This window comes from Aurantimonas sp. C2-5-R2 (genome assembly GCF_036549495.1).
In the GTDB taxonomy this organism is placed as follows: Bacteria; Pseudomonadota; Alphaproteobacteria; order Rhizobiales; family Rhizobiaceae; genus Aurantimonas; species Aurantimonas coralicida_A.
This window is the reverse complement of the sequence record NZ_JAZHLJ010000003.1, coordinates 55,764-168,267: the sequence shown is the minus strand read 5'-3', so window position 1 is coordinate 168,267 and position 112,504 is coordinate 55,764. Positions and strand designations below refer to the sequence as shown.

110 protein-coding genes, 1 tRNA gene, 1 other RNA gene and 2 riboswitches (2 of these 114 only partly in view) are annotated in these 112,504 nt (G+C 63.6%); of the genes, 36 read left to right on the top strand and 76 right to left on the bottom strand.

Annotated features, from left to right (window positions below; genetic code table 11):
* Positions 1–340 carry the 3' portion of a DUF1254 domain-containing protein gene (locus tag VQ044_RS02805; protein WP_327648184.1) on the top strand. It extends 284 nt beyond the left edge of the window, so 340 of the gene's 624 nt are visible here — the last part of the coding sequence; its start codon lies off the left edge, out of view; it ends in the stop codon at positions 338–340.
* Positions 341–711: 371 nt separating this feature from the next.
* Positions 712–1,773, top strand: a complete 1,062-nt coding sequence (locus VQ044_RS02800) for a hypothetical protein (protein ID WP_327648182.1) — start codon at positions 712–714, stop codon at positions 1,771–1,773.
* Positions 1,774–1,854: 81 nt separating this feature from the next.
* Here VQ044_RS02800 and VQ044_RS02795 read toward each other — a convergent pair whose 3' ends face one another.
* Genes VQ044_RS02795 through VQ044_RS02785 form a run of 3 tightly spaced genes read right to left on the bottom strand, consistent with a single transcriptional unit; the run spans position 1,855 to position 4,769 of the window.
* On the bottom strand, positions 1,855–2,187 hold the full coding sequence (locus VQ044_RS02795) for a DUF1491 family protein (RefSeq protein ID WP_327648181.1): 333 nt from the start codon (positions 2,185–2,187) through the stop codon (positions 1,855–1,857).
* A gap of 16 nt (positions 2,188–2,203) precedes the next feature.
* Positions 2,204–2,914 (bottom strand): peptidoglycan-binding domain-containing protein, encoded by a 711-nt coding sequence (locus VQ044_RS02790; protein ID WP_327625148.1) that lies wholly within the window; start codon positions 2,912–2,914, stop codon positions 2,204–2,206.
* A 40-nt stretch (positions 2,915–2,954) separates the two neighbouring features.
* The gene (locus tag VQ044_RS02785; RefSeq protein WP_327625149.1) at positions 2,955–4,769 is read right to left on the bottom strand and encodes a sensor histidine kinase; all 1,815 of its coding nucleotides are present in this window, start codon (positions 4,767–4,769) and stop codon (positions 2,955–2,957) included.
* Between the two features lie 421 nt (positions 4,770–5,190).
* Between VQ044_RS02785 and VQ044_RS02780 the strand changes: the two genes are divergently transcribed.
* Together VQ044_RS02780 and VQ044_RS02775 are read left to right on the top strand one after the other, a co-directional pair.
* Positions 5,191–5,709 carry a DUF5330 domain-containing protein gene (locus VQ044_RS02780; RefSeq protein ID WP_327648177.1) on the top strand — a complete coding sequence of 173 codons (519 nt, stop codon included), beginning with the start codon at positions 5,191–5,193 and terminating at the stop codon, positions 5,707–5,709.
* A 188-nt stretch (positions 5,710–5,897) separates the two neighbouring features.
* Entirely contained in the window at positions 5,898–6,320 is a 423-nt protein-coding gene (locus VQ044_RS02775) for a SufE family protein (RefSeq protein WP_327625151.1), read from the top strand.
* Between the two features lie 36 nt (positions 6,321–6,356).
* On the opposite strand, the gene VQ044_RS02770 is transcribed toward VQ044_RS02775, so the two are convergent.
* Together VQ044_RS02770 and VQ044_RS02765 are read right to left on the bottom strand one after the other, a co-directional pair.
* Complete coding sequence (locus VQ044_RS02770) at positions 6,357–6,857, bottom strand: DUF6456 domain-containing protein (protein ID WP_327648176.1); 501 nt, start codon at positions 6,855–6,857, stop codon at positions 6,357–6,359.
* Positions 6,857–7,318 carry a helix-turn-helix domain-containing protein gene (locus tag VQ044_RS02765; RefSeq protein WP_327648174.1) on the bottom strand — a complete coding sequence of 154 codons (462 nt, stop codon included), beginning with the start codon at positions 7,316–7,318 and terminating at the stop codon, positions 6,857–6,859. Before VQ044_RS02765 ends, VQ044_RS02770 begins: the two co-directional genes overlap by 1 nt.
* Positions 7,319–7,525: 207 nt before the next feature.
* On the opposite strand from VQ044_RS02765, the gene VQ044_RS02760 reads away from it, so the two are divergent.
* The 7 genes from VQ044_RS02760 (at position 7,526) to VQ044_RS02730 (ending at position 14,269) form a co-directional block, all read left to right on the top strand.
* Positions 7,526–7,966: a hypothetical protein gene (locus VQ044_RS02760; RefSeq protein ID WP_327648173.1), complete on the top strand. Its 441-nt coding sequence runs from the start codon at positions 7,526–7,528 to the stop codon at positions 7,964–7,966.
* 189 nt (positions 7,967–8,155) lie between these two features.
* Positions 8,156–9,370: an ABC transporter substrate-binding protein gene (locus tag VQ044_RS02755; RefSeq protein ID WP_327648188.1), complete on the top strand. Its 1,215-nt coding sequence runs from the start codon at positions 8,156–8,158 to the stop codon at positions 9,368–9,370.
* A gap of 204 nt (positions 9,371–9,574) precedes the next feature.
* Entirely contained in the window at positions 9,575–10,804 is a 1,230-nt protein-coding gene (locus tag VQ044_RS02750; protein WP_327648172.1) for an ABC transporter substrate-binding protein, read from the top strand.
* Positions 10,805–10,868: 64 nt separating this feature from the next.
* Entirely contained in the window at positions 10,869–11,645 is a 777-nt protein-coding gene (locus tag VQ044_RS02745; RefSeq protein WP_442872841.1) for an ABC transporter ATP-binding protein, read from the top strand.
* Positions 11,638–12,357 carry an ABC transporter ATP-binding protein gene (locus VQ044_RS02740; RefSeq protein WP_327623562.1) on the top strand — a complete coding sequence of 240 codons (720 nt, stop codon included), beginning with the start codon at positions 11,638–11,640 and terminating at the stop codon, positions 12,355–12,357. Before VQ044_RS02745 ends, VQ044_RS02740 begins: the two co-directional genes overlap by 8 nt.
* Positions 12,358–12,363: 6 nt before the next feature.
* A complete protein-coding gene (locus VQ044_RS02735; protein WP_327648168.1) occupies positions 12,364–13,251 on the top strand; it encodes a branched-chain amino acid ABC transporter permease in 888 nt (295 codons plus the stop codon).
* Position 13,252: 1 nt separating this feature from the next.
* Positions 13,253–14,269, top strand: coding sequence for a branched-chain amino acid ABC transporter permease (locus VQ044_RS02730; RefSeq protein WP_327648166.1), 1,017 nt, complete (start codon positions 13,253–13,255; stop codon positions 14,267–14,269).
* Between the two features lie 40 nt (positions 14,270–14,309).
* Here VQ044_RS02730 and pbpC read toward each other — a convergent pair whose 3' ends face one another.
* On the bottom strand, positions 14,310–16,379 hold the full coding sequence (gene pbpC / locus VQ044_RS02725; RefSeq protein ID WP_327648165.1) for a penicillin-binding protein 1C: 2,070 nt from the start codon (positions 16,377–16,379) through the stop codon (positions 14,310–14,312).
* Between the two features lie 29 nt (positions 16,380–16,408).
* The gene (locus VQ044_RS02720) at positions 16,409–21,907 is read right to left on the bottom strand and encodes an MG2 domain-containing protein (protein ID WP_327648164.1); all 5,499 of its coding nucleotides are present in this window, start codon (positions 21,905–21,907) and stop codon (positions 16,409–16,411) included.
* A 211-nt stretch (positions 21,908–22,118) separates the two neighbouring features.
* Here VQ044_RS02720 and VQ044_RS02715 point away from each other — a divergent pair, with 211 nt between their 5' ends.
* Entirely contained in the window at positions 22,119–24,266 is a 2,148-nt protein-coding gene (locus tag VQ044_RS02715; protein ID WP_327648163.1) for a putative bifunctional diguanylate cyclase/phosphodiesterase, read from the top strand.
* Positions 24,267–24,286: 20 nt separating this feature from the next.
* Here the strand turns inward: VQ044_RS02715 and VQ044_RS02710 are convergent, their stop codons facing one another.
* Both VQ044_RS02710 and VQ044_RS02705 read right to left on the bottom strand, forming a co-directional pair.
* Positions 24,287–24,940 (bottom strand): alpha/beta hydrolase, encoded by a 654-nt coding sequence (locus tag VQ044_RS02710; RefSeq protein WP_327648161.1) that lies wholly within the window; start codon positions 24,938–24,940, stop codon positions 24,287–24,289.
* A gap of 20 nt (positions 24,941–24,960) precedes the next feature.
* The gene (locus VQ044_RS02705; RefSeq protein ID WP_327648160.1) at positions 24,961–25,908 is read right to left on the bottom strand and encodes a ring-cleaving dioxygenase; all 948 of its coding nucleotides are present in this window, start codon (positions 25,906–25,908) and stop codon (positions 24,961–24,963) included.
* A gap of 141 nt (positions 25,909–26,049) precedes the next feature.
* Here VQ044_RS02705 and VQ044_RS02700 point away from each other — a divergent pair, with 141 nt between their 5' ends.
* From VQ044_RS02700 to VQ044_RS02690, 3 genes are all read left to right on the top strand, one after another.
* Positions 26,050–26,715, top strand: a complete 666-nt coding sequence (locus VQ044_RS02700; protein ID WP_327648159.1) for a nucleoside/nucleotide kinase family protein — start codon at positions 26,050–26,052, stop codon at positions 26,713–26,715.
* A 216-nt stretch (positions 26,716–26,931) separates the two neighbouring features.
* The gene (locus VQ044_RS02695; protein WP_327648157.1) at positions 26,932–28,014 is read left to right on the top strand and encodes a DUF262 domain-containing protein; all 1,083 of its coding nucleotides are present in this window, start codon (positions 26,932–26,934) and stop codon (positions 28,012–28,014) included.
* Positions 28,011–28,499 carry a hypothetical protein gene (locus VQ044_RS02690; RefSeq protein WP_327650740.1) on the top strand — a complete coding sequence of 163 codons (489 nt, stop codon included), beginning with the start codon at positions 28,011–28,013 and terminating at the stop codon, positions 28,497–28,499. The genes VQ044_RS02695 and VQ044_RS02690 overlap by 4 nt, the downstream gene beginning before the upstream one ends.
* Before the next feature lie 217 nt (positions 28,500–28,716).
* Here VQ044_RS02690 and cobO read toward each other — a convergent pair whose 3' ends face one another.
* From cobO to metH, 13 genes are all read right to left on the bottom strand, one after another.
* Complete coding sequence (gene cobO / locus VQ044_RS02685) at positions 28,717–29,355, bottom strand: cob(I)yrinic acid a,c-diamide adenosyltransferase (protein WP_327645939.1); 639 nt, start codon at positions 29,353–29,355, stop codon at positions 28,717–28,719.
* On the bottom strand, positions 29,352–33,329 hold the full coding sequence (gene cobN, locus VQ044_RS02680; RefSeq protein ID WP_327645937.1) for a cobaltochelatase subunit CobN: 3,978 nt from the start codon (positions 33,327–33,329) through the stop codon (positions 29,352–29,354). The genes cobO and cobN overlap by 4 nt, the downstream gene beginning before the upstream one ends.
* A 12-nt stretch (positions 33,330–33,341) precedes the next feature.
* On the bottom strand, positions 33,342–34,424 hold the full coding sequence (gene cobW / locus VQ044_RS02675; protein ID WP_327645936.1) for a cobalamin biosynthesis protein CobW: 1,083 nt from the start codon (positions 34,422–34,424) through the stop codon (positions 33,342–33,344).
* Between the two features lie 46 nt (positions 34,425–34,470).
* Positions 34,471–34,995, bottom strand: coding sequence for a bifunctional adenosylcobinamide kinase/adenosylcobinamide-phosphate guanylyltransferase (gene cobU / locus VQ044_RS02670; RefSeq protein ID WP_327645952.1), 525 nt, complete (start codon positions 34,993–34,995; stop codon positions 34,471–34,473).
* Between the two features lie 2 nt (positions 34,996–34,997).
* Positions 34,998–35,762: a CbtA family protein gene (locus tag VQ044_RS02665; RefSeq protein ID WP_327645934.1), complete on the bottom strand. Its 765-nt coding sequence runs from the start codon at positions 35,760–35,762 to the stop codon at positions 34,998–35,000.
* Positions 35,763–35,858: 96 nt separating this feature from the next.
* Positions 35,859–36,035, bottom strand: a complete 177-nt coding sequence (locus tag VQ044_RS02660) for a CbtB domain-containing protein (protein ID WP_327645932.1) — start codon at positions 36,033–36,035, stop codon at positions 35,859–35,861.
* A 28-nt stretch (positions 36,036–36,063) separates the two neighbouring features.
* A riboswitch (cobalamin riboswitch) is annotated at positions 36,064–36,325 on the bottom strand.
* Between the two features lie 157 nt (positions 36,326–36,482).
* Complete coding sequence (locus VQ044_RS02655; RefSeq protein ID WP_327623546.1) at positions 36,483–36,632, bottom strand: hypothetical protein; 150 nt, start codon at positions 36,630–36,632, stop codon at positions 36,483–36,485.
* A gap of 67 nt (positions 36,633–36,699) precedes the next feature.
* Positions 36,700–36,963, bottom strand: coding sequence for a cell division topological specificity factor MinE (minE, locus tag VQ044_RS02650; protein WP_327623545.1), 264 nt, complete (start codon positions 36,961–36,963; stop codon positions 36,700–36,702).
* On the bottom strand, positions 36,960–37,775 hold the full coding sequence (minD, locus tag VQ044_RS02645) for a septum site-determining protein MinD (protein WP_327623544.1): 816 nt from the start codon (positions 37,773–37,775) through the stop codon (positions 36,960–36,962). Before minD ends, minE begins: the two co-directional genes overlap by 4 nt.
* A gap of 32 nt (positions 37,776–37,807) precedes the next feature.
* The gene (gene minC, locus VQ044_RS02640) at positions 37,808–38,569 is read right to left on the bottom strand and encodes a septum site-determining protein MinC (RefSeq protein ID WP_327645931.1); all 762 of its coding nucleotides are present in this window, start codon (positions 38,567–38,569) and stop codon (positions 37,808–37,810) included.
* Between the two features lie 219 nt (positions 38,570–38,788).
* Positions 38,789–39,931, bottom strand: coding sequence for a CaiB/BaiF CoA transferase family protein (locus VQ044_RS02635; RefSeq protein WP_327645930.1), 1,143 nt, complete (start codon positions 39,929–39,931; stop codon positions 38,789–38,791).
* Positions 39,932–40,017: 86 nt separating this feature from the next.
* Positions 40,018–40,842 (bottom strand): ferredoxin--NADP reductase, encoded by an 825-nt coding sequence (locus tag VQ044_RS02630; protein WP_327623541.1) that lies wholly within the window; start codon positions 40,840–40,842, stop codon positions 40,018–40,020.
* A 309-nt stretch (positions 40,843–41,151) separates the two neighbouring features.
* The gene (metH, locus tag VQ044_RS02625) at positions 41,152–44,937 is read right to left on the bottom strand and encodes a methionine synthase (protein WP_327645928.1); all 3,786 of its coding nucleotides are present in this window, start codon (positions 44,935–44,937) and stop codon (positions 41,152–41,154) included.
* 113 nt (positions 44,938–45,050) lie between these two features.
* Between metH and VQ044_RS02620 the strand changes: the two genes are divergently transcribed.
* Positions 45,051–45,404 carry a toxin gene (locus VQ044_RS02620; RefSeq protein ID WP_327645926.1) on the top strand — a complete coding sequence of 118 codons (354 nt, stop codon included), beginning with the start codon at positions 45,051–45,053 and terminating at the stop codon, positions 45,402–45,404.
* Positions 45,401–45,676: a CopG family antitoxin gene (locus tag VQ044_RS02615; protein ID WP_327623538.1), complete on the top strand. Its 276-nt coding sequence runs from the start codon at positions 45,401–45,403 to the stop codon at positions 45,674–45,676. The genes VQ044_RS02620 and VQ044_RS02615 overlap by 4 nt, the downstream gene beginning before the upstream one ends.
* A 130-nt stretch (positions 45,677–45,806) precedes the next feature.
* Here the strand turns inward: VQ044_RS02615 and VQ044_RS02610 are convergent, their stop codons facing one another.
* From VQ044_RS02610 to VQ044_RS02600, 3 genes are all read right to left on the bottom strand, one after another.
* The gene (locus VQ044_RS02610) at positions 45,807–47,171 is read right to left on the bottom strand and encodes an aspartate aminotransferase family protein (protein ID WP_327645925.1); all 1,365 of its coding nucleotides are present in this window, start codon (positions 47,169–47,171) and stop codon (positions 45,807–45,809) included.
* A 456-nt stretch (positions 47,172–47,627) separates the two neighbouring features.
* Positions 47,628–48,143 carry a copper chaperone PCu(A)C gene (locus tag VQ044_RS02605; protein WP_327645923.1) on the bottom strand — a complete coding sequence of 172 codons (516 nt, stop codon included), beginning with the start codon at positions 48,141–48,143 and terminating at the stop codon, positions 47,628–47,630.
* A 58-nt stretch (positions 48,144–48,201) separates the two neighbouring features.
* Positions 48,202–48,606 (bottom strand): hypothetical protein, encoded by a 405-nt coding sequence (locus VQ044_RS02600; protein ID WP_327650742.1) that lies wholly within the window; start codon positions 48,604–48,606, stop codon positions 48,202–48,204.
* A gap of 171 nt (positions 48,607–48,777) precedes the next feature.
* Between VQ044_RS02600 and VQ044_RS02595 the strand changes: the two genes are divergently transcribed.
* The 3 genes from VQ044_RS02595 (at position 48,778) to VQ044_RS02585 (ending at position 50,489) form a co-directional block, all read left to right on the top strand.
* Positions 48,778–49,329: a sigma-70 family RNA polymerase sigma factor gene (locus VQ044_RS02595; RefSeq protein ID WP_327645921.1), complete on the top strand. Its 552-nt coding sequence runs from the start codon at positions 48,778–48,780 to the stop codon at positions 49,327–49,329.
* 2 nt (positions 49,330–49,331) lie between these two features.
* Complete coding sequence (locus VQ044_RS02590; protein ID WP_327645920.1) at positions 49,332–49,970, top strand: NrsF family protein; 639 nt, start codon at positions 49,332–49,334, stop codon at positions 49,968–49,970.
* 192 nt (positions 49,971–50,162) lie between these two features.
* Positions 50,163–50,489, top strand: coding sequence for a hypothetical protein (locus VQ044_RS02585; RefSeq protein WP_327623528.1), 327 nt, complete (start codon positions 50,163–50,165; stop codon positions 50,487–50,489).
* Between the two features lie 104 nt (positions 50,490–50,593).
* Here VQ044_RS02585 and VQ044_RS02580 read toward each other — a convergent pair whose 3' ends face one another.
* The 10 genes from VQ044_RS02580 to VQ044_RS02535 form a co-directional block, all read right to left on the bottom strand.
* On the bottom strand, positions 50,594–51,052 hold the full coding sequence (locus VQ044_RS02580; protein WP_327645918.1) for a DsrE family protein: 459 nt from the start codon (positions 51,050–51,052) through the stop codon (positions 50,594–50,596).
* Between the two features lie 174 nt (positions 51,053–51,226).
* Positions 51,227–52,387 (bottom strand): c-type cytochrome, encoded by a 1,161-nt coding sequence (locus VQ044_RS02575; protein ID WP_327645916.1) that lies wholly within the window; start codon positions 52,385–52,387, stop codon positions 51,227–51,229.
* Entirely contained in the window at positions 52,371–53,663 is a 1,293-nt protein-coding gene (gene soxC, locus VQ044_RS02570; protein ID WP_327645915.1) for a sulfite dehydrogenase, read from the bottom strand. Before soxC ends, VQ044_RS02575 begins: the two co-directional genes overlap by 17 nt.
* 74 nt (positions 53,664–53,737) lie before the next feature.
* Positions 53,738–55,432, bottom strand: a complete 1,695-nt coding sequence (gene soxB / locus VQ044_RS02565; RefSeq protein ID WP_327645913.1) for a thiosulfohydrolase SoxB — start codon at positions 55,430–55,432, stop codon at positions 53,738–53,740.
* Positions 55,433–55,532: 100 nt separating this feature from the next.
* Positions 55,533–56,375 (bottom strand): sulfur oxidation c-type cytochrome SoxA, encoded by an 843-nt coding sequence (gene soxA / locus VQ044_RS02560; protein ID WP_327645950.1) that lies wholly within the window; start codon positions 56,373–56,375, stop codon positions 55,533–55,535.
* A 90-nt stretch (positions 56,376–56,465) separates the two neighbouring features.
* The gene (gene soxZ, locus VQ044_RS02555) at positions 56,466–56,789 is read right to left on the bottom strand and encodes a thiosulfate oxidation carrier complex protein SoxZ (protein ID WP_327623523.1); all 324 of its coding nucleotides are present in this window, start codon (positions 56,787–56,789) and stop codon (positions 56,466–56,468) included.
* A 95-nt stretch (positions 56,790–56,884) separates the two neighbouring features.
* Positions 56,885–57,340, bottom strand: a complete 456-nt coding sequence (soxY, locus tag VQ044_RS02550) for a thiosulfate oxidation carrier protein SoxY (RefSeq protein WP_327623522.1) — start codon at positions 57,338–57,340, stop codon at positions 56,885–56,887.
* Between the two features lie 15 nt (positions 57,341–57,355).
* Positions 57,356–57,817 (bottom strand): sulfur oxidation c-type cytochrome SoxX, encoded by a 462-nt coding sequence (gene soxX / locus VQ044_RS02545; RefSeq protein WP_327623521.1) that lies wholly within the window; start codon positions 57,815–57,817, stop codon positions 57,356–57,358.
* A gap of 148 nt (positions 57,818–57,965) precedes the next feature.
* Entirely contained in the window at positions 57,966–58,553 is a 588-nt protein-coding gene (locus tag VQ044_RS02540; protein ID WP_327623520.1) for a thioredoxin family protein, read from the bottom strand.
* Positions 58,554–58,583: 30 nt separating this feature from the next.
* A complete protein-coding gene (locus VQ044_RS02535) occupies positions 58,584–59,318 on the bottom strand; it encodes a cytochrome c biogenesis CcdA family protein (protein ID WP_327623519.1) in 735 nt (244 codons plus the stop codon).
* Between the two features lie 148 nt (positions 59,319–59,466).
* Between VQ044_RS02535 and VQ044_RS02530 the strand changes: the two genes are divergently transcribed.
* The 3 genes from VQ044_RS02530 (at position 59,467) to VQ044_RS02520 (ending at position 61,423) form a co-directional block, all read left to right on the top strand.
* A complete protein-coding gene (locus VQ044_RS02530; protein ID WP_327623518.1) occupies positions 59,467–59,826 on the top strand; it encodes a transcriptional regulator in 360 nt (119 codons plus the stop codon).
* A 73-nt stretch (positions 59,827–59,899) separates the two neighbouring features.
* Entirely contained in the window at positions 59,900–60,217 is a 318-nt protein-coding gene (locus VQ044_RS02525) for an ArsR/SmtB family transcription factor (protein WP_327623568.1), read from the top strand.
* Positions 60,218–60,325: 108 nt separating this feature from the next.
* Positions 60,326–61,423 (top strand): YeeE/YedE family protein, encoded by a 1,098-nt coding sequence (locus tag VQ044_RS02520; protein WP_327623517.1) that lies wholly within the window; start codon positions 60,326–60,328, stop codon positions 61,421–61,423.
* A 1-nt stretch (position 61,424) separates the two neighbouring features.
* Here the strand turns inward: VQ044_RS02520 and VQ044_RS02515 are convergent, their stop codons facing one another.
* Complete coding sequence (locus tag VQ044_RS02515; RefSeq protein WP_327623516.1) at positions 61,425–62,336, bottom strand: MBL fold metallo-hydrolase; 912 nt, start codon at positions 62,334–62,336, stop codon at positions 61,425–61,427.
* Between the two features lie 456 nt (positions 62,337–62,792).
* Positions 62,793–63,161: a flagellar export protein FliJ gene (locus VQ044_RS02510; protein ID WP_327623515.1), complete on the bottom strand. Its 369-nt coding sequence runs from the start codon at positions 63,159–63,161 to the stop codon at positions 62,793–62,795.
* A 368-nt stretch (positions 63,162–63,529) separates the two neighbouring features.
* On the opposite strand from VQ044_RS02510, the gene ctrA reads away from it, so the two are divergent.
* Positions 63,530–64,222, top strand: coding sequence for a response regulator transcription factor CtrA (gene ctrA, locus VQ044_RS02505; RefSeq protein WP_327623514.1), 693 nt, complete (start codon positions 63,530–63,532; stop codon positions 64,220–64,222).
* Positions 64,223–64,317: 95 nt separating this feature from the next.
* On the opposite strand, the gene VQ044_RS02500 is transcribed toward ctrA, so the two are convergent.
* Together VQ044_RS02500 and chpT are read right to left on the bottom strand one after the other, a co-directional pair.
* Positions 64,318–64,698: a response regulator gene (locus tag VQ044_RS02500; RefSeq protein WP_327645912.1), complete on the bottom strand. Its 381-nt coding sequence runs from the start codon at positions 64,696–64,698 to the stop codon at positions 64,318–64,320.
* 129 nt (positions 64,699–64,827) lie between these two features.
* Positions 64,828–65,454 (bottom strand): histidine phosphotransferase ChpT, encoded by a 627-nt coding sequence (chpT, locus tag VQ044_RS02495; RefSeq protein WP_327623512.1) that lies wholly within the window; start codon positions 65,452–65,454, stop codon positions 64,828–64,830.
* Between the two features lie 264 nt (positions 65,455–65,718).
* On the opposite strand from chpT, the gene VQ044_RS02490 reads away from it, so the two are divergent.
* Entirely contained in the window at positions 65,719–66,306 is a 588-nt protein-coding gene (locus VQ044_RS02490) for a DUF1134 domain-containing protein (RefSeq protein ID WP_327645911.1), read from the top strand.
* A 232-nt stretch (positions 66,307–66,538) separates the two neighbouring features.
* Positions 66,539–67,690 carry a hypothetical protein gene (locus tag VQ044_RS02485; RefSeq protein WP_327645909.1) on the top strand — a complete coding sequence of 384 codons (1,152 nt, stop codon included), beginning with the start codon at positions 66,539–66,541 and terminating at the stop codon, positions 67,688–67,690.
* 31 nt (positions 67,691–67,721) lie between these two features.
* Here the strand turns inward: VQ044_RS02485 and VQ044_RS02480 are convergent, their stop codons facing one another.
* The 5 genes from VQ044_RS02480 to VQ044_RS02460 all read right to left on the bottom strand — a co-directional run bounded on the left by VQ044_RS02480 (position 67,722) and on the right by VQ044_RS02460 (position 71,349).
* Entirely contained in the window at positions 67,722–68,534 is an 813-nt protein-coding gene (locus VQ044_RS02480; RefSeq protein ID WP_327623509.1) for a TrmH family RNA methyltransferase, read from the bottom strand.
* 9 nt (positions 68,535–68,543) lie between these two features.
* Positions 68,544–69,380 carry an S-formylglutathione hydrolase gene (gene fghA / locus VQ044_RS02475; RefSeq protein WP_327645907.1) on the bottom strand — a complete coding sequence of 279 codons (837 nt, stop codon included), beginning with the start codon at positions 69,378–69,380 and terminating at the stop codon, positions 68,544–68,546.
* Positions 69,381–69,383: 3 nt separating this feature from the next.
* Positions 69,384–70,493, bottom strand: coding sequence for an S-(hydroxymethyl)glutathione dehydrogenase/class III alcohol dehydrogenase (locus tag VQ044_RS02470; RefSeq protein WP_327645905.1), 1,110 nt, complete (start codon positions 70,491–70,493; stop codon positions 69,384–69,386).
* A 328-nt stretch (positions 70,494–70,821) separates the two neighbouring features.
* Positions 70,822–70,896: transfer RNA gene (locus VQ044_RS02465), tRNA-Glu, on the bottom strand.
* 75 nt (positions 70,897–70,971) lie between these two features.
* Positions 70,972–71,349 (bottom strand): fimbrial protein, encoded by a 378-nt coding sequence (locus VQ044_RS02460; protein ID WP_327645904.1) that lies wholly within the window; start codon positions 71,347–71,349, stop codon positions 70,972–70,974.
* A 47-nt stretch (positions 71,350–71,396) separates the two neighbouring features.
* Here VQ044_RS02460 and VQ044_RS02455 point away from each other — a divergent pair, with 47 nt between their 5' ends.
* Positions 71,397–72,380 carry an RluA family pseudouridine synthase gene (locus VQ044_RS02455; RefSeq protein WP_327650744.1) on the top strand — a complete coding sequence of 328 codons (984 nt, stop codon included), beginning with the start codon at positions 71,397–71,399 and terminating at the stop codon, positions 72,378–72,380.
* A 198-nt stretch (positions 72,381–72,578) separates the two neighbouring features.
* Complete coding sequence (gene rpoH, locus VQ044_RS02450; RefSeq protein ID WP_327645901.1) at positions 72,579–73,490, top strand: RNA polymerase sigma factor RpoH; 912 nt, start codon at positions 72,579–72,581, stop codon at positions 73,488–73,490.
* Between the two features lie 173 nt (positions 73,491–73,663).
* On the opposite strand, the gene VQ044_RS02445 is transcribed toward rpoH, so the two are convergent.
* Positions 73,664–75,544, bottom strand: a complete 1,881-nt coding sequence (locus tag VQ044_RS02445) for a hypothetical protein (RefSeq protein ID WP_327645899.1) — start codon at positions 75,542–75,544, stop codon at positions 73,664–73,666.
* A 52-nt stretch (positions 75,545–75,596) separates the two neighbouring features.
* Positions 75,597–76,889 carry an adenylosuccinate synthase gene (locus tag VQ044_RS02440; RefSeq protein WP_327623502.1) on the bottom strand — a complete coding sequence of 431 codons (1,293 nt, stop codon included), beginning with the start codon at positions 76,887–76,889 and terminating at the stop codon, positions 75,597–75,599.
* Between the two features lie 225 nt (positions 76,890–77,114).
* Here VQ044_RS02440 and VQ044_RS02435 point away from each other — a divergent pair, with 225 nt between their 5' ends.
* Positions 77,115–78,041, top strand: a complete 927-nt coding sequence (locus tag VQ044_RS02435; RefSeq protein WP_327645898.1) for a DMT family transporter — start codon at positions 77,115–77,117, stop codon at positions 78,039–78,041.
* 42 nt (positions 78,042–78,083) lie between these two features.
* On the opposite strand, the gene serA is transcribed toward VQ044_RS02435, so the two are convergent.
* From serA to ybgC, 14 genes are all read right to left on the bottom strand, one after another.
* Positions 78,084–79,691: a phosphoglycerate dehydrogenase gene (serA, locus tag VQ044_RS02430; protein WP_327645896.1), complete on the bottom strand. Its 1,608-nt coding sequence runs from the start codon at positions 79,689–79,691 to the stop codon at positions 78,084–78,086.
* 228 nt (positions 79,692–79,919) lie between these two features.
* Positions 79,920–81,095 (bottom strand): phosphoserine transaminase, encoded by a 1,176-nt coding sequence (locus VQ044_RS02425; protein ID WP_327623499.1) that lies wholly within the window; start codon positions 81,093–81,095, stop codon positions 79,920–79,922.
* A 190-nt stretch (positions 81,096–81,285) separates the two neighbouring features.
* Positions 81,286–82,032, bottom strand: a complete 747-nt coding sequence (locus tag VQ044_RS02420) for an outer membrane protein (protein WP_327623498.1) — start codon at positions 82,030–82,032, stop codon at positions 81,286–81,288.
* A gap of 231 nt (positions 82,033–82,263) precedes the next feature.
* Positions 82,264–83,160 (bottom strand): outer membrane protein, encoded by an 897-nt coding sequence (locus tag VQ044_RS02415; protein ID WP_327645895.1) that lies wholly within the window; start codon positions 83,158–83,160, stop codon positions 82,264–82,266.
* Positions 83,161–83,303: 143 nt separating this feature from the next.
* The gene (gene glmM / locus VQ044_RS02410; RefSeq protein ID WP_327623496.1) at positions 83,304–84,650 is read right to left on the bottom strand and encodes a phosphoglucosamine mutase; all 1,347 of its coding nucleotides are present in this window, start codon (positions 84,648–84,650) and stop codon (positions 83,304–83,306) included.
* A 193-nt stretch (positions 84,651–84,843) separates the two neighbouring features.
* The gene (ftsH, locus tag VQ044_RS02405) at positions 84,844–86,781 is read right to left on the bottom strand and encodes an ATP-dependent zinc metalloprotease FtsH (RefSeq protein ID WP_327623495.1); all 1,938 of its coding nucleotides are present in this window, start codon (positions 86,779–86,781) and stop codon (positions 84,844–84,846) included.
* A 31-nt stretch (positions 86,782–86,812) separates the two neighbouring features.
* Entirely contained in the window at positions 86,813–88,156 is a 1,344-nt protein-coding gene (tilS, locus tag VQ044_RS02400; protein WP_327623494.1) for a tRNA lysidine(34) synthetase TilS, read from the bottom strand.
* A 143-nt stretch (positions 88,157–88,299) separates the two neighbouring features.
* Positions 88,300–89,259 carry a tol-pal system protein YbgF gene (ybgF, locus tag VQ044_RS02395; protein ID WP_327645894.1) on the bottom strand — a complete coding sequence of 320 codons (960 nt, stop codon included), beginning with the start codon at positions 89,257–89,259 and terminating at the stop codon, positions 88,300–88,302.
* Between the two features lie 313 nt (positions 89,260–89,572).
* Entirely contained in the window at positions 89,573–90,094 is a 522-nt protein-coding gene (pal, locus tag VQ044_RS02390; RefSeq protein ID WP_327623567.1) for a peptidoglycan-associated lipoprotein Pal, read from the bottom strand.
* 311 nt (positions 90,095–90,405) lie between these two features.
* Positions 90,406–91,716 (bottom strand): Tol-Pal system beta propeller repeat protein TolB, encoded by a 1,311-nt coding sequence (gene tolB, locus VQ044_RS02385; protein ID WP_327645892.1) that lies wholly within the window; start codon positions 91,714–91,716, stop codon positions 90,406–90,408.
* A 234-nt stretch (positions 91,717–91,950) separates the two neighbouring features.
* On the bottom strand, positions 91,951–93,012 hold the full coding sequence (locus VQ044_RS02380) for a hypothetical protein (RefSeq protein ID WP_327645891.1): 1,062 nt from the start codon (positions 93,010–93,012) through the stop codon (positions 91,951–91,953).
* Between the two features lie 15 nt (positions 93,013–93,027).
* Positions 93,028–93,474, bottom strand: coding sequence for a protein TolR (gene tolR, locus VQ044_RS02375; RefSeq protein ID WP_327623490.1), 447 nt, complete (start codon positions 93,472–93,474; stop codon positions 93,028–93,030).
* Positions 93,475–93,522: 48 nt separating this feature from the next.
* Positions 93,523–94,239, bottom strand: a complete 717-nt coding sequence (gene tolQ / locus VQ044_RS02370) for a protein TolQ (protein ID WP_327623489.1) — start codon at positions 94,237–94,239, stop codon at positions 93,523–93,525.
* A gap of 242 nt (positions 94,240–94,481) precedes the next feature.
* Positions 94,482–94,925, bottom strand: coding sequence for a tol-pal system-associated acyl-CoA thioesterase (ybgC, locus tag VQ044_RS02365; RefSeq protein WP_327645890.1), 444 nt, complete (start codon positions 94,923–94,925; stop codon positions 94,482–94,484).
* Between the two features lie 311 nt (positions 94,926–95,236).
* Between ybgC and VQ044_RS02360 the strand changes: the two genes are divergently transcribed.
* Positions 95,237–96,688: a DUF2254 domain-containing protein gene (locus VQ044_RS02360; RefSeq protein WP_327623487.1), complete on the top strand. Its 1,452-nt coding sequence runs from the start codon at positions 95,237–95,239 to the stop codon at positions 96,686–96,688.
* A 29-nt stretch (positions 96,689–96,717) separates the two neighbouring features.
* On the opposite strand, the gene ruvB is transcribed toward VQ044_RS02360, so the two are convergent.
* From ruvB to VQ044_RS02320, 8 genes are all read right to left on the bottom strand, one after another.
* Positions 96,718–97,761 (bottom strand): Holliday junction branch migration DNA helicase RuvB, encoded by a 1,044-nt coding sequence (ruvB, locus tag VQ044_RS02355; RefSeq protein ID WP_327623486.1) that lies wholly within the window; start codon positions 97,759–97,761, stop codon positions 96,718–96,720.
* Positions 97,758–98,162, bottom strand: a complete 405-nt coding sequence (locus VQ044_RS02350) for a PIN domain-containing protein (protein ID WP_327623485.1) — start codon at positions 98,160–98,162, stop codon at positions 97,758–97,760. The genes ruvB and VQ044_RS02350 overlap by 4 nt, the downstream gene beginning before the upstream one ends.
* The gene (locus VQ044_RS02345; protein WP_327623484.1) at positions 98,159–98,431 is read right to left on the bottom strand and encodes an AbrB/MazE/SpoVT family DNA-binding domain-containing protein; all 273 of its coding nucleotides are present in this window, start codon (positions 98,429–98,431) and stop codon (positions 98,159–98,161) included. The genes VQ044_RS02350 and VQ044_RS02345 overlap by 4 nt, the downstream gene beginning before the upstream one ends.
* Positions 98,432–98,496: 65 nt before the next feature.
* Positions 98,497–99,120 carry a Holliday junction branch migration protein RuvA gene (gene ruvA / locus VQ044_RS02340; RefSeq protein WP_327623483.1) on the bottom strand — a complete coding sequence of 208 codons (624 nt, stop codon included), beginning with the start codon at positions 99,118–99,120 and terminating at the stop codon, positions 98,497–98,499.
* Positions 99,117–99,530: a type II toxin-antitoxin system VapC family toxin gene (locus VQ044_RS02335; RefSeq protein WP_327623482.1), complete on the bottom strand. Its 414-nt coding sequence runs from the start codon at positions 99,528–99,530 to the stop codon at positions 99,117–99,119. The genes ruvA and VQ044_RS02335 overlap by 4 nt, the downstream gene beginning before the upstream one ends.
* Positions 99,508–99,777 carry an AbrB/MazE/SpoVT family DNA-binding domain-containing protein gene (locus VQ044_RS02330; RefSeq protein WP_442872844.1) on the bottom strand — a complete coding sequence of 90 codons (270 nt, stop codon included), beginning with the start codon at positions 99,775–99,777 and terminating at the stop codon, positions 99,508–99,510. Before VQ044_RS02330 ends, VQ044_RS02335 begins: the two co-directional genes overlap by 23 nt.
* Before the next feature lie 102 nt (positions 99,778–99,879).
* Positions 99,880–100,398, bottom strand: a complete 519-nt coding sequence (ruvC, locus tag VQ044_RS02325; RefSeq protein ID WP_327623480.1) for a crossover junction endodeoxyribonuclease RuvC — start codon at positions 100,396–100,398, stop codon at positions 99,880–99,882.
* Positions 100,399–100,527: 129 nt separating this feature from the next.
* The gene (locus tag VQ044_RS02320) at positions 100,528–101,277 is read right to left on the bottom strand and encodes a YebC/PmpR family DNA-binding transcriptional regulator (protein ID WP_327623479.1); all 750 of its coding nucleotides are present in this window, start codon (positions 101,275–101,277) and stop codon (positions 100,528–100,530) included.
* Between the two features lie 81 nt (positions 101,278–101,358).
* On the opposite strand from VQ044_RS02320, the gene VQ044_RS02315 reads away from it, so the two are divergent.
* The 3 genes from VQ044_RS02315 to VQ044_RS02305 all read left to right on the top strand — a co-directional run bounded on the left by VQ044_RS02315 (position 101,359) and on the right by VQ044_RS02305 (position 103,508).
* Positions 101,359–101,892: a GFA family protein gene (locus VQ044_RS02315; protein WP_327623478.1), complete on the top strand. Its 534-nt coding sequence runs from the start codon at positions 101,359–101,361 to the stop codon at positions 101,890–101,892.
* A 149-nt stretch (positions 101,893–102,041) separates the two neighbouring features.
* A complete protein-coding gene (locus VQ044_RS02310; RefSeq protein ID WP_327623477.1) occupies positions 102,042–102,644 on the top strand; it encodes a tetratricopeptide repeat protein in 603 nt (200 codons plus the stop codon).
* 45 nt (positions 102,645–102,689) lie between these two features.
* Positions 102,690–103,508: an MBL fold metallo-hydrolase gene (locus tag VQ044_RS02305; RefSeq protein ID WP_327645889.1), complete on the top strand. Its 819-nt coding sequence runs from the start codon at positions 102,690–102,692 to the stop codon at positions 103,506–103,508.
* Between the two features lie 12 nt (positions 103,509–103,520).
* Here the strand turns inward: VQ044_RS02305 and VQ044_RS02300 are convergent, their stop codons facing one another.
* Together VQ044_RS02300 and VQ044_RS02295 are read right to left on the bottom strand one after the other, a co-directional pair.
* Positions 103,521–104,330 (bottom strand): TerC family protein, encoded by an 810-nt coding sequence (locus VQ044_RS02300; RefSeq protein WP_327645888.1) that lies wholly within the window; start codon positions 104,328–104,330, stop codon positions 103,521–103,523.
* Between the two features lie 176 nt (positions 104,331–104,506).
* On the bottom strand, positions 104,507–105,328 hold the full coding sequence (locus VQ044_RS02295; protein ID WP_327623474.1) for a TIGR00282 family metallophosphoesterase: 822 nt from the start codon (positions 105,326–105,328) through the stop codon (positions 104,507–104,509).
* A gap of 242 nt (positions 105,329–105,570) precedes the next feature.
* Between VQ044_RS02295 and VQ044_RS02290 the strand changes: the two genes are divergently transcribed.
* Entirely contained in the window at positions 105,571–106,095 is a 525-nt protein-coding gene (locus VQ044_RS02290; protein WP_327623473.1) for a CAP domain-containing protein, read from the top strand.
* Here the strand turns inward: VQ044_RS02290 and VQ044_RS02285 are convergent, their stop codons facing one another.
* The 3 genes from VQ044_RS02285 to VQ044_RS02275 all read right to left on the bottom strand — a co-directional run bounded on the left by VQ044_RS02285 (position 106,096) and on the right by VQ044_RS02275 (position 108,127).
* Positions 106,096–106,668 (bottom strand): 5-formyltetrahydrofolate cyclo-ligase, encoded by a 573-nt coding sequence (locus VQ044_RS02285; protein WP_327623472.1) that lies wholly within the window; start codon positions 106,666–106,668, stop codon positions 106,096–106,098. It lies immediately after the preceding gene.
* A 130-nt stretch (positions 106,669–106,798) separates the two neighbouring features.
* Positions 106,799–106,954, bottom strand: a non-coding RNA gene (gene ssrS / locus VQ044_RS02280) — 6S RNA.
* A gap of 90 nt (positions 106,955–107,044) precedes the next feature.
* On the bottom strand, positions 107,045–108,127 hold the full coding sequence (locus tag VQ044_RS02275) for a 2'-deoxycytidine 5'-triphosphate deaminase (RefSeq protein WP_327623471.1): 1,083 nt from the start codon (positions 108,125–108,127) through the stop codon (positions 107,045–107,047).
* 88 nt (positions 108,128–108,215) lie between these two features.
* A riboswitch (SAM riboswitch) is annotated at positions 108,216–108,293 on the top strand.
* A 62-nt stretch (positions 108,294–108,355) separates the two neighbouring features.
* Between VQ044_RS02275 and VQ044_RS02270 the strand changes: the two genes are divergently transcribed.
* Positions 108,356–109,555, top strand: coding sequence for an O-succinylhomoserine sulfhydrylase (locus VQ044_RS02270; protein WP_327623470.1), 1,200 nt, complete (start codon positions 108,356–108,358; stop codon positions 109,553–109,555).
* 12 nt (positions 109,556–109,567) lie between these two features.
* On the opposite strand, the gene VQ044_RS02265 is transcribed toward VQ044_RS02270, so the two are convergent.
* Entirely contained in the window at positions 109,568–110,173 is a 606-nt protein-coding gene (locus VQ044_RS02265; RefSeq protein ID WP_327625156.1) for a CDP-alcohol phosphatidyltransferase family protein, read from the bottom strand.
* Between the two features lie 93 nt (positions 110,174–110,266).
* Here VQ044_RS02265 and apaG point away from each other — a divergent pair, with 93 nt between their 5' ends.
* Positions 110,267–110,659: a Co2+/Mg2+ efflux protein ApaG gene (gene apaG, locus VQ044_RS02260; RefSeq protein ID WP_327625157.1), complete on the top strand. Its 393-nt coding sequence runs from the start codon at positions 110,267–110,269 to the stop codon at positions 110,657–110,659.
* Positions 110,660–110,694: 35 nt separating this feature from the next.
* Here apaG and VQ044_RS02255 read toward each other — a convergent pair whose 3' ends face one another.
* Both VQ044_RS02255 and argF read right to left on the bottom strand, forming a co-directional pair.
* Positions 110,695–111,723 carry an Hsp33 family molecular chaperone gene (locus tag VQ044_RS02255; RefSeq protein WP_327625158.1) on the bottom strand — a complete coding sequence of 343 codons (1,029 nt, stop codon included), beginning with the start codon at positions 111,721–111,723 and terminating at the stop codon, positions 110,695–110,697.
* Positions 111,716–112,504: the 3' portion of an ornithine carbamoyltransferase gene (gene argF, locus VQ044_RS02250; protein ID WP_327625159.1), read on the bottom strand. Its footprint extends 174 nt past the window's final position; only the last 789 of its 963 coding nucleotides appear in the window; its start codon lies beyond the right edge, outside the window; its stop codon occupies positions 111,716–111,718. Before argF ends, VQ044_RS02255 begins: the two co-directional genes overlap by 8 nt.

Here is a 112,504-nt window from a genome sequence, read left to right as displayed (position 1 = left end):
CCTTGCCAACTATGACGAGAGCCCCTTCTGGTCGGCCTCGATCTACGACAGGCGCGGCGACAATCTCTACAGCATCAACGACCGGTCGGCCGTTGACGGCATGTTCAATCTTCTCGTCGGAAGCAAGGAACAGATCGTCGAGTTCAATGCCGATCTTGGCCCGGACACCGAGGAGACCACGATCCCGGTGGAACTCGACCTGAGCGAAGGCTACATGACCATTCGCGTCCTGGTCGATGAGGAAAGCAAACGCCCCTCTGCCAGAGCCTTCGTCAATTCACTGCGATGTGAGCCAATCGAACCGGCGGTGGCGAGCCGCCCGGACAATCGCGACAGCTGACCCCGACCGCCCTCCTCAAGCGATCGTCATGCCGATCGCTTCTTATCACGGTCTCGTGACGTGCCGGTCGAAGCGATGTCTTGCCGCGTCGAGCGATTCACGACGAATACAGGGCAAAAGGATGATCTCGTCCTTTGATTCACGCGAGCGGATTTCGTTTCGCCGGCGTGCCGGGGCCGGGCCACGGGGCACAAATTTCAGAACGACTGTCACGGTCCGCTTCCCTTCTGGCTGGCCGACTTGATCGGCACCGGCGCGTTGCTCGCCGGCCTCCTTGCGAGAGCAGACCCCAGGAGGGTTAACAGCTTGCTAAGAAATCTTGCGTAATTCTTCGCGGCGAGGAAACCATTGATCAACCATCCAGGAGTCCCATGAAGGACGTCGTGCCGAGCATTTTTCGATCACTCGAAAAGGAGGCCGGCCAAGGCGGTTTCGACACGATCGTGGCTGCCGCCGTCGCAAGCTTTGCCGCCCATCGCAATCCGAGCGAGCGGCAGGCGCACGAATTCGGTCGGCTCGTCGCCCCGGCCTGGGACAAGATCGGTACCAAGACGAAACGCGCCCTCGCGGCAGCACTCTCCCAGTCCCCGCGGGTTCCGCGATGCATCGTCGAAAAACTCATCGCCGCCCCCATCGTCACTGCGGCGCCATTCCTCTTGGCGAGCCCCTGCCTGACGGCTGACGATATCGAGACGCTCGCCAAAAGGTCCAGCCCGAAGCTGCAACGTATCCTGGACCGTCGGCGAGCGGCCGAACAAGCGACGCTCTCACAGCTTGCCGAGGCAGCAGTCCCGGCCGCCGTGCCTGCTCGCACGATCGCCCCCTTGGGCGCGGCGAAAAAGAAAGCGGCAGACGTCGTCGCCGCCGACGAGAACGTCGCGCCCAAATCGCACACGGGCGAGCCAGCGAATGTCAGCGCGGCGCGCGCCACCCTGCTTCGCTTGGCTGAACCCGGAAAGCATCTCGCCAAGCCCGGGGCCAGCGCCCCGACAACGGTCGGCGGCGTCGTCGAAATGGGACGGTCCGGATGCAAGCAATTGGCCTATGACGGTCTCGCGCACATGCTGACACTCACGGCGTCTCGCATGCAGGAGATCATCGACGATCCGACCGGCGAGATCCTCGCTGCGGCTTTGAAGGCGATCAGCGTGGGTCCCGCTGACGCTTTGACGATCATCATGCTGCTGAAACCGCGGGTCGGCCTGGACATTGCCGCCTTCACCGCGATGAAGTCCGCCTATCGAGACCTCGACGTCGATGCGTGTCGCGGCCGCTTCGGACTTTCCTCCGCGCCCCCCGCACGCAAGCCACCCACCCACCAGCGCCAATACACGGACCTTGAACCGAGAATTGAAGCCTCGGCCCCTCGCCCCGCCTTCGGCCGCCGTCGCGTGCTACCGTCCAGAACCGAGCAACTCGGCACCAAACGCTGACGCCTGACGACTGACGATCTTCCCGCCGTGATTCCGCGCTGGCCATTTGCCGTCAGCGACAGGCACGCCCGTCGATACGGGTCAGCCTTCGACGATCTGGAGAAAGGTCGGCGCGTCGTCCGTTTCGATTTCGACCACCCAGAAATCCGGGTCGAATCTGGCCTCACGCGCAAAACGCGCTTCAAGCGCGGCCTCGTCATCGACCGGTTCCGGCATGAATTGCCGCAGGCCGCTGTCGTCGTTGAGGCTTTGAACCGCCGGCCCGAAAAGCTGGACCTCCCCGGCGCGATTCCGCGTCACCACGTAGATCGCGCCGGCCGAATCGGCCCCCTTACGAGCCACGACGGCAAATCCGCCAGCGGCGAACAGGCGGCGGACGAGTTGCGCCACAAAGAGTTCGCTGGTTATGCGCATCGCTACGGCACGGACCTCAATCGACTGCGCCAATCTCGATCAGACGCTCGAGAATCCGAGCATCCGGCGAGCCGGTAATCTCCAGCCCCTCCAGGGCCTCGAAGGTACGGATGGCGGCCCGCGTCCGCTCACCGGGAATTCCGTCAGACGAGAGTTCGGCGACCTGTGCCGCCGTCAGGCCGGCCTGGATACGGCGCACGAGTTCGTCCTGGTCGAGCGCGGCAAGTCCGGATTCAGCCAATCCCTCCGGAATTTCCGCTGAACCGTCGGCCATGCCGGAGCTGCCGCCCATCCGTTCGTCGAGGCTGGCGAATTCGTCCGGTCGCCGCGAGGGGTTGGGCGCATCCGCCGAAGCCTGTCTGATCTGCGCGAGCAGCAGCGGCGTTGCCGCCCCGTCGGCTGTCAGCCCATGCGCCTTCTGAAAGTCGCGGATCGCGGCTTCCGTCGCGGGGCCAGGCTTTCCGTCGACGGGCGCACGGTAGTGACCGATTGCAGTAAGTCCGGCCTGAACCTCCCGAACGAGCGGAACCGGCATCAATCCGTGCGTGTTCGCCAGGCGCGGGCGCTCTATACCCTCGGCCCCGCCCCGCGTGGCCAGGATCGGGCTGGGGTGCGGCCCAGCCTGGCCATAGATCGCATTGCCGGCCATTCCTGCGAACAACACGCCGAAGGCCGTCAGCCCGGCAGATAACGCCGGACGCCGCCAGACGCCGGCAGCCGCCGCCATCACGCCGCGTTTTCCGAACGACAGAAGTCGACCGCCGAAGCTAGGCCGTGCGCCGCGTCGCGGGGGTTTTCGGTTGGGGTGTCGTTTTTGTACGGGCATCACTGAGTGCTACAATATTTTCCTTGAGAGACTGTGACTTGTCTGTTCGTCGAGTGCAGTCGGTCGGCAGCCGCACGGTCACCATCGTGCCGATCCCTGGCTGACTGCGAATGGTCATGGCGCCACCATGCAATTCCGCCAAGCCTTTCACCAGGGAAAGCCCGAGCCCCGTGCCTTGATAGCGACGCGCTGGCCCGGAAGACAGCTGGGTAAAGGGTCGGCCTAGCCGCTCTATATCCGCTTCGGCGATCCCGATGCCGGTATCGCTCACCGAAAGCTCGATCGCTCCGGCATCGATCTGGCTTTCGAGCGTGATAACGCCCGAATCCGTGAACTTCACCGCGTTCGACAAGAGGTTCAGAAGTATTTGGTGACAGGCACGCTGGTCGGCGATGATCGTCTCGCCCTGGCAGCTGGAACGCACGTCCAGTCGCAGGCCCTTGCGTCGTACTTCCTCGCGCACGACGCCGGCGGCGGTGATGACCGCTTCGTCCATTGAAAACGGCTCGGGCGTCAGCTCGTATCGACCGGCCTCGATCTTGGAGACGTCGAGCAGTGAGTTCACGACCGACAGCAGATGCTGGCCCGATTGGCGGATGAGGCCGACATATTCCTTCTGCCGTTCGCTCTCGAACCCGCCGAAGAATTCTTGATCCAGAATATCGGAGAAACCGATAATGGCGTTGAGGGGGGTGCGGAGCTCGTGGCTGACGGCTGCCAGGAACTGGCTCTTGGCGGCAGATGATTGGTGCGCGGCATCGAGCGCCACCTGCAGCCCCTGTGCCACCTTGCCTTCTTCGACGGCGAGCGTCATGGCGATGTGGACCAGAGCCGCCCGATCATCGGCCGCCGTGGCGACTAGGAACCGCATGACGGCCGGGACATATTGTCCGTCCGGGCGGCGAAGCCGCCCTTCGACGCGAGAGCCGCGGCCGTCCGTCTTGGCGTCGGCCATCGCCTTCAAAAAGGCGATACGATCGGCCACCAGCACGCTGTCGAGGAGCCGCAGCCCCTCGATACTCCCGCCATTTTCCGAAAACAGCGTACGCGCGCCCTTCGAGGCAAAGACGATCCTTCCCTCGACGTCGAGGCTCACCATCGCCGCGCCGAATAGCTCGGCGGCATCGGCCATCGGATGAACCGATGTCCCCGCCGGATGTCCCTCCTGTGCAGGGCGCTTCGCGCTCCTGCGGGCCACTGTCGCGACATAGGCGAGTAACAGCACGGCCGACGCGAGGTCCGCAGGCTGGATCGTCGATGCGCTTTCCGCAAGCATCACCGCCGAGCCGGCAACGGTCGCCGCCGAGCCGGCGAGACCAAGAGCCAGCTTGCGCCGTCCCGCGATAGCCGCCTCCCCCGGCGCGATCGCCAGCACCAGAAGCCAGGCCGCGAGCGGGGCTTCGACCGCGTAGGCGATCAGCCCGAGTGTTATGGAAAGAAGTGTGCCGACGAGCCAGGCCACATGATCCAGCGCGCCGGTTGCCGAGAGATAGGCCGCGGCAGCCAGAGTCAGGCTCGCGATGATCATCGGAGTCGCGGCGGCGAGAGCACCGGCCTGAAGCACGGCGAGCACTGGCGAAGCCATCGCCATGAGGAGACCGGCGACAATGAGCGCACCGATCGCTCGTCCCTGGAGGCGGCGCTCGCTTGGAACAAGGACCTTGGCCGCAACGAGCTCGTCCAACCGTTCGCGAAGCTGCGACATGGCGCCGGCCGGCGCCGCCACTGCCCGACCGTTGTTCGACGCCTCTGTCATACACGCACTCGCATTCGCCTTGCCTCGTGGGTCCACCATTGTGAAAATGCCGGACCCAGTGGCTTGATCGCGATAATGCGGACCACCGTTTAAGGAAGCCATAAACCATGCCGCCGCCGACGCCGCCTGCGGCCAGGATTACCGGGCCAAAGGCAGATTCGGACCTTGATGATTGCCGTTATGGTTAATGCTTCGCGACAGAACCGTCGCCCTCACGCGAAACAGCCGCGATCGTAGGGCGAGCATCCCTCGAAAGAAGCTGTGGACAAGCCGCGGGATCCGCAATCCGTAAAATTTGAATCAAACATGTCTCGCAGTTTCAACGCAGCCTTTGTCCCCCGTCGGCATTATGCCTTCACGAAACGCAACCGACCGGGCCTAAATATCCAGCCCTCACCGGCAAGCGTCCAGAGGCAATTTGATGATCCGGTTCATTCTGAAATCAGCGTTCTTTCTCGGCATCGTGGCGATGCTTCTTCCGGGCGACGGCCAGGGCGACGATGCCGGCCGAAATCAGGTCGACGTCTTTTCCACTTTTGTCGGCGCCCAGGCGGCGATCGCTGACTTGTCCAACTTTTGCGACCGGGCACCGGCGGCATGCGATGCGGGCGGCAATCTGGCCCGTTTTGCCGGCGAGCGGATCGGAGACGGAATTGCCCTCGCCTATAATTTCGTCGAGGCAGAGCGAGATGGCAGTCCCGCCTCCGGGAATTCGGCAGCTTCCCCGCTCTCACGATATCCGGACGCGATCGTCACCGGCGCGGTCGACCGCGCCCTGTCGCTCGCATCGTCCCGCGCAACGGAAGCGAGCCAGCCTGTCGGCATGCCCCGCCTCGATGACCCGGCGAATGCGCGGCATGTCTTGCTTCCATCCGCCGAGATTCCCGGACATGGCGCCCTGGCGCGTCTGCCGATCCCACGTTCGGCGCCCCGCACCTGACATCGACCTCCCATAGCCTTATATCCAGCGTGCCGTCCGACACGAACGGTACCTCTCGCGGAATGAGGAAATGTGGGAACCGGTTTCCCGCTTGCATTTCGCGCTGACTGACTGGAATCGATCATCGTCATGACATCGGATCGAATCGATCCTATGTCATCGTGATCGAGGGCCGCTCGGGAGAAAGAATGCCGACGATCGAAGACATCACCGCTGATTTCGAGTTCCTCGACGATTGGGAAGACCGGTACCGCTATCTGATCGAGCTCGGGCGTTCGCTGCCGGCGATGCCGGAGGCTGAACTCAACGAGGCCAACAAGGTTCGCGGCTGCGTCAGTCAGGTCTGGCTGACCACTCAAACCGACGATGCCAGCCCGCCCCGTCTGTCGTTCCTCGGTGAATCCGACGCCCATATCGTTCGCGGTCTTGTCGCCATCGCCCTCGCGCTTTTCTCCGGTCGTACCGCGCCCGAGATTCTGGAGGCCGACGCCGAGGCGACCTTTGCGCGACTGGGATTGCAGGACCATCTGACACCGCAGCGCTCCAACGGCCTCCGTTCGATGGTTGCGCGGATCAAGGACGATGCGCGGCAGGCTCTCGCCGCCGCCTGAGCCTCGCCGCCATTCGTTGCGCCCGGCGCCGGATATTCACCGGCCGCTGATTGTCGGCCGGTAATCCTCCGTTCCCCACTGCCGGATGCGCGAAGAACGGGACGTGGCGCTCCCGGCCAGCCCGTAATGGCGAGCCAGAACACCGAGGCCGGCTTTCAGCAGCAGTTTGGCGGAGCGCGCTGGCCATTGCCGTTCCCGCTCGACGGTTTCCAGTCCCTTCAGGAAGCAGCAGATGTCGAGGAGAACGCCCGCGAGTTCGGGCCCGACGGCCTTGATCGCGGCATCAACCCGTTGCCGCGCGTCGATCGCCGAATCCGACAAGTCGCCCGCACCGCGCCGGCTCCCCTTTTCGCGGGGCTGGCCGTCCCAACGTTGCGTGGTCCCGGGCATCAACTGACCACGCGTAAAATCGACCCGCAGCCGTTCCCCTGCCAGCGCTTCCGCCTCGGCCAGGAACGGCTCGCCGCCCTTGCCGCGTCGCTGGGTCAGCCGCGCCAAAGGGGACTCGTTTGGATTGTAGCCTGCAAAGGCCGCCATCAGGCATCTCCCCGCACACATCGCTGATCGCATGTTTCGAGCGCCGCGCGGACCGCGTGTGCCAGGCCTTCCAAGCGCTCGACAGCGGAATCGAACGCCTGATCGTCGCGTCGATCCTCGATGCGGCGAATGGCATAGGCAATCGTCGTGCGGTCGCGTCCGAACCCCTCGGCTATCGCGGACAAGGGAATCTGGAAGGCGACATGGGCCAGATACATGGCGACGTGCCGGGCCTCGCATACGCTGGCGATCGCCCGGCCGGGCCGTTCGATCTCCCGGACGGGGATGGCGAAGAAGGCGCCGGCGATTTCCCTTGCCAACCAGCAGGTGCGCGAAACCGCCTGGTGATCGATCCCGGTAACGCGGCCTGCCTCGGCTTCCCCCTGCCCCGCATCGACGCGGGCGACAGGAGGTAGGTGCAACGGTCGGGTGGAAACCCGGTCTGCGGAAAAGGACGGCATCGCGTTTGACCTCCTGTTAGCGGCGACAATCCGTCTATAGGCCACCACTGCCAAAAGGGGAAATAATTCCTATTTCACTCAGCGATTCTGGCAGAAACGCACAGGATATTGGGGGTCACAGTCCTTATTCGGCTACAAAAGAGAGGATTTTATCCCCGCGCCCACCAGTTGCGGGACTCTTTGCGGATTACTCACCGGAGCGTCCGCATGACCAGGCATCTCGACCTTTCCCCTCTCACGGCCGCGCTCGAAGGAGCTGCCCGGAGCCATGCCGAGGCACGGCGGCGCGAGGCACAGCGCGACCTCTCCCGGCTTGAACTCGCGATGCTGCTGCGCCGGTTCGGCCTGGAGCATCGGACGCGGTCGGATGCCGTGGCCAAGGACGACGCCGCCAGTATACCGGCAGTGGAAGCGGACACCTTGCGCGCTGGGGTTCGCGGAGAGCTCGGCCTGCTGGCGCGTCTCGCCCGACGCCACGACCCCCGCTACGACATCAACCGGCACATTGCGGTCATGCGCCTTGCCCGGTGGCTAGAGGGCGGGCGATCCTGGCAGCTGCGCGAGACGGCACCGGGCTCCGGCCGCTCGAAAAACCAGCGCTTTCGTCGCGCCGTCGCCCGTCAGCCGAACGGCCCGCCGACGCGGTAATTCCGACGCCCAGCACGGTCTCGATCTACGACGAACGGCTTAGATGACTGCCGCCTGCATTTCTTGACAGGGCTCCCGTCGCTGCTTCACAACCACATCCAACCGCAAGGTCAGGTTATTGCTTCCGGCTCCAATGCCGGCTGGCCTGGTCGTTTGCGTTTGTATGGGAGGATTACCGAAATGCGTATGATGAAATTGCTACTCGCCGGCTCCGTCGCGTCCGCCGCGCTTCTGCCGGCCACCGTTGGCGCGCAGGAAATCTCGAACGATGTCGTCAAGATCGGCATCCTCAACGACCAGTCCGGCGTTTATGCCGATTTCGGCGGCCAATCGTCGGTCGAGGCGGCGAAGATGGCGATCGAGGATTTTGGTGGCGAGGTTCTCGGCAAGCCGGTCGAACTCATCTCGGCCGACCATCAGAATAAGGCCGATATCGCCTCCAACATCGCGCGCGAATGGTACGACGTGCAGAATGTCGACGCCATCATGGAGCTGACGACATCGTCCGTCGCCCTCGCGGTCCAGGGCCTGTCGCGCGAAAAGCAGAAGATCACCATCGTGACCGGCGCCGCGACCACGGAACTGACCGGCAAGCAGTGCAGCCCCTATGGCTTCCATTGGGTCTACGACACCCACGCTCTGGCCGTCGGCACCGGCGGCGCGCTGGTGAAGGCCGGCGGCGACAGCTGGTTCTTCCTTACCGCCGACTATGCCTTCGGCTATTCGCTGGAAGAGCAGACCGGCAATTTCGTCAAGGAAAACGGCGGTGAAGTCCTCGGCGCGGTTCGCCATCCGCTCGGCACGACCGACTTCTCCTCCTTCCTCCTGCAGGCGCAGAGTTCCGGCGCCAAGGTGATCGGTCTCGCCAACGCCGGCCTCGATACGGCCAGCGCGATCAAGGGCGCAGCTGAATTCGGCATCGTTCAGGCTGGTCAGAAGCTCGCCGGCCTGCTGTTCACCCTGGCTGAGGTCAACGGCCTCGGGCTCGAGGCGGCGCAAGGGCTGAACCTCACCGAAGGTTGGTATTGGGATCAGAGCGACGAGAACCGCGAATTCGCCGACCGCCTGATGAAGCGGACGGGTAGCCGGCCGAACATGATTCATGCCGGCACCTATTCGGCCGTCACCCAGTACCTCAAGGCCGTCGAGGCCGCCGGCACCGACGCCACCGACGCGGTGTCCGCCAAGCTGCACGAGATGCCGGTCGAAGACGTCTTCGCCAAGTCCGGCAAGGTGCAGGAGAATGGCCGGATGGTCTATGACATGTTCCTCTTCGAGGTAAAGGCACCGGCCGATTCCAAGGGCGAGTGGGACTACTACAAGGAAATCTCCACGGTCCCCGGTAGCGAAGCCTTCTTGTCGGTCGAAGACTCCGGCTGCGACGTCGCCAGCTTCAAAAACTGACGCATTTGGCGCGGCCGGCGAGGCAAGGCTTCGGCGCTTTGCTTCCCGACCGCGCCGGCTTGGGCGCCGCGACTGCCCAGATCTATGTGAAATAGGCAAAGTTTGGGCTTGAAGTCCGGCGCATCGACCGGTCCAATGGCACATGCGCATCGGCCGTGCCGGGGAGGCGACGGCCGGGCTTTTGCTCACTGGGAGGACCGATCCATGACGACCAAGCGCCCCGTCGCGACAGCATTCGCCGCCAGCCTCGCTGCGGCTGTCGCATGGCCGGCAACAGCCCAAGACGTGTCGGATGACGCCGTCAAGATCGGCATCCTCAATGATATGTCGGGCGTTTATGCCGACACAGCGGGCCAGGGCTCCGTAGTCGCGGCTGAGCTCGCCATCGAGGATTTCGGCGACACCGTCCTCGGCAAGCCGATCGAACTCATTTCGGCCGATCACCAGAACAAGGCGGATGTCGGATCGAACATCGCCCGCGAATGGTATGACGTGCAGAACGTCGATGCCATCATGGACCTGACGACATCCTCGGTCGCGCTCGCCGTCCAGGGTCTGTCGCGCGAGAAGAAGAAGATCACCATCACCACCGGTGGCGGCTCCACCGAGATCACCGGCGGACAGTGTAGTCCCTACGGTTTTCACTGGGCATACAACACCCGCGCCTTGTCGCAAGGCACGGCCGGCTCCCTGGTCAGGGGCGGCGACGACACCTGGTTCTTCGTCACCGCCGATTACACCTTCGGCGATTCACTGCAGGGTGAGGCCACCAAGGTCATCGAGGCGAATGGCGGCAAGGTCCTCGGCGATATCCGCCATCCCTTGTCGACCACTGACTTCTCCTCCTTCATGCTGCAGGCGCAGAGTTCCGGTGCCAAGGTCATCGGACTCGCCAATGCCGGACTCGACACGGCGAACGCGGTCAAGGCGGCGACGGAGTTCGGTCTCGTCCAGGCCGGGCAGAAGCTCGCCGCGCTTCTGATCACCCTGTCCGAGGTCCATGGACTGGGCGGCGAGGCGGCCCAGGGCCTCAACCTCACCGAAGGATGGTATTGGGACCAGAGTGAAGAGAACCGCGCCTTTGCCAAGCGCTACATGGACAAATTCGGCAAGATGCCGAACATGATCCATGTCGGCACCTACTCGGCCGTTCTGCAATATCTGAAGGCCGTCAAGGAAGCCGGCACCGACGAGACCGAGGCGGTGGCGAAGAAACTTCACGAGATGCCGGTCGAGGATCTGTTCGCCAAAAAGGGCAAGGTGCTCGCCAACGGCCGCATGGTCTACGACATGTACCTCTTCCAGGTGAAGACGCAGGATGAATCAACCGGCCCTTGGGATCTGTACAAGGAAATTGCGACCGTGCCGGGAGACGTTGCCTTTGGAACGGTCGAGGATAGCGGCTGCGACCTTGCGACCTTCGCCGCCAAATAGTTCGTCGACGGGGAGTCCGGCAACGCCGGCTCCCTCTCACCAGGGCCCCGACCCCCGACAGGAGATGAATGCGCCGATGAGCGTTTCCCCGCAGGAGGCGATTCTTTCCGCCCGCGGCCTCACCAAGGAGTTCTTCGGCTTCAAGGCCGTGAACGGCGTCGATCTCGACGTCCGCGAAAATACGATCCACGCCCTGATCGGCCCCAATGGCGCCGGCAAGACCACCGTCTTCAACCTGCTGACCAAGTTCCTGACGCCGACCGAAGGAAAAATCACCTTTCGCGGCAAGGATATTACGGGCCTCAAACCCGCCGATGTCGCGCGGCTGGGGCTGGTGCGCTCGTTCCAGATCTCGGCGGTGTTCCCGCATCTGACCGTGCTCGACAACGTCCGCGTCGCTTTGCAGCGCAAGGCGCATCTCGGCACCCAGTTCTGGCGCTCCAACAGCGCGCTCGACCAGCTCAACGACCGCGCCTACGAGTTGATCGCGGCCGTCGGCCTGGACGAATATGCCGAGCTCGACGCGGCGGAACTCCCCTATGGTCGCAAACGCGCGCTCGAACTCGCGACCACGCTTGCCCTCGACCCGCCGGTGCTTCTGTTCGACGAGCCTATGGCCGGCATGGGCGTCGAGGACATCGGCCGCATCTCCGACCTGATCCGGCGGATCGCCAAGGACCGCACGGTCTTGATGGTCGAGCACAATCTCAACGTCGTGGCCGACCTCTGCGATTACGTTACGGTGCTGGCGCGCGGCGAAATCCTCGCCGAGGGCGACTACGAGACGGTCAGCTCCGACCCGCGCGTGCGCGAAGCCTATATGGGAACCGAAGATGAGTGAGCCGTCCGGCGCTTCCCCCCTGCTCGAGGTCGAGAACCTCCACGGCTGGTACGGTGAAAGCCATGTCCTGCATGGTGTCTCTCTCGATCTCCACGAAGGCGAGACGATCACGCTGCTCGGCCGCAACGGCGCCGGCAAGACCACCACGCTGCGCGCCATCATGAATCTCCTGCCGAAGCGCGAAGGCGCGATCCGCATCGCCGGCCAGGACATGATGAAGGTCCCGGTTCACAAGACCGCCTATGCCGGCATCGGCTACGTCCCGGAGGAGCGCGGTATTTTCGCGACCCTATCGGTCTCGGAGAATCTGATGCTTCCGCCGCGCGTCGCGGACGGCGGCATGAGTGTCGAAGAGATCTACGAGCTCTTTCCCAATCTCGCAGAGCGGCGCAATTCCCCCGGCACCAAGCTGTCCGGAGGCGAGCAGCAGATGCTGGCCATCGCCCGCATTCTTCGCACCGGGGTGAGGATCATTCTTCTCGACGAACCGACCGAGGGTCTGGCGCCGGTCATCATCCAGCGCATCGGCGACGTCTTGATGGAGCTGAAGAAGCAGGGCATGACGCTGCTTCTGGTCGAGCAGAATTTCCGCTTCGCCAGGAAGGTCGCCGACCGCTTCTTCCTGATGGAGGACGGGCATATCCTCGAGAGTTTCCCGACGTCGGAACTCGATTCAAAAATGGACAGGCTGCATGAAGTGGTGGGGGTATAACGCCAAATGACCATGATCTTCGGCATTCCCCTCCCGGCGCTGCTCGGCCAACTCCTGATCGGCTTCATCAACGGCTCGTTCTACGCCCTCTTGAGCCTGGGGCTCGCGGTCATTTTCGGACTGCTGCGGGTGATCAACTTCGCCCATGGCGCCCAATACATGCTCGGCGCCTTCACCGCCTATCTGATCCTGTTCTACACCGGCCTCGGCTTCTGGCCGGCGTTGATCCTGGCGCCGCTGATCGTCGCGATGCTCTCGGCCGTTATCGAGCGCACCATGCTGTCGCGCCTTTATGATCTCGACCATCTCTACGGCCTGCTCTTCACCTTCGGCCTCGCGCTGATCATCGAAGGCACCTTCCGCTATTATTTCGGCGCGGCGGGCCAGCCCTATGCGACGCCGGCGCTCCTGTCCGGCGGCACCAATCTCGGCTTCATGTTCCTGCCGAACTATCGCGGCTTCGTCGTCGTCGCCTCGCTGGTCATCTGCATCTCCACCTGGCTGTTGATCGAAAAGACCAAGCTTGGCGCCTATCTGAGGGCTGCGACGGAGAACCCCCAACTCGTCCAGGCGTTCGGCGTCAACGTCCCGCTGCTCTTGACGCTGACCTACGCCCTCGGGGCAGGCCTCGCCGGTCTGGCCGGTGTCCTCGCAGCGCCGGTCTACCAGGTCAGCCCGCTGATGGGCTCGAACCTGATCATCATCGTCTTCGCTGTCGTCGTCATCGGCGGCATGGGGTCGATCCTCGGGGCGATTGTTTCGGGTTATCTCCTCGGCATTCTCGAGGGCTTGACCAAGGTCTTTTATCCCGAGGCCTCGAACATCGTCGTCTTCGTCATCATGGCGATCGTGCTGATGGTCCGCCCCGCCGGGCTGTTCGGGAAGGAAGCCTGATATGACCAGTCCGCAAGTCACCAGCATCGAACCCGGCGCTATCCGCGACGGCGAAGGCTCGGCCGAGGGGTCTCCCGCGCGCCAGGCCGGACAGCGCGACCTGTCGACCGTCGGCCTGATCGTCGCGCTCATCGCGCTCGCCGGGCTGATTGCCGCGCCGTTCTTCGTCTATCCCGTCTTCCTCATGAGCGTTTTGTGCTTCGCGCTCTTCGCCACCGCCTTCAACCTGCTGCTTGGCTATGTCGGGCTCTTGTCCTTCGGCCACGCCGCCTTCTTCGGAGGCGCCGCCTATTTCACCGCCCATGCCGCCAAAGTCTGGGGCTGGGAACCGCTGTCGGCGATCTTGCTCGGCGCCGTCGGCGCCGGTGTGATCGGCCTCATCGTCGGCTTCCTCGCCATCCGCCGGCAGGGCATTTATTTCGCCATGGTGACGCTGGCGTTGTCGCAGATGATCTTCTTCATCTTCCTGCAGGCGCCCTTCACCCACGGCGAGGACGGCATCCAGGGCGTGCCGCGCGGCCATCTCCTCGGACTGATCGACCTCAACGACCCGCTGAACATCTATTATTTCGTGCTGGCGATTTTCCTGGTCGGGTTCTTCGCCGTCTGGCGCATCGTCCACTCGCCCTTCGGCCACATCCTCAAGGCGATCCGCGAAAACGAGAACCGGGCAATTTCCCTCGGCTATCGGGTGGATCGCTACAAGCTGGGCGCCTTCGTCATGTCGGCGGCGATCGCTGGCTTGGCCGGGTCGACCAAGGCCATCGTCTTCCAGATCGCGACGCTCACCGACGTCGCCTGGCAGATGTCCGGCGAGGTTGTGCTGATGACGCTGCTCGGCGGCATGGGCACGATCTTCGGACCGACAATCGGCGCGGCGCTCGTCGTCACCATGCAGAACTACTTCGCCACCTCCGACTTCCCGGTGACCGTCCTGATCGGCATCATCTTCGTGCTCTGCGTCCTCTTGTTCCGGCGCGGCATCATCGGCGAGGCCATCCGTCTGCTGCGGCGGTAGGCAAAAAGCCCGCCGCGCCGGAGGTTTCGGCGAAGCGGGCCTATTCCACGAACACCTGGCTGCGCGCGGCGGCACCCGCCGCGTCCACCACCGCGATATCGACAAAGCCGGGCTCGCTCGCCCGCCAGTTCGACTGGCGCTCAAGCGCGTCGCGGACGACCGGGCGCCCGTCCACATACCAGGTGAAGGGCGGGCGGCCATTGCGCACCTTCAGAAACAGGTCGGCGCCCTGCCCTTGACCGAGGCCGATTTCGACCTTCGCCGCGTTGGGCGGAAACACGATCTCCGGCAGCAGCCCGGCTTGCGTTAGTTCGGCCGCGCGTCCGACCCGCCGCATCGGCGGTGGCAGCCCGCCGCCGGCCGAGGCGAGGATGCCCGGCGGCGGACCGGGAAGCCGGGTCACCGGTCCGAACCGGGCGAAGACGTCGCGCATCACCGGCGCGGCGCTGTCCTGGCCGACCAGTCCCGCCACCGGCGCCCCGTCCGCTCGCCCGAGCCACACCCCGACCACATGCTTCCCGTCATAGCCGACCGTCCAGGCGTCGCGGTAGCCGTAGGACGTACCGGTCTTGTAGGCGACATCGCCTAGCGAGCCTTTGGTCGTGGTGGTCGCACCTGCAAGGATCGAGGTTACATACCAGGCCGCCTGCGGCGACAGGATGCGCTTGCCCTGCCCGACCGCCACGTCCTGATCGATATGCAGGGGCATCGCCACACCGCCATTGGCGATGCCGCCGTAGATCCGCACCAGATCCTCCAGCGTCAGCCCCAGCCCGCCGAGCCCGATGGCCAAGCCCGGCAGCGAGCGGTCGCCGAGTTCCGGCCGCGCGCCGGCCCGTTTCATGCGATGCAGCAGCCGGGCCGGGCCGACAGCGCTGAGCAGTTCGACCGCCGGCAGGTTGCGCGACAATTGCAGGGCCCGCCGCGCCGTGATGACCCCCTCGAAGACACGGTCGAAATTCTGCGGCGTATAGCCCGCGAAGCCGCCCGGCGAGTCGTCGACGAGGCTCTCGGGATGGGCCAGTCCGCGCTCGAAGGCGAGCCCGTAGATCAATGGCTTCAAGGTCGAGCCCGGCGAGCGGAGCGCCCGGGTCAGATCGACGTAGCCCTGCCGCTCGCGGTCGAAGAGATCGGGGGAGCCGACCTGCGCCAGCACCTCGCCCGTCGCCGCATCGGAGACGAGGATTGCAAGGCTGACCGGTTTTTTCAGCGTCTTCGCCTTGTCCCGCGCATAGGCTTCGAGCCGCTCCTGCACGCCCTTGTCGATGGTCAGTCGAATGCGCGGCCTCTCCGGCTCTTCCCCATGCAGACGCACCGCTGCGTGCGCGGCGAGCATCGGCAGGGCACGGCGTCCGGCCGGCATCGCCTCGCGCTCTGCCCTGGCCGTCTCCCTTGCGTCGAGAACCCCGAGCGTCTCCATCCGATTCAGCACACGGTCGCGAGCCGCTTTCGCGCGATCGGGATAACGATCCGGCCGGTAGCGCTCGGGCGATTGCGGCAGAGCCACTAGCAGAGCAGCTTCCGCTGCCGTCAGCCGTTTCGGTTCCTTGCCGAAGAAAGAAAGGCTCGCCGCCCGCACGCCCTCCAGATTGCCGCCATAGGGCGCGAGTTGCAGATAGAGCGACAGGATTTCCGCCTTGCTCAACGTCCGTTCCAGCGCGATCGCGACGAGCACCTGCTCGCCCTTGGCGGCGAGGCTTCCCGTCGGCAAACGGCCGAGCATCCGCGCGACCTGCATGGTCAGGGTGGAGCCACCCGAGACGATGTGGCGATGGATCAGCGTCTCCCACGCCGCCCGGAGGAAGGCACGCGGATCGACCCCGCCATGGTCGGCGAAGCGCTTGTCCTCCCAGGCGAGCAGCATCGCGAGATAGCGTGGGTCGACATCGTCGGCCCTGGCGTCCAGCCGCCACCGGCCGTCGTCGCTCGCAAACGCGCGCAGCAGGGCGCCGTTCCGATCGACCACCTCGACTCCGGTTCGCGGCGCCTCGAAGGCCGCGATACGCGCCGCGACCGCGCGTTCGAAGGCCGCGAGACCCCAGCCGATCACAACGATCGCGCATAGCAGCAGGATCACCCCCGTCTGCACCAGACGCCTTTGCCGCGACATCGTTCAGCCTCCGGGCAGCGCCGAGGCCATCACCGCAGCGGCCCGACGACGGAAACCCGGCCTTCCGCGGTCCGGCCGCGCCGGCTGGGATCGTACATGTTCTGCACCAGCGCGGCGGGGTGGACGAAGGTGCCCGGCGAGACGGCGCGCACGACATAGGCGAAGCGCTGGGTCGCGGTATCGCCGCCGCCCTGATCGACCGCCGCAAGGAAGCGGTCGGCGCGAAACTCGGTATGGGCCGCCTCGCCGGTCAGTTCCAGCCAGTCGAGCGCCGCCACATCGCCGCCCCGCAGGATCGCCGGATTGTCGATCTCGAAGCCGGCCGGCAGCGGGTCGTCGATCATCAGCCGCGCCGGACCACCGTCGATCGGCGTCATCTCGACGACCGCGACGAACCGCTCCCCCTGGCCGATTTCAGCGATATCCGCCGGTTCGCCGTCCAGCGTGTAGTAGCTGCGAGCGATGGCGTAGCCGTCGGCCGACGCGGGCGGCGCGATACGCGGCACGCCGCGCAGCGTGATGTCCGCCGCAACCGGCGTCGTGGCGCGGTTGGCGACATCCAGACCCGGCACCAAGTCCTCGGCGTCGAAGGACGCCGTATAAGGCCCGTCCACATCACGGCCGGAGACGGTCAGCTTCGGCGGATTGCTGGCCAGCAGCGCGTGCGCGGCCAGCAGCGACCAGGCGTCCTCCTGAGTGCTGGTGTAGCGCTGGTTCTGCCGCGCGGCGTTCACCTGTTGGACGAGGTCGTCGAAAGACAGTCCGTCGATGTCGGTCTCCAGCCCCAGCGTCAGGATCGCCGCGTCGTCCCTGAGCGGCGTCCCGTAATCCGTGCGACCGGAGTTCACCGCTTGCCACTGGAGCGCATCGGTGATCGCCGCGCGAAACACCCGCTCCGCTCGCACCCGGTCACCATAGAGTGCCAGCGCGGCCGCGATCTGCCCCTTGGCCAGCGGCGTCGGGAAATTCGACAGCTCGTTGTCCGAATAGTAGCGCAGGTCGCCGATTGCCGCCCGGCCGTTGCGCGCCAGCACGTAGGTGGCATAGGCGACCGGCCCCCAGTCGGGCGCGTCCGGCAGATAAGCCAGGCTGTTGCGCAGATTGTCGATCGCCTGCGCGAAGCCCTCCTCCGGTACCGTGTAGCCGGCCTCGCGCGCGCGGGTCAGGAAATCGGTGACATAGGCGTCGAGCCAGAGATCGCCGAAATCCGGCCGCCACAGGCCGAAGCCGCCGTTCGACGACTGGTTGGCAAGCACGCCGGTGATCGCGTCGTCGATGCGCTTTGTAATGTCTTCCGTGCCGCCGAAACCGGCAAGACCGGCGGCAAGGATGGTCCGGTCGAGATAGATCAGCGGCATCGCGCGGCTGGTGATCTGCTCGGTGCAGCCATAGGGGTAGAGGTCGAGCGCCCGCACCACCCCGGCCACGTCGAAGCGCGCCGCGCCGGTGACGCTGACGGTCGCGGCCGCGGTGCCAAGAACGAAATCGTCGAAGAGATTTGCGTCGAGATCGAGCCGGCCGCCATTGGCCGCCAGCGTCACGGTGCTCTTGTCGATGGTCTCCGGTGCGATCGAGCGAACCGGTAGCGCAAAGCTTTTCGACAGGATCTCGCCACCCGGCAGGGTGAGAACGAGGTCGAAGCTGGCGTCGCCCACGGCCTCGGCCGTGACCGGAACCAAAATCCGCTCCCGTGCGCCCTTGGCCAGGTCGAAGCGTTTGGTCGCCTCTTCGCCGAGGGAGACGATGCCGTCTCCACCGGACAGAACCAGCGTCACCTCCCCGATCGCCCCTTCCACATGCGTCACGTTGATCGCGATGCGGGAGGTATCGCCCGGTGCGAGGAAGCGCGGCTGGCTGCCCGCCAGGACGACCGGGTCGCGCACGACCATCTCGGCATTCGCCTCGCCGACGCCGGTCTTCGTCCAGGCCAGCGCCATCAGCTTCAGCGTACCGTTGAAATCGGGAACGTCGAGCGTGATCGTCGCCTTGCCGTCGTCTTTGACGGTCACGAGGCCAGAGAACAGCGCCACCAGATCCTCCATCGGCGGCGGGCTCTGATAGCTCGCGCCCGCGTCGCCGCCTGAGCGCACCGTGCCCGGCGCGCCCTGCATGCGGTCGATCAGCTTGGAGTAGAGATCGCGGATTTCGACCCCGAGCCGGCGCTTGCCGAAATAGTAGTCCGACAGCGACGGCGGCTCGAAACCGGTGATGTTGAGGATGCCGACATCGACCGCGGCCAGCGTCACATAGGCCGTCTCGCCCGGCTCGACGCCGTCGACCGCAACCGAAACGTCAACGCTCTGCCGCGGTGTGATCTTGTCCGGCGCCGCCAGCGAGACCGTCAGAGCGCGGTCGCCCGGATCGACGCTGGCATGGGCAAGGCCGATCGCCCGACCGGGCATCCGCTTGGCGTCGATATCCATCGGCCGGTAGACGATGGCGGCGATATAGGCGCCCGGCCCCCAGTCGCGCGTGACCTCAAGCGTCACCTCGCCGCCATCGGCGCCGATTTCAGCGGTCTTGGTGGCGATGACGCGCTCGTCCATCACCAGCACTTCCGCCGTTCCGGCAAAGCGCGGTTCGATATGGACGATCGCCGTGTCGCCGACGCGATAGCGCGGCTTGTCGAGCGAGACCTTGGCCATGTCGGGCGTGTCGAGCGACGACGCCGCGACGTACCAGCCGGCCTCGAAACCGACACTCGCCGGCACCGCCGCCCCGGCAGGATCGCGGACGACGAACTCGTATTCGCCCCACTCGACGGGCAGCGACAGGGCTGCCGGCTCGTCCTCGCCGATGTCGATCGTACCGCTGGCGATCCGCGCGGAGGTGCGCACCGGCTCGTAGTTCCAGCTGCCGTTGCTCGCATACCATTGGAACCGCGTCGTGACCTTGTTGAGCACCCACACAGCGCCGGCAAGCGGCGTCCGCGCCCGGTCCGCGTCGATCGCGATCAGGTCGAATCCCGCATCGCTTCCCTCGCCGACCGACCCGTCGAAGCGCGGCTTGATGCCAAGACGCGGCTGCGCCCCAGCCAGCGGCAGGGTCAGCGTCCGCTCGACGGGGCGGCCGCTGGTGTCGACGACGCGAACCTGCAGCGAGGCCTCGAGTGGTTTCGTGGTCACCGGCGGCGCGAAGGGGGCGAGCGCGATCGTGGCATTTCCCTCGGCGTCTGTCGTGGCGCCGTCGAAGGGCTGGCGCATGGCCGTCGTGTCGTCCTCGGCGAGGCCGAAGCGATAGCCATCGAAACCCGCAATGCTTTCGTCGGCACTCAGGACGGCCTCGCCATTGACCTCCAATTCGCCGGCCGGCGCGCCGAACAGATAGCGCGCCGCGACGTCGATCGCCGGCGGCGCGGCAGGGTCGAGAATATCGGCGGACGCGGTCAGCGCGAAATCGATCTTCTCCGGTTCGAAATCCTCGACGATGAGGCTTTCTTCCGCGAGCGCCGGCTGCTTGGGATCGGTGTGCAGCGCCACCTTCCAGATCCCGCGCATGGCGTTGGCGGGCAGGTCGAGCCCGAAGGCGAACCCGCCGGCGCCTTCGTCGGTGACCTGCCGGCGACGGTATTCGACGCCATCCGGGCGGGTGACGATTTCCGTGAGCGTCAGCCCCGTGACGGCCTCGCCCTTGGCGTCGCGCACAAGCCCTGTGAAGAACGCGATCTCGCCGGTCCGGTAGATGCCGCGCTCGGATGTCAGGAACACATCCAGCGGACCGGCAGGCGGCCGGCCGTCGACGCCTCGGTCTGTCAGATCGAAAGGCGGCTGGGTGAGATCGAGAAAGACGAAGTCGGAACTGCCGTTTTCCGCGGTCAGCACCGCCGGTCGGTCGCCGCCGGTACCGCGCAACAGCCCCGCCGGCAGCCGCGCATGGCCGGCCGCGTCGGTGGTGGCGGAGCCGAGAATCTGATTGTTCGCGGCGACGAGTTCGAGTTCGACGCCGTCGATCGGTTCGGCGCTTCCGAGCGAGCGCGCGAAGACGTGAAAACCGTCAGCCGCGGCGAAGCTGGTCAGCCCGATGTCACTGACCACGAACCACTGGGTGGCGAAACTGTCCTGATATTGCGGGCCGTTCTTCGCCTTGGCGGACAAGATGTAGACGCCCGGCTTGATATCGGGCGCGATCGCCGACACCGGGATCGCCGTCGTCACTTCCTGGTTCGTCTCGCGGGCAACCGTCACGGCTCCCGTCCAGACATCCTCGCCGCTGCTGCTGGCGACCTCGTCGATCTGCCAGTCGGAGAGCTGGCGCAGGAAGCGTTCGTCGCTGATCGCCCGCGACAAGGCCCGGTCGCCGATCCGCTGCAACCGCGCCTCGATTTCGTCGGTATTGATCGTCGTCACCGGGATCGTGGCCTCGCCGCCCGCCGGCAAGACATAGGCAGTGGTGGCAAAGCGCACGGACGGATCGCGATCACGCACATAGACGATGGTCTCGACCGATTTCGTCAGCGTCTCGCCGTCGGCAGAAGTGATCCCTGGACGGGCCACGATCCGGTAGCGTTCGCCGTGCTTGACCCCGTCGACGCAGATCTGCGAGCCGCTCGCCGACACCGGCAGCGTTTCGCCGTTCTCCACGCGCACATAATCGCCGACATTCTCCGAGCTCGTTAGCGCAGTCGACAGGGCGTCCGAGAAATTCAGGCAGATCCGCGGGTTCGCGGCATTGTTGTCGACGGCATTGTCGACGATCCGGAAGCCGTGCTCCGCCACGACGACTTCGAGGCGCGAACGCGCGGCGCTTGTTTCAGCAACATCGAGGCTCCGCCGGTAGGTCTTGATGGCAAGCTTCCAGTTCTCCGCCGCCTCATAGGCTTGGCCGAGCGCCCGCAGCGCCTCGGCCCGCTCGTCGTCGCCGGGCGCCGTCAAATAGGCGTTGATCGCGCCGAACTCGCGCAGCCGGTCATTGGTTGGCCGGTCGCCATATTGTTCGGGATTATAGGCCAGCGCCGCCTCGGCGAGGCCCTGCCAAGTGCGATAGGCCAACGGTTCGCGCTTCAGCGCCTCGCGCCAGATGCGGATGACATCGGGATAGGTCAGCGCCGCCGCGGCGTTTCCGGCAAGTTCGTCTACCGATTGATCGTCATACGCCGCATCGCGCTCCTCGTCGGCGAGTTCGAAGCGCAGACGCTTGGCTTCGTCGATGGCCGACTGCGGCAGAAAATCCAGTTCCGCCGCTCGCTGCTCGAGGCTGTTCTCATCGGCTGCGGTCGCCACGACAATCTTGCCGGAGACGGCGCCCGCGACGGTCCTGAGTTCCCCGATCTCCTCCTTCAGGAAGCACCACTGGCTCTTGGTATTGAGCGTGAACGCCTTGCAGCGATCGTCGTCCACACAGGCGGCCGTGCAACGGTCGAGATCGACATCCTTCAGTATGTCGTAGTCGCGGCCGAAATAATCGGCGCCTTCGGTCGTGATGACGCGCCGCTCGCCTGCCTCCTGAGCATATGACGACGACCCGATGAGGGTCGCAAAACCGATCGCGATCCCCGCTACAACTATTGGAAGATTGCCGACGCGAACCATGGGATTCTCCCTGTCAACATCGTTCAAGCCTACGACGAAGCAAGGGCGTCCGCCAGCGTATTCCGCGCGCACCGCAGAACGACCTGCCGGCTTTGCCCCTCTACCAAACAAATCGCATTTTAACGACCTGCGACTTTACGTCACCCCTCGCGCGTCATTACCGCTTTATTCAGAAACGCACCGCCATAACCCTATGGGAATCGAGGCGCCCATGCATAGCTCACTTACCAGGAAGATCACCCATGTGCTGATCGGCACGATGATCGTGGCCGCGTCCATCGTCGTCGCCGCCATCGTCTGGATGTCCGTCGAGCACGACAGGCAAGCCGCGGCGAGCTCGAGGACCATGGTCGAAGGGGGTGTCGCCGGCATTGGCGAGACACTCGACACGATAGCCATCGACTATGCCTGGTGGCAGGACGCTTGGGACAACGTGCGCGCCATGAACGACGATTGGGTTCAGTCGAACATGGGTGCGGGTGTCACCGAATCGAGCACGATGGATCTTCTGTTGATCGTCCAGCCTGACAAGACGATCAGATATGGCTGGGACACCAATTCCGGCGACACTCCGGATCCCACGGTGCTGCCGCGCGACGTGATCGAGCAGATGGTCGAGAAGATCGACCTGATCCCCATTGATGACGTCACACCCGTCCATATGACGACTCGAGTTGGCGATTCCGTTTACGTGCTGTCGGCGGCAAGGATTTCGCCCGAGGAGTTGAGCGGGATCGCGACGAGTGCGTTTCCCATTGGAATCTTCGGGTTCGTCTTGAGCGACGAGCGCATTGCGGAACTGGGAAGAAAGTTCCTGATCGCGGATCTGACCCTTGCGCCGTATCGCGTCTCGCAAAAGGCAACCAATGTCTTGCGGGCCGATAACGGCACGCCGTTGGCTCAGCTCGAATGGACTCCGTATCAACCTGGCGATCGGCTCCTCCAACAAGCCGCCATTCCCGTCGCCGCCGCTCTTGCCCTCTTCGCCTTGGCCGGCTGGGCTGCAGCGAGAAGCGCTCGCCGGTCGGCCAACGCTCTTGCCGACAAGGAAGAAGAGGCGTCGAGAGCCGCCCGCCATGACGTGCTGACCGGCCTGCCCAATCGGTTGCTGTTCAGCGAGAAGCTCAACCACCCATTGATTGGAGAGACCTGCGCCAGGGGCGAATGCGCGGCTCTTTTCATCGATCTGGACGGCTTCAAGAACGTCAACGACACCATCGGGCATGCCGGAGGCGACGACCTGATCAAGGCGTTCGCGAACAAACTTCAGGCAGTGCTCCCACCGGACTCCTTCGCCGCGCGTGTCGGTGGTGACGAGTTCAATATTTTGATCGCCTCGCCCGAACCGCGGCAAGCCGCCGAGGACCTCGCCGCCGCGATCATTCATGCGCTGAAAACGGACTTTCAGGTCAACGGAAAATCATTCCGGATTTCGGCGTCGATCGGTTACGCCGTTTCCTGCGACGGCAGCGCATCGCCGGCCGAGATCGTCCGACACGCCGACGTCGCGATGTATGAAGCGAAACGTCGGCAATCGGGCGAACCAGTCCTGTACACGCCGGATTATGAGTCCGACCTCTACAAGAACCACAAGATCGAAGAAGCCCTGCGCCATGCCCTAAGCGCCGGCGAACTGGAGGTCCATTATCAGCCGATCGTAGCGGCCGGCACCGCCGAAATGAAAGCGGTCGAGGCCCTTGCCCGCTGGAATTCCTCGGATTTCGGCGCTGTATCGCCGGCGATCTTCATTCCGATCGCCGAGCAAACCGGGCTGATCGTCGAACTCAGCCAATTCATCTTCCGCCGGGTTTTTGCGGACCTCGCTGCGATTCCGGATTTGCGGGTCAGCGTCAACGTATCGCCGGTGCAATTACGCGATCCGATGTTCGTCGACACTCTTGTCGCCATGACGAGCGACGCAAAAATCCCGCTCGAACGCATTTGTCTCGAATTGACCGAAGGAATTCTGGTCACGCATCCCGAACTCGCGCGACAGAAACTCCTGGCGCTGAAGAAGGCTGGCTTTACCGTGGCCCTCGACGATTTCGGCACCGGCTTTTCGTCGATCGGATATCTCCGTCAACTGCCCTTCGACACGTTGAAGATCGATCGCAGCTTCATTTCCGAAATGACACGAAGTCCGCAGGCCGCAAGCCTCGTTCACTCCATCATCGCGCTGGGAAAGGCGTTGGATCTCAGCGTGGTGGCAGAGGGTGTCGAAACAGCCGACGAGCATCAGCTGTTGCGCCTGACGGGCTGCGATTACTTGCAGGGCTACGCCTTTGGCAAGCCGATGCCGATCGGCGAATTGCGGGATCGCTACAAGCTTGGCGCACAGCCGACGCGCCAAACCGCTTAGCTCGAGAACGATAGCAAGCTTTACGCCGCAAGCGCCGCGATGAGCCGCCGCGCTTCCGCGATCTCGTCCATGTTGATCGCGTGTCCCGGCTCCGGATAGAGCGTTGCCGTGACCTTGGCGCCCCGGCTGCGCAGATGCTCCGCCGTCTCCCTGACGCGCGTCGCGGGAATGAAGGGATCGCGCTCGCTGCACCCCATGAACACCGGCAGACCGACGAGATCGCCTGCGTCCGTCCGCTCCGCCACCGACGGGCCGATCAGCCCGCCGCTGAAGCCGAGGACACCCGCCACGCGCCCCGGATTGCGCGCGGCAAATTCCAGCGCCAGACAGGCGCCCTGCGAAAACCCCGCCAGAACCACGCGCTCACTGTCGAAGCCGGCCTCGGCGAGTGCGTCGAGGATCGTGCCGATCCGCTCGAGCGCGGCCGACAGGAACGGCTCGTTCGCCGCGATCGGCTCCATGAAGGGGCGCGGATACCAGGCGCCGCCCTCGGCCTGCGGCGCGAGCGCGGCGAGACCCGGCAGCGCGATCGCCTCGCCGAGGCTGAGGATGTCCTCGGCCGTCGCGCCGCGCCCATGCAGGCAGAGCATGACGCGCCGCGCCGCGGCGAGGGGCGCGCCTGTATGTTTGAGCCGATGCTCTTTGAGAAGCGCCGTTTCGTCCCGCTCTGTCATGGTCGGTTCCCTCTCCTGTCTCACTTGAGCGGCTTCAAATTGGCTTCGATCTGCGCCCGCTTCGGCTCAAGGAATGGCGGCAGCGACAGGCTTTGCCCAAGGCTTTCCATCGGCTCGTCCACCGCGAATCCGGGTCCGTCCGTCGCGATCTCGAAGAGGATGCCGTTCGGCTCGCGGAAATACAGCGAACGGAAATAATAGCGCTCGACCTCGCCGCTCGACGGCACGCGGAAGCCCTTCACCCGCTCGGTCCATTCGTGCAGCTCCTCGATATCCGCCGCGCGAAACGCCACGTGATGCACGCCGCCGGCGCCCTGCCCGGCCCGTGGCAGGTCAGGCTCGACCGCGACATGCAGCTCCGCCGCGGGGCCGCCCTCGCCCATCTCGAAGGCATGAACGACCGCCCCGTCCGACTCGTAGGTCCGGGCCTTCCGCATGTTCATGATCTCCGTCAGGATCGGTTCCGTCCGGCCAAGCTCGGGAACCGACATGACGATCGGGCCGAGGCCACGGATCTGATGTGCCTCAGGCACGCTGCTGCCATCCCAGGGATTGGCGTCGCCCTTCCCGCCATCGTCGACCAGCCGCAGCCGTTGCCCCTCCGGGTCCTCGAAGTCGAGCGAGGCCCGACCGTCGAGATCGCGGATGTCGCCGACGAGGACGCCCGCCTCGGTCAGACGCCCGTGCCAGAAATCGAGACTGTCGCGGCCGGCGACGCGCAGTCCGGTGCGCGAAATCGCGTTGGTGCCGCGCCGTTCCGGCGCCGCCGGAAAGTCGAAGAAGGTGATGTCGGTCCCCGGACTGGCCTTTCCGTCGGCATAGAACAAATGGTAGGCGCTGGTATCGTCCTGGTTCACCGTTTTCTTGACCAGACGCAGCCCCAGCACCTCGGTATAGAACCGGAGATTGCCGGGGGCGTCGGCGGTAATGGCGGTCAGATGGTGGATGCCCTTCAACGCGATGCTCATGGCGGTTGCTCCGTGCGGTTCAAATTCCTCGACGAAATAAGCGGATTCACACCCCCGATGAAAAGAGGCCGGTTCGTAACGAATCGTCTCTGTTTTGTGAACAGCCGTTTTCACATGCCGAACGGATAGCGGAGCGACGACGTGACTTTCTCCGATTGCACCACCCCCGGAGACCCCGAGACGATCACGCCGGATGCCCTCGCGGACGCGATCGCGGCGCGGCAAAAGTCCGGTCGCCAGATCGTCGCCATTGCCGGCTCGCCCGGCTCGGGCAAGAGCACCTTCGTCGAACGGCTTAGCGACCGCTTGAACACCGCATCGCCGGGTTCGACCGACATTCTGCCGATGGACGGTTTTCATTTCGACGACGCCGTTCTCGCCGCGCGCGGCGATCGCCCGCGCAAGGGCGCGCCGCACACTTTCGACGTCGACGGCCTGGCCGTCATGCTTGATCGGCTGCGGGCCGGCGACGGCCGCGACGTCGCGGTCCCGGTGTTCGACCGGGCGATCGAGATCGCGCGCGCCGGGGCTCGGATCATCGCGGCATCAACTCCCATCATCCTCGTCGAGGGCAATTATCTTCTCCTCGACGATCCCGCCTGGGCACCGCTGCGCCAGCGCTTCGACATGACGGTGATGCTCGCCGTGCCGGAGGCGGTTCTGCAAGCCCGCCTGACCGAGCGCTGGGTTGGTTTTGGCCTCGAAGGCGCCGCGCTTCGCGACAAGATGGACGGCAACGACCTACCCAACATGCGGCTGGTGCTGGAGAAAAGCGTGCCGGCGGATTTTGTCGTCGCGAACGTTTAGGGCTCGTTGCGACCTCGTGGTGGCGAACGGCACAGGCCGGCTCGTGGGGTGCCGATAAACAACATATCATGACGCTGGTCCGTGAAACGCTGCTCGCATCGGTTTGAGCGGCGTTTCTGTTTCCATCTGCCACGCCGTGACTAACCCGCGCGAGTTGAGACCCGTAGGTAAGACATGATATGCAAACGCTCGCTAATCAGCAGGGTGGGGAAATTCGTGGGCGATATTGAACAGCTTCAGGAAGATTTGGACGATCTGAAGAATGTCGAAGATCAAGAAGAAGACGTTTCAACCACCGGCGAGCTGTTCTCGATTTCCTCGTTCGGTGTGGACTATCCGGTCGAAACCCTGGTTTCGAGGATGGAAAAGAAGCTCTTTTACATTCCTCCGTTCCAGCGCGCGTTCGTATGGTCGCAAAACCAGTGCTCGCGGTTTATAGAATCCCTCCTTCTCGGCCTGCCCGTTCCAGGCATCTTCCTGTTCAAGGAAGCGGACACCGGGAAGCACCTCGTCATCGACGGTCAACAGAGGCTTAAATCTCTCCATTTCTTCTCGCAAGGCGTAATCAACAGCAAGGAATTCGCTCTAACGGGTCTTGAGACCAAATTCGGCGGACGGACCTATAAAACACTCGATGAAGCCGACCGGAACCGGCTTAACGACGCTGTTATCCATGCCACGGTCTTCAAGCAGGATTTGCCCGAAGGCGAAATCAACAGCGTCTACGAGGTTTTTGAGCGTATTAACACGGGCGGCATTAAACTCTCGCCGCAAGAGATTCGCTCTTGCATCTGCCATGGAAATTTCAATGATTACCTTCACAAATTGAACGACAATGCGGAATGGCGGGCGATTTACGGGCCCAAAAGCAAACGCCTCAAGGACGTTGAATTAATTCTCAGATTTATGGCTTTCTATGAAAAGGGCAACGCATACCAGAGTCCAATGAAGCATTTCCTAAACGACTATATGAAGGTAAAGCGGGATTTTACGGACAAGCAGCTGCAGGAAATAGGCGACATTTTCACGAAAACTGTTGCCTTCGTGACGCATGCCTTGGGAAACCGAACGTTCCGTCCAGACAGGTCTCTCAATACCGCCGTATTTGATTCCGTATCTTCAGCACTTGCGCACCGTCTAGCGAATAAAGATGCACCGGACGCGGCGGCGGCAGGGGCCGCCTACCAGGCCCTTCTCGACAATTCCCGGTTTGTTGAAGGCTATATCAGGTCCACGGCGGACGAGGAAAACGTAAAAAAGCGCATGGAAGAGGCAGAAAAAGCCTTCGCCGATATATGAAACGACAAGAGCTACAAGCCGAGTTTGACCGCCTCAAAAACCAAATTTCCTACATCAAAAAGAGGTCGGGCAAGGATCTGGATGAACTCATCTCCTTATCCAGCCAGCAAGTGTGCGTTTCGATTTGCGGGAGCCTGGAGCAGTGCCTCAAGCAGATATTTATCGAGTACGCAAAACGGCGATCGAACAGCCGGATTTATAGGCCCATCGAAAAAATCTGTGAGAGCTACCAGAACCCCAAGACGACCAAGATTCTCGACCTCATTAGCCTGTTCGACGCCGATTTTGAAACCGAACTCAGGCGCCAGTGGAATGAGGAGTTAGAGGTCGAAAGGCAGCACATTGACAACATGGTAGATGACCGCATCACGATTGCGCACCGGAAGCGTGTCCACGTCAATGTATCCTCCTCAAAACTGGAGGACTACTTCAAGGCCTATAGCGGCTTGCTCGACCGCGTGTACATCCATTTTCTCGGGCCTTAGGCGGCACTCATAAACGAGCCTTGCTGATAATATTCAGCGTTTGGGGGTTATGCTCGCTACTCCCGACACGGTCCAAAAATATCTGCATGAGGACAGGCGAGCGGGTTTGCAGCCAACGTCCGCTCGTGGCGCGAAGCTCACGCAACACACGCAAAATCCGGACCAAGCGATTCCCGCCCGAAGCGGGCAGCGACTATATCAACATCACCACTCCACCCTAAAACTCGATCCCCACCTGCGCCTTCACGCCGGAGCGGAACGGGTGCTTGATCATCTCCATCTCGGTGACGAGGTCGGCGATCTCGATCAGTTCGTCCTTGGCGTTGCGGCCGGTGACGACGACATGTTTCATCGCCGGCTTGCCCTTGAGGAATTCGACCACTTCGGCGATGTCGAGATAGTCGTAGCGCAGGACGATGTTGAGCTCGTCGAGCAGCACCAGCTGGTGTTCGTCATCCATGATCAGCGCCTTGGCCCGCTCCCAGGCGGCCTTGGCGGCGGCGATATCGCGCTGGCGGTCCTGCGTCTCCCAGGTAAAACCGTCGCCCATCGCGGTCATTGTCACCTGGTCGGGAAAATGCTCCAGCACCTTGCGCTCGCCGGTCTCCCACTTGCCCTTGACGAACTGCACGATGGCGACCTTCATGCCGTTGCCGAGCGCCCGGAAGACGAGACCGAAGGCGGCCGTCGACTTGCCCTTGCCCTTGCCGGTATGGACGATCAGCAGCCCCTTCTCGATCGTCTTGGTGGCGAGGATCTTGTCGCGCGCCGCCTTCTTCTTCTTCATTTTCTCGGCATGGCGGGCGTCGAGGTCCTCCTCCGACATCCCGTCCGTAATTTTGGCCTTGTCCGTCATGTTGCGCCCTCCGTATCCGCATCATCCAGCCCGTCCATAACACCCAGCTCGGCCCGCGCCGAGTTGGAGCGCGGCGTCCACAGGCCCCGGTCGATCGCCTCGGCCAGCCGGTCGCTCATCTCGCGATAGGCGTTCGGGTTGTTCTCCAGCATGAAGGCGCGCACGTCGTCATCGGCGACGAAGGCCTGATACACCGCATCGAAATGATGATCGCGCACCGCGCCCGTCGTCGCCGAGAAGGCGAACAGATAGTCGACCGTCGCGGCGATCTCGAAAGCGCCCTTGTAGCCGTGGCGCATGATCCCGGCGATCCATTTCGGGTTGACGACGCGGGCCCTGACCACCCGGCCGATCTCCTCCTCCAGCGTCCGCACGACCGGCCGCTCGGGCCGGGAATGGTCGTTGTGATAGACGACGGGCCGTGCGCCGGAGACATGCTCCACCGCCGCCGTCATCCCGCCCTCGAACTGGTAATAATCGTCGGAATCCAGAAGGTCGTGCTCGCGATTGTCCTGATTCTGGACCACGGCCTCGATGCCGGCAAGCCGCGTCTCGAAACTCGCGCGCTCGGCCTCGCCTTCGGCGTCTGCCCCGTAGGCATAGGAGCCCCAGACGAGATAGCTTTCCGCAAGATCACTCTTGTCGTCCCAACCCTTTTCGTCGATCAGCGCCTGCAGCCCCGCCCCGTAGGCGCCGGGTTTCGATCCGAAAATCCGGAAGCCGGCGCGCTTGTCCGCCTCCTCCGGCGACTGTCCCTCCGCCAAGAAGGCCTGCCGCTCGGCCGTCATCCGCGCGGCGATCGGGTTGTCGCCGGCTTCCTCATCCAGCGCGCCGATCGCCCGGACCGCCCGGTCGAACAGCGCGATCTGGTCCGGGAAGGCATCGCGGAAGAAGCCCGAAATGCGCAGCGTCACGTCGACCCGTGGCCGCCCGAGTTCGGCCAGCGTCACGATCGCGTAGCCGGTGACGCGCCGCGAGGCCCGATCCCAGACCGGCCGCGCCCCAACCAGCGCCAGCGCCTGCGCGATATCGTCGCCGCCGGTGCGCATGTTGGACGTGCCCCAGGCGGTGAGCCCGATCGAACTTGGCCATTCGCCGTGATCCTGAAGGTGGCGGATCACCAGGAGTTCGGCCGACTTCGCGCCGAGATGCCAGGCGGCTTCGGTCGGCACCGCGCGGGTGTCGACCGAGAAGAAGTTGCGGCCCGTCGGCAAGACGTCCGCCCGTCCCCGCGTCGGCGCGCCGGACGGACCCGGCGGCACGAAGCGGCCGGAAAGCCCGGCGAGCAGCCCGGCTATCTCGGCCGACCCCGATTCCGTCACCGCCGGCTTCAGCCGCGCCGTCACATCCGCCATGACGACGCCTGTGGATTGCCACTCCGGTTGGGACGCGATCTCGCTGGCGACGAGCTTGGCCGCCAGGAGTTCGATGCGCTCCACCGTATCGCCATTCGTCCGCCACGGGTCTGTGGACAGGCTGTGGAGAACCTGTGGACGCGGCCCCTCCCACGGCGCCGCCATGTCGCAGTCGAGCGGATCGAAGACCTGCGCAACGGCAGGCCGGATCGGGCCGGGCCCGAAGCCGCGTTCTTCTCCCCCGGGGGGAGAAGTCCCGGCAGGGGATGAGGGGGGCTGCTCCAACGTCTGAGGAGTGGCGACAGAGGCCGCAGCGCGCGCACTCCCCGCCCCCTCACCCGGCTGCTCGCTCCCGCTCGCATCCACCCTCTCCCCGTTGGGGCGAGGAATGGCGCCCCTTTCGGCATCGCCCACACCCAACAGATCCTCCGCGATCGCCCGGTGCAGCGACGCCTCGCCCGGCTTCGTCCCGCGCGGCAGCCGCGCCAGCGCCACGACGAGATCGGTCAACAGCCGCCCCTCCGGCGCCAGTCCGAAGACATGCAGGCCGTCGCGGATCTGCATTTCCTTCAGGTCGCACAGATAGGCGTCGAGCTTTTCCAGCGCCGTCTCCTCGGCGTCCTTCGCCGCGATCCCCGCGTCGTGGTCGAGACCGATGTCGCGGACCAGATCGAGAATGCGCCCCTTCAACAGCGTCAGCCGGCGCGGGTCGGTGCCGGCCGCCTCGTAATATTCGTCGACCAGCGCCTCCAAATCCCGCAGCGGCCCGTAGGTTTCCGCCCGCGTCAGCGGCGGCGTCAGATGGTCGATGATGACGGCGCTCGTTCGCCGCTTGGCCTGCGTGCCCTCGCCCGGATCGTTGACGATGAACGGGTAGAGATGCGGCAGCGGCCCGAACACCGCCTCGGGAAAGCAGGTTTCCGACAGCGCCAGCGCCTTGCCCGGCAGCCATTCGAGATTGCCGTGCTTGCCCATATGGACGACGGCGTCGGCATAATATTCGGTCCTGAGATAGGCATAGAGCGCCAGATAATTGTGCGGCGGCACGAGGTCCGGCGAGTGGTAGGTCTCCTTCGGGTCGATGTTGTAGCCGCGCGCCGGCTGGATGCCGACCAGCGTCTCGCCGAAACGCGCCAGCGGCAACGCGAAGGCCGCCTCGCCGCGATGCGTCACCACGAACGGGTCGCTCTCCGGCGCGCCCCAGCGTTCCGTCACCGCCGACCGCACGGCTTCCGGCAGTCCCGCGAAGAAGCGTCGATAGGCCTCGACCGATAGCGTCTCGCGCACCTCCCGCATCGCGGTGCCGGCATTGGTCGGCCCGGCCATCAGATGATCGATCAGGGCGTTGCCGGTCTCCGGTACGTCCGCTACCGCGTAACCCGCTGCGGCCATCGCCTTGAGAACCTCGATCGTCCCGGCCGGCGTGTCGAGCCCCACTCCGTTGCCGAGCCGCCCGTCCCGGTTGGGATAGTTGGCGAGCAGGATCGCCACCCGCCGCTCGGCCGCGGATTTGCGCCGCAGCCGCGCCCATCGGGCCGCGAGCTCGGCGACGAACGCCACGCGGTCGGCCACCGAGCGGTGCGCGACGATGTCCGTCTCGGTGACCGCGTCCCATTCGCCGGCCGACTTGAAGGCAATGGCCCGCGACAGAACCCGGCCGTCGACCTCCGGCAGCGCAACGCTCATCGCTAGATCGCGGGCCGACAGCCCTTGCGCGGATGTCTTCCAGCTTTCCGCCGACCCGCTCCCGAGAACCGCCTGCAAGACGACCGCCCCCTGTTCCTCGAGCACGGTCGGCACCCGTTCCCCGCCCGGCGAGGACACGGCGAATCCAGTCAGATTGACGACGACGTCCGGAGTCTGGCCCGCAAACAGCGCCCGCACCGTCTCGATCGACACCGGGTCCTTCAGGCTGGAAACGAAGATCGGCAGCACCTCCAGCCCTCGCGCCGCCAGCTCCCGCGCCAACGCCTCCACCGGCTCGGTTTGCCCGCTCTGCACCAGCGCCCGGTAGAACACGATCGCGGCAAGGGCGCGCGCGCCCACCTCCCCATCAAGGGGAGGGTGAGAAGCCCCAATCTCCAGCACCCCAGCCTTTAACAGCGGCTGCGCCTCGGCCGGCCATTCGCCGCCGCCAAGGATCGCGCCGCAGCCCTCCAGGAATTTCCCGGCATTCGCCGCGCCGCCCTCGACCAGATACCGCCAGAGCCGGTCGCGTTCATCGAGCGGGATCGTGGTGTAGCGGTCGAGCCCGTCATCCGGCTTGTCGTCGCCGGGCAAGACGGCGAGCGCGGCTCCGCTCGCCTGCGCGTTGGCGAGCAGCGCATCCAGCCCGTAGGGCCAGTACGCCGCGCCGCCGAGCAGCCGCACCACGACGAGCTTGGCGTGGCGCAACGTTCGCTCGACATAGACATCGACCGACATCGGATGCTTGAGACGCAGGAGATTGGCGAGCCGCAGCGTCGGGGCCGCATCGCCGAGGCGCCGGGCCGCCGCCGCAAGGCTGGCGATCTCCGTGTCGGCCGCCGACAGCACGACGACATCGGCCGGCGACTGGCCGAGGTCCACCGCCTCGCCGCCGTCGTCGATCGTGCCTTTCTGGGCGAGAAGGAGATGCAAGGAAAGCGCCCGCTACTCGGCGGCTTCTTTTGCCGCGCTGCCGGCCAGCGCCTGAATCTCGGCCTCGATCCGCACCGCGTCGAGGCCGTCGTGCAGCCCGATGACGACAAGACGCGTGGCCCGGGTTTCGCCGGGTGCCCAGGCACGGTCGAAATAGGTTTCGATACGCTTGCCGACCGCCTGCACGACCAGCCGCATCGGCTTGCCCGGCACGTCGGCGAAGCCCTTCAGCCGCAAGATGTCGTGGGTCGCGATCAGTCTGGACAGCCCCTTCGCGAAGGTCGCGGGATCAGGAACAGTGCCGGCATCGACGACGAAGCTCTCGAACTCGTCATGGTCGTGATCGTGCGCCTCGCCTTCATGCTCCAACTCGTGATGCGATTTGCGCTCGGCGATGAGGTCTTCCGTGCCGGCCGCAATGCCGAGCAGCACGTCCGCCGGCAGCTTGCCGCCCTCCGCGGTGACGATCTTCACCGCGCGCGCGCTCTTCTGCCCGATCTCACGCCACACCCGTTCCAATGTCGGCGCGTCGACCAGATCGGCCTTGTTGAGGACGATGAGGTCGGCTGCTGCGATCTGGTCCTCGAACAGCTCCTCCAGCGGGTTGTCGTGGTCGAGGCTCGCGTCCGCCGCCCGCTGGGCCGCGACCTTTTCCTCTTCGTCGGCGAAGCGGCCGTCGGCGACCGCCGCTGTATCGATCACCGTAACGACGCCGTCGACTGTCACCCGCGTCTTCACCTCCGGCCAGTTGAAGGCCGCGACCAACGGCTGCGGCAAGGCGAGACCCGAGGTTTCGATAACGATGTGATCGGGGACGCGCTCGCGCTCTAAAAGCTTGGTCATGGTCGGGATGAAGTCGTCGGCCACGGTGCAGCAGATGCAGCCATTGGTCAGTTCGACAACGTCGTCCTCGCTGCACGTTTCGATTCCGCAGCCCTTGAGGATGTCGCCGTCGACGCCGAGATCACCGAACTCGTTGATGATCAACGCGATCTTCCGGCCACCGGCGTTCTGCAGGAGGTTGCGGATCAGCGTCGTCTTGCCGGCTCCGAGGAACCCGGTGATGACGGTGGCGGGAATCTTCTGGCCCTGCATGGAGTGCCTCCGTTGTCGCGATCGCCTCGACCTTGGCGGTCGGCGATCAGCCCTTCAATATCATCGGTAGGCCGGCGGTGACGAAGAGGACCTTCGCCGCGACCGCCGCAACCGCTTGGTGCAATCGGCCCGCGTGATCACGAAAATCACGGGCCATCTCGTTCTCCGGCACGATCCCGAGCCCGACCTCGTTGGAAACGAGGATCACCGGACCCGGAAGCCTCGCGGCGAGGCAGTTGACCAGCGCCTGACATTCCGCGGCGATCGGACGCCCCTCCATCATGAGGTTGGTCAACCACAGCGTCAGGCAATCGACGAGGACCACGCGCTCTGGCCCCGCTTCTCGCCCGATCGCGGCAACCAGATCGAGCGGCACTTCAACCGTTCGCCAGCCGTTGCCACGTCGCCCCTGGTGCTCGCCGATACGCGCCTCCATCTCGGCGTCGAAAGCCCTGCCGGTCGCGAGATAGACGGGAGCAAGACCGCTTGCTTCGGCCAGTCGCTCGGCAAGGGCGCTCTTGCCGGAGCGGGCGCCGCCAAGAACGAGAGTGACACCATCGCCGAGCGCTATACTCACGCCGCGCGCGTCCCGAACCGGTCCATCGCGAGGCCAACGCCCAGCCCCAGCAGGACCCAGAACACGGCCGTCGTCGCCAGCGAAATGACCGCGAACTCCGCCGCAAGGGTCGGCGGAACCGGGCTCGTCAGGTCGGCGATATGCGGCGCGCCGACTACATGCGGCACGGCAAGCATCACGATTGCGGCCAATGTGGCCCACAGCTCGCGTCGGAACACGAGAAGGTAGAGCGCTCCTGCCGTCAGCGCGACGACGGCAGCCCACCAGACCTGCCGCTCGAACAGATCGGCAGCCGGCATCGCCGGCAATTCCGGTGGCAGTCCGAGCGCGGGCGCCAGCCCCACGATCGCAAAACCAGCCAAACCCCACAGAACGCCGTTCGACCGGGTGATCGCGCGGCCGGTGAGCAGGCTGACGGCGGCAAGGATCAGCGCGAAGCCGCCGCCCGCCACGATATTCGCCGACAACGTGCCAAGCAGGCGGCCGAAGAATGGAGATACGCCCGCCGTTTCGTCGTCCGCCTGCACCGCCGTCTCGTGGTCACTGGCGAGTACCAATTCGGCGCCGAACAACGCCGATACTTGCCGGCTTTCCGTCAGGCCGCTGAGATCGGCACCGGCCGCCCGGTGTCCTGCCGTCCCGCTCTCGTATTCCTCGGCTTGGAGGATGAGCGGAACCACGCCCAGATATTGCACCGGCGTCATCACGACACCGACAAACAGGCCGGCAACCAGCGCGGCCAACAAAAATCTTACAACCATAACGATACCCCTTCCGCGCCGACGAGGTCGGGCGGCTTTGAACAATACGAAAAAGCAAAAGCCCGGTCTGCACTATGGCAGCCGGGCAACCAATGCTTAGTGGCAGGGGAATCCGTAGGAATGCCGGACATCGTGCGCCGTATCATGCACCGCCGCCGAATGGGCGAAACCGATGCCGAAGACGAAAAACGCTCCGAGAGCCAGCGCGGCGAGTCCGGTCGCGATACGCGTCGGTGCTTCGGCTTGGGCGATGCTATAGGTCGTTGCAGTCATATCAACCTCCGTGACGGCCGCGAGATTGCGGCGGTTTCCAAGGCCGGCAGGTCTCCTGGCTCACGGGTCTTCAGTCGCCGCCTCGCCTTCCCGAAGCCGAAGCTTCAGTGGCTTTCCGATCCGTCCGCCGATGCCGGTGACATCGTCGGAACGGGTCGGCGGTGACGACCTCGCCGCTCTACAGTCGCGGGGTCGGCTGCGATGAAGGCCCCCTGCTTGGGTCGGCCCGTCGCATTCCCTCTTCGCCCCAGCCGCTTGGCAGCCGGGGAACCGTCCTTCGACCGGATCGGGCATCTCGCCCATCTCCGATCAATTCGTCACAGTAGCGATCGCGGCCCTTGGCGCAAGCGATTTCGCGCGCAAACAGGGTATCCGAAACGCATCGCGGCCCGGCCGCGCAATGCGCAGCCGGGCCGCTCGATCGTGCTCGATGGAAGGAAGCTGGCGTCAGCGCGCGGCGGCCTGCTCGCAGGCTTCGACGTGCTTGGCCAGCGCCTCGGTCGAGAGAATGGAGCTGATCGTGCGAATGTCGCGGTTCTGGAACTTCGGCGTCTGCTGCAGTTCCTTCAACCGCTCCAGGAGGGTTACTCGGCTCATGCTGGTCTCCTTTTCCTGTCGGGAGCCGCCGCGATCGCGTGCGGTGGGCTCGTTGGGCGAGCGGCCGTCAGGCCGCCCGCACGCTGGCGGTCGTGGGAATCTCGATATCGACCTCGAGGGTCGAAACGTTCTCGCCGCGATCCATTTTGACGCTCACCATGTCGCCATCGACCTGCACATGCTTGGCGATGACGGCCAGAATTTCCTCCCGAAGCAGGGCCACGAGATCGGAGTGCCCGACCGTCGCCCGTTCGTGCGCGAGCAGTATCTGCAGGCGCTCGCGCGCCATCGGCGCCGAGGTCTGTTTGCTGAAGAAACTGAAAAGGCTCATGCCGCCCTCCGTCCGAAGAGTTTGCCAAACAGGCCGCGCCTCTCGCCGGGTATCGACATCGGCACCTGTTCGCCGGCAAGGCGGCGGGCGGCGTCTCTGTAGGCGAGAGCCGGCGCGCTCTGATTCTCGCCAAGCGTCACCGGCGTTCCGAGATTCGACGCCCGCAACACATCCATGCTCTCGGGGATAATACCGAGGAGCGGGATCGACAGGATGTCGAGAACGTCCTCCACCTTCAGCATGTCGCCGCGCTCGGCACGGGCGGGGTCGTAGCGGGTCAACAACAGATGTTTCTCGATCCGCTCGCCGCGCTCCGCCTTGGCGGTCTTGGAATCGAGCAAACCGATGATCCGGTCCGAGTCGCGCACCGAAGACACTTCCGGATTGGTGACGACGACAGCGACGTCGGCATGGCGCATGGCGAGTGTCGCGCCCCGTTCGATGCCGGCCGGACTGTCGCAGATCACCCAGTCGAAGGTCTTTTTCAACTCTTCCATCACCAGTTCGACGCCCTCGGACGTGAGGTTGTCCTTGTCGCGCGTCTGCGAGGCCGGCAGCAGAAAGAGCGTCTCGAGACGCTTGTCGCGGATCAGCGCCTGCGTCAGCTTCGCGTCGCCCTGGACAACGTTGATGAGGTCGTAGACCACGCGCCGCTCGGCTCCCATGACGAGATCGAGATTGCGCAGGCCGACGTCGAAATCGACGACCACCGTCTTCTCTCCGCGCTGGGCCAGCGCCGCCCCTAGCGCGGCGGTGGAGGTCGTCTTGCCAACGCCTCCCTTGCCCGAGGTCACCACGATTACTTTTGCCATCTCGCTCTCCTGCTTTCCGGCCGCTTGCAGCCTCAGCCCAGAATTTCCGCCTTGATCGTATCGCCTTCGAGCCAGACCTGGACGGCCTGGCCGCGGTATGTCGGTTCCATGTCCTCGGCCGTCTTGTAGAGACCGTCGATCGCCACCAGCTCGGCTTCGAGCTTGCGGCAGAAGATCCGCGCCGAAGCGTTGCCGACCGATCCCGCCATCGCCCTGCCTCGGAGCGTTCCGTAGACGTGGATCGAACCGCCGGCGACGACCTCCGACCCCGATGCCACCGATCCCAGAATGGTTACGTCGCCCTCGGGAAAGATCACCGACTGGCCGGAACGCACCGGTTCCGTGATGATGATCGACGGCATCGCCTTGACCGGCTGCGGGTCCGGTGCCTGCGCGGTGGCCGGTTTGCTCGCCGTCTTGGATTTCGTCGATTCGGTCTTTTTCGGCGCGGACTCTGCCACCGGTGGTTCGAAATCGGCGGCAGGTCTGCCGCCCTTCATCGCCGGCGGCATGCCGAAGCCGAGCAGCGATGCGCGCGCGCCTTCGATGCCCATGATCCGCACACTGCGCTCGCCGAGTTCGCCGATCAGCTCCTTCAACTGCGGCTGGTCGATATCGAGCCCCTCGACGTCGAGCACGATCGGCCGCCCCAGGAAAAAACCGGTGGAGCGGGCGGCAAGGTCGTCGAGCCGGGTCAGCCACGCGTCGAAGGGAAGTTCCGGCGCGAGAACGAGGGCGAGAAACGAGCGGCCCTTGAGTCGGATCGGGCGGGTATCGGTTAGGGTCTTGGTCATCTCGGTTAATTTTCGGTTGCTACGGCGATCTAAGCGGGATGGGGTTAACCAGTGCTTAACGCGCGGAGCCTGCGCCGGGCTGACGCGAGTCCGCCCGCTGTGGAGGCCGATTGTGTCGATCCCGAGATCGCAAATGGTCCCTACCGAGGCATCCATCTCAAGCGTGGCCAGCGAGCGGATTGCGCGCCGGAAAACTGCCACCTTGCCTGATTCGCCGGCTTAGTCAGCGGCGAGGCCGAAGCGCGCGCCCTGGTGCTCGCCGAGCTTTGGCGCCGGCCGGTCCAGGGAAAGTTCGGCGTCTCCGTAAACGATCGAAGTACGAACGCCAGCAATGCCTTGTGGCGCAATCTTCATGTTTCGATGCAGGATTTGCGGATCGGAGAAAACGCCCGCGACATCATTGATCGGTCCGGCCGGCACTCCGACCGCCTCGAGTCCCGCCAGGAGGTCGTCGCGCGTCCGCGCAGCGATCGTCGCCGTCAGGATCGGCGTGAGCGCGTCGCGGTTCGCGACCCGCGCCTCGTTGGTCCGATAGCGTTCGTCCATGGCAAGATCACCCAATCCGAGCACGCCGCAGAGCCGCTCGAATTGGCGGTCATTGCCGCAGGCGACGATGAGGTGGCCGTCGACGACCGGAAAGACCTGGTAGGGCACGATATTGGGATGGGCGTTGCCGAGTCGTCGCGGCGCGACCCCTGTGGCGAAGTAGTTCAGCGCCTGGTTGGCGAGGACTCCGGCCATGCAGTCATAGAGGGCCATATCGACGAACTGGCCGCGGCCCGTCCGCTCGCGATCGGCCAACGCCGCCTGGATGGCGATCGTCCCATACAGCCCGGTGAAGATATCGGCGAAGGCGACGCCGATCTTTTGCGGCTCGCCGTACGGCGCTCCGGTCAGGCTCATGATTCCGCCCATGCCCTGGATCATGAAATCGTAGCCGGCCCGGCCCGCATAGGGTCCGTCCTGGCCGAAGCCGGTGACCGAGCAATAGACGAGGCGTGGATTGACGGATTTGAGGCTGTCGTAGTCGAGGCCGTATTTCTTCAGGCCGCCGACCTTGAAATTTTCGATCAGAACGTCCGCCTCGGACGCCAATTCGCGAACCTGCGCCCGCCCCTCCTTGGTGGCAAAATCCGCCACCACCGACCGCTTGCCCCGATTGCAGGCGTGGAAATAGGCGGCCGTCCGCTCGCCGTCCCGTTCGATGAAAGGGGGTCCCCAGCCGCGCGTATCGTCACCGGCTGGGCTCTCCACCTTGATCACGTCAGCACCGAGATCGGCCAGCGTCTGACCGATCCACGGTCCGGCCAGGATGCGCGCGAGTTCCACGACCTTCAGGCCGGTGTGGGGAGATTGGCTCATAAAGTCGCCGTGCCGCTCCCGGCGCATCCTGTCAAGCAGTGCCGGCTTCGATGCGGCCGCTTTAGCCGCCCGCAAACGCGTAGGGCTCAGTCGACGAACGCCCGCTCCACCACATAGGTTTCCGGCCGGCTGTTGGCGCCTTCCACGAAGCCGCGTGCGTCGAGCAGTCTCTCTGTATCCTTCAGCATCGCCATGGAGCCGCAGATCATCGCCCGGTCATCGGTCGGATCGAGTGGCGGAATGCCGAGTTGGTCGAACAGGCGACCGGTCTCGATCAGCGTGGTGATCCGGTGACGGCGGGTTTCGCCCTCCCGCGTCGCGCTGGCGTGAAACAGCAGCTTGTCGCCGATGAATTCGCTCATCAGCTCGTCCGAACGGGCCGCCTCGACCAGATCCCGCCCGTAAGCCAGTTCGGCCTCGAACCGGCAGGTCTGGGTGAGGATCACCTGCTCGAACTTCTCGTAGGTCTCGGGATCGCGAACCACTCCCGCGAAAGGCGCGATACCGGTGCCAGTGGAGAACAGGAACAGCCGTTTTCCGGGCTTCAACGCGTCGAGCACCAGCGTGCCGGTCGACTTCTTGCGCATCAGCACGGTGTCGCCAACGGTAATCTTCTGCAGATGCTCGGTCAGGGGACCGTCGGGCACTTTGATCGAGAAGAACTCCAGTTCCTCGTCCCAGGATGGGCTGGCGATCGAATAGGCGCGAAAAACAGGCTTCTCCGCGTTCGGCAGCCCGATCATGACGAATTCGCCCGAGCGGAACCGGAAGCTCTGCGGCCGGGAGATGCGGAACGAGAACAAGCTGTCCGTGTAGTGCGTGACCGACGTCACCGTTTCAGCGAAAACACCTGCCGGAATCGGAAAGGCGGTTTCCGGCGTACGTTCCATCTGGAGAGCGAGAGAACTCATCGGGTTTCGTCCTTTTCCATTCGCAATCGGCGCGTTGCACCACTCACAGCGATCCGCCCATCCGGCGTAAGCGCTCGCGCCCGTCTGCCGCCGGCTCTTCCATCCCGTTTGTCGGGAGAAACGGTTGCCGCACCGCCCGCGACCTCGCCGCCTCACTGATCGTCACGACAGTATATAGTCCCCCCGATACCGCATCGCAGCGTCGTGCGTTCCAAATTCCCGCTCGCTTGTGAGAAATTTTCGCGCTGGGTACGCTGCAAAGGTGGGTTGGGTCTCCACGGCGATCGTCATGTATCCGGATTGCCCCGCCTATTCGGCCGCCTCCGCCCGCGGCGCTTCCGCCGATTTCGGAACATAGTTCAGCACCGGCGCCAGCCAGCGCTCGACCTCGCCGACGGCCATCCCTTTGCGACGGGCGTAGTCCTCGACCTGATCGCGCTCGACCTTGGCGACCCCGAAATAATACGAGTCGGGATGCCCGATATAAAGGCCAGATACCGACGACCCCGGCCACATGGCGTAGCTTTCCGTCAGCTTCACCCCGATCTTCGCTTCCGCTTCGAGCAGCTGGAACAAAGTCGCCTTCTCGGTATGATCGGGCTGGGCGGGATAGCCAGGCGCCGGCCGGATGCCTGCATAGGGCTCGCCAGCCAGCGCGTCCGGCGAAAAGGTCTCGTCGGGCGAAGTGCCCCAGAACTCCCGGCGCACCCGCTCGTGCATCAGTTCCGCGAAGGCCTCGGCGAAACGGTCGGAGAGCGACTTCACCATGATCGAGGCATAGTCGTCATTGGCCTTGGCGAAGCGGTTGGCGATTGCCTCCTCCCCGATCCCGGCCGTGACCACAAAGCCGCCGACATAGTCCGCCTTGCCGCTGTCCTTCGGTGCGACGAAATCCGCCAGCGCCAAATTCGGGCGATCGCCGCGCTTAGCGAGCTGCTGGCGTAAGGTGAAGAAAGTCGCGATCTCGTCCTGGCGGTCGTCGCCGGTATAGAGCCGGATATCATCGCCAACAGCATTCGCCGGCCAGAAGCCGATCACCGCCTGGGGCCGGAACCATTTCTCCGCGACGATCTGCTTGAGCATCGCCTGCGCGTCGGAAAACAGCGACCGCGCCGCCTCCCCCTGTTTCTCGTCTTCCAGGATCGCCGGATAGCGGCCCTTCAACTCCCAGGTCTGGAAGAACGGCGTCCAGTCGATATAGCGCGACAGTTCCTCCAGATCCCAGTCGTCGAAGACTTTGACGCCGGTAAAGGACGGCGCCGTCGGCTCGAACGCCGCCCAATCGGGCTGGAAGGCGTTGGTACGGGCCTTGGCAAGCGGCAGGCGCTGCTTATCGCGTTCGCCCTTCTCGTGCGCCTCGGCCACCTTGCGATATTCCGCCTGAATGCCGTCGACGAAGCCTGACTTCGCCTCCGTCGACAGAAGGTTGGAAACGACGCCCACGGCCCGCGAGGCGTCGTTGACGTGGACCGTCTGGCCGCGGTGGTAGCGCGGATCGATCTTCACCGCCGTGTGCACGCGGCTTGTCGTCGCGCCGCCAATCAAGAGCGGAATGTCGAAGCCCTCGCGCTCCATCTCGGAGGCGACATGCGCCATTTCGTCGAGCGATGGCGTGATCAGGCCGGACAGGCCGATGATGTCGACCTCTTCCCGACGCGCGGTCTCGAGGATCTTCGCCGAGGGCACCATGACGCCGAGATCGATGACCTCGTAATTGTTGCAGGCGAGGACGACGCCGACGATGTTCTTGCCGATGTCGTGGACATCGCCCTTGACCGTCGCCATCAATATCTTGCCAGCGTTCTTCCGCCCCTCGCCGCCGTTCAGCCGCTTCTCCTCCTCCATGTAAGGCAGCAGAAGCGCCACCGCCTGCTTCATGACGCGCGCCGACTTGACCACCTGCGGCAGGAACATCTTGCCGGCGCCGAACAGGTCGCCGACGATGTTCATGCCGTCCATCAGCGGCCCTTCGATGACGTGCAGCGGGCGCTCGGCGGCCTGCCGCGCCTCCTCGGTGTCGGCGTCGATATATTCGGTGATGCCGTTGACGAGAGCATGGGCGAGCCGTTCGTTCACCGGCTTCTCGCGCCAGGTCAGATCCTTCGCCTTGGCCTCCTGGCCGCCCTGCCCGCGCCAGCGTTCGGCAAGGTCCAGAAGCCGCTCGGTCCCGTCGTCGCTTCGGTTGAGCACGACGTCCTCGCACGCCTCGCGCAGTTCCGGATCGATGGAGTCATAGACCGCCAGCTGACCCGCATTGACGATGCCCATGTCCATCCCCGCCTGGATAGCGTGGTAGAGGAACACGGCGTGCATCGCCTCGCGCACGGCTTCGTTGCCGCGGAACGAGAAGGACAGGTTCGACACGCCGCCCGAGATATGGACATGCGGCAGGGTCGCGCGGATCTGGCGCGTCGCCTCGATGAAGTCGACGCCGTAGCCATTGTGCTCCTCGATGCCCGTCGCGACCGCAAAGATGTTCGGATCGAAGACGATGTCCTCCGGCGGAAAACCGGCTTCTTCCGTCAACAGCTTGTAGGCGCGCGTACAGATCGAAACCTTGCGCTCGATCGTGTCGGCTTGGCCTTTTTCGTCGAACGCCATGACGACGACCGCCGCGCCATAGGCGCGCACCAGCCGTGCCTGTTCGAGAAACGCCGCCTCACCCTCCTTCATCGAGATCGAGTTGACCAGCGGCTTGCCCTGGACGCATTTCAGCCCCGCCTCGATCACCTCGAACTTCGAGGAATCGATCATCACCGGCACCCGCGCGATGTCCGGCTCGGCGGCGACGAGATTGAGGAACTCGATCATCGCCTGCTTGGAGTCGATCAGGCCCTCGTCCATGTTGACGTCGATGATCTGCGCGCCGTTCGCCACCTGGTCGCGGGCGACGTCGAGCGCGGCGGCGAAATCGCCGGCGGTGATCAGCTTGCGGAATTTCGCCGAGCCGGTGACGTTGGTGCGCTCGCCCACATTCACGAACGGAATTTCAGGCGTCAGCGTGAACGGCTCCAGGCCCGACAGGCGCATCAGCGGCCTGATCTTGGGAACCTGGCGCGGCTGATAGCCGGCCACCGCCTCCGCCAACGCCTTGATGTGGTCCGGCGTCGAGCCGCAGCAGCCGCCGACGACGTTGACCAGCCCCTCTGCGGCAAAGACAGCGACCTCCTTGGCCATCGCCTCGGGGCTCTGGTCGTATTCGCCGAATTCGTTCGGCAGGCCGGCATTCGGATAGGCGCAGACGAAGGTGTCGGCGACGCCGGAAATTTCCGCCAGATGGTCGCGCATCGCCGCCGCGCCGAGCGCGCAGTTGAGCCCGATTGTGAAGGGCCTGGCGTGGCGCAGCGAGTGCCAGAAGGCCGTCGGCGTCTGGCCCGACAGCGTGCGGCCGGACAGGTCGGTGATCGTGCCGGAAATCATCAGCGGCAGGCGCACGCCCTTCTCCGCGAAGATTTCCTCGCAGGCAAAGACCGCCGCCTTGGCGTTCAGCGTGTCGAAGATCGTCTCGATGAGGATCAGATCGGCACCGCCGTCGATCAGCCCGCGCAGCTGGTCGCCGTAGGCGATCCGCAGATCGTCAAAGGAAACAGCCCGATAGCCGGGATTGTTGACATCCGGCGACATCGACGCCGTGCGGTTGGTCGGCCCGAGCGCGCCGGCGACGAAGCGGCGCTTGCCGTCGGCCTGTTCGGCGCGGATGGCGGCGCGGCGGGCAAGCCGCGCGCCGTCACGGTTCAGCTCATAGACTTCCGCCTCCATCTGATAGTCGGCCTGGGCGACGGAGGTCGACGAGAAGGTGTTGGTTTCCAGAATGTCCGCGCCGGCGATGGCGTAGGAATAATGGATCTCCTCGATCGCCTTGGGCTGCGTCAGGTTCAGAAGGTCGTTGTTGCCCTGCAGATGGCATTCGCAGGCGCCGAAGCGATGCCCGCGAAAATCATCCTCGCCGAGGCCAAGCAGCTGGATCTCGGTGCCCATGGCACCGTCGAGCACGAGAATGCGTTCGCCCGCCGCCTTGCGCAGCGCGGCAGCCGCTTCCGCAGGCGACCGGCCCTCGGTTAGCGGCCCGAAGAGTTGGTCGAATGTGTCGGTCATAGCGTCATCGATCCCGTTTCTTGCCCGCAGATCACATAAAGATATGCTTATGTCAACAAATCCTCTCGACCGTCCCGTCGCCTGGCTCACGAGGAGTTGGCGCTGGGACCATCATGAGGGAGGAGGAACGGGGGGAGGAATCTTTCTGCGGCGTCTTGCAAGAGAATATATATTCCAAGCATATTAGCGATATGACGATCGAGTGGAATCCGGGAAAGAATGCGGCGCTCAAGACCCGCTACGGCTTCGGGTTCGAGCGTGTCTTGGTGGCGCTCAGCGAAGGGGCGCTTGTCGAAAGACGCGCCCATCCAAGCCGCACGCGCTATGCGCATCAACAGCAACTGCTGGTTCTGATCGATGACTATATATGGGTAGTGCCCTTCGTGGAGCAGGACGGCGGCATCTTTCTGAAAACGATGTTTCCGAGCCGCAAGACAACCCGTACCTTTATGGGGAAAAAATCATGAAGCGACCCGAGCCGAAGCCGATCATCAGCGACGACGAGCGCGAGGACTACGAGGCGAGCGAAAATGGCGAGTGGGTGTCGGTTGGCGATATCGAAACACAACGGGCGCTTTGGGCCGAGATTGCGCGGGCCACGCTCGACGGCAAGCGACGGCGCATTTCCATCGCCATTCCCGAACGCGATCTGGCCCGACTGAAGACCAAGGCAGCCGAAAAGGGCATGCCCTACCAGACGTTGATCAACTCGATCCTGCATGAGTATGTCGAGGGATAATCGCGAGCCGACCGCGCAAATGTGGCTCGCACGGCCTGGAATGGGTCCCGGCGCAAGGCCGGGACGACGCGTGAGAGGAAGGATGACGACGCGTGGAGAACGTCGGCATCCTCTCCGCGCTACCGCCGCTTCAAAGGCTCGCCTGCAATTCGTCCAGACTGCGCCGCGTCGTCTCGACGATCGTGTCGATGTGCCCGGCCTCGATGATCAGCGGCGGGCAGAAGGCCAAAGCATCGCCGATAGCCCGCGAGATGACGCCGTTCTTCTGCAGGATGGCGAAGGCTTGCGCCGCCATCGCGCCGGGCGGCTGCATCGCGACCTTCGCCTTTTTGTCCGTGACCAGCTCGATCGCGCCGATCAGCCCGACGCCGCGAGCCTCCCCGATCAGCGGATGATCTTCGAGCGACTTGAGGCCCGCCTGAAGGTGAACGCCCATCTCGCGGGCGTTGCCGACAAGATCGCGCTCTTCGATGATCTTGAGGTTCTCCAGCGCCACCGCCGCCGCCACCGGGTGACCGGACGCCGTATAGCCGGTACCGAGCGTGCCGATCTCGGCCGACCGGTCGGCGATCGGCCCATAGACCTTTTCGTTGATCAGCAGCGCGGAGATCGGCAGATAGGACGAGGACAGCGCCTTCGACAGCGTCATGATGTCCGGCTCGATCCCATAGGTCTGCGATCCGAACATCTGCCCCGTGCGCCCGAACCCGCAGATCACCTCGTCGGCGACCAGCAGAATGTCGTGCCGCTTGAGCACGGCCTGGATCTTCTCCCAATAGGTCGCCGGCGGCACCACGACGCCGCCCGCGCCCATCACCGGCTCGCCGATGAAGGCAGCACACGTCTCCGGCCCCTCCGCCTGGATCATCGCTTCGAGCTCCTCGGCGCAGCGCGTGGCGAAATCCTCCTCGCTCTCGCCGTCGCGGCCCTCGCGCCAGAAATGTGGGCAGGTCGTGTGCAGGACGCCTTCGATCGGCAGGTCGAAATCGCGGTGATTGTTGACGAGGCCGGTCAGGCTGGCCGAGGCCAGCGTGACGCCGTGATAGCCGCGCATCCGGCTAATGAACTTCTTCTTCTGCGGCTGACCGAGCGCGTTGGAGCGATAGCGCACCAACTTCATCATCGTGTCGTTGGCTTCGGAGCCGGAATTGGTGAAATAGGCCTTCGACATCGGCACTGGCGCCATGGCGACCAGCTTCTCGGCGAGTTCGATCGCAGGCGTATGCGATTTGTGGGTGAAGGTGTGGTAGTAGGGCAGCTTGCCCATCTGCTTCGCCGCGGCGTCGACCAGGCGCTTTTCGCCGAAACCGACGGCGACGCTCCACAGCCCCGCCATCGCCTCGATATAGCGGTTGCCGTCGGTGTCGGTGACGTAGACCCCCTCGCCCTTGTCGATCACCACCGGGCCGTTCGCTTCATGCTTACGGGCATTGGTGTAGCTGTGCAGGTGGAACGCGATGTCGCGCGCCTCGATCGAGTTCGGCTGGACGGTCATGGGGCATCACTCCGGTTGAACGATGATTTTTCGGCGCCGGCTCTCGGCACGGCGCAGGCGTGCTCGTTTGCTGTGGTGCGCCGCCACAAGGCATTTGGTCAACTGACCATACAAAAATTATCGGGCCGCCGGTCGCAGGTCGGGATATCGGTGCCCTAGCGAATAGTCAGCCTTGCGCAAGCTACAAGCGTTACCCATATAAGGATGGTGCAACGCGTCCCTGACACTCAGGTCGATGCGCCTAAGGCCTTTAGCTTCCCGTCCGACCACGGATGTACTGGCGAGTCGGGAAGCGAGGGCCGCACAGTCTCGCAAGAGACGCGGAGCCGCCGGGAGAAATCCAGGCGGCTTTTTCGTTTGTCGCGGCTCGAAGGTCAGTGGAGCTTCGCCGGGAAGTCGGCACCTTCCCCCCGGCGAAGTCGATCTCACGATCGAAGCCCGAAACGCAGCGAACCTCTACTTCTGTTCGGCGTGCGTCGCGCCGGAGCTCAGCACCGCCAGCGCAGCCTCCACCGGGCCGGCTTGCTCGAAGGTGAGGGTCACCGCAATGCTGGCGCCTTCCTCGAACGGCTCGGCGACGTCGAAAAACATCAGGTGTTTTCCTCCCGGCGCCAGCGCGATCGTCTCTCCCGCTGCGATAGCGAGGCCCTCCTCGAGGGCGCGCATCCGCATAACCTCGCCCTCCATCGCCATTTCATGCAGCTCGACCCGTCCCGCTGCGGGTGACGACACCGAGATCAGCCGGTCGGCCGTCGATCCCTGATTGGCGATCGTCAGATAGCCGCCACCGACCTTGGCGCCCGGCAGCATGGCGCGGGCAAAGCCCCCGCTGACAACAAGATCACCGACCGCCTCGGATGCCGTCGACAACGTGGGTGTCGCTTCGACAAGCGTGACATCGGCATGGGCATTGGACAACGGAATGCAGGCGACAAGTGCCGTCGCGAAAACGCGAATGATGAGAATAGTCATGATAATCTCCAGAAAGCAGGTGGGCGCGATTCAACGCGCGACAAAGTGCGGATCCGCTTCAGGAGAGGGTGGGAGGACTTTGTCCGGCGCGCGCAAACAGTGCCAGCGGCCTGCGATCCATCGCGACGGGGGAGCTCGGCAGATCGACGGAGGCGGCGTCGCGGGAAACGGGATGCGCCGCGAGCGGGATCCGGGCGTCGCCGGCGATCCCGGCATGGCAGCAGGCCGCAGCCAGGCACGGGCAGTCGCCCATGCGACCAGCGCCACTCGATGAATGCCCGGCTGTCCCCTGCCCCGTACAGATGACAGCGCCGGGCCCAGCGCCTTGCGCTGCCATCGCGCCCTGCGCCATCCCGCCCAAGAGCAATTGGACGATCAACAGCAACAGCCCAAGCGCGGTAAAGCCGTGGCGCTCGTGCCGCATGACTCTCATCGGACCGTATTGGGCTGGCCGCAGGGACATGAGTCTCGCTAACACAATCGGCCGATGAATATCCTCCGAAAACGTGAGGTGCGCGCGCCGGCTGGGAATCGCTTCGCTGTCACCATGATGTGAACAGGCTTGAGAGCGAGCGGACGAAAATTTTGCGATGCTGCGAAACATCATCACGGCACCACGCGAAGGACCAACACGATGCCAGTCCCGCCAGCCGATTTCGGACGACTGGACACGCTTTTGACTTCCGCGAACGCGGGGGACGAGAATGCGTATCGTCAGTTTCTTGAGGAGGCCGCGAAAATCTTGCGGGGATTTGCCCGACGGAAGGCGCCCGCAAGTGCCAGTGGCTTCGATCCGGAGGACCTCGTGCAGGAAATCTTGATGGCCGTTCATATCAAGCGCCATACTTGGCGAGAGGGCGAACCGGTGGCTCCGTGGTTATTCGCTATCGCCCGTTACAAGGCGATCGACGCATATCGCCGGCACGGGCGCAGGGTGAACCTCGACATCGCGGACTTTACCGACAAGCTTGAGGACCCGGCGGCTGTCCCGACCGCGAACAGGCTCGATGTCACGAAGGCATTGCGGCTGCTCGCTGGGCGCCAGAGGGAGGTCGTCGCCGCGCTGTCGCTCGAAGGACGTTCGGTCGGCGAAACTGCGAACCGGCTGGGCGTGACGGAGGGAGCGGTCCGGGTTGCGTTTCACCGCGGTCTGGCATCGATCGCCGCGAAATTTGGACGAACCTGAATATGGACACGCAATTCCTCATCGAAACGCTTGCCTCCGACCGTGATCGCAAAGCGCACGACCGAGGCCCGTCGTGGTTGTTCCTCGCGGTTCTGGCAGCCGGAACGACCGGGGTCTTCTTCTTCGGCGCGATCGGATTGCGGCCGGACCTCTTCTATGTTTGGGAAACGGCGCGTTTCCTGTCCAAATTCGCCATCACCGGCACTCTGGCCGTCACCGCCTTCCTGGCGATGCGCGCGTCGGCGCATCCGGGCGTGTCCATGAAACGATCTCTGGAGTGGCTGTTTCTTCCCGGCGGCCTCCTCGCGCTCTCCGTGGCGGCGGAACTGTTCGCGCTGTCCCCAGATCTTTGGGCGACCAGTCTGACCGGCATGAACTTCCTGTTCTGCGTGATTGCGATCATTTCGCTGGGGACGCCGCTACTGATTATGTTCCTCTGGGCGCTGCGCCGACAGGCGCCCACGCGGCCGGCTCTGGCCGGCGCGATGGCGGGTCTCGCCGCGGCGTCGATGGCCGCCTTGTTCTATACCGCCCGGTGCCCCAACGACTCGCCGTTGTTCGTGGCGGCTTGGTACTCTTTCGCTTCGCTGATCCTCGTCGCCGCCGGCGCATTCGCAGGCAACCGCGTTCTGCGCTGGTGAACCAAACCTACCCCACCGTCGAACGGGCGAGCCGAGCCCGGCCCGAATAGGCTGCCTGACGTCCTCCCCAAAATAGAATCGAACAAGTTACGCTCAAGACAAGGTGACACCCTTAGCCGTAACCTGTCGTCTTGCCTCGACGAATTCACTTCTGAAAGCAACCGCTTTCCGACTTGAATAGAGGAGGTGAATATGAAGACCGTTCTTATAGGACTGATCATCGCGACTCTAATGCTCCCAGCATCCACCGTCTTGGCCGGCGGCGGCATCATCCCCGGCTCGGAAGATGCCTACCGCAAAGCGGAAGAGAACACCCGCTATGAAACTGCCCTGGGCGTGACACACGGACCGGCGTTCATTTCCAGTGGCTTCCGCTCGTCCACCCGGTTCGGCACGCCGGTTTCGCGGCACGCGTTTGGCAACCGCGTCCGCGTCCCGGGCTCGGAGGCGACTTACCGCGATCTTCAGACCGAGAGCCGGTTGATGCTTATTCGGTCGCAATCGGCGCGCGGCTATTGATTCCGCCCACGTCAAATTTCCATGACGCGATCGGCCCGGCGATGCTGGGCCGGTTTCCGTTTCCCAACGTGGCCGAGGTCGGATTGCGCCGTGCACCGTAACGGTTACGGCTTGACGATCGTATAGCCCGCCTGGTCGAGGCGCATGAGTTCGGCGACCCCTGCCTCCACGACATCCGCGTATTCGACAATCTCCGGCCGAGCGCCTTCCGCCCGCTCCAGCGAGTCCAGCGTGTTGCCGCAGGCCGCGAAACTGACGTTGGGCATGCTCTGATCGAACGCCTTCAGGCGATCCATGACTGGGGACATTTCCGGGCGCAGCATCGGCATGCCAAGCCCGAAAACGACGATGCGAATATCGACCTCTTCCGCTTGATCCGAATAAAAGCGGGACACGTTGGCGGCGATATCGAGGGCCGAACGCATCACGGCCTCGTCGTCAACGGACACCTGAAGGGCCAGTCTTTGCGTGGCGAAGCTGGAATCGTCTTCCGCGCCCTGAGCCTTGGCGGTCGTTGCCCAGCCGCCCGCCAGCATCGGCATCAGTGTAAGCCAGATGCCCACCGCGATAATCTTCGCGGCGGACATGAGTGCGGCGGAATGCAAGGGACGACGACGGTGCATGGCAGAGTCCTCCGGCTGATCGTCTTCAGCCGAGGATATCTCGCGATGACGATGTCAGCACCATCTATTGCCACACCGCGAGATATCCATGCTTGCCGCTCCAGCCCCCGGCGATCAGTCGACGTTGCCGCCGGCTGGGCCCTCGCCCTCGCTGTCGGCCGTGTCCGGCGTGACATCGAGGACCTGCGCCCGCATCGTCACTTTTGCCGGTTCCGGCTTGCAGTCGGTGATGCAGGGATCGCTCGTCTGATAGTGCGCTTCCGCCTCGCGAGTATCCGGGATGAACCCATCCACATTCGGCATTTCGATCGTGGTGAAGTTCTCGTTCGACAGCTCGAACTCTTCATCCGTCACGATATCGTTGAGGTAGAGGATATAGGCGGTCAGAGCGTAGACGTCGTCGTCGCTCAGCGACCGCGCGTTACCGAATGGCATCGCCCGGTAGACATAGTCGTAGACGGTGGACAGATAGGGCCAATAGGAGCCGACCGTCTTTTCCGGACGCTGGCGGGTCAAGGTATCGAACCCGCCGGCGAGCACCGGCCAGCGCCCGCGGCCCTCGCCGAAATCGCCGTGGCAGGACGCACAATTCTCGGTGAAGATCGGCTCGCCCTCGGCAACCGTCCCACGACCGACAGGCAGCCCTTTTCCATCGGGCCTGACATCGATATCCCAAGCCGCGACCTCCTCTTCGGTTGCCGGTCGGCCGAGGCTGAGCGGTCCGCCGGACGGCTCGGCCGCGACAGAAGCCGCCACCGCAGTCCCGCCCGCCTCGTTCTCGGCCGACTTCGTCTCCGGCTGGGTCGGCTCAGGCGTCTTCACCTCCGCCTCGGCGACAGCTTCGCCATCACCGGGCTTCTCGGCATCCGTAGCCGCCGCAGTCTCGCTCGAGAATGTCGCCAGATAGGCGATGACATCGTCGCGGTCGTCTTCCTTCTTGAGGCCCGCGAAACCCATTTTGGTACCGCTCGCAAAGCCTTTCGGGTCCGCGAGAAATTCCGACAGGGTCGCTTCGCCCCACACGACGCCGCCTTCTCCGGCCGTCGTCAAGGCGGGAGAATATTTGTAATCGGCAAGACCGCCCGCGGCCCGCCCGAAAAGCTCGTTCAGCTGCGGACCGATCTTGTTGGCGGCGCCCTCTCCGACCGCATGACAAGCGCGGCACTTGTTGAAGACCTTCTTGCCGGCGTCGGCATCGCCCGCCGCCAGGGCCGGTGACACCAAGACACCGACGATGGCACCAGTCGCGAGCAGGAGCTTAGGAAACTTCGACATTTTCGAGCGCTCCGTCGGTTTGCAGCCACCAGGTCTGGATACCATTATTGTGATAGATTGAGTTTTCACCGCGCGCCGCGCGCAGTTCGTCCTTGGTCGGCTGAACGAAGCCCTTCTCGTCGATCGCGCGCGATTGCAGGAAGAGTTCCGATCCGTCCCAGTCGAAATCGAGATAGAACCGGTGCACGGCCATCGACAGGCTCGGCCCGTCGATCCGCGCTTCGATCCAATTCCGGCCACCATCAAGCGAAACGTCGACGCGCTTGATGCGGCCATTGCCCGACCAGGCCAGGCCAGTCACGACGGTACGTCCCCGGCCATGTGTGATGGGCGCCTGCGGGCTGGGATTGGTAATGACGGACTTCACGTCCATCGCCCAGGTAAAGCGTCGCGCTTCGCCATTGGCCAGAAGATCGGTATATTTCGAGGTCTCCTCACGCTGCTGCCAAGGGGCATCTCCGACCTCGAGGCGGCGCAGCCACTTGACCCACATGTTGCCTTCCCACCCCGGCACGACGAGACGAACCGGATAGCCCTGCTCGGGACGCAGCGCCTCGCCGTTCATCTTCCAGGCGACGAGGCAATCGTCGAGCGCCTTCTCCATCGGGATCGAACGGGTCATCGCCGAAGCATCGGCGCCTTCGGCGAGAAGCCAGGAACCGGCGCTCTTTACCCCGGCTTCCTCCAGGAGATAGCGGAGCGGCGTCCCCGTATACATGACGCAATGCACCATGCCGTGGGTGAACTGACAGCCATTCAGCTGCGAGCCACGCCATTCCATGCCGGTATTGGCGGCACATTCGAGGAAGTAGATCCTGTTCTCACGCGGAAAGCGCTTCAGATCTTCCATCGTGAAGACCAGCGGGCGATCAACCAGCCCGTTGATCATCAACCGATGCTCATTCGGCGCAATCTCGGCGATACCCGCGTGATGGCGCTCGAAGCACAGGCCATTCGGCGTAATGATACCGTCGAGTTCATGCAGCGGCGTGAAATTGACCGAACTCGTCGAATCCGCCGTCAGCCACGAGACGTCGCGCCGAACGACTTCCGACTCATGCGGCGACGGCATTCCGTAAGGCCGCGCGTCGACGCCATCGCCGAGATAACGGTTCCAGTCCTGAACCTCGGTAATCGCCGGATCGCCGCCCGCCGCGGCAGAGGCTTGCCGGCCTCCGATACCCGCAAGCGCCGCGGCGCCTCCTAGCGCCAGGCTTCGCTTCAGAAAGCGTCGACGGGAGGCCCCGTCTCCCGCCTTTTCGGGGCCGTCGATCATTAGTTTCCTCCGAATATCGATATATTCAATAATCAGAATATATCAGCGCGGATCTTGGCTGTCGAGAAGCGAGTTCAACCTTTCAGTTGAACGCTGCGGTTTTGTTCGAGCGACACCGTCGGATTCTTCGCCAGATAACCTTCGACGACGTCCCAGATCGCCGGTCCCTCGGTCCCTTCGTTGACCGAGGCCCATCCGGCGACGACATATTCCCGGCTCGCCTCGATCGACGTTTCGGTCTTGAGGATCGTCATGTCGGAAATGCGCGAGCCGATCTCCTTGGTCGGATCTATCCCAAATCCCATACCGCCGACGCGCACCATGTCGCCGCCCTGCTGGTAATAGGGATCGCTGTTGAAGAGGTTGTCCGCCACATCCTCGAGGATGGCCTTCAGGGTCTCGCCGGTCATCTTGTTCCGGTAGACCGCGGGATAGGTCATGGCACAGACGTTGTAGACGTCTTCCATGGTGATGTCGCTTCCGGCCGGGAGGGAGGTGCCCCACCGGAAGCCCGGCGACAGGGCGATTTCCGCATCCCGCTCTTCGAGCAGCGCCTCGCAGATCAGATCATCCCATGTGCCGTTGAAATTGCCACGACGGTAAAGCAGGCTCTCGGTCCTGCCGACGACGCGCTTCAATTCATCCTCGTAGGGCTCTCGTACTGAATCAATGATCGACGCCATCTCGAGGTCCGGCGTGATGACATCGGAAAAGACCGGGATCAGACGATAGCGGAAGTCCTTCAACCGCCCGTCCGAAATGTCGAGATCCAAGCGGCTGAGGAACTTGCCGTTCGAGCCTGAGGCGATCAGCATGGTCTTGCCGACCATGAAGGGCTCCGGCAGCGCGTCATGGGTATGACCCGTCAAAATGATGTCGATGCCCTCGACGCGTGAGGCCAGCTTGCGGTCGACGTCGAAGCCGTTATGCGACAACAGCACGACCAGATCGGCGCCGGCCGCCTTCGCCGCCGCGACGTGCTTGACGATCTCCTCATCGCGGATGCCGAAGGACCAGCCGGGGATCAGCCATGATGGATTGGCGATCGGCGTATAGGGGAATGCCTGTCCGATGACGGCGATTTTCGACCCGCCCCGCTCGAACATCTTCCATGCCTCGAAGGCTGGCTCGTCCCATTCATTGTCGAAAATATTCGAGCCGAGGAACGCGAACGGCAACCCCTCAATGGCGTCTTTCACCCGGTCGGTCCCGTAGGTGAACTCCCAGTGCCCAGTCATTGCGTCGGGCTTCAGCGCGTTCATGGCGGTGATCATGTCTGCGCCGGAGGTCTTGTTCGCCGTATAGCTGCCCTGCCAGGTATCGCCGCCGTCAAGCAGGAGGACATTGTCATCACCGCGCTCGGCGCGGGCGCGCTTGACGATCGTCGCGGTGCGATCGAGCCCGCCCATCTTGCCGTATTGCCCGGCCAGCGCCGCGAAGTCTTCTGACGTCAGCGCATAGGCATCGGGCGTGCCCGGTTCGATGTTGTAGAGCTTGAGGAAATCCGCGCCGGAGACATGCGGCGGCTGCCCCACGGCCTCGCCAACGCCGATGTTGACGGCTGGCTCGCGAAAGAAGACCGGCTTCAACTGAGCATGAATGTCGGTGATATGAAGGATCGTGAGATTGCCGAAATCGGGTGCCCCGAGCAGGTCGTCCTCGCTCATCAGCTGCTGCGCGGCCGCACGGGACCAGCGACCGGACAATCCTGAGCCGGTCAGGGCTGCCAAGGCCACCGTCGCGGTCAAAAACTCGCGTCTTGAAAACATAGCTTGCCCTCGTTCCGGACAGCACTGGCGATCCGGATTCGTCAACTCGTTTTGGAAAAGAAGACGCGAGGGCGCCTACGGGCACCCTCGCTGACTTATTCTACTGCCGCACTGCCGGCGTTTCGACCGACAAGCCGCTACCGCGCCATGAGGTATAGACTTCCAAAGCCATCAGCTCATCGGAAAAGGCCGCCGGATATTCGGCACGCGTATCGCGGATACAGCCGCGGAACCGGTTTTGGATCGAAACCAGGTTCGACTGTTTCAGGCGATAGGTCGGAAAGCCGTTGGTCTGCCCCTGACTGAGATGATCGGCCCGAATGTACTGGCCGGAATTATCTTCGTGACAGGATGCGCAGGACAGGTTCAACTGGCCGGTACGCAGATAATAGCGATCCTTGCCCTTCTGCCACCAGTCCATCATCTCACCCTCGGCGAGATCGACCTTCGTCGGCTCGCCGAGCGACTGATGCTTGACGAAGGCAGTCAGGTCCTTCTGATCCTGAACGTCGAACTTATAGGGCTCTGCCTCCATCCGCTCGGTCCGGCAGGCATTGATTTGCAGTTCGACGTTGAACGGCTTCTGCTCTTTCTCGTTCCACTTCGGGTAATTCGCGCCGACTCCCTTCATCGACTCCGCCGCGTCGTCATGACAAGAAGCGCAGGACTTCCCTGCCGCTCCCTCGACGGTGTTCCATATCTCCTCGCCCCGCTCGACATTGAGCATGCCGGGATTTTCGAAACTGTCCGATTCAACCTGGCGGGTCTCCGCCTCACGGTAAAGCCAGCCGGATTTCACTTCCTTGAAGGGATGGCCTTCGGGCTCCGTCGGCGCCGGGGCAACGATCGTCATTTCCTTACCGTCGATACTTAATTTCTCGTCGACCGGCTCGGCGGCAGCGCCAAAGACCATTGTGAGACTACCGAAAGAGACAATACCCATCAGGGCGATGGCAGTTTTTTTCACGCGATTTTCCTCCCGATTGCAGTGATCGATGGATGGCCGACCGGCTTCGGAAAGCCGGCCCGATCCTTATTTGACCTCGATCTTCTGCTCGTCCGTGTAGGTCTCGCCATTGTCGTCGACCCAGGTGAACTTGAACGTCCCGCTCTCCGGCACCTTGGAGGTGAACTCGAAATAGGGGTTCGCCGAAACCGCGGGCTCAAGGTTGGTCTCGAAGACCTTCGCTCCATTGAACTCGGCGGTAAACTTGTTGATGATCTGGCGCGGGATCACGTTGCCTTCTTTGTCCTTGCGCTGACCGGATTCCATATCGTGACTGATCAGCGTCTTGATCGTCACGACCTCGCCGGCCTCGGCGCTTTTCGGGACCTTCACTCTGGGCTTGGATGCCATCTTTTCGTCTCCTCCGATGCCCGCGGCTCCCTAGGTCTTGGCCCGGCCGCGCATCGATCGATTTCTGATTCGGTGAATTTTGTCTTATCCGGCGATCAGCCGCCGCAACCACCGATCGTCACCTTGACTTCCTTGCGATCGGAGTAGGTCGAGCCATCGCTCAGCTTCGCCACCGCAATGACGTTTTGTGTCTTGGCGAGCCGAATGCGCGTCGTCGCCACGGCCGAGCCACTCATCGGCGTGAACAGGAAGGTCGCCACCTCCGGATTGGGATTTCCATCGGCGAAGATCGTGACGGATTCCACGTACTCGCCCTCTGTCATCGGGCTCTCGACCTCGACCGAGATCGGCACCGTGTTGCCGTTCTCGGCAATCTCGGGGGCGGTCAGCGAAATCTTGCCGGTCTGCGGCTCGGTACCACCCGTCAGGGTCGACAGAGCCTTTTCCGTCTCCTCGGGAGTTGCGAACGCCCGCCCGGGTGCAAACGCAACCAGGCCGGCCGCCGCAGCGCCGGCGGACAGCGCGAACATGTGTCGTCTCGTGACATTCATTTTATCAACCTTTCACTATTCGCCGTTCAGCGTACCCAGATAGGCTACGACGTCCTCGACCTCTTGCGCCGACAGGATCGTCTTGCCCTGATGCTCTTCGGCGACGTCCACCCCCACATCGAGCGTATAGAAGCCCGGCATGACGGTCTGCTCACCAAACACTTGTTTTGCATTGGCGACGATCGCCCGTAGCTGCCCCGGCTCCCAGCGCGTCGCCACGCCGTCCATCACCGGCCCGACGGTTCCATGGAAAAGCTGGCCCGAAAGATCCTTGTTCGCGTGGCAGGCGAGGCAATTGCCCGACTTGCGATCCGCGAAAATCTCGCGTCCCTTTTCCGGGTCGCCAGGTTGATCGGTCAAAGATTCCGGCACCGCCATATCTGTAAAGGCCACCTCAGTGGGCGCCGTTTCGGCGGCGGTGGCCAGCGGAGTGGCCGTTACGATCAAGGCGAGGCTTAGCGCGAGAGAACGCGTCATGAACAAGACTTCCTCCGATTGCCGGCCTTTTGCGGCCGATCTGCTGCGATTCTGGAACTCAGCTTAGGCGATCCAGTGCGAAAAATGCAAGAATTGTTTTTTTTGAATATTTTGCGGTCGCTCAATCGGACTTGCTGCGCTGCAGCAATTAATTGGCCGGCTGAGCATCGATGAGGCCTTTCTCTTCGAGCCTGCGGGCATGATACTTCTGAAAGTGCTCATCGCCGTCGTAGCCCTTGGTCCTGACCCACTCGAACATGTGAAGAAAGGTTTGCTTACCGAACAGGCCCGGCATCGTTGCCACCGCGGCCTCGCCTGCCGTTCCCTCTTCTGGCACTTCTTCCGGCATAAAGAGAATAGTTGGCGTGAACACGACGGCCCAACGCCGGCCCGCGCTCTTTTCCGTCAGCGTTTCGCCGTCGATGTCGGTCACTTCCTCGTCACCGAACAGATTGTACTGGACGACCTTGAAATTGGCCTGGATGTAATCCCGCACCTCAGGGTTGGTCAGCAGCTCCTCGTGCATCTTCTTGCAGTAGATGCAGCCGCGCTGCTCGAAGACCAGAACGAGGCGTTTGTCCTCGTCCTTGGCAGCCTGGATGTCTTCCGCCACATCCTTGAAGGTGAGGGAGAACCAGTCCTGCTTGTGCAGACCGTCGTCGCCGATTTCCACAGCGTAGGCGCTGCCGGCGAGAACGCCGATGAAGGCGCTGGCGATAAGCAATTGCCTGAGCATGCAGTTCTCCTCTGTTTGCGAACCCGTCGATCAACCGATCGTCGCGAATCCCGGAAAAGTTTCCAAAAGCCAATAGGATATCGTCGACATTTGCCCGGTCGCGAACAGTATCCCCGTGAACACCAACAGGCCGCCCATCACTTTCTCGACAGTGGCCATGTGGCGACGGAAACGCCCGACGAAATCCAGAAAGCGCGTGGCGAAAGCCGCCGCGATCAGAAACGGCACCCCGATCCCAAGCGAGTATGTCGCCAGCAGCCCCGCGCCCCGCAGAGCCGTATCCTGCGAACCAGCGACAAACAGGATTGCCGCCAGAACCGGTCCGACGCAAGGCGTCCAGCCGAATGCGAAGGCGAGCCCCATGACATAGGCACCGACCGGCCCGGCCGGTTTCCTGGCTACTTGCACCCGCGCTTCACGATACAACAATCCCAGGCGCAACACGCCGAGGAAATGCAGCCCCATCACGATGATGATCACCCCGGCGATGATCGACAAGACATCGAACCACTGCGCAACAGCCTGGCCGATGATGCTTGCGGTCGCACCGAGAACGACGAAGACGGTCGTAAAGCCCGCGACGAAGGCGGTCGAGGCCAGCATGATCTGCCGAGCCACGGCAGGTTCGGAGCCGCGCTCACGCACCTGATCGAAGCTGAGCCCCGCCAGATACGCCAGATATGGGGGAACGATCGGCAGCACGCATGGTGAGATAAAGGATAGAAGTCCCGCCAGAAGGGCCGCACCGAATCCGACATCGAGCATTTGGAGGTTTCCGAGGACGATCTTATGTTTGGGCTTCCGAAAGCGATCGTCTGCGCCATAATGGAATCTAATTCATAGAAGAATGCATATGTTTTCATCCGTTGTAAATGTCCGCCCCTTCTCGCAGCTTCTACGGCTGGTTGTTGTCATGGCGGTTGCCGTGGCATCCCTTCTCGCCCATCGCTCCGCGTTGTCAGCCGCCGAGTTGCTGATGCTCGAACAGCCCGGATGCGTCTGGTGCAAGCGCTTCAATGAAGAGATCGCTCCCGCCTATGCCAAGACCGACGAGGGTCGGCGTGCCCCGTTGCGCCGCGTCGATATTACCGAGGACTGGCCCGCGGATCTGGAGGGAATTCGGCCGGAACGGCTCACGCCAACTTTCATCCTGCTCGATAAGGGGGTAGAGATCGAGCGCATGATAGGGTATCCGGGAAACGAGTTCTTCTGGGGGCTGTTAGACGATATGCTGTCGAAACTGCCCGCAGCCGATACGGCTGCAGCCGATTGATGAGCCAGGACGGGCAACCAAATTGAGCAGCGTGACTCTTTGGGCCGTACCCAAATTCGACCAAACGACTTCGGTGGAGGAGTCCGACGCGTTTTTCGAGCAGGCGAAAAAGGCGAGCGACCTGCTGAAAGCGATGTCGCACGAAACGCGGCTGATGATCCTGTGCCTGCTCTCGGAAGGCGAACGCTCTGTCGGTGACATTGAAGCGATCTTGTCGATGCCGCAGGCGGCTGTCTCTCAGCAGCTGGCCAGGCTTCGTCTCGACCGGCTGGTGGTGACCCGCCGCGAAGGCCGCACGATTTACTACAGCCTCGCCAATGAGGAAGTGACGTCGCTGATCGGAACGCTGTACGACCTGTTCTGCGCCCCGGTCCGCAGGAAGTCGCTGTAGCCGACGGCTCGGGGATAAGGTTTGCGGATCAGACGCTTGCGTCTGGTCGATGCCACGCCTAGCCTTCGAGGGGGAAGCGCACCGAGATGCGCATTGGGAGGCACCAACATGCTCATGGAAAGCGGCCTCGCGCTGCCGCTGGCCGGCCTGATTGCCGGAACGGCGATGGGCTACGTCGCGCGACGCTATCATTTCTGCACGATGTCGGCGCTGGAACGGCGCTGGTATGCCGGCGACGACAACGGTTTAAGAGCCTGGGGGTTGGCGATCATGGTCGCCATCGTGCTGAGTCAGGCTCTCAGCCTTGCCGGTCTCTTCGAACCTCAGCAAAGCTTTTATCTTTCCCCCTCCTTCGGCTGGACCGGCGCGATCTTGGGCGGCGTCGCCTTTGGCTTCGGCATGGCGCTGGTCGGCACGTGCGGCTTCGGCGCCCTGGTAAGGCTTGGCGGAGGGTCGCTGCGCGGCCTCATCGTGGTCGTCATTCTGGGGCTCTCGGCCCTCGCGGCGCAGCGGGGCGTTGTCGCCATCGGCCGCGTCGCCCTCGTCGACTCCCAAGCTTACGATCTGTCCGCGCTGGGATCGCCCGACCAGTCGCTCGGCTCGTTCGTCAGCGCGATCGTCGGCCGTGACCTGTCGTTCACGGTCGCTGTCCTGGTAGTCACGCTACTGGGGTCATGGATTTTCAGGTCGTCGGCGTTTCGCCATGATCACGGCAAGATCATCGCCGGCGTGGGGATCGGCGCGGTCGTCGCATTCGGCTGGGCGGCGACCTCATGGATCGCGGCCCGGTCCTTTGATCCCGTTCAGATCGAAAGCGCGTCCTTCGTGGTGCCGCCGGGGGACCTCATCCTACAGATCATCGCCGTCACAGGTAGCCTGCCCGATTACGGTGTCGGCCTCGTTCTCGGCGTCGTCGTCGGCGCCGCGGCCGCCGCCGTGCAACGCCGCGACGTCCGCTGGGAAGCCTGCGACGACGCACGCGAACTGTCGCGTCACTTGGCGGGGGCTGCACTGATGGGAGTGGGCGGCGTGTTCTCGCTCGGCTGTACGATCGGACAGGGCATTTCGGCCGCCTCGCTTCTGTCGATTTCGGCGCCGATCGTGCTGATCTCGATCGCGATCGGAGCGCGGCTGGGCTTGGCCTATATCCTGGAAGGTTCGGTTCGTTACGCCTTCTTTCGCATCGAACGGGGTCCGGGGAAGTGAATCAGCCTGCAGGAACGAAGCGGTAGGCTGCACCCTCGACCTCCACACGCCCGATCCCGCCGTCGGGCAGGTGAAAGCCGACGAACCTGAGTTTCTCCGCCGCCAGCCGGTCGAGCAGCATGCGGCGCGTCAACGCCCCCTCCTCCCGGTCTTGATCCGCGCCCCAATGCCACTCCGGGCGAGCGAAGGAGACCGGGTCGTTGGAGATGGCATCACCGACGACCATCGCCGGCTCATCGAGGGCGTGAATCACGAAGGCCGTGTGGCCCGGCGTATGCCCGGGCGTCGCCATCGCCTCGATTCCGGGGATGATCTCCGCACCGGCCTGGAAGCGCTCGGTTCGCTCCTCGATCGCGTCAAAGCGGCTGCGAGCCCCGACGACGAAAACCTTGCGGTCGTCCGGCGCGGTCGACAGCGTTTCCTCCGAACGCCAGAAGTCCCATTCCGCTCCAGAGATGTGGAACGACGCTTGCGGGAAGACCACTTCGTCGAAATCATCAACGACGCCCCAGATGTGATCGGGATGGGCGTGGGTGAACACGACATCGGTGATCTCGCCGGGATCGATCTTCGCGGCCTCCAGGCTCTCGATCAGGCGGCCCGCCGAGGGCATGAAATTTGGGCCCGACCCGGCGTCGAAAAGGACCAGACGGTCCGGCAGACGGACGAGGGTCAGGTTGCAGGGCGGCAACAATTCACCGGACTGAATGAAGGTTGCTTCCTCCAGAGCCGCGAGGTCGGCCTGGGGGATATCGGGCAAAACGAAGTTAAGTGGCAGGACCAGATTGCCGTCGCTGACGGTCGTCAGCGTTCCGGCGTCGGTCGACGCCAATGCGTTTCCCACAATGGCAGGTGCCAGCCGCACGGCGAGCCCCGCGAGCAGGGCTCGATTGAATGCGCGACGGCTGATCATTGGCTCTGTTCCCACGGTTTAGGATGGCCAGAACGATGGCCGGTACCGTCATATATTCATAAGAATGAATTGATTTCAAAGCAGCGGCGGCCGTCGGCCCCATCCGGTTAGGTGGAACGAGCGCCACACGGCTCCCAAGAGCGTCAACCGGTCTTGCTACGTTTCAAATCCTGCCTGGGCCGGAGGTAACCCGTTCTGTCTGAGCAGGCTTGCGTTCCAGATGAGCGTCTCGACTGCCAGGTCGCGGGGGATGAGAAACAGCTGATGAAAAAAAGCAGGCTTGCGGGCCGAACTTTTCCGGCCGGGTCGTTCATGCGACCTACGCCCTCTCCGATACGATGACGGGACGGAAAACCGCCAAAGCGGGAACCGATGAGCCGTCCGAATCCGGAGCGGATTGACGACGATCAATCAATTTCTTGAAATTGGATCGAATCGATCCTGTACCCTCACGATCTAGCCGAAGGCCTCGCGCCGTTCGTCGAGCTCCTCGCGGCCCCCATCGCGCTGTTCCAGCTTTTCGGCGTGCAACAGTTCGGCCTCGGCCTCCTCCAGCGCCAGCCGGGCGGCGTTCGTCTGGACCTTCAGATCCTTGACCGAATTGGTCAAATTGTCGCGACGGGCTCGGGCCGCCTTGGCGAAGGTGGGATAGGCGAAGTGCTGGACGTCACTGATTCCAGCCTTTTTTTCCTCGTTGACGATCTGATTGTCGAGTTCAGCCGCCATCCGGGTGAACTCACCCATCATCAGCTCCAACTGCTCGAGTTGGCGACGCTTTTCCGAGAGTTTGAAACGCGCCAGTCGCACCAGGTTGTCACGCTTCATACTCAAATCCCTAGCTGGAGGCTCCGTCTGGCGGAACACTCTTGAACAACGCGCTTGACGGGTTTCGGGCAAGCCTCGGGGGCTATGCGTCTTAACTGTCTGTTTACGCGCACCGTTAATCATAGGGGTGAGGATTTAAGGTCGGGTAAACCGGATTGACCCATTTCGCCGAACCCCGATCGGGGAACGCACAATTTGGGTTCCACGGAAGCATCGTGCCTTGAGCCGTCCCGCAGATGCGTTGCGGTCAGATCCATGAAGGATCAAGAGTATTTGTTAACCATTGCCTGCCATTTTTTGGCCGAATTTAGACAACGAGAGCTTACCGAATATCCAAGTTCGGCGCGGCTGGCTGAGAGGAATTTCTGATGCGCGTTCTTTTGATCGAAGACGACAGCGCCGTGGCACAGAGCATCGAGCTCATGCTGAAATCGGAAAGCTTCAATGTTTACACCACCGATCTGGGTGAAGAAGGCGTCGACCTTGGGAAGCTCTACGATTACGACCTGATCCTGCTCGACCTCAATCTTCCCGACATGTCCGGCTACGAAGTGCTGCGCACCCTGCGCCTGTCCAAGGTGAAGACGCCGATCCTGATCCTGTCCGGCATGGCCGGCATTGAGGATAAGGTTCGCGGCCTCGGCTTCGGCGCTGACGACTATATGACCAAGCCGTTCCACAAGGACGAACTGGTCGCACGGATCCACGCGATCGTCCGGCGGTCGAAGGGACATGCCCAGTCGGTGATCAACACCGGCGATCTCACCGTCAATCTCGATGCCAAGACCGTGGAGGTCGGCGGCCAGCGCGTGCATCTGACCGGCAAGGAATATGCCATGCTGGAGCTTCTTTCGCTGCGCAAGGGCACCACCCTGACCAAGGAGATGTTCCTCAATCATCTCTATGGCGGCATGGACGAGCCAGAGCTGAAGATCATCGACGTCTTCATCTGCAAGCTGCGCAAGAAGCTCTCCACGGCCACCGAAGGCAAGAACTACATCGAGACGGTCTGGGGTCGCGGCTATGTGCTGCGGGAGCCGGAAGAGGCACGCGCGGCCTGAGCGCAACGAATTCCAGTCAAAGCCAGAAGGCCCGCCCCGAACTCCCGCGGCGGGCCATTATCGTTAGAACTTCAGCTTTAGAGCGCAAGCCGGCATCACGCCGCCGCTGACGACTCGAGATAGGGCTCTATCCAGGACCGAAGCGCTTCGCGTTCAAACGGCTTGTAGATAAAGTCCGTCGCCCCGGCACGCTTGAGACGGGTCATCAACCCCAGATTGGCATCGACGATCAAGGCAAGGATGACGAGGCTCGTGCCCTTCGCCATTCGGCGCATCTCGTCAACCAGTTCGGGGCCGGCGCTGTCACTGGGACACGCCGCGATGATGGCGATGTCCGGCAGCCCATTCTGCTTGATCCATTCCCGCGCTTCCGGGGCGTTGGGGACGCTTTCGACGGCGAGACCGAACTGTAGAAGGATGCGGGAAGCAATCTTCCGAATGACCGGCGCGTCGTCGACAATGAGACAGGTTTGCATAGCCTGACAACTCCGCTTGGTTCGCCCTGAACGATGTGTCGGGGTCGACCGTGGCGTAGTTGTAGCCCAGCGGGTTTGCGGTTCCGTTCAGAAACAAGGATAAAAATGCATGAAGCTGATCGTTCAGCTTTAGGATACCCGAAACACCACCGAGGCATCGTTCATTTCATGGACGACCGCCAGCCCCGCCTCCTTGGCCAGAAAGAGCGTGTAGTAGGGCTGTATCGCCTGGGCATCCACGGCCTCTTGGGCGGCATCGCCATTGAGCAGCGCGAGCAGGCGCGGCTGGATCCGAATCCGCTCTCCGGTCGCGCGGACACTGGCTCGGGGCGGATCGATCGCTTCGATCTCCACTCGAACCTCGCCGCCGCGACTGATCGAGGCGCTGGCCATAACCACGAGATTGAGGACGATCTTGGCGAAGTTCTTCACTGCGTAGCCGCCCTCGCCTTCCCAGACGAGATTGGCCTTTTCATGGTCCATATACCCCAACGCCGCCGTCTTGGCCTCGTTGAGATCGATGGTCGCCGTCGGTGAACCCGCAGACCCGAAGGCGATGCGCGCGAACTGCAGCTTGGCCACCGCCGATTTGAGCGAGTGCCGAACCAGCTCCATCGACTCCCGGTCGCCGGGCATATCGTCCAGCAATTCCAATCCGCTCTGGATCCCGAAGACCGGCGAGATGATATCGTGACAAAGCTTGCTGGACAGAAGTGCGGCGAGATCAGCCGCGGAGAGTTCTGGAAGGGTCGTCATAAAAGGTCCGTTTCGATCGAGACAGGGGGACGCGATCACGGCGAATCACCCGTCCCATTTCGATACGAAGCATGATTCCAACCGAGACTCCCGTCAACCGATGGCGGTGGGCCAATCGGCGAAGAGAAATGTGTTCGTGACGCTTCGGCGTTAGGCAATTGAAAAGCATGTTTTGTTCAAATGCCGGGGAAGTCGCCCGCGATGGGCGCCATGCGGGCCTGGCGCACGTCGCCGGCACACCCGCTTTCTCGAAAGGAGCCGGTCATGAACGGTATTATCCGGACGGTCCGCAATCTCATTTTCGCCACAGCCGCGATGCTGGCCTCGGGCCTCGTGGCGGCCGCCCCGGCCATGGCCCAAGCCAGTCCGGCCGGCTACAACATGGACGAGGTCATCCAGACCGGGCATCAATTCTTCGGCACGACGTCGGGAAGCCTGGCCCAGGTCGTCGAGCGGGCGTTCCAGAGTTACGGGCTGCCAAACGGCTATATCCTCGGCGAGGAAGCGGCGGGCGCCTTCTTCGGCGGGCTGCGGTTTGGTGAGGGCACGCTTTTCACCAAGAACGCCGGCCAGCACCGCATTTTCTGGCAAGGCCCCTCGCTCGGCTTCGACGTCGGCGGTGACGGGGCGCGCACGATGATGCTCGTCTACGACCTGCCCTCGGTCGAGGCGGTGTACGGCCGTTTCGGCGGAGTGTCCGGCAGCGCCTATCTGATCGGCGGACTCGGCATGACGGTACTGACACGCGACAATATCGTGCTGGTGCCGGTCAAGACCGGTGTCGGCGCGCGGCTTGGAGTCAATCTCGGTTATCTGAAGCTAACGCCGATGCCGACCTGGAACCCATTCTGACCGATGCGCAGAACATCGGACCAAAAAGTGGAATCCGGTTCTTGGATCATTCCGATGTTCAATCAAAGTGTTAGAGCGCCCTTTGTGCGTCCGGAAAGGCACACGGCGCTCTAAAGGCGTTGCCTGAAGAGCATACCGGCGCGGCAAACTCCGTCGAAAAAATCCCCGGAGGCGGCACCAATGGCGACTTCTGCGTTATAGGTTCTTTCGGCAGTACCACGCGAAGGATCCCATGATCGCCACCGGCCTGACATTTCTCCTCGGCTTTTTCGCCGCGATGCTGCTCGCGCTTCTCGTTGCGCCGGTGATCTGGCGTCGCGCCAAGCGGCTCGCCCGGCGCGAGTTCGAGGCAACGATCCCGTCCAGCGTGAACGAAATTCGCGCCAGCTTCGATCATGTTCGAGCCGAGGCCGCGCTACAGTCCCGGCAACGGGAGATGGATGCGCTGGCGATGCGCGACAAGGCCGCGCTGGAGCGAGCGGACGCAGGACGTGTGGCCCGCGAGAATGCGGAGTTGCGTGCGCACAGTCGCGGTCTGGCCGAGACCGTGGCCCAGCAGGAGAGCGACCTCAAGGAGCTTGCGGCAGCGCTGGCATCGCGTGAGGAAGAGTATGGTCGCCTCGAAAGTCAATTGCGTGAGACGCAATTGGATCTCGAACGCAGCACGGACGAAATGGACGATCTCGCAGCGCGCTTTCGCGAACTCACCCAGATCGCGGAAGAGAGGAAGATCGACACCCTTACCCTCGACAGCAAGCTGGAGCGCGTATCCGACGATTTGCGTTCGGCCGAACGGCGAGAAGGCGAGAAGGCGAGTGCCATCGAGCGGCTACGCGGCGAGTTGAATACGCTCGAGGGTCATCTTCAAAGGGAAAAGGTCGCCTCACGCAAACTGGAAGAGAAAGTGGTTCGGCTCACGGCCCGTCTGGCCGATCAAGAGGAACAGGTCTCTGCCCACGGGCCGCGCCCAACCGGTCTGCTTCCTGACGAGAACATGATCGAGCAGGACGTCCCGGACGTGCCGATGGACGGCCGAGAGCCCTCAATGACCGACGAACCCGAAACCCGCAAGGCAGCGCTCCCCCCGTCCAAGCCGACAATCGGCCAAAGCGTCCGAGATGCGCTCGATCTACCCGAGCATCCGCTCGGCGAGGAGCATCTCGAAGAGGCGGATCTGCGCCAGCGTATCAGTGACATCGCGGCGCGGGTCGTTCATTTGACCGCCAAGGCCGAGGGAACCGGTTCCCCGATCGACACGATTCTCGAAGAGGCCGAGAAAGCGCCATCTTCTTCCAGCGACCCCGAAACAAAACAGGTCACCCTCGCCGACCGGGTCCGCCGTCTCCGCGACAAGGAAACCGCCGGCGGCCGGGCGACCGGATAGATGGCAAATGCGCCGGCCTCCGCTCGGCGTTCTATCGTCCTCGATTCGTATAGAGGTTGGACAGCACGATCGCGGCAGCGGTGGCCACGTTGAGGCTATCGACGTCGGGCTCCATTTCGATGCGGACCGTTTCCATCCTCTGCATCAGCTCCGGCGATAGGCCCCTTCCCTCGGCTCCGAGGAAAAGCGCCATCGGACCATCGGAACCGAGCTCGCGAAGCGCGATCCCGCCGGCCGGCGAAAGCGCAATCGTCCGATACTCCGCGTTACGACATAGACTCGTGAGGTCCGTGCCGGCGCCCACCCGCGACCACGGCATCGTCAACACGGTCCCGACCGAAACCCTGAGCGCCTTGCGGTAGAGCGGGTCGCAGGACGTCGCATCGAGCAGGACCGCGCCCGCGCCGAAGGCTGCGGAGTTGCGAAAGATCGCACCTATATTGTCGTGATTGGCGATACCGACCGCCACCACGAGCGGACGGCTATGCGCCGCCGCGGAGGCGACCAACTCGGTCGGCGTTCGCCTGACACCTTCTTCCTTGCCATGGGCGAGGACACCGCGATGCATCGCGAAGCCGGCGATCTGGTCAAGAACCTCTCGCTCCGCGACGTAAACCGGTACCCCCGGCGGCAGGCGTGACAAAAGCTCGCTCAGACCGGCCAGGCGGTTGCGCAGGACAAGCAGCGCGGTCGGCCGGAATTGCCGCGACTCCAGAAGCTGATCGAGAACGACTGTGCCCTCTGCGATGAACCCGCCCCGGCCGGTCAGATCCCGATCGCGAATGTCGCGAAACACCTCGATGCGCGGATCCGCCGGATCACCGATCGCGATCGTTTCCGGCACCGGACTGCCTCACCCCATCCTGGCGGCGTGCCAGCGCAGATGGTCTTCCATGAAGGTCGAGATGAAATTGTAGCTGTGATCGTAGCCGGGCTGCCGCCGCAGCGTCAGCCCGATTCCGGCCTTGGCGCAGGCTGCTTCCAGCAGCTCCGGCCTGAGCTGCTCGGTGAGGAAATTGTCGGCCATGCCCTGATCGACGAACAGTTCGTCGACCCGCGCGCCATCCTCGATCAGCGCGACGGCATCGTGCTTGCGCCAGACCGCGCGATCGTCGCCGAGATACATCGCCAGCGCCTTGTGCCCCCACGCGACTTGGCTCGGCGCCCCGATCGGCGCGAAAGCCGAGACGGCCTTGTAGCGACCCGGATGAGTGAGGCCGATAGTCAGCGCGCCGTGGCCGCCCATAGAGTGGCCCATGATCGACTGCCGCGCCGGATCGGCGGGAAATTCGGCGGCGATCAGACCCGGCAGTTCCTCCGTCACATAGCTCCACATGCGATAGTTCTTGGCGAAGGGCTCGTGCGTCGCATCGACGTAGAAGCCGGCTCCGAGGCCGGCGTCGTAGGCCGCGTCCGGATCGTCCGGCACGCCCTCGCCGCGCGGGCTCGTGTCCGGCGCGACGAAGATCAGGCCGAGTTCCGCGCAGGCGCGGCGGTACTCACCCTTTTCCATCACATTGGCATGGGTGCAGGTGAGGCCGGACAGATACCAGACCACCGGCAGCTTCGCTCCGGCCGCGTGCTCCGGCACGAAGATCGCGAAAGTCATGTCGGTGCCGGTCGCCTTGGACGCATGACGATAGACGCCTTGGACACCGCCATGGGCCTTGTTGGTCGAAATCGTTTCCATGGCTCAGAACACCACGACCGAGCGGATCGATTTGCCCTCGTGCATCAGGTCGAAGCCCTTGTTGATCTCTTCGAGGGTCAGCGTGTGGGTAATCATCGGGTCGATCTCGATCTTGCCATTCATGTACCAGTCGACGATCTTCGGCGTGTCGGTGCGACCCCGCGCGCCGCCGAAGGCCGAACCCTTCCAGACCCGGCCGGTGACCAGCTGGAAAGGCCGGGTCGAGATTTCCTTGCCGGCTTCCGCGACGCCGATCACCACCGAGACGCCCCAGCCGCGATGACACGCTTCCAGCGCCTGGCGCATGACCATCGTATTGCCCGTGCAGTCGAAGGTGTAGTCGGCGCCACCGTCGGTGAGCTCGACGAGATGCTGGACGACGTCGCCCTCGATCTCCTTGGGATTGACGAAATGGGTCATGCCGAAGCGTTCGCCCCATTCCTTCTTGTCGTTGTTGAGGTCGACACCGATGATCTTGTCGGCACCGACGAGGCGGGCGCCCTGGATGACGTTGAGCCCGATGCCGCCGAGGCCGAAGACGACGACGTTGGCGCCCGGCTCCACCTTGGCCGTGTTCACCACCGCGCCAACGCCCGTCGTCACGCCGCAGCCGCAATAGCAGGCTGTCTTGAACGGCGCGTCCACGCGGATCTTGGCGACGGCGATTTCCGGCAGAACGGTGAAGTTCGAGAAGGTCGAGCAACCCATATAATGATGGATCGGCTGGCCCTTGTAGCTGAAGCGCGTCGTGCCGTCGGGCATGACGCCCTTGCCCTGGGTCGCGCGGATCGCAGTGCAAAGGTTGGTCTTGCCCGACAGGCAGGACTTACACTGGCGGCATTCCGGCGTGTAGAGCGGGATGACGTGGTCGCCCGGCTTCACATAGGTCACGCCGGCGCCGACTTCGCGCACCACGCCCGCGCCCTCGTGGCCGAGAACGGACGGAAACAGGCCCTCGCTGTCCAGCCCATCCAGCGTGTAGGCATCGGTGTGGCAGATGCCGGTCGCCATGATCTCGACAAGGACTTCACCGGCCTTCGGGCCTTCGAGATCCAGTTCGACGATTTCCAGCGGCTTTTTGGCTTCGAATGCAACGGCGGCTCTGGTCTTCATATGCGAATCTCCAAACGGTCGGTGCCGCGTCTCTGCTAGACGTTTCGCGCCGCGATGCAAATCCGGCGGAGCCAAAAATCTCGGTTCCGCCCGTCGCCATCGCGAGCCGTGGGCACGCTGTCTTGCCCTCATCTGCCCGTAGCCCCAGGGAGGAAAGCGAGGTGATTGCCGCACAGGGCGCAACACGCCGCGGCGGTCTGCGACACCGCCTCGCTAGCGACAGCATCGTCCTAGGACAGTCGGACTTTTGTGAGCGCCCGTTACTCATCGTCGAACGCACGCCGGTGAGACACGCAATCAAAGAATTTCTAATTGACGGGGAGGCAAATGGTACGCCCAAGGGGAATCGAACCCCTGTTTGCGCCGTGAGAGGGCGCCGTCCTAACCGCTAGACGATGGGCGCTTATCGCAGGGCACGATATAACGGCAGCCAGTTGCCGACGCAAGAGGCTTTTGCCGCTTTCGTCGATGCCAACTGTCAGCCGTCGGAAAGGGCGTAGGTGGCGAGAATGCTGCCGTCGGAAAGCGACACGAGCAGCAGTCGCATCCCCGTTGCCGTTCGAATCCGCAGCAGTGCCCGGTCCCCATCAAGCGACGTCTCGACGATTTCGGCTCCGGCCGGGATCGCGATGGCCAGTTCCGCGCCCGGTTGGGGGCGCGCGCCGCCCGAACCACTGGAGACCTTGTAGACAACGGCGGACAGCACGGCCATAACCGCGATCAACATGATCCCGATCGAAACCGCCAAAAGCCGCACCAATTTGCGCCGAACCCGTTCGGTCGCCGGGTCGAGCGGCTTTTCGATCTCACTGTCGTCGCTATGGGTCATGGCCGGTCCGGCGGGCTCCGTTCTCATCGGTGCCCGCTCCTACAGGCGATAAGGCTATGGATACAAGACGTTTCATGGTCGATACCGCCGGAGCCGGCGAGCGGCTCGACAGCTTTCTTGCCGCGGCCAGCGACGGGACACTCTCGCGTAGCCGGGCCAAGACCTTGATTTCTGAGGGGCGCGTTTCGATCAACGGCGAGAATGTCCTCCTCGCCAAGCGCAAGCTCAGCGCTGGCGAGGCAGTCGATGTCGACATGCCGCCCCCCACCGACGCCGCCCCCGAGGCGGAGGCCATTCCGCTTTGCGTCGTGCATGAGGATGCGGACCTCATCGTCATCGACAAGCCGGCGGGTCTCGTCGTCCATCCGGGCCCCGGCAATTGGACCGGAACCCTCGTCAACGCACTGCTCCACCATTGCGGCGACAGCCTCTCCGGCATCGGCGGCGTGCGCCGGCCCGGAATTGTCCACCGCCTCGACAAGGAGACCAGCGGCCTCTTGGTCGTTGCCAAGTCCGATACGGCCCATCGGGGTCTTTCGGAGCAGTTCGCCGCGCATGGCCGCGACGGCCGCCTGTCACGCGCCTATCTCGCAATCGTCTGGGGCACGCTTGCCAGACCCCGCGGCACCGTCGACGCGGCCCTCGGCCGCTCGGCCAGCGACCGCGTCAAACGGGCCGTGGTGCCGGAGGGGCGCAGCGACGCCCGCCATGCGATCACCCGCTACACCTTGCGTGCCGCCTCGCCGCTCGACGGCGGCCTGGCCTCCCTGGTCGAATGCGTGTTGGAGACCGGACGCACGCATCAGATCCGGGTTCATATGGCCCATATCGGTCAACCGCTGGTGGGCGACGATGTCTACGGCGCGGGATTTCGCACCAAATCAGAGCGCCTCGACCCGGATGCCAAACGTGTCGTCCAAGGCTTTCGCCGCCAGGCGTTGCATGCCCACCGTTTGGGATTCGTCCATCCGGTCTCGGGCGCCCCCCTGTCCTTCCAGTCGCCCTTGCCGGAGGACATGGTGGAACTCTGCGCTGCTTTCGGCATTGCACAGCAGTGAGAAGTGGGTTCAAGATTCGGTCGCGCTTCCCCTGAACGCATTGTTCAAAGGCTCGTTCACGCCGCGTGACACGCGATTGTGCCGTGAATTCGGCGCATCAAAACCTATATAATGAAGGTCTGTGCGAACGGGGTCTTTGCGGTTCGCGATCCGGCCGGCTTCTGTCGAAGCGGCCGATTCAACGATGGAGGGCAATGAATGGCCCAGTCTAATCTTCCCAGCATCGCCTCGGGCGAAGCCGGCCTCAGCCGCTATTTGGAAGAGATCCGCCGGTTCCCGATGCTGGAGCCTCAGGAAGAATATATGCTGGCCAAGCGCTATGCTGAACACGACGACCGTGACGCGGCGCACCGGCTGGTGACCAGCCATCTGCGGCTCGTCGCAAAGATCGCGATGGGCTATCGCGGTTACGGGTTGCCCATCGGCGAAGTCGTTTCCGAAGGCAATGTCGGCCTGATGCAGGCGGTCAAACGTTTCGATCCGGAGCGGGGTTTCCGCCTGGCGACCTACGCCATGTGGTGGATCAAGGCTTCGATCCAGGAATACATCTTGCGCTCGTGGAGCCTCGTGAAGATGGGCACGACCGCGAATCAAAAGCGTCTGTTCTTCAACCTTCGCAAGATGAAGAGCCGCATCCAGGCCCTTGAAGAGGGTGATCTGCGGCCGGATCAGGTCGACCAGATCGCCACGCAGCTCGGCGTTTCAGCCGAGGAAGTCGTCTCGATGAACCGCCGCCTCTCCGGCGATGCCTCGCTAAACGCGCCGTTGCGGGCCACCGAGGGCGAGTCCGGCGAATGGCAGGATTGGCTCGTCGACGACAGCGAATCGCAAGAGGATTCGCTCGCGCGCGAGGATGAGCTCGATCAGCGTCGCGGCATGTTGAACAATGCGATGGATGTCCTCAACGATCGGGAACGGCGCATCTTCCAGGCGCGTCGTCTCTCCGAAGACCCGCTAACACTCGAGACGCTCTCCGGCGAGTTCGACATCAGCCGTGAGCGCGTGCGCCAGATCGAGGTCCGGGCCTTCGAAAAGGTGCAAAAGGCCGTTCGGGACACTGCCGAGGCGGCGCATCGAGCACTGCGGTCGGTTGACCAGGCCAGCGCCTGACCGACACGACAGCCGACTGAAAAAGCAAAGGACCGGTTCGCTCCATGGCGCACCGGTCCTTTTTTTGTTCAGATCATCGACCGCGATTGCGCGGCACGGGCGGCGACCGATGCGCGATCACATCTCCAGATCGAGCGAGACGGGCGACCTCGCCAAAGAGCTTGGAAAGATCGTCAGGTTTTTGCGTTCCAGGCGTCCAGAGCTTCCTTGAAAACGCGATCACCCGGAATCCCCTTCTCGATCGACATCAACGCCCGCCGCCCAGTCTCGTAAGCGATCGGAATATCGATCCATTGTTCGCTTTTCAGCAGCGAAAGATTGCTCTGCATCGCCTGTTCGAGATTGTTCAGGGCGATGATGAAGAAGCCGTCGGAGATCTTGCCCGCGACTCCGATCAGCGGCTCGCCCCGCGCCTGCTCAGTCGCTTTCAGTGCCAGACGCTGCACGTTGGCGACGCCGCCGCCGCTGAAATTCGCCGGTGTGGTGAAGAGAAGCTCGATGACGTGGCTTGCCGGCAGCGTCGGATCGGCGTTCCGGCGAATGGTCATCGTCATCTTGAGATTTTCATCCGGAACCTCGGCGACGGCGCGGATCGCCGGTTCCGGAGGCTGCCCCTCGCTCGGCGATTCGTTGACCACCGACCAGACGACATTGCCGCCTTCCTGCGTGCCGGACGTCGTTTCCGTCCGCTCTTGGTAAAACACCGCCTTTTGCGCCACGGCGGGCGTGTTGCCGGTGGCCGGTTCGACAGCCGCAACTTCGGGGCTTGCGGCTTCTTCACCGGCAACCGGCGTCTGCGCCTCCGCGGGTGCGGCGCCGACCACAGCGGGGTCCTCCCCGATTTCGCTGCTGATGGTCGGCGATGCGGAGGATTCCGCCGGTACCGGCGATGCCGGGGCGATATCCGTTCCCTCGTCGAACGCGTTGGGCTCGCCCCCCGCCGGTCCCTCGTCCACTTCGGTCCCATCGGGAAGCAGCCGTTGGGTGAATTGCCGGGCCGATTGGCCCCGCGGCGCCTCGGCGCCAGCCACGTCACTTATGCCGGTCTCTCCCGGTCCGCTCGCATCGGGGCTTTGCGAAACCGACTCGCCCGTGGCCGCTGCCGTTCCGCCGTTCGCGGCCGCCGGCTCTTTGTCTGTCGTAGTGGCGATATTGTCGAGATCCGATGGAGCGACCAGCAGTGCCTCGATCTGGTCGCGATAGGTCCATCCAACGGCTCCGAGACCACCCAAGAGGACGATAACGAGAGTTGCGGCGATCAGCGAACGCCCTTTGCCCGATCCTTTCCGCTTCCCGCGCGGCGAATAGCGCGGGCCTGAAACATCAGCCTCCGGGATGTCGTCGTCTGTGCGGATGCCCGCGGGAATTCTTTCGTCGTCATAGAATGCATCGTCATGGGTTCCGTCGGCCTCGCGGCGCGCCGCCCCGGATGCGGTGGGAACGATGAACGGGGAACCGACGGGGGATGGCCCGGCCGCCGCCTCAGGTTCCTCCGTCGCGATCGGGAAAAACGGCGGCGGCTCATGACGCGGCGTCGCTGCGGATTTCTTCAGTCCCGGGAAGACCGAATCGACGATTCCACTCCCGCTCCGCTCCGTCGCCCGGTCGCCTGAATTGGCCCGCGAATCGGGTGTCCCACCGCCCTGTTCCGGGGAGTGGCCGGGCAGCGAAGGAGCCTTCGGCAAGACGGCTTTCGGCACTGGCGGAGCGGGAGTTTCGCTCGCGCCCACCCAGGCCTCCGGCGCTGGTGTATCCGAACGGCCCCCGCCGGGTCTGCCTCGTGCTTCCGACGTATCGGCCGCCAGGAGCGCCGCCAGATCGTCGTCCGGCTCGCCATCCGTTGGGCTGGTATAATGCTGTTCGGTGCGCGCGATCGCGTCCTCAAGCGCGGCGAGCCGAGTGGCGACGACGGTCTCGGCCAACGGTGGATTCGCCCCGTCGATCTGCCTTTGAATTGCCGCGCGGGCCTTATCATAGACCTTAGCGCGCATCTGCGGCGTAGCGCGCGGCAGGCCGTCGATGGTTTTACGAAGTACGCCGCTCAAGTCCGCCATGGATCGCAGTCACTCACTTGTCTTGATTTTCTGGTGTCCCGGCGTCCCGACTCTAATCCTGAAACGGATCGCGAACAAGTATTGTGTCGTCCCGCTCGGGCGAGGTCGACAGAAGCGTCACCGGCGCCTGCACCAATTCTTCTATGTGTCTGACATATTTGACGGCTTGGGCCGGAAGATCGTTCCAGCGCCGCGCGCCAGCGGTCGTATCTTTCCAGCCTTCCAAAGTCTCGAAGATGGGCTTGACCCGCTGTTGCTCTGAAAGACTGGCAGGAAGATAGTCGATTTGCTTGCCATCCAGATTGTAACCGACGACGATCTTGATCTCCTCAAGACCATCTAACACATCTAATTTGGTCAATGCGAGCCCGTCGATGCCGTTGAGGGCGACCGCTTGACGCACGAGAACCGCGTCGAACCAGCCGCAACGGCGCTTGCGGCCGGTGACGGTGCCGAACTCGCGGCCCTTCTCACCAAGAAAACGGCCAATCTCGTTATCCTGCTCGCTGGGGAACGGCCCTTCCCCCACCCGCGTCGTGTAGGCCTTGGTGATGCCGAGGACGAAGCCGATACTGCCGGGCCCAAGGCCCGAACCGGCCGACGCCTGCCCGGCAACCGTGTTGGAGGAGGTCACGAAGGGGTAGGTGCCATGGTCGATGTCGAGCAACGTTCCTTGGGCACCCTCGAACAGGATACGATCGCCGGCCTTGCGCCGCTCGTCGAGAAGCCGCCAGACGCGGTCGATAAAAGGCGTGATTTCATCGGCGATAGAGGTCAGTTCGTCGAGGATCGTCGCCGGGTCGATCTCATTCTGCCCAAGACCGCGCCGCAAGGCATTGTGGTGGGCGAGCAGGCGATCGATCCGGTCCGGCAGGCTGTCGGGATGCGCCAGATCCATGACCCGTAGCGCACGCCGGCCGACCTTGTCCTCGTAGGCCGGGCCGATGCCGCGCCCGGTCGTGCCGATCTTGGTGCCGACACTGGCATTTTCCCGCGTCGCGTCGAGTTCGCGATGCAGCGAGAGAATCAGCGCCGCGTTGTCGGCAATACGCAGCGACTGGGGATCGATCGAAACACCCTGCGCCTCGAGACGCTTTTTCTCCGCGACGAAAGCATGGGGATCGAAAACGACGCCATTGCCGATCACCGACAACTTGCCCTTGCGAACAACACCCGACGGCAGCAGCGAGAGCTTGTAGGACGTCCCGTCGACGACGAGCGTATGGCCGGCATTGTGCCCGCCCTGAAACCGCACGACCACGTCCGCCCGTTCCGACAGCCAGTCGACAATCTTCCCCTTACCCTCGTCTCCCCATTGCGATCCGACGACGACGACGTTGGCCATTAACAGTCCTCTTGCAATTTTCGCCCGCCCGCCTGGTGCGAGGCGCGCGGACTATAGTCAAGCACCCCGCCGGAAGCGAGGGCGTGAAGCGACCGAACTCGCGGAAAATGCCCGGCCGGGCGGCTTCGTTCGCTCAGCAAGCGCAAAGCCCCAATTTCATCAGGCATGCTTATTTGACCGCAAGCCCCCTATGCGACCCGGCCCCGTCCACGTAAACGCAAAGCCATGACATCTCGCTTCCGGCATCCTTACCTTATCCTGGCGACGGTGGCCCTGTTGTGGGGCGGCAATGCGATCGCGGGCAAGCTCGCCGTCGGGCACGTCTCGCCGATGCTGCTCACCTTGCTACGCTGGACTTTCGCGTGCCTGTTCATGGCGCCCTTCGCGCTCCGCGACGTGCGCCGGGAGTGGCCCGTGATCCGGCGCAACCTGCCGTTTCTCTTCGCGCTCGGCGCGCTCGGTTTCGCCACCTTCAACGCGATCTTCTATCTGGCGTTGAACTACACCACGGCGATCAACGTGACGATCGAGCAATCGGCGATGCCGTTGATCGTGTTGATGGCGAACTTCCTGCTCTTCCGCATGCCCGTTTCGTCCTTCCAAATCGTCGGCTTCTCCCTGACCTTGGTCGGCGTCGTACTGACCGCCTCGCATGGCGAACCGTCGGCGCTTCTGGCCCTCGACCTCAATCGCGGCGACGCCTTGATGATGATCGCCGTGCTGCTTTACGGCGGTTACACGGTGGCCCTGCGGTTCAAGCCGGTGCTGAACTGGCGTTCGACGATCTTCATGCTCGCCGCCTCCGCCTTGGTCGTCTCGGTGCCCTTCGCGGCGGCGGAGTGGGCCATGGGCGATACGCGCCTGCCCGACGGCCAAGGCCTCTCCGCCGCGCTCTACACGGCGATCTTTCCCTCGCTCATCGCCCAGTCGCTCTACATCCGCGGCGTCGAGATGATCGGACCGAACCGCGCCAATCTGTTCATTAATCTGGTGCCGATCTTCGGCGCGATCCTCGCCGTATTGGTCATCGGCGAGACACTTCGCACCTACCACATCATCGCGCTCGCCTTCGTTCTCGGCGGCATCATGCTGGCCGAACGCGGGGCTGCCAGACGGCATCGAACGCCGGAAACAAAAACGGCGCCCCGATAATCACGGGACGCCGTCTCGATCAGGATGATCTGGCCTGTCAAATCAGCCGGCGACGTCCGCGACGTCGAAGCGCAAGGGTTTGGCGCTGGCGATCTCCTTGTGGGCGCGTACCGCGTCCAGCACATCTTCAGGCACCGGCGAATCGACGTAGAGCAGCGCGATCGCGTTGCCGCCGGGCCGGTCGCGACCGAGCTGGAAGTTGGCGATGTTGACGCCTGCCTTGCCGAACACCGTGCCGAGCAGACCAATGATGCCCGGCGCGTCGTTATTGGTCGTATAAACCATGTGCCGGCCGACTTCGGCGTCGAGATTGATGCCCTTGATCTGGATGAAGCGAGGCTTGCCGTCGGAAAAAACGGTTCCGGCAACGGACCGGGTCTGCTTTTCGGTGACGACCGTCAGCTTGATATAGCTGTCGAAGACGCCCGACTTGTCGCGCCGCGACTCGGTCAGCTGGATGCCGCGTTCCTTCGCCATGATCGGCGCCGAGACCATGTTGACGTCCGAGACCTGGCTCTTCATCAACCCGGCCAGCGTCGCGCTGGTCAGCGCCCGCGTATTCATCGCCGTGACGCTGCCGTCATAGGTGATTTCCACCGACTTGATCGCCTCCTCGGTGACCTGTCCGGCGAAAGCGCCGAGGCACTCGGCGAGCTGGACGAATGGCGTCAGGATCGGCGCTTCCTCGGCCGTGATCGACGGCATGTTGATGGCGTTCGCGACTGCGCCCCGGATCAGGTAGTCCGACATCTGCTCGGCGACCTGGAGCGCGACATTCTCCTGCGCCTCGGAGGTCGATGCGCCCAGATGCGGCGTGCAGACGACGTTCTCAAGACCGAAGAGCGGCGAGTTCGTCGCCGGCTCCGTCTCGAACACATCGACGCCGGCGCCCGCCACCTTGCCGGACTTGATCGCCTCGGCCAGATCCGCCTCGACGATCAGGCCGCCACGCGCGCAATTCACGATCCTGACGTCATCCTTCATCTTGGTGATCGCCGCCTTGTCGATAATGCCCTTGGTCTTGTCGGTCATCGGCGTGTGCAGGGTGATGAAGTCGGACCGCTTGAAGAGATCGTCGAGTTCGACCTTTTCGATGCCGAGTTGCGCGGCGCGGTCCGCCGACAGGAACGGGTCGAAGGCGATGACCCGCATCTTCAGTCCGACGGCGCGGGTCGCGACGATGGCGCCGATATTGCCGCAACCGATAATGCCGAGCGTTTTCCCGGTGATTTCGACGCCCATGAAGCGGTTCTTCTCCCACTTGCCGGCCTGGGTCGAGGCGTCGGCGGCGGGCAGCTGGCGGGCAACAGCGAACATCAGCGCGATCGCGTGTTCGGCGGTAGTGATCGAGTTGCCGAAGGGCGTGTTCATCACGATGATTCCCTTCCGGCTGGCGGCCGGAATGTCGACATTGTCGACGCCGATGCCGGCGCGGCCGACGACCTTTAGCTTGGTCGCGGCCTGGATGAGCTTTTCCGTGACCTTGGTGGCCGAGCGGATGGCGAGGCCGTCATACTGACCGATGACTTCGAGGAGCTTGTCCTTGTCCTTGCCGAGATCGGGCATGTAGTCGACCTCGATGCCACAGTCGGCGAAGATCTGGACGGCGGTCTTGGACAGCTTGTCGGAAACGAGAACGCGGGGTGCCATGGGAATGGTCCTTGGAAAAATGGGGAACGGATTGATCGAACGCGTTAGCGATGGCGGCGACGCCGTTCTTCTCCCTGATGGGAAGAAGGTGCCCCGAAGGGGCGGATGTGGGCTTCGTAGAGCGACGGCGTCGAGGTGGAGGAAGAGACGCGCTCGTCAAACCCTCACCCGGCCGGCGCTGCGCGCCGTCCACCCTCTCCCGCAAGCGGGAAAGAAATGGCGCACGCCTCAGGCGGCCTGGTCGAGATTCGCCTTCTGCACGGCGTAGGCCCAGCCGATCCAGGGCATCAGCGCTGCGACGTCGGCGGTTTCGACCGTCGCGCCACACCAGATGCGCAGGCCCGGAGGCGCGTCGCGATACGCGCCGATGTCGAGGGCCACGCCCTCCTTCTCCAGCAGCGCGGCGACGCTCTTCGCGAAGGCGGCCTGTTGGTCGGCCGTGAGCCGCTTGACCGCCGGATCGGCAAAGGTGAGGCAGACCGAGGTATTGGAGCGCAGCGCCTTGTCCGCGGCCAGGAAGGACAGCCACGGATTGGCCACGACATAGGTCTCGACGGCCGCGAGATTGGCGTTCGCACGGGCCTTCAGGGCTGCGAGGCCGCCGATCTCTTTCGACCACGCCAGCGCGTCGAGATAGTCCTCGACACACAGCATGGACGGGGTGTTGATCGTCTCGCCCTTGAAGATGCCTTCGATGAGCTTGCCGCCCTTGGTCAGGCGGAAGATCTTCGGCAGCGGCCAGGCCGGCTTGTGGCTTTCCAACCGCGCGACCGCGCGTGAGCTAAGGATCAGCATCCCGTGTGCCGCCTCGCCGCCAAGCACCTTCTGCCAGGAGAAGGTGACGACATCCAGCTTGTCGTAGGGCAGATCCTGCGCAAACGCGGCCGAGGTCGCATCACAGATGGTGAGGCCCTTGCGATCCGCCGGAATAGCGTCGCCATTCGGCATCCGCACGCCGGACGTCGTGCCGTTCCAGGTAAAGACAACATCGCGGTCGAAATCGACCTGGGCGAAGTCGACGATCTCGCCATAAGGAGCCTCGAAGCTGCGCGCGTCGTCGAGCTTCAACTGCTTGATCGCGTCGGTCACCCAGCCGGCGCCGAAGGATTCCCAGGCCAGAACATCGACGCCGCGTTCGCCGAGCAGCGACCACATCGCCATCTCGACCGCGCCGGTATCGGACGCCGGCACGATGCCGATGCGATAGTCGGCAGGAACGCCGAGAATATCCCGGGTGTCGTCGATCGCCTGTTGCAGTTTGGATTTGCCGACCTTGGCGCGATGCGAGCGACCGAGCGCGGCATCGGCGAGCACATCGAACGACCAACCGGGTCGTTTCGCGCAGGGGCCGGAAGAAAAACGGGGATTGGCCGGACGCAGGTCCGGCTTCGCGGTATTTGCCATCTGAGCTACCCTCACAGATAGAAGCGCCTCGTTGGGGAGGCGTGTCCCGCGGATGGCGCTACTCCCCCTCCCGGTCCTTGGTCAAGCGGCAATTTGGTGGCGGCGGACATTCGGCGACCCGCCGTGCCGCGCCTGAAACGACAAACGGCGGAGCCAAGGCCCCGCCGTTTGTTTGGTGAAGCTGAAACTCCTACCAGAGCGAATAGCGGATGCCGGCCTGAATCGTATGACGATCAAAACCATCGTCCCGAAGCGCATAATCGATGCCGTTGCCTTGCAGGCCGAAGAGATCGCCGGCTTCGACGTTGAGGTAGCGGTAGCCAATGTCGATCGCGACATTCTGCGTCACATCGTAGGCGACGCCGGCCATCAGGGAATAGGCGAAGCGCCAGTCCTTGGTGTCAGCGTAGGACGCGCCGGTCACCGTGGCGCAATCATTGGTGCCACTCGTACAGTTGATGCCGTAATCCACCTGCACCGCGCCCGCACCGGCGCCGAGATAGGGCGTGAAACCGATGAAGGTGCCTAGATCGACATAGGCATTGGCCATCAGTTCCCACGTCTCGGCGTCGCTGGAGAGGACATAGGGATTGTAGGTCGCGACGGGTCCGAAATTGACATCGAACTTCGAATAGCGCGCCGTCACGTCGGCCCGGAAGAAGTCCGTGAACCGATAACCGAACCCCGCCCCAAGGTCGTAGCCGTTCTCGAACTTCATTTCAGCCCGGCTGCTGCCTGCAACGGAAACGTCGCTGTCGAAGTCGTAGGAAACGTCCCCGCGCAAATACCAGCCGTTGCCGATCTCGACCGGAACCAGTTCCGGGACGTCCTGGTAGATTGGTTCCGCATAGATCGGCGGCAGGTCGGCGGCTTGAGCAGCCGGGATTGTTGTGCCGAGCGCGAGTACGCTCGCAATCAATGTCCTGGTGATAGTCATGGCTCCGCTTCCCACTGCCGTTCCGCCTCATGCCACCCGCCGAAGCGAAGGTGGCGTCTGGTGGTTACCGTCGCAGTGAAAGCTTAAAGCCCGATTAACCGTGTTCCTTAACCGTGATTGTTGACCGAGCGAGGTACCCCCCGGGATCCGAAGTGCTGGCAGAACGCGAAACGCCGCCGCCCTTTCACGGGCGGCGGCCTTTCTTTGAACCGTGGATTGCGAACGCTTGGCTTACTTGAAGACTACGTCCTGCGCATAGACCGGGTCAGGAGCATAAACCGGCGCCTTGCCCTTGCCCTTGCCGAAGCCACCGCCGCCAAATTCGTAGCGAAGGCCCGCGCGGACCGCATGCAGATCGTAGCCGTGGTCATAGCCCTGGACGCCACTGGCGCCGTTGGCGATGTCCTGCGCGTCCCAACCAAACGCCTCGCCTTCGGCGATGCGGGTATACTTGTATCCGGCGTCGAACTTCAGGTTCTGCGTGATGTCGATGCTCGCGCCCGCCATGAGCGAATAAGCAAAGCGCCACTCGGACATTCCTTCGTGAGTGAAGGTCTCGCCACAGTTGGTTGCGGTAAAGCCGCCATTGCATTCGAACTTGTTGTTCATCGTGCCGTAGGAGACGTTGGCGACACCTGCGCCACCGCCGACATAAGGCGTGAACCGTCCGTAGGTGCCGAGATCCACATAGGCGTTGGCCATCACGGTCCAGACGTCGATCTCCGAGCTGTCCGCATAGCTGCAATAGGCGCTCGGTACATCGACGCAGTTCGACGAACCCGTCACGTCCGCAGTGAAGTAGTCGGCCGTCAGGTCCATGCGGGCGAATGCATTGAAGCGATAGCCGAGACCGCCGCCGACCATGAAGGCGCTGTCGGTTTCGATGTTGTCATAGTGATAGTACTGGACGAAGTCGCCGCCGCCGTAGCCGCCGCGCAAATAGCCATATTTGCCCGAGGTTTCACTCTCGAAAACGTAGCCGACGTCACCGCGCAGGTACCAGCCCGCAGTCGACACTTCTTCCACCGGCGCCGGTGGGATGTACACCGGGGGCTCCTCGATAACATCGGCAGCGTTGGCGGTGGCTGCGAGTAAGGACAACGCACCGACGACGGCGACGGTCGTCACAAGTCTCGAATTCATAGCGATCATCTCCGGTTCAATCGGCTGCCGGGATTGGCACACCGTTACCTTAATGAACACGGTAAATCGCATTGGTTAACTGAGGGTTTACACGAAAAAATTAGCACAAAACCGATGCAATTGGGGCTTTACGCAGCGGCTTGCTTGAGAGCACCGACGATGTCGTCCACCACGGACAACACCAGCGCCCGATCGTCGCCTTCAGCCATCACCCGGATCAATGGCTCGGTCCCGGACGGACGGATCACCAACCGCCCACTATTGCCCAAACGCTCCCGCCCGGCGCTAATCGCGTCCTGCACGCGGTCTCGCTCCAAAGGCTCCCCGCCCGAAAACCGCACGTTCTTCAAAATCTGCGGCACCGGGTCGAACCGTCGGCAGACTTCCGACACCGTTCCCCCCTTTCGCTTGACGACAGCGAGAACCTGAAGCGCCGAGACCAGCCCGTCGCCGGTCGTCCCGAAGTCGGAGAGGACGATATGGCCGGACTGCTCCCCGCCGACATTGTAGCCGTGCTCGCGCATATGTTCGACCACGTAGCGATCGCCGACCTTGGTGCGGGCGAGTTGCAGGTGCCGAGCTTCCAGAAAGCGCTCAAGGCCGAGATTGGACATGATGGTCGCGACGATGCCGCCGGCGGCCAGGCGGCCGTCCTCCGACCAGCTCTCGGCGATCACCGCCATCAACTGGTCGCCGTCGACAACCGAACCGCGCTCGTCGACGATCAGCACGCGATCAGCGTCACCATCGAGGGCGATCCCGATGTCCGCCCGAACTTCCTTCACCTTGGCGGCGAGCGCTCCCGGAGCTGTCGAGCCGCAATTGTGGTTGATGTTCGTACCGTCGGGACTGATCCCGATTTTGATGACTTCCGCCCCGAGTTCCCAGAGGACCTCGGGCGCAACGCTGTACCCGGCGCCGTTCGCGCAATCAATCGCGACCCGAATTCCTTCGAGCGAAAGCTCGCGCGGCAGCGTCCGCTTGGCGAACTCGATGTAGCGATCATGCACGCCGTCCACGCGCTTGGCACGCCCAAGCCGGTTTCCGGTGGCGAGGCGCGCGCTCAGATCCTGGTCGAGAAGGCCCTCGATGGTCTGTTCGATATCGTCCGAGAGCTTGTAGCCCTCGGGGCCGAATAGCTTGATCCCGTTGTCCTCGAACGGATTGTGGGATGCGGAGATCATGACGCCGATGTCGGCGCGCAGCGAGCGGGTCAACATCGCAACGGCCGGGGTCGGCATCGGGCCGAGCAAAAAGACGTCCATGCCCGCTGACGTAAATCCGGCGACCATCGCGTTCTCGATCATGTAGCTCGACAACCGCGTGTCCTTGCCGATCACCACGCGATGTCGGTAGCTGCCACGCTGGAAGGCGAGCCCCGCGGCCATACCGACCTTCATGGCGATTTCCGGCGTCATCGGATGCCGATTCGCCGTGCCCCGGATGCCGTCGGTTCCGAAATATTTTCTGCCCATCGATGATCCCGTCGTCAGCTGATGGTTACGCCCCGTCCCCTTCTAGCGGACGGCGCTCGGCGCGCACAATGTCGCATGGATCGGTTACCAGGATGGTGCGGCCAACGACACACGACGCGAAGCCGCCTCTTGCAAAGGAAAAGAGCGGCACCAGGCCGCTCTTTTCCTTGCATTTGGGTCCGAAACCGTCCGGTCAGGTCGGCTGCGGTTCGAGTCCGTCGCCGGCCTTGTCGTCGCGCGGGCTCGCCGGCCGACCGGTCCCCGCCTTCGGCACGGCGGAACCGCGCGACGGCGGCGTATCATCGCCCATGTCGCGGGCTAGGGTCCGCCCCGCCAGCAGATCATGGACCTCGACGCCCGAAAGCGTCTCGTATTCGAGCAAAGCCTTGGCGATCATATGCAGATCGTCGATATGCTCGTTGAGGATACGGCGCGCCTTGTTCTCGGCCGCCTCGATGATTTCCCGCACTTCCGAATCGATCAGCCGTGCCGTGTCCTCGGACATGTTCTGCTGGTGCGAGACCGAATGACCGAGGAACACCTCGTCCTGATTGTCCTTATAGCGCAGCCGTCCCAGCTTATCGCTCATGCCGTATTCCATGACCATCGCGCGGGCCATGTTGGTCGCCTGCTGGATGTCATTGGAGGCGCCGGTGGTGACGTTCTCCAGGCCATAGATGATCTCCTCGGCGGCACGACCACCGAAAATCATCGCCAGCCGGGCTTCCATCTCGTTCTTGCGCATGCCGTAGCGGTCGCGCTCCGGCAGGTTCATGGTGACGCCCAGCGCCCGGCCACGCGGGATGATCGTCACCTTGTGCAGCGGATCGTTGAACGGCTCGTAGATACCGACGAGAGCATGACCGGCCTCATGATAGGCGGTGAGCTTCTTTTCCTCTTCGGTCATGGCCATGGAGCGTCTCTCGGCGCCCATCATGACCTTGTCCTTGGCGTCCTCGAACTCCAGCATGGTGACCAGCCGCTTGGCGCGGCGCGCCGCCATCAGCGCCGCCTCGTTGACGAGATTGGCAAGATCCGCGCCCGAGAAGCCGGGGGTGCCGCGCGCGATCGTCCTTAGATCGACATTGGGCGCCAACGGCACGTTGCGGACATGGACCTTGAGGATCTTCTCGCGACCGTTGACGTCCGGATTCGGCACCATCACCTGCCTGTCGAAGCGGCCCGGCCGCAGCAACGCGGGGTCGAGCACGTCCGGACGGTTGGTCGCCGCAATCAGGATGACCCCCTCATTTGCCTCGAAGCCGTCCATCTCGACCAGCAACTGGTTCAGCGTCTGCTCACGTTCGTCGTTGCCGCCGCCGAGACCAGCACCACGATGCCGCCCGACAGCGTCGATCTCATCGATGAAGATGATGCAGGGGCTGTTCTTCTTGGCCTGCTCGAACATGTCCCGCACGCGGCTCGCGCCGACGCCGACGAACATTTCGACGAAGTCGGAGCCCGAAATCGTGAAGAACGGCACATTCGCTTCGCCGGCGACGGAACGCGCCAAGAGGGTCTTACCCGTGCCCGGAGGGCCCACGAGCAAGACGCCACGGGGGATCTTGCCGCCCAGACGCTGGAATTTCTGCGGCTCGCGCAGGAATTCGACGATCTCCTCCAGATCCTGCTTCGCCTCGTCGACGCCGGCCACATCCTGGAAGGTGACCCGGCCATGCGCTTCCGTCAAAAGCTTGGCCTTCGACTTGCCGAAGCCCATCGCCTTGCCGCCCGCGCCGCCCTGCATCTGCCGCATCAGGAAGATCCAGACCGCGAGGATCAGGAGGATCGGACCGAACGACAACAGCATCGACCAGATTGGATTAGTGTTATCGCCCGGAGGAGCGGCATTGATCTGAATGTTCTTCGACTCAAGCCGCCCGACCAACGCCGGGTCTTCCGGCGCGTAGGTTTGGAACGGCGTGGCGCCGTCGGTATATTTTCCGCTGATCCGCGGTCCCTGGATAACCACCGATTGCACCCGGCCCGAATCGACGTCGGACAGGAACTGCGAATAGGGGACCTCGCGGGTTCCGGCGGTCTGCGAGCCATTCGAAAACAGCTGGAACAGAGCGATCAAAAGCAGCGCTATGATCGCCCAGAGGGCGAAGTTTCGAAAATTCTGGTTCATCAGTCATCCTGGGATGGCCGCCCGAGACCGCTCAGACGATTTCATCAAAGATAGGTGGTGAGCCCCTCCTTGCCAACATCATCGGGCGCTTTTGCGGCAAAATGCTTGGGCTCTCTGGCCCTTTGGTTACTGCAGTCACCATTCCGACCGCCGCATCGCACCGCGAAAGCGGCAGATCACGCATCAAACGCCACGCGACCAGCGAGGCGATTTCGAGCCGGTCGACGCCGGCGCCGGCCTTTCGCGCCAGCGCCTCCGGCACCGCGACAAGAGTGGTCCCGACTGTCAGAACGGGCAAGGATTGTTCGATCCGGTTGCCCCGTCCCAGCGATCCGAAGGCGACGATCCCCGCCCCACGGTTACAATGGTCGCGACTGAGGCGGATATCGAAGCGGCCATCGAAAACCACGTGGCTCGCGAGATCAGCCGGCGCCAGGCCGGCGATTCCCGTGCGTCCGAACTCACGCACGACCGTAACGCTGGATCGTGCGTCGACCAGCGCCCCGCCGAGCGACACCGCGATCCGATCGTCGGGCCCGCGTAGTGCATCGACGAGGCGCATAACGGAACGCCCGCCCGGAGCGTAGTCGCCGCCCGCGACAGCTGCGATGGCGCGCTGCATCAGCAAAAACGCCGTCGAGCGTTCGATCGCGGCCAACGCCGCACGATCGAAAACCAGCGTGCCGCCGCCGCTGGCGGCGAATTCACCCTTGGCCGCCATGGTGCCGATCGTCGCCGCCAGCTTTGCCTCGCCCGCGTCACGACGCGCGGCATGACTGGCGATCTCCATTTCCAGTCGGCGCCGGTCGATGTCGCCGGCAGCCAACTGCTGACGCAGCCGGACACGATGGTAGGTCACGTCGGCATTGGTGGGATCGTCGACGGCCCGCATCCCCGCGGCAGCGACCGTCGCTTTCAGCCGGCCGCCCGGCACATCGAGAAACGGACGCACGAGGGCTACACCGGGCGCGATATCACGAACCCAGCGCATGCCGGCCAACCCTGTGTTACCTGCCGCCCGCGCCCGCGCGAGGAGATGCGTCTCCAACTGGTCGTCCTGATGATGGGCGGTCAGAATAACGGTTGCGCCGCTCTGGCGGGCCGCGTCTAGGAGGAGGCCATAACGGGCGCGGCGGGCGGCCGCGGGAAGGTTGCCGCTGTGGGCCGGCTTTGCCCAGCGCATCGTTTTGTGCGGGAGCGCAAGGCTACGCGCGATGCTGGCGACGAAATCCGCCTCGATGGCCGATCGTTGGCGCAATCCATGATCGACGGTCACGACGTCGAATTGGATGTCGGAAAGAACTGGGGTTTTTCGCGCGTCGCTCGCCGCCAGGAGCAGCGCCAGCGAGTCTGGACCGCCAGATACCGCGAGCACCGCGCGTTTCGGTCGGCCGATGCGGCTGGCGGCTTGCGCCATCGCGGTGGCGAGACAATCGCAGAGATCGCGCGACGAAAGCGGTTGGGCGCCTGGCGGAACCTCCGGGAGGCGGAAGCTTGCTGTGATGGCCGATTCCGCGTTCAGCAGTTTGCCGCCTTCGCCTCGCTGGCCAGCTTGCTCTTCACACTGGCGCTCATCGCCGGATAGCGCCGCGCCACTTCCTTGAAGGTCACGCAGGCGGTCTCGCGGTTGTCGAGCTTGGCCAACGACATGCCGAGCTTCAGCATCATGTCCGGCGCTTTGCTGCTCTTGGGATAGTTTTTCTGGGCATCGAGAAAGGTTTCTGCGGCATCGGCGTATTTCTGCTGCTGGAACAGGCTTTCGCCCAGCCAGTATTCCGCGTCCGGCGTATCCTTCGCGTTCGGATAGGTTTGCGCATATTGGCGAAACGACTGCTCGGCGAGTTGGTAATCCCCGGCCAGGAGATAATTGTAGGCAAGGGCGTACAGATCCTCCGCCCCTTCCGGCGTTACCGCGGCGACCGTGCTCGACGAACCGGTCGTGGTTGCGTTTGAAGCGTCCCCCGTCGGGGCGCTGGAAGAACCCGTATCGAGGCCTCCCTCGAGAATGCGGCCGATGCCGTCGTCGCCGGATGTATCCTTCGCCGAGTCGCCGCGAGCGGCCATACGAACCGGATCTGTGTCCGCCGCGGGAGCCGCGTCGCCGCGCCGTTCACCGGTCGAACCGGAGCCGCTTCCCTTTTCGATTTCCTGGAAGCGGAACTCGTTGTCCTCCTGCTGCTTGCGCATGTCTTCCTGCGCCTGGAGCAACTGGAAGCTGAGTTCCTCCACCCTGCCGTTGAGCCGGCGGATTTCATCCTCGAGATGATTAAGCCGAACGATCGCGTCGCCGGCCTGCGCCAGACGGACCGGTTGTTCGCGATGGAAAGCGGCGTTTTCCTCCTCGAGAGAAGCTGCCCCCGCGCCGCTGGATCGCTCCGCGACGAGACCGAAAGCAGGTTCATACGCGGATGCACCGGACGAAACGCCCATCAGCAAGGCAAGGCAGGAAGCGGCAAGGATCGGCGGTCGGCAGGTCATGGACAACGGTTCTCTCGACAATGGAAGGCTAGAGCATCGGACCAAAAAGTGGAATCCGGTTTTTGGATCATTCCGATGCTCAATCAAAATGTTAGAGCGTCCTTTGTACGTCCGGATGGACGCACGGCGCTCTAATGCGATGCGAGCGGGTCCGTTCAACCTTCGAGGCCCGGCTCTTTCGACGCTTGGTCGCATTTAGCATGGAACCAGCGAGTTCGGCCAAAATTTGACGCCCTGAACACTCTTCTCGGCGCGCCAACGTGAAACGGCCCCGAAGGGCCGCCACGCGTCAATGTTAGTCCCTCGGACCCGGTTAGCTTCCGGCGCCGCCGAGAACGGTGACCGCGCGCCGGTTCTGCGACCAGCAGGAAATATCGTCGCAAACCGCCACCGGGCGCTCCTTACCATAGGAAAGCGTCCGGATGCGGTTGGCCGCCACGCCCCGCTGGGACAGATAGTCGCGAGTGGCCGAGGCACGCCGAGCGCCCAGCGCAAGGTTGTACTCGCGGGTGCCGCGCTCGTCCGCATGGCCTTCGATCACGATCGAATACTGCGGATACTGGTTCAGCCACTGAGCCTGGCGCGCGAGGGTCTGCTGGGCGTCGGCACGGATCGACGAGGAATCGGTATCGAAGAACACGCGATCGCCGACATTGACCGTGAAGTCCTGGCTCGTTCCAGGCGCTGCGCTGCCGCCAACGCCACCGGCGCCAAGGCCAAGCCCCGCCGCGTTATCGGGCAGCGCGTCCTTCTTGTTGGCGCAACCAGCAACCGCCAGGCTGGCGACGAGTACAAGCGCGATGCGGCTCTTAACCCCAAAAATGGTCCGGCGCATGGCCAGCTCCTTCAAATCAGATGAGTCCCTGTTACCCGATGTTTACCCTGACGATGTTTAACGCGTCGTAAAAAACGGTCGGCTTTTGACGATATCGTGAAGCGCCGATCTCATTGATTTCTCGCTAGAATACGACGACGCGGCGACGACGGGGTAGGCAGCCGCCAACTGGTGCATGCAGGCAACACACTGGCGACAATGCACCCCCAAGCTTACTCCGGGCTGCCTCCCGGATCGGCCGGAATACGGGACCGGCGTTTGGATGGATCCCAAGCCCTCGGACGCCTTGCCTATTAAGTCCGGCGGGCGGCCTATTCGAGCGAGGGTGACCAGGCCGGGTCCGAGGCAAAGCCGGGCGTCGGAATCTTCTGCTCGTTATAGCCGGTGAGATCGATCGAATAGAGCTGCGGGCCACCACCGCCCTTGATGTCGCGAAAGAACATCAGCACGCGGCCGTTCGGCGCCCAGGTCGGCCCCTCATTATGGAAGCCGGAGGTCAAAATGCGCTCGCCCGAACCATCCGGGCGCATGACGCCAATCTGGAACTGGCCGCCGCTCTGCTTGGTGAAGGCGACGAGATCGCCGCGCGGCGACCATACGGGGGTCGAGTACGAGCCGTCGCCGAAAGAGATGCGTTGCTGGCCGGAGCCGTCAGGGTTCATCACGTAGATTTGCTGCCGGCCGCCGCGATCGGATTCGAACACGATGCGCTGGCCATCCGGCGAATAGGATGGCGAAGTGTCGATCGCCGTCGTTGAGGTCAGCCGGGTGGTCGCGCGCGAGCGCAAGTCCATGGCGTAAATGTTGGCGTTGCCGTCCTGCTGCAGGCTCATGATGACCTTCTGGCCGTCCGGAGAGAAGCGTGGAGAGAAGGTCATGCCGGGGAAGTTTCCGACGATTTCGCGCTGGCCGGTCTCCAACTGCAGGAGATAGACTCGTGGCTCGCCGTCGCCGAACGACATGTAGGTGACTTCCTGCCGGCTCGGCGAAAAGCGCGGCGTCAGGACGAGGTCGTTGCCCTGGGTGAGGAAACGCACATTGGCGCCATCCTGGTCCATGATTGCCAGCCGCTTGACCCGCTTGTCCTTGGCGCCGCTCTCGGACACGAACACGATGCGGGTATCGAAATAGCCCTTCTCTCCGGTCAGGCGCTGATAGATCGCGTCGGCAATGATGTGCGCGACGCGGCGCCAGTTCTCCGGATTGGTATAGAATTGCTGACCGTCGAGTTGCTGGCCGGCAAAGGTATCCCAGAGCCGGAATTCAACCCGCAGGCGCCCGTCGGCTTCCGGCGTCACACGACCGACGACGATCGCCTGGGCATTGATGACCGTCCAGTCGGTGAACGTCGGGCTCGTGTCGACGGTCAGGCCCTTCTGAATGAAGGCGGATTTGTCGATCGGCGCGAACAGGCCCGAGCGCTTCAGGTCGGCCTGGACCACTCCGGCGATCTGCTGCCCGATCCCGTCCTGCGACTGGAAGTCGGTGATCGCGATCGGTAGCGGCTCGACATTGCCTTGGGTGATATCGATTTCGACAACCGCCGAGGCTGGCGCCGCGAACAGTATGGCACCGGCGATCGCCGCGATGGCCACAAGAACGCCTCTGATGTTCGTTTTCATTCCACGATCTTCCGTTGAGTTCGGAGGCGGCAACGCCGCTAAGCGGCTGCGCCTTTCGTTTGAATTGCTACCGGTTCGCCGCCTGTGCCGCGCGCTGGGCGGGATCCAACGTGGTCGTCGCCGATTGCGTTCGCGCGGCCCGACGGCGCCGTTTCGATCGTCCTAACACGCAATCGGGAGATTGTATGACGCCGCCGGACGCTTCACGGCGCGGTTGATCGCTCGTCTTTGGCATCAGAACATCTGGCTCGGATCGAAATTGACCACGACATCGGCCCAGGTTTCATATTTTTCCGCTGGCAGGTTGTACGGAGCGCAGCGCTGCACGGCACGAAGCGCGGCCTCTCCAGCGATCCGCTCGATCATCGAGCTGCCGCCGCCGTTGACGATTTCCGGACGGGCTTCAAGCTGACCAGACGAATCGAGGCGCATCTGGATTGATATCCGCAGTGAACCGGCTTCCGACACGCCGGACGGTGGCGACCAGCATCGCTGAATCTGCCCGCGCAGCGCGTCGAGCTCGCTCTGGGAAAGCTTGGCGCCGGTCTGGCGCTCGGTCCCGAGCGAGGCTTGCTCCTCAGAGCGCTTTGCACCTCCGCCGGCCGATTGCTCCTTGTTGAGCAGTGCGGCGATCTTGTCGGCGTCGAATTGGCTCTCCTCCGGCGTCCGCGTCTCGGCGGTCTTGGTCTCTTTCGCCGGCTCCGGCTTTTTCGGCTCGGGCTTGGTTTCCGCCACCACCGGCGCCGGCGGCTTTGGCTTCGTCGAGGGCACTGGCACGTTCTGCGGCAACGGAGGTTCGGCCGGGGCCGCCTCGGCGGACGCGATGGCCTGCTCGACCGCGTCGACCGGCGGCGGTGTTTCTGCCGGCGTTTCGGCCGTCACCGGATCCGGCGGCGGAGGCGGCGTATCGGCCGGAGGGGGCGGCGCCGGTTCTGGTTCGGGTTGCGGCTCGGGGGCCGGAGCTTCCGCAGGCTTTGCCGCCGCGGCCTGTTCGCTCGCCTTCGGTCGGTCGACGGGCGTCGGCGGCGTCTCCAGATCAGCCTCGTTGTTGCCGACATTCTCGGCCGGCATCGGCAGCGTCTGCGGCTTTTCCGTCGGCTTGGGCGCGGGCGTCTCGGTCATCGGCGCATCCTTGGCGCCGACGACAGACTGCGACAACGACTCGATTGGCACGATCTCGACCGGGAAGGACTCGATGTTCGCGACCTCCAACGGCTCGGGCGCCGACAGCGACCACAGGCCCCAGGTCAGGACCGCCGTATGCAGGATCGTGGAGACAACGACGCCGGATTTCATGGAGACCCGATTTGGCTACGCGTTGAGGTCTTGATCGGTGACGAGACCGATGTTGCGGAAACCGGCCGCCGAGATCCGGGCCATGACCTTCATGACCGTGCCGTAGTCCGCCGCGCGGTCGCCGCGCACGAAAATCCGCTCCTTGTAGCCGGCCTTCGCGACCGCTTCGAGTTTGGCCACAACCTCGTCGATCGGAATCTCGGTGTCGTTCAAATAGACGGCGCCGCTCGAATTCACCGAGATGGTGATCGGCTGGCTTTCGGAATTCAGTGCCTTGGCTTGGGTTTCCGGCAGCTCGATCGGCACGCCGACGGTCAACAGAGGCGCCGCCACCATGAAGATGATCAACAGCACCAGCATCACGTCGACCATCGGCGTGACGTTGATTTCGCTCATCGGTTGGCGCCGACCGCGGCGACGGCGCGATCCCGAGGATCGCCCTGATCCCGCTGACATGCCCATGGCTGGTTACCTTTCCGACCGAAAACGGTCGCGCTTCTCGGGTCGCGCTTAGCGCGAAGGCAGCTTTTCGTCGATCTGCCGCGACAGGATCGCCGAGAATTCGTCCGCGAAGGCCTCGAGCCGCATCCCCAGCTTGCCGGCGTCCGACGACAGCTTGTTGTAGGCGACCACCGCCGGAATCGCGGCGACCAGGCCGATCGCGGTCGCCAGCAGCGCCTCGGCGATACCCGGCGCGACGACGGCGAGGCTGGTCTGTTGCGAGCCGGCGATCGCCTGGAACGAGGTCATGATGCCGATGACGGTGCCGAACAGTCCGACGAAGGGTGCCGCCGAGCCGATGGTCGCCAGAAAGCCCAAACGGGACTCCAGACTGTCCATCTCACGGGCCAGGGTCACGTCCATCGCCTTGTCGATGCGGGTCTGCAGGCCGACCGGCGAGCGGGCGCCCTTCTCGAACGACTTCTTCCATTCGCGCATGGCCGCGACGAACAGCGCGCCCATTCCCGACGTCTTGCGCTCCGACAGGCTATGATAGAGTTCCTCAAGCGACTGGCCGGACCAGAAATTGCTCTCGAACTTGTTGAGCTGACGGCGGAAGCGCCCGTAGCGCATCGACTTGTCGATGATGATCGCCCAGGTCCAGACCGAAGCGAACAACAGTCCGATCATGACCAGCTTGACCACGAAGCCCGCCTGCCAGAACAAATCCCACAGCGACACCGTGCCGGCGGCGGCTAGCGCTCCCTGAACGACTTCTCCGTCCATTCCCCAACATCCTCGATATGCGGAACCATCGGCATGGCAACCCATCGCGGGTAGCCCCTGCCTCGAACACGACCGGCTCGACATGCGCCGGCGTACCGCTCGCTCGCGTAAACCCTTGATGCCCTTTCACAAGCGAATCCGGTGAAAGAATGGCGTACTTTGCGTAAAACTGGTTCAATTTGATTGATGCATCGGTAGGGTTAACGATCCGTTAGCGCCCCGCCGGCTCCCGAGCGAGCCTCTCAGTCCCCTGCCGGCGCCAGTTGCGCCAGGACAGCCGCCGGCATCCGCATCGGCTTGCCCTCGGGCGAGATCACCGCCACCTTGACCTTGGCCTCGATCAGCGCCTCCTCGCCGCGCGTGATGCGCTGGATCAAGAGGATGCGCGCGCCGCCGAGACGGTGTGTTCGGGTCTCCACGGTCAGGACGTCGTCGATCCGCGCCGGTCGCAAGAAATCGATATCCATGTGCCGGACCGCGAACGCCATCGACGGCCCGTATTTTCCCGCCAGCAGTTCACCGTGCCCGATACCCTTCAGACGCAGAAGATCCGACCGTCCTCGCTCGAGAAAATTCAGATAGCGCGCGTGATAGACGACACCGGAAAAATCCGTGTCCTCGAAATAGACGCGAATCCGCAACTCGTGACCGCTTGGCGTAAGGCGGCCGGCCAATTGATCGGTCATCACGCGCCCTCATATCTGCGCCGCCCCGGGGGCGCTGGCTCGGCCGGCTAGACGGCCCGAAACGCGCGCCCGTCGCCTTGCCCACTTCTCGGCGTAGCCGTCCGCATATCCGACGACGTCGGACCGGACAAGGAGTTTCCGCGGAGGCATGCGGGCAGTACCATCAGCCTCGAGAAGGCATGGATCATTGCCAATTCCCGCATGTCTGGCGGAGCCTGTTGGTGCCGGGCCGAACAGGCCGCGCCTTGCAGACCGGACCTCGCCGTATAGATCATAGGTCCTATTCCATGACCCTTAGCATTCGAGGCCCGATGCGCGCACTTTTCCTCCAATATTACGAGCGCATCGGCGCCAGCTATTGGTTCATTCCCTCCATCATGGCCGTCGGCGCCGCGATCCTGGCCTTCGTGTTGATCGAGATCGACCTGCGTGTCCCGCCGGATGCCTTCGGCGACAATCCCTTCTTCTTCGCCACACAGCCGGACGGCGCCCGTTCGATCCTGTCGGCCATCGGCGGCTCGATGATCGGCGTCGCCGGCACGGTGTTCTCGGTGACCATGGCGACCGTCGTCTTCGCCTCGGGAAGCTATGGTCCCCGCCTGCTCACCAACTTCATGAACGATCGCGGCAACCAGGTCACGCTCGGGGTCTTCGTCGCCACCTTCGTCTATTCGATGCTGGTGCTACGCAGCGTTCGGAATGGCGGCAGTGAGGACATCTACGCCGCGATGTTCGTTCCCAACATTGCGATCTTCGGCGCCATCGTGCTGGCGATCGGATCGATCGGCATCCTGATCTTCTTCATCCACCATGTGCCGTCGACCATCCACATCTCGAACGTCATCGCCGGCATCGGCAAAGGCTTGCTCCACGATATCGAGTACCGTTTTCCGATCAACGTCGGACATCCCGCCGAGGCGGTCGACCGCACCGATATTCTGTGGCAAGTACCCGCCTGCTTCCGCCCCGACACGGCGGATGACGCCGCCATCGCTTCCTATAGCGAGCTCGAAGCGAACGAGACGGGCTATATCCAGGTCATCGACTACGAAACGTTGATGCATGCGGCCCGCGACCACGATGTGATTGTCAGGATGAATTGCCGACCCGGCACCTTCGCGCACTCAGGCATCGTGTTATTCGATGTCTGGCCCAGCGAACGGGTCACCGACAAGGCGCGCGGAGCCCTACTCGCCTCCGTCGCTCTCGGCCAAACCCGTAGCGTGTCCCAAGACCTGCTTTTCCTGTTCGACGAACTGGTCGAGATCGCCGCCCGCGCGCTCTCACCGGGGATCAATGACCCGTTCACGGCAGTCACTTGCCTGGATTGGCTCGCCGCCGCCTTATCCGGTCTGGCCGGGCGCGCCGCGCCCGATCCACTCCGGATTGACGACAATCAGAAGCTCCGCGTGATCGGCGGTGCGCTGACGTTTGCCGGCTATCTCGACCATTCCTTCGGCCATCTGCGCCAATACGCGGCGACCGACATGATTGCCGGTGAACATTTCATCGACTCGCTGGCACGGATCGCACCAGCTTGCGGGACGCCCGAGGAGCTTCGTGGGTTGCGCGACCAGAAGGAAGCCCTGCTGGCACTATCCAAGACGGCGCTCGCCGGGGCCTCACTCGAAACCATCGAGGCGGCGGGCCGGCGATTCGACCAACAATTGGCCCATCCGCGCCTGCGCCGAACCGGAATCGATCGGACAGCGACGTCTCGCGACATGCGGACCACCGACACCGGAGCACCGGCAAGCTGTTGAAGGGTTCCGTTTCGCCGACCACCGGGTGATCAGTGGGTCGGATCGTCCTCGAACAGCGCTGACTGCGACCCCTGATAGCTCGGCGGCACGGCGAGGCCGATATGCCGAAACGCGTGCTGCGTCAAAAGCCGGCCGCGCGGGGTGCGCTGGAGGAAGCCCTGTTGCAGCAAATAGGGCTCGACGATGTCCTCGATGGCGTCACGCGGCTCCGACAACGCCGCAGCGATCGTCTCGATCCCGACGGGGCCACCGCCGAAATTCAACGCAATGAGGTCGAGATAGCGCCGATCGAGCTGGTCGAGGCCGAGACTGTCGACCTCCAGCCGCGTCAGCGCCGCGTCGGCGACCTTGCGATCAACCTCGCTCACGCCCGCGACATCGGCGAAATCGCGCACCCGCCGCAGCAGCCGGCCGGCGATGCGCGGCGTGCCGCGCGCCCGGCGGGCGATTTCTCGCCCACCCTCTTCGGCCATCGGCAGGCCCATCAGTCGGGCACCGCGCCGAACGATGTGCTCAAGCTCCTCGACCGTGTAGAAATTCAGCCGCACGGGGATTCCGAAGCGGTCGCGCAAAGGCGTCGTCAAAAGCCCCACCCGCGTCGTCGCGGCGACCAACGTGAACTTCGACAGGTCGATCTTCACCGACCGCGCGGCCGGCCCCTCGCCGATAATCAGATCGAGCTGGAAATCCTCCATCGCCGGATAGAGGATTTCCTCGACCGCCGGGCTGAGGCGATGGATCTCGTCGATGAACAGGACGTCGCGCTCTTCCAGATTGGTCAAAAGCGCCGCGAGATCGCCGGCCTTGGCGATGACCGGTCCCGACGTCGAACGGAAGTTGACGCCGAGTTCCTTGGCCATGATCTGCGCCAGCGTGGTCTTGCCGAGGCCCGGTGGACCGACGAAGAGCACATGGTCGAGCGCCTCCCCCCGGGTCTTCGCGGCCTCGATGAAGACCTTCAAATTGGCCCGCGCTGCCGCCTGCCCGACGAAATCGTCGAGCCGCTGCGGCCGCAGCGTCGCGTCGATGTCCTCGCCGCGTTGATCCGGGGTGATGAGACGGGTGTCGCTCATGAAAGGAGCTTCATCGAAGGAATGACCTTTGCCGCGCGCTTGTCGAACGTAACCGTATTCTCACATCCGTGATGCGTGTTCCTGGCCGCGATCAACGCATCGGAGAATCCCACGCCTTCCCGTGCCATATCAAGGGCAGAACCGACCAGAGCAGCATTCTCGATTTCGACATCCGCCCGCTGCGAAATCTGCTCGATGACATCCAGAATTTGGTCGGCTGACAGCCGATAGCGAGAGCGTAAAGTCCAGGCGAATTCGACGAGCACCAGCTGATTGACGAAGATCGCTTGGCCCTTCGACGAAGCCGCGAAAAACTTCTTGGACGCTTCGAACTGGACACTATCGTCCGTTACAAACAATCTCAGGAGAACATTCGTGTCGACGCCAATTCGGGTCGTCACGCGGAATCACCATCGTCCTCGCCGAGGACATGACGCGCCACCGCGGCCGCAACCGCCTCGTCCATCTCCTCGATGGTCGTCGGGCGTCCGAGAGGATTGCCCAGAACGCCCGCGAGATCGATCATCCTCAATGTTCGCGGGATGATAGAAGCCTTGCCGTCGGTAATCTCCCATTCGATACGGGATCCATCCTCCAGCCCAAGCTCATCACGAACCGCCTTGGGAATCGTCGTTTGCCCCTTGGAGGTAACGGTTCCGAGAATACCCATCTCCTTACTCCAATCGCCATCCTTACACACCAAAATAGTAAGGATTTCTTCCTCGCACAACCCACCTAGCCGCGGCTCAGTGCCTTCAGCCCCAGCCGGATCAGCGTCGCCGAATCCGCGTCCTCGGCTCCGTCCCGCACGGCTTTGGCCACGGCATTGGCCGCCTGGTCCCGCGCATAGCCGAGATTGACCAACGCCGAGACCGCATCGCTGATCGGTGCCGGCGCGACGCCCTCGCCGAGCTCGCGTTTCAGCCCGTAGCTTTCGTCCGATCCGGCGCCGGAGAAGGCCGGCGCCTTGTCCTTCAATTCCGCCACGATGCGCGCCGCCACCTTCGGCCCGACGCCCGGCGAACGCGCCACCATCGCCTTGTCCTGCAGCGCGATCGCGTTGGCGAGATCACCGGTCGACAGCGTGCCTGTCACCGCCAGCGCCACCCTTGCGCCGACGCCCTGGACGGTCTGCAGCAGCCGGAACCAATCCCGCTCGACGGCTGAGGAAAAACCGTAGAGGCGGATCATGTCCTCGCGAACATACGTCTCGACGAAGAGCACGATCGCCTCGCCTGGCCCGGGCAAAGACGCCAGCGTGCGCGTCCCGCAATAGGCGATGTAGCCGACACCGTGGACGTCCACGACCACATGATCCTCGCCGATCTCGTCGACGGTGCCCTTCAGCTTTCCGATCATGGATGGGTCTCCGGCGAAACGATCTCGAGATCGGGAAAATAACTTCGGTAGCGGGAGGCATCCCGCGTCAACAGCCGATGGCCGCGAACGAAGGCGTGCGCGCCGATCAGAAAATCAGGCAGAGTGCGCTCCCGCCCCCCACCGCGCGAACGGTAGAGCCGATGCGCCCGCCCGGCCGGAAACGCGGCCTCGAACGGAAACGGCTCCCGACGCGGTCGCATCCAAGCGACCCGCGAGAACAGCTCTTCTTCCCGCATCGGCACGGCGAGCTCCGCCCAGACGATCGCGCTGAGGACAATCTCGCCGCTCCGGCACTCTTGCCTGACGGCCTCGATCGATTCCTCGAAAAACTGCCCGGTGCCCAGCATATCGATGAAGATGTTGGTATCAATCAACGTCGAGGTCTTCACGGGGTCCCCTCAACCAGTCCACATAGAACTTGCCGTCCATCCCGTCGGTATCGATCGTACCGCGCATCTCTGCCACATGCCGATCGAATGCCCGGTTCCAAACGACAGGATCGTCGTCCGCACAGGTGCGAACGAGCCGCACCGCGTCACCCGTATCGACGAAGTCCACCTCGCTGCCCGGCACGATGCCGAGCTTGTCGCGGATCGCCTTGGGGATCGTCACTTGACCTTTTTCCGTCACCCTCACCTGCCGCTCGCCTTCCATTTCAGCGAAAGTAATACCTGCCGGTAATACCTATTGACGGAAATGGAACATGTCAAGAACATCCGGTCTTGGTCGGCCACTGCATCAACGCCCCGCCATCAAGGCCCTCGCCTGTGCCGATTGGCGATGATGGGTATGGCAGATGGCGATAGCGAGCGCGTCGGCCGCGTCGTCGGTGTCGAAGCTTGCTTTCGGCATCAGCACCTTGACCATCATGTGGATCTGCTTCTTGTCGCCATGGCCGACGCCGATGACCGCCTTCTTCACCGCGTTGGGTGCGTATTCGGCGACCGGCAGGCCGGCGAGCGCCGGCACCAGCATGGCGATGCCGCGCGCCTGGCCGAGTTTGAGCGTAGCAACGGCATCCTTGTTGACGAAGGTCTGCTCGACCGCAGCCTCGTCGGGCTGATGGGTGTGGACCACCTCGGTCAGCCCGTCATGTATCTGGCGAAGCCGGGAGGCGAGGTCCAGCTTGTTGTCGGAGGTCACCGTACCGCTCGCGACGAAGCGCAACGAGTTGCCGAGCGTCTCGACGACGCCCCAGCCGGTGCGGCGAAGGCCCGGATCGATACCGATTATGCGAATGGATGCCTCCTGCAACACTTCCTTAACCTCCGATCCTAGCCGACTCGGAGAGCATCAGATAGGCAAATCATGAACGAAAAGAGAACGAAGCGAGAGCAAAACGCATAACGCTTCGGAAGGATCAGCGAATGCGATGACTGCCGCGCCTCAGGCCGCCGAAAGCTTCGCCATCACCTCGTCGTCGACCTCGAAATTTGCGTAGACGTTCTGCACGTCGTCGTCGTCCTCGAGATTGCCGATCAGGCGCAGGACGCTTTCGGCCTTGTCCTCGTCGACCGGCGTGCCGGTCTGGGGTCGCCAGATCGCCTTGACGCTTTCCGCCTCGCCGAGGGACGCCTCCAGCGCGGTGGAGACCTCGTTGATATCCTCGAAGGCGGTGATGATCGTGTGACCGCTCTCGTCGGAGATCACGTCGTCGGCGCCGGCTTCGATCGCCGCTTCCATCACCTTGTCCGCGTCGCCCACCGGAGCCGCATAGATGATCTCACCGACATGATGGAACATGAAAGAGACCGAACCGGTTTCGCCCAGCGCGCCGCCGGATTTGGTGAAACAGGACCGCACGTTGGAGGCGGTGCGGTTGCGGTTGTCGGTCAGCGCCTCGACGATGACGGCGACGCCGCCCGGCCCGTAGCCCTCGTAGCGGACCTCGTCGTAGTTCTCGGCGTCGCCGCCGGAGGCTTTCTTGATCGCTCGGTCGATGTTGTCCTTCGGCATCGACTGCGCCTTGGCGTTGTTGATCGCCAGCCGCAGGCGCGCATTCATCGACGGGTCGGGCAGCCCAGCCTTGGCCGCGACCACGATCTCGCGCGCGAGTTTGGAGAACATCTTCGATCGGACCGCGTCCTGGCGGCCCTTCCGGTGCATGATGTTCTTGAACTGTGAATGGCCGGCCATGGAAAACCTGTCGATCGGAGTGGAAAAAAGCTGCCCGTCATATAAAAAATGTCGCGGGAAACGTCCAGAACGAGGTTCGCGATGCCCGATGCCCGCCCGCCGGATGCCGACCGAGCGAATCACCGTCTCAGTGTGCGGCTCCCGGCGCTGCCGCTCACCGGCGGCTGCCAGTGCGGCCAGGTCCGCTACGAAATCCGCAAAGTCCCCCTCGCCTTCTACCTCTGTCATTGCACCGAATGCCAGCGCCACACGTCCAGCGCCTATGGGGAGAGCTTGCGCGTGGACTCTGCTAGCGTCGTTATAACCGGCACGCTGAAGACGACCCGGCGCACGTCGGACAGTGGCGCGATTCGGCTCGGCGACTTCTGCCCCGACTGCGGCGTGCGCATCCAGCATCGCTCGCAGGACAACCCGACCCGCCTCAACATCAAGGCCGGCACCCTCGACGATACATCATGGCTGGTGCCGGCCGGGCATATCTGGGTGCGCTCGAAGCAGTCCTTTGTCGCGCTAGGCCCGGACGAGCTGACCTTTGACGGCGAGCCGGACGATGTCGGTTCTGCGTCGATCCGCGCAAGGTGGCAGACGATGCTGGCCACCGGCGAACGAATGTAATGACGGCTTTATGATTTCGCCCGCCTGCGGCGTGCGATAAACTCTCTGGAGGGTAGAGCGAACCGGCATCGACCGACGCGGATCTCTCCCGGTCTCGCCCTGTCGTTAGGCTGCGGGGAACAGGTCGTGACGTACTTGGAGTCGGCGCCATGATACGCAACTTCACTGCCATCATTCTCGTACTCTTGATCCCGTTCGGGACAGCCCACGCCCAACTGCTGTCGAAGCCCTCCACTGGCACCAACGCCGACGCACCCGATACGCGGACGAAACTCTTCGCTGCGTTGAAGGCCGCGACATCCGATGTCGAGGGGCGTGCGGCCGAGGCCGCCATCTGGCGTTTCTGGATGCGAGCGGCGCCCGATTCCACCACGCGGCGCCTCGTCGACGACGCCATGAGCCGGCGCGGCAATTACGATTTCGCGGGCGCGCGGGAGCTCCTCGATGAAGCGATCACGCGTTCACCGACATACGCCGAGGCCTTCAACCAGCGCGGCTTCATCCGCTTCCTGCAGGAGGATTTCGACGGCGCCCTCGAAGACGTCGATCGGGCCATCGCGCTCGAACCCAATCATTTCGGCGCCATGGCCGGACGCGCGCATATCCTGATGCGTCAGGGGCGGTTTCGACTGGCACAAGCGCAGTTACGGGAAGCGGTGGCGATCCACCCGTTCCTGAAAGAGCGCGCGATGCTGGCGCCACCGGTCGATACCGCACCGGAGACACCGACGGATGGCGGCATCGATTTGTGACTGCCTTGGGTCATCCGGCCCGGACCATCGAAAAGGATCAAGCCGATGCACCATGCCTTCGCTCTGCTCTCAGCCCTGCTGATCCTCGCGCCGGGCGCGGCTGCCGCCCAATCGGTCCCGAGCACTTGCATCGCCGTTGCGGAAAACTTGCCTGAGACGCTCCGCGCGACCTACGTCTCCATGGACGCGAAGGCGCCCATGCGCCTGGCCCAACTCAGCCGAGACGAGGTCCGCATCACCTATGTCCATCATTCGACCTACCTGATCGAAAGCCCCGACGGCGTGACGGTGGCCACCGACTATTCCGGTTTCGCCGGCCCGACCGTCCCGGACATCGCCACGATGAACAAGGCGCACGCCACTCATTTCACGGAGTTTCCGGACCCGGCGATCGAGAATGTCCTGAAAGGCTGGAATCCCGAAGGCGGCCCCGCCCGCCATGCCCTCACCGTCGAGGACATGTATGTGCGCAACGTGCCGACCGATATCCGCTCCTTCGGCGGCGGAATCGAGCCGGACGGCAACTCGATCTTCATTTTCGAGGTGGCGGGGCTGTGCATCGGCCATCTCGGCCATCTCCATCATCGCCTGACCGACGAGGATTACGCCCAGATCGGCCGTCTCGACATCCTCATGGTGCCCGTCGATGGTGGCTATACGCTCAGCCAGGAGGGCATGGGCGAGATCGCCAAGCGACTGCGGTCCTCGATCGTCCTGCCGATGCACCGCTTTCGCGGGCCAATCGACCGGTTCCTCGATCGGCTGCCCGACTTCGCGGTAGACAGGCGCTCGGAAGACAGCTTCTCCGTCTCGCTCCGCACGCTTCCGGGCCGGCCGACGGTGATCGTGCTCTCAGGAGTCTGACGCGCCCCCCGCTCAACCGATCGTCGGCGGCTCGCCATGCGCCTGCGCCGGAATCGACGCACCGCCGCCCGTCCCAGCTTTCAATGCCGCAGCCTTCTGCCGCTTCCTCCGCGCCAGCATGTTCAGCCCTTCGACCAGGGCCGAGAAGCTCATGGCGGCGTAGATGTAGCCCTTCGGCACATGCACGCCGAAGCCGTCGGCGATCAGTGTCATGCCGATCATCAGCAGGAAGCCCAGCGCCAGCATGACGATGGTCGGGTTGGCCTCAATGAAGCGCGACAGCGGTCCGGCCGCGACCAGCATCACCACGACCGCAACGATGACGGCGATGAACATGATCCCGAGCTCGTCGGTCATGCCGACGGCGGTGATGATGGAATCGATGGAAAACACCAGATCGAGCAGCAGGATCTGCACGATCGCGGCGCCGAAGGTCAGCGTCGCCGCCTTGCCGATCATCGTATCCGGGTGATCGTCGGGATCGACGCTGTGATGGATTTCCTTCGTTGCCTTCCAGACCAAGAAGAGCCCGCCGGCGATGAGGATGAGGTCACGCCAGGAAAAGCCGTGGTCGAAGGCCTCGAACAGCGGTTCGGTCAGTTGAACGATGAAGGCAACGGTCGACAGCAGCCCCAGCCGCAGGATCAGGGCAAGACCGATTCCGACCCGGCGGGCCCGCTGCCGGTGTTCTTCCGGCAGCTTGTTCGAGAGGATCGAGATGAAGATCAGATTGTCGATGCCGAGCACGAGCTCCATCACGATCAACGTGGCGAGGGCCGCATAAGCGGTGGGGTCGGCGAGAAAGGCGAAGAAGTCGGCCATCGGGGCTCCTGAAGCGCGAGAGGTCGGCTAGAGAATCGGACCAAAAAGTGGAATCCGGTTTTTGGATCAATCCGATGCTCAATCAAAAATTTGGAGCGCCGTTCATCCAAATGGACGCACAGCGCTCCAAACCTGCGGAGAAAGTCGGGCGCGGCGCGCCAAAGGACAGAGGGCTGTTACCAAAAATCCGGCACCGCCCTGGTGAGCCTCGGTCCGATCCGTACCGGCGCGATCTTCTCGGCAAGGCCGGTTCGGTCGGATATCTCGACGGCAAGGCCGGCGAGGGTCGCGGGCCCCTGCGCCGCCTCGAAGCGACCACGCGGTACCTTGGAAACGAAGCGGTTGATCGGCTCCTCCTTCTCCATGCCGAGGGAGGAGTCATAATCGCCGCACATGCCCGCGTCCGACTGGTACGCCGTGCCGCCGGCCAAAATCTGGTGGTCGGCCGTGGGCACATGGGTGTGGGTGCCGACGACGAGGCTGGCACGGCCGTCGAGATAATGCGCGAAGCACTGCTTCTCGCTGGTCGCCTCGGCATGAAAGTCGACGATCACCGCGTCTGCTTGCTCACCGAGCGGACAGGCTGACAGGATGTCATCGGCGCAGGCGAACGGGTCGTCGAGATCGGGCGACATGAACACCCGGCCCATGATGTTGGTGACGAGCACCCGCGCGCCGTTTTTGGCTTCGAACAGTCCCGACCCGTTGCCGGGCGTGCCCTTGGGGTAGTTGGCCGGCCGGATGAAGCGATCATGGCGCGTTGCGAACGCCAATGCCTCGCGCTGATCCCAGACGTGGTTGCCGGTGGTCACCGCATCGGCGCCGGCCTCCAGCGTCCGTTGGAAAATCTCCTCGGTGATGCCGAAACCGCCGGCCGAATTCTCGCCGTTGACCACGACGAAATCGAGTTTCCAGTCGGAAATCAGACCGGGCAGCTTGTCATAGACGGCCGTGCGACCCGACCTTCCGACCATGTCGCCGAGAAAGAGAAAACGCATCAGGCGCGCCGATGTCGAGCGTCGGATTCACCGCCGACGTGATGTCGTTCATGGTTTGGTGAACATTCTTCCGACATGATCACGGGTTCTTGGCGTTGCGGTATCGCTTGGGCGAGACGGTCGATCATGCAGTGTCCTTGGCGTTTTCATGTCCAGCCGCAAAGCTAGGACATTTCCGCGCGGAAGGAAGAAAACCTGTCCGGCGCGGGTCGCATCAACCGATACGAGGGCTTGTCTAAACCATGAATTCCTTCCTCCGATACCGCCCGTCGGGCCTAGCATCCGTCTTCGCACGATTTCTGGCCCTTCTTTCGGTCGCTTTCCTTGCCGCCTGTGTCGGTTCGACGGGCGCCCTCGACATCGCCTCGACCAAGCCTGTGTCCGTCGACAGGGGCGTGGCGCTCGCATCGATCAACGCGTTCCGCGCGCAGAACGGGCTGGGATCGGTCCGCTTCGACGCCGTGCTGGACAAGGCGGCCGACAGGCAGGCCCGGGCGATGGCGGCACGCGGCAATCTCAGCCATACGGTCGATGGCGTCCTGCCGAGCCGCGTCGCGTCTTTCGGTTACAATTGGGCGGCGGTCTCCGAGAACATCGGCTGGAACTATCGATCAACCCCCGCCGTCATCACCGGCTGGAAGAACTCTCCCGGCCACCGCCGCAACCTGCTGAATCCCAACGTGACAGAGATTGGTTTTGCCGCCGCGACCGGCAGCAACGGCCAGCCCTATTGGGCCTTGATCCTGGGACGCGAGAAACGACGTTGATCACGGCCCATCACACCCGATCGTCTCACGTTCGGTGACGATCGCATGCAGTGGAATGTCGTGCGGCTCGGTCGGCACGGCCTCCACTTCCTGCACGGCGAAACCGACACCAATCAGGCGCGGCGCCTTGCCCTTCTCGCGCAGCTTTGCGATCGCCGCGTCGTAATAGCCGCGGCCATAGCCGATGCGCCCGCCGCTTCGGTCGAAGGCGGCCAGCGGTACCAGCATGACATCGGGATCGAGAACCGCAGCGTCCGGCCCCGGCGCATAGGTGCCGAAGCCTTGGGGTTCTAGCGGCGCGCCGCGCAGAAGCTCCCGAAACTGCAGCTGGTTTTCCACGATCGCCGGGACGCACAGGCGCGCGCCTCGGTCGGCAAGCGCCATCATCAATGGGCGTATGTCGATCTCCGTGCGGATCGGCAGGAAGCCGGAGATGATGGAACCGGGCTCCACCGCAACCAGATTGGCGCAGCGGTCGGCGACCGCGAGCGAGGCCTCGATCCGGGCCTCGGCTCCCATCGCATCACGCCGCGCCAGTGCTTCCGCGCGCAGACGCTGCTTTGCTTGCTGCATGCCGTGGTCCCCCGTCACTCCTGCGAATGGGAGTGCCGGATATCACCGGTGATGAGCAAGAGAAAGATGCCAAGATTGGCCGTGTCGCCCGAAATCGGACGCTCGTCGCGATACGTGGCCGGAAAGAGGATGGCGAGCCACCCGGCCGATGGAGAAGTCGAACCCGGGAACCTACAATGTAGGTGGGCGCCGTGTGCCCTGGCCCACGAGCCAAGGCAGGGACAGCTCCCTAGGGATGACTAAGGCCCCGAGATAATGTTACCCCTGTCGCACCGCGCAGCCCGCCGAGACCAGATATAGGCCGAGGCCGTCACGCTATCCATAGCAAGCGCGGCACCAGGCAATCTTTATTCGCGCTTGGCCAGAGCCACCTGCCTCAGACGAAATGCTTCGACAGCTTCAATCCCTGGGCCTGGTAGTTCGATTTGAGATCGAGGCCATACAGCCGGTCCGGCAACGCCTGCATCCGCTCATACACCAGCCGCCCGACGATCTGCCCATCCTCGAGGATGAACGGCACGTCGTGACTGCGCACTTCCAGCACGGCCCGGCTTCCGGTTCCGCCGGCCGCCGAATGGCCGAAGCCGGGGTCAAAGAAGCCCGCATAATGGACGCGGAACTCCCCGACCAACGGATCGAAGGGCGTCATCTCCGCCGCGAAGGCCGGCGGCACATGCACGGCTTCCTTGGATACCAGGATGTAGAACTCGTCCGGATCGAGAACGAGTTCGCCGGTCTTGCCCCGATGGATCGGCTCCCAGAAATCGGCTAGGGGATAGGCACCACGCCGGTCGACATCGACGACCCCGGTGTGCCGCTTGCCACGGTAGCCGACGAGCCCGTCGGCATTCCCCACCAGATCGATCGACAGCGCGATACCGCCGCCGGAGATGTTGGCCTCTGGCGCTGTTGTCAACCGTTCATGGGAGTGGAGATCCGATAATTCCGTCTCGGACAGCAAGGGTTCGCCGGTGCGAAAACGGATTTGCGACAGGCGCGAGCCCTGCCGCACCAGAATCGGAAACGTGCGCGGCGATATCTCAAGATAGAGTGGCCCGGCATAGCCGGCCGGCAGCTTGTCGAACTCCTGCCCCGCGTCCGCGAGCACCCGCGTGAAGATGTCGAGCCGGCCGGTCGAGGATTTTGGGTTCGCCGTCGCCCGGACGCCGTCCGGCAGGCGCAGGGTTTCCAGCAACGGCACCACGTAGACGCAGCCGGTTTCCAGCACCGCGCCCTCGGTCAGGCTGAACTCGTGCAATTGGAAACGCGCAAGCTGCTGGGCTACGCTACGCCCCTGCCCCGGCAGAAAACTCGCGCGAACCCGGTACGCCTTCGGTCCGAGCCGCAGGTCGAGGCTCGCCGGCTGGATCTGGTCCGCGTCGCGTTCAATCGGCGCCGCGATCGCCCCTGTGTCGAACAGTGTCGCGATTGCGCGATCCGGCAAAATTCCGTCGGTCATCGGTTGTCCCGTCATCGCCTGCATGTGCCCGCCCCGTGGGCGGCCGTTTGGTCCTCGATTGACGCCTAACGGGATCGGGTCTATTTGCAAAGTCGAGAGTGGTGATTTGGCCGGCCGGCTTGCAGCCACGTAAAACAAGTCGCTAAAGGGCCGATCCGACGATTGGGTATTCGATGGACCGGCTTCGCGGCATGCTGCGGCCGGTTTTTTGTTGTTCGGAGAAAAGCGATGCTGAAGAAAGCGGAAGAGCGGCGCAAACTGAGGCCGGCGACGGCGATGGTCCATGGCGGCACCATGCGTTCGGGATTCGGCGAGACCTCCGAGGCGCTGTTCCTCACCCAGGGCTTCGTCTACGACAGCGCCGAAGCCGCCGAGGCCCGCTTCAAGGGCGAGGAACCCGGCTTCATCTACAGCCGCTACGGCAATCCGACGACGCGCATGTTCGAAGAGCGGATGATGGCGCTGGAAGGCGCCGAGGACGCCCGCGCGACCGCGTCCGGCATGGCCGCGGTCGCCGCCGCCATGCAGTGCCAGGTGACAGCCGGGGATCATGTCGTTGCGGCCCGTGCGCTATTCGGCTCCTGCCGTTATGTCGTGGAGACCGTGCTGGGGCGCTGCGGCGTTGCCTGCACGCTCATCGATGGCCGCGATCTCGACGCGTGGCGCGATGCGGTGCGGCCGGAAACCAAGGTGTTCTTTCTGGAATCGCCGACCAATCCGACGCTGGAGGTCATCGACATCGCCGCGGTGGCGGAGATCGCCCATGCGGCCGGCGCCCGTCTGGTCGTCGACAACGTCTTCGCCACGCCAATGCAGCAGCGGCCGCTGGAGCTTGGCGCCGACGTCGTCGTCTATTCGGCGACCAAGCACATCGACGGCCAAGGCCGCTGCCTCGGCGGCATCGTTCTTTCTTCCAAGAACTGGATCGACGAGAATCTGCACGACTATTTCCGACACACCGGCCCGTCGTTGTCGCCGTTCAACGCCTGGACATTGCTGAAAGGGTTGGAGACGCTGCCCATCCGCGTCGCTCACCAGACCCGATCTGCGGCGCGCATCGCCGATATCCTGGCCGACCGGCAAGAGGTCGCGAAAGTGATCTACCCCGGCCGTTCCGATCACCCTGACGCGGCCGTCATCGCCCGGCAGATGAGCGGCGGTTCGACCCTGCTCGCCTTTGAGGTCAAGGGCGGCAAGCCCGCCGCCTTCGCCTTCTCGAATGCGTTGGAGATCATTCTGATCTCGAACAATCTCGGCGACGCCAAGAGCCTGATCACCCATCCGGCGACGACCACCCACAAGAACTTGGCCCCGGAGGCGCGCGCCGAGCTCGGAATCTCCGACGGTTTGCTGCGCCTGTCGGTCGGACTGGAGGATGTCGAGGATCTGATCGAGGACATCGAAGGGGCGTTGGCAGCGACTCGATGAACGATCTCCGGTTTAGCCGAAGCTGTTGAGGCTCAGCCGGATTCGCGACACAAAGGTCCAGGTCGTCATCGCCGCGAACACATAGGCGATGGCCGCGAAATATTGCGGAAACAGGCAGAACAGCACGAAGGCCGCGATCGTCTCGGTCGCTTCCGCGAGCCCGGTCGTAAAGAACAGCGACTTCCTGCCCCGTTGCTCCGTGGCAAGCTTGCGCTTCTCGGCCATGATCGCGAAGGCAAGGAAGCTCGCGCCATTGGCGTAGAAGCTCATCAAAAGGACCGCCGCCGCCAGCCCGTTCGCCGCCGGATCGAGGATCGCGAAGGCGAGCGGGATTATGCCGTAGAAGACATAGTCGAAGACGATGTCGAGATAGCCGCCGAGATCGGTCGGAGCGGTTTGCCGCGCCACCGCGCCATCGAGCCCGTCGGCCAGCCGCGACACCAGGATGAGGACCAGCCCCCCCCAGAGAGAACCGAAGGCGATCGCCACCGCGGCGGCGAGGCCGAGGACGAGGCCGGCGACCGTCACGCTGTTGGCACCGACGCCCCGGCGGCACAGGACCACAGCCAGCCGGTTCATCGGCGGATCGATCCGTTTCTTCAGGACACCGTCGAGCAAACTTTTACCGTCCAAACTTCTGACGTCGCGCGATTGACCCTGGCACGCCGCACCGCGATAAAGGGAACGAGGCGACAGGCATTGGAACTGGCCATGTACAAGGCGACGACTTGCGAGATCACGGTCACCGTGACGCCCGCCTACCTTGAGGACCAGTCCCAACCGGACGACGGCCGTTGGTTCTGGGCTTACACGGTCGAGATCACCAACGGCAGCCGTGAACCGGCGCAACTGCGATCACGATACTGGCACATCACCGATGCCAACGGCCATGTCGAGGAGGTTCGCGGCCCCGGCGTCATCGGGGAGGAGCCGGTGCTGTCGCCTGGCGACAGTTTTACCTACACCTCCGGCTGCCCACTCGGCACATCCTCCGGCTTCATGCGCGGCCATTACGAGATGCAGGGACCCGACGGCACGTTCTTCACGGTGGAGATCCCGGCGTTCTCGCTGGACGTACCCGTGCGGCAGCGGGTGCTGAATTAGGCCGAGACCATCGGCATGAGCGCGGTCTGATCCGCCTATTCTGACGCCGGCGCGTCGCCCGACGTCGCGTCCGCCTCAAATTCGGCCGGGTCGAACTCGTAGCCCTCGCCGCAGAACTCGCAGGTGACTGCGATCTTGCCGTCCTCGACGCTCTCGCCGATCTCCTCCTGGGAGAAGTTCGACAGGACGTCGCGGATTCGCTCGCGCGTGCAGGAACAGTCGTCGGCGACGGGTTTGGCAGGGAACACCCGCACTCCGCGCTCGTGAAAGAGTCGGAATAGCAGCCGCTCGACACCGACATCGGGGTCGGCAAGCTCGGACGCATCGATCGTGTCGACCAACGCGCGCACCTCGACCCAGGCGTCGTCCGGCTCGAAGCTCCCCTCGGGATCGTCGGCCCCTTCCGGCGCGTCTCCGCCCGGCAGATCGGGCAGACGCATGCGCTCCGGCGCCTCGGGCAGGAACTGCGCGATGAGGCCGCCGGCTCGCCAACCCTCGACGAACCCGTTCTCGCCGCGCCGGGCGATCTTGGCGACCGCCAGCTTCACCGCCGTCGGAATCTGCTCCGACTGGCGGAAATAGGCCTCGGCCACTTCTTCCATCGATGTGCCGTTCAGTTCGACAATGCCCTGGTAGCGCTGCATATAGGCGCCCTGGTCGACGGTGAGCGCCATGACGCCCTTGCCCAAAAGCGCCTCGGAATGCGTCGTGCCGGCGCTGATGGCCGCGTCGAGCTTGGCGTCGTCGAAGCGGGCATAGGCTCTGACGCTCGAGGGCGTGGCGAAATCGACGACGAGAAGGTCCACCGGCCCGTCCGTCTGAGTCTGGGCGATGAACTTGCCGTCGAATTTCAGCGACGTGCCGAGCAACACCGTCAGCGCGATCATCTCGGCGAGCAGGCGCGACACCGGCTCGGGATAATCGTGACGCCCGAGGATCTGATCCAGCATGGGGCCGAGTTGGACCGCCCGGCCGCGCGCTTCGAGCGCCTCGACGTTGAAGGGGACTACGGCGTCGTCGCCGGCATAGCCAAACTCGCCGAGCGCGCGTTCTGCCTCAGCCATGCTTCTTACCCGCCATGCCCTGCTGCGATGGGTCCGCGACGACTTCGCCGAAACACCAGGCCAGGATCGATTTTTGCGCGTGAAGCCGGTTTTCCGCTTCGTCGAAGACCACCGACTGCGGTCCGTCGATGACGGCGTCGGTCACTTCCTCGCCGCGATGGGCCGGGAGACAATGCATGAAAAGCGCCTCGGGCTTGGCATGCGCCATCAGGCGCTCGTTCACCTGATAGGGCATGAAGACATTGTGGCCGCGGGCTTGGTCCTCGCGGCCCATGGACACCCAGGTATCGGTGACGACGCAATCGGCGCCGGTCACCGCTTCCACCGGGTCGTCGGTAGTTAGGATCGAGGCCCCCGCATTGCGAGCCCTTTCGACGAAGTGCATGTCGGGTCCCGATCCGGCGGGTGTCGCGACCCGCAAGGCGAAATCGAACCGGGCCGACGCCTCGACGAAGGAGGACAAGACGTTGTTGCCGTCGCCGGTCCAGGCGAAGGTCTTGCCGCGAACCGGCCCGCGCTTTTCCTCGAAGGTCAGAAGATCGGCCATGATCTGGCAGGGATGCGTGTCGTCGGTCAGTCCGTTGATCACCGGCACGGTGGCGAACTCGGCGAGTTCCATCAGCCGCGCGTGCGCGGTCGTGCGGATCATGATTGCGTCGACATAGCGCGAAAGCACCCGCGCCGTATCAGCGATCGTCTCCTCACGGCCAAGCTGCATTTCCGCGCCCGACAAAAACAGCGTCTCGCCGCCGAGCTGGCGCATGGCGACATCGAACGACAC

Coding starts and splice junctions, on each gene's coding strand:
- VQ044_RS02380 (WP_327645891.1), bottom strand. CDS start 93,012: ATGAAATCCGGCGTCGTTGTCTCCACGATCCTGCATACGGCGGTCCTG.
- VQ044_RS02585 (WP_327623528.1), top strand. CDS start 50,163: ATGAAGACCGTTCTTATAGGACTGATCATCGCGACTCTAATGCTCCCA.
- VQ044_RS02775 (WP_327625151.1), top strand. CDS start 5,898: ATGCCGACGATCGAAGACATCACCGCTGATTTCGAGTTCCTCGACGAT.
- VQ044_RS02790 (WP_327625148.1), bottom strand. CDS start 2,914: ATGGCGGCGGCTGCCGGCGTCTGGCGGCGTCCGGCGTTATCTGCCGGG.
- VQ044_RS02470 (WP_327645905.1), bottom strand. CDS start 70,493: ATGAAGACCAGAGCCGCCGTTGCATTCGAAGCCAAAAAGCCGCTGGAA.
- VQ044_RS02740 (WP_327623562.1), top strand. CDS start 11,638: ATGAGTGAGCCGTCCGGCGCTTCCCCCCTGCTCGAGGTCGAGAACCTC.
- soxA (WP_327645950.1), bottom strand. CDS start 56,375: ATGGGTATTGTCTCTTTCGGTAGTCTCACAATGGTCTTTGGCGCTGCC.
- VQ044_RS02800 (WP_327648182.1), top strand. CDS start 712: ATGAAGGACGTCGTGCCGAGCATTTTTCGATCACTCGAAAAGGAGGCC.
- VQ044_RS02600 (WP_327650742.1), bottom strand. CDS start 48,606: ATGTCCCTGCGGCCAGCCCAATACGGTCCGATGAGAGTCATGCGGCAC.
- VQ044_RS02285 (WP_327623472.1), bottom strand. CDS start 106,668: ATGCAGCAAGCAAAGCAGCGTCTGCGCGCGGAAGCACTGGCGCGGCGT.
- VQ044_RS02315 (WP_327623478.1), top strand. CDS start 101,359: ATGCCCGATGCCCGCCCGCCGGATGCCGACCGAGCGAATCACCGTCTC.
- VQ044_RS02660 (WP_327645932.1), bottom strand. CDS start 36,035: ATGACTGCAACGACCTATAGCATCGCCCAAGCCGAAGCACCGACGCGT.
- VQ044_RS02595 (WP_327645921.1), top strand. CDS start 48,778: ATGCCAGTCCCGCCAGCCGATTTCGGACGACTGGACACGCTTTTGACT.
- VQ044_RS02630 (WP_327623541.1), bottom strand. CDS start 40,842: ATGAGTTCTCTCGCTCTCCAGATGGAACGTACGCCGGAAACCGCCTTT.
- VQ044_RS02255 (WP_327625158.1), bottom strand. CDS start 111,723: ATGGCTGAGGCAGAACGCGCGCTCGGCGAGTTTGGCTATGCCGGCGAC.
- tolQ (WP_327623489.1), bottom strand. CDS start 94,239: ATGGACGGAGAAGTCGTTCAGGGAGCGCTAGCCGCCGCCGGCACGGTG.
- VQ044_RS02710 (WP_327648161.1), bottom strand. CDS start 24,940: ATGACAGAGCGGGACGAAACGGCGCTTCTCAAAGAGCATCGGCTCAAA.
- VQ044_RS02510 (WP_327623515.1), bottom strand. CDS start 63,161: ATGAAGCGTGACAACCTGGTGCGACTGGCGCGTTTCAAACTCTCGGAA.
- soxY (WP_327623522.1), bottom strand. CDS start 57,340: ATGAATGTCACGAGACGACACATGTTCGCGCTGTCCGCCGGCGCTGCG.
- VQ044_RS02420 (WP_327623498.1), bottom strand. CDS start 82,032: ATGACTATCACCAGGACATTGATTGCGAGCGTACTCGCGCTCGGCACA.
- soxX (WP_327623521.1), bottom strand. CDS start 57,817: ATGACGCGTTCTCTCGCGCTAAGCCTCGCCTTGATCGTAACGGCCACT.
- VQ044_RS02615 (WP_327623538.1), top strand. CDS start 45,401: ATGAAGCGACCCGAGCCGAAGCCGATCATCAGCGACGACGAGCGCGAG.
- glmM (WP_327623496.1), bottom strand. CDS start 84,650: ATGGGCAGAAAATATTTCGGAACCGACGGCATCCGGGGCACGGCGAAT.
- VQ044_RS02610 (WP_327645925.1), bottom strand. CDS start 47,171: ATGACCGTCCAGCCGAACTCGATCGAGGCGCGCGACATCGCGTTCCAC.
- minC (WP_327645931.1), bottom strand. CDS start 38,569: ATGACCAAGACCCTAACCGATACCCGCCCGATCCGACTCAAGGGCCGC.
- ybgC (WP_327645890.1), bottom strand. CDS start 94,925: ATGACCGATCAATTGGCCGGCCGCCTTACGCCAAGCGGTCACGAGTTG.
- VQ044_RS02300 (WP_327645888.1), bottom strand. CDS start 104,330: ATGGCCGACTTCTTCGCCTTTCTCGCCGACCCCACCGCTTATGCGGCC.
- VQ044_RS02575 (WP_327645916.1), bottom strand. CDS start 52,387: ATGTCGAAGTTTCCTAAGCTCCTGCTCGCGACTGGTGCCATCGTCGGT.
- VQ044_RS02460 (WP_327645904.1), bottom strand. CDS start 71,349: ATGAGAACGGAGCCCGCCGGACCGGCCATGACCCATAGCGACGACAGT.
- ybgF (WP_327645894.1), bottom strand. CDS start 89,259: ATGACCTGCCGACCGCCGATCCTTGCCGCTTCCTGCCTTGCCTTGCTG.
- VQ044_RS02490 (WP_327645911.1), top strand. CDS start 65,719: ATGAACGGTATTATCCGGACGGTCCGCAATCTCATTTTCGCCACAGCC.
- VQ044_RS02275 (WP_327623471.1), bottom strand. CDS start 108,127: ATGACCGACGGAATTTTGCCGGATCGCGCAATCGCGACACTGTTCGAC.
- VQ044_RS02425 (WP_327623499.1), bottom strand. CDS start 81,095: ATGGCAAATACCGCGAAGCCGGACCTGCGTCCGGCCAATCCCCGTTTT.
- VQ044_RS02780 (WP_327648177.1), top strand. CDS start 5,191: ATGATCCGGTTCATTCTGAAATCAGCGTTCTTTCTCGGCATCGTGGCG.
- ruvA (WP_327623483.1), bottom strand. CDS start 99,120: ATGATCGGAAAGCTGAAGGGCACCGTCGACGAGATCGGCGAGGATCAT.
- VQ044_RS02705 (WP_327648160.1), bottom strand. CDS start 25,908: ATGAGCATCGCGTTGAAGGGCATCCACCATCTGACCGCCATTACCGCC.
- VQ044_RS02735 (WP_327648168.1), top strand. CDS start 12,364: ATGACCATGATCTTCGGCATTCCCCTCCCGGCGCTGCTCGGCCAACTC.
- tolB (WP_327645892.1), bottom strand. CDS start 91,716: ATGAAAACGAACATCAGAGGCGTTCTTGTGGCCATCGCGGCGATCGCC.
- VQ044_RS02345 (WP_327623484.1), bottom strand. CDS start 98,431: ATGGGTATTCTCGGAACCGTTACCTCCAAGGGGCAAACGACGATTCCC.
- soxB (WP_327645913.1), bottom strand. CDS start 55,432: ATGTTTTCAAGACGCGAGTTTTTGACCGCGACGGTGGCCTTGGCAGCC.
- minE (WP_327623545.1), bottom strand. CDS start 36,963: ATGAGCCTTTTCAGTTTCTTCAGCAAACAGACCTCGGCGCCGATGGCG.
- VQ044_RS02535 (WP_327623519.1), bottom strand. CDS start 59,318: ATGCTCGATGTCGGATTCGGTGCGGCCCTTCTGGCGGGACTTCTATCC.
- metH (WP_327645928.1), bottom strand. CDS start 44,937: ATGACCGACACATTCGACCAACTCTTCGGGCCGCTAACCGAGGGCCGG.
- VQ044_RS02290 (WP_327623473.1), top strand. CDS start 105,571: ATGAATTCCTTCCTCCGATACCGCCCGTCGGGCCTAGCATCCGTCTTC.
- VQ044_RS02500 (WP_327645912.1), bottom strand. CDS start 64,698: ATGCAAACCTGTCTCATTGTCGACGACGCGCCGGTCATTCGGAAGATT.
- VQ044_RS02665 (WP_327645934.1), bottom strand. CDS start 35,762: ATGGTTGTAAGATTTTTGTTGGCCGCGCTGGTTGCCGGCCTGTTTGTC.
- VQ044_RS02515 (WP_327623516.1), bottom strand. CDS start 62,336: ATGATCAGCCGTCGCGCATTCAATCGAGCCCTGCTCGCGGGGCTCGCC.
- VQ044_RS02745 (WP_442872841.1), top strand. CDS start 10,869: ATGAATGCGCCGATGAGCGTTTCCCCGCAGGAGGCGATTCTTTCCGCC.
- VQ044_RS02760 (WP_327648173.1), top strand. CDS start 7,526: ATGACCAGGCATCTCGACCTTTCCCCTCTCACGGCCGCGCTCGAAGGA.
- VQ044_RS02310 (WP_327623477.1), top strand. CDS start 102,042: ATGATACGCAACTTCACTGCCATCATTCTCGTACTCTTGATCCCGTTC.
- VQ044_RS02435 (WP_327645898.1), top strand. CDS start 77,115: ATGACATCTCGCTTCCGGCATCCTTACCTTATCCTGGCGACGGTGGCC.
- VQ044_RS02360 (WP_327623487.1), top strand. CDS start 95,237: ATGCGCGCACTTTTCCTCCAATATTACGAGCGCATCGGCGCCAGCTAT.
- rpoH (WP_327645901.1), top strand. CDS start 72,579: ATGGCCCAGTCTAATCTTCCCAGCATCGCCTCGGGCGAAGCCGGCCTC.
- VQ044_RS02305 (WP_327645889.1), top strand. CDS start 102,690: ATGCACCATGCCTTCGCTCTGCTCTCAGCCCTGCTGATCCTCGCGCCG.
- tolR (WP_327623490.1), bottom strand. CDS start 93,474: ATGGGCATGTCAGCGGGATCAGGGCGATCCTCGGGATCGCGCCGTCGC.
- ruvB (WP_327623486.1), bottom strand. CDS start 97,761: ATGAGCGACACCCGTCTCATCACCCCGGATCAACGCGGCGAGGACATC.
- VQ044_RS02715 (WP_327648163.1), top strand. CDS start 22,119: ATGCATAGCTCACTTACCAGGAAGATCACCCATGTGCTGATCGGCACG.
- serA (WP_327645896.1), bottom strand. CDS start 79,691: ATGGCACCCCGCGTTCTCGTTTCCGACAAGCTGTCCAAGACCGCCGTC.
- ctrA (WP_327623514.1), top strand. CDS start 63,530: ATGCGCGTTCTTTTGATCGAAGACGACAGCGCCGTGGCACAGAGCATC.
- VQ044_RS02440 (WP_327623502.1), bottom strand. CDS start 76,889: ATGGCCAACGTCGTCGTCGTCGGATCGCAATGGGGAGACGAGGGTAAG.
- soxZ (WP_327623523.1), bottom strand. CDS start 56,789: ATGGCATCCAAGCCCAGAGTGAAGGTCCCGAAAAGCGCCGAGGCCGGC.
- VQ044_RS02720 (WP_327648164.1), bottom strand. CDS start 21,907: ATGGTTCGCGTCGGCAATCTTCCAATAGTTGTAGCGGGGATCGCGATC.
- fghA (WP_327645907.1), bottom strand. CDS start 69,380: ATGGAAACGATTTCGACCAACAAGGCCCATGGCGGTGTCCAAGGCGTC.
- VQ044_RS02765 (WP_327648174.1), bottom strand. CDS start 7,318: ATGCCGTCCTTTTCCGCAGACCGGGTTTCCACCCGACCGTTGCACCTA.
- VQ044_RS02295 (WP_327623474.1), bottom strand. CDS start 105,328: ATGCGTTTTCTCTTTCTCGGCGACATGGTCGGAAGGTCGGGTCGCACG.
- VQ044_RS02605 (WP_327645923.1), bottom strand. CDS start 48,143: ATGACTATTCTCATCATTCGCGTTTTCGCGACGGCACTTGTCGCCTGC.
- VQ044_RS02455 (WP_327650744.1), top strand. CDS start 71,397: ATGGTCGATACCGCCGGAGCCGGCGAGCGGCTCGACAGCTTTCTTGCC.
- VQ044_RS02520 (WP_327623517.1), top strand. CDS start 60,326: ATGCTCATGGAAAGCGGCCTCGCGCTGCCGCTGGCCGGCCTGATTGCC.
- VQ044_RS02770 (WP_327648176.1), bottom strand. CDS start 6,857: ATGGCGGCCTTTGCAGGCTACAATCCAAACGAGTCCCCTTTGGCGCGG.
- cobW (WP_327645936.1), bottom strand. CDS start 34,424: ATGCAGGGCCAGAAGATTCCCGCCACCGTCATCACCGGGTTCCTCGGA.
- VQ044_RS02755 (WP_327648188.1), top strand. CDS start 8,156: ATGAAATTGCTACTCGCCGGCTCCGTCGCGTCCGCCGCGCTTCTGCCG.
- VQ044_RS02750 (WP_327648172.1), top strand. CDS start 9,575: ATGACGACCAAGCGCCCCGTCGCGACAGCATTCGCCGCCAGCCTCGCT.
- VQ044_RS02445 (WP_327645899.1), bottom strand. CDS start 75,544: ATGGCGGACTTGAGCGGCGTACTTCGTAAAACCATCGACGGCCTGCCG.
- pbpC (WP_327648165.1), bottom strand. CDS start 16,379: ATGTCGCGGCAAAGGCGTCTGGTGCAGACGGGGGTGATCCTGCTGCTA.
- VQ044_RS02620 (WP_327645926.1), top strand. CDS start 45,051: ATGAGGGAGGAGGAACGGGGGGAGGAATCTTTCTGCGGCGTCTTGCAA.
- VQ044_RS02530 (WP_327623518.1), top strand. CDS start 59,467: ATGGCGGTTGCCGTGGCATCCCTTCTCGCCCATCGCTCCGCGTTGTCA.
- apaG (WP_327625157.1), top strand. CDS start 110,267: ATGTACAAGGCGACGACTTGCGAGATCACGGTCACCGTGACGCCCGCC.
- VQ044_RS02635 (WP_327645930.1), bottom strand. CDS start 39,931: ATGAGCCAATCTCCCCACACCGGCCTGAAGGTCGTGGAACTCGCGCGC.
- soxC (WP_327645915.1), bottom strand. CDS start 53,663: ATGATCGACGGCCCCGAAAAGGCGGGAGACGGGGCCTCCCGTCGACGC.
- VQ044_RS02540 (WP_327623520.1), bottom strand. CDS start 58,553: ATGCTCAGGCAATTGCTTATCGCCAGCGCCTTCATCGGCGTTCTCGCC.
- VQ044_RS02590 (WP_327645920.1), top strand. CDS start 49,332: ATGGACACGCAATTCCTCATCGAAACGCTTGCCTCCGACCGTGATCGC.
- VQ044_RS02730 (WP_327648166.1), top strand. CDS start 13,253: ATGACCAGTCCGCAAGTCACCAGCATCGAACCCGGCGCTATCCGCGAC.
- VQ044_RS02795 (WP_327648181.1), bottom strand. CDS start 2,187: ATGCGCATAACCAGCGAACTCTTTGTGGCGCAACTCGTCCGCCGCCTG.
- VQ044_RS02785 (WP_327625149.1), bottom strand. CDS start 4,769: ATGACAGAGGCGTCGAACAACGGTCGGGCAGTGGCGGCGCCGGCCGGC.
- VQ044_RS02270 (WP_327623470.1), top strand. CDS start 108,356: ATGCTGAAGAAAGCGGAAGAGCGGCGCAAACTGAGGCCGGCGACGGCG.
- cobO (WP_327645939.1), bottom strand. CDS start 29,355: ATGACGGACAAGGCCAAAATTACGGACGGGATGTCGGAGGAGGACCTC.
- VQ044_RS02320 (WP_327623479.1), bottom strand. CDS start 101,277: ATGGCCGGCCATTCACAGTTCAAGAACATCATGCACCGGAAGGGCCGC.
- pal (WP_327623567.1), bottom strand. CDS start 90,094: ATGCGCCGGACCATTTTTGGGGTTAAGAGCCGCATCGCGCTTGTACTC.
- VQ044_RS02690 (WP_327650740.1), top strand. CDS start 28,011: ATGAAACGACAAGAGCTACAAGCCGAGTTTGACCGCCTCAAAAACCAA.
- chpT (WP_327623512.1), bottom strand. CDS start 65,454: ATGACGACCCTTCCAGAACTCTCCGCGGCTGATCTCGCCGCACTTCTG.
- VQ044_RS02485 (WP_327645909.1), top strand. CDS start 66,539: ATGATCGCCACCGGCCTGACATTTCTCCTCGGCTTTTTCGCCGCGATG.
- minD (WP_327623544.1), bottom strand. CDS start 37,775: ATGGCAAAAGTAATCGTGGTGACCTCGGGCAAGGGAGGCGTTGGCAAG.
- VQ044_RS02655 (WP_327623546.1), bottom strand. CDS start 36,632: ATGAGCCGAGTAACCCTCCTGGAGCGGTTGAAGGAACTGCAGCAGACG.
- ftsH (WP_327623495.1), bottom strand. CDS start 86,781: ATGAACCAGAATTTTCGAAACTTCGCCCTCTGGGCGATCATAGCGCTG.